101 protein-coding genes, 1 tRNA gene and 7 pseudogenes are annotated in these 96463 nt (G+C 60.0%); 50 read left to right on the top strand and 59 right to left on the bottom strand.

Features of this window, described 5'->3' with window-relative positions:
• Positions 1 to 364, bottom strand: a pseudogene (locus MESS4_RS26345) (flagellar motor protein MotB); the annotation flags it as partial.
• Between the two features lie 198 nt (positions 365 to 562).
• On the opposite strand from MESS4_RS26345, the gene MESS4_RS26340 reads away from it, so the two are divergent.
• On the top strand, positions 563 to 1009 hold the full coding sequence (locus tag MESS4_RS26340) for a YcgN family cysteine cluster protein (protein WP_006337827.1): 447 nt from the start codon (positions 563 to 565) through the stop codon (positions 1007 to 1009).
• Positions 1010 to 1218: 209 nt separating this feature from the next.
• The gene (locus tag MESS4_RS26335; RefSeq protein WP_006337826.1) at positions 1219 to 1575 is read left to right on the top strand and encodes a hypothetical protein; all 357 of its coding nucleotides are present in this window, start codon (positions 1219 to 1221) and stop codon (positions 1573 to 1575) included.
• Positions 1576 to 1832: 257 nt separating this feature from the next.
• Here MESS4_RS26335 and MESS4_RS26330 read toward each other — a convergent pair whose 3' ends face one another.
• Positions 1833 to 2543: an SIMPL domain-containing protein gene (locus tag MESS4_RS26330; protein ID WP_006337824.1), complete on the bottom strand. Its 711-nt coding sequence runs from the start codon at positions 2541 to 2543 to the stop codon at positions 1833 to 1835.
• A gap of 134 nt (positions 2544 to 2677) precedes the next feature.
• Here MESS4_RS26330 and MESS4_RS26325 point away from each other — a divergent pair.
• A tRNA-Ile gene (locus MESS4_RS26325) sits at positions 2678 to 2753 on the top strand.
• A 214-nt stretch (positions 2754 to 2967) separates the two neighbouring features.
• Here MESS4_RS26325 and MESS4_RS26320 read toward each other — a convergent pair.
• The 6 genes from MESS4_RS26320 to MESS4_RS26300 form a co-directional block, all read right to left on the bottom strand.
• Positions 2968 to 4659, bottom strand: a complete 1692-nt coding sequence (locus MESS4_RS26320) for a recombinase family protein (protein WP_006337818.1) — start codon at positions 4657 to 4659, stop codon at positions 2968 to 2970.
• Positions 4656 to 5162 (bottom strand): DUF2924 domain-containing protein, encoded by a 507-nt coding sequence (locus MESS4_RS32815; RefSeq protein WP_081609866.1) that lies wholly within the window; start codon positions 5160 to 5162, stop codon positions 4656 to 4658. Before MESS4_RS32815 ends, MESS4_RS26320 begins: the two co-directional genes overlap by 4 nt.
• A 5-nt stretch (positions 5163 to 5167) precedes the next feature.
• Positions 5168 to 5521 carry a DUF3489 domain-containing protein gene (locus tag MESS4_RS32810; protein ID WP_006337816.1) on the bottom strand — a complete coding sequence of 118 codons (354 nt, stop codon included), beginning with the start codon at positions 5519 to 5521 and terminating at the stop codon, positions 5168 to 5170.
• A gap of 335 nt (positions 5522 to 5856) precedes the next feature.
• Complete coding sequence (locus tag MESS4_RS26310) at positions 5857 to 6201, bottom strand: hypothetical protein (RefSeq protein WP_006337815.1); 345 nt, start codon at positions 6199 to 6201, stop codon at positions 5857 to 5859.
• Positions 6179 to 6466: a hypothetical protein gene (locus MESS4_RS35065; RefSeq protein WP_006337814.1), complete on the bottom strand. Its 288-nt coding sequence runs from the start codon at positions 6464 to 6466 to the stop codon at positions 6179 to 6181. The genes MESS4_RS26310 and MESS4_RS35065 overlap by 23 nt, the downstream gene beginning before the upstream one ends.
• On the bottom strand, positions 6463 to 6756 hold the full coding sequence (locus MESS4_RS26300; RefSeq protein WP_157385686.1) for a hypothetical protein: 294 nt from the start codon (positions 6754 to 6756) through the stop codon (positions 6463 to 6465). Before MESS4_RS26300 ends, MESS4_RS35065 begins: the two co-directional genes overlap by 4 nt.
• Before the next feature lie 640 nt (positions 6757 to 7396).
• On the opposite strand from MESS4_RS26300, the gene MESS4_RS26295 reads away from it, so the two are divergent.
• From MESS4_RS26295 to MESS4_RS26285, 3 genes are all read left to right on the top strand, one after another.
• Entirely contained in the window at positions 7397 to 8293 is an 897-nt protein-coding gene (locus MESS4_RS26295) for an alpha/beta fold hydrolase (protein WP_006337811.1), read from the top strand.
• A 114-nt stretch (positions 8294 to 8407) separates the two neighbouring features.
• Positions 8408 to 9109: a TetR/AcrR family transcriptional regulator gene (locus MESS4_RS26290; protein WP_006337805.1), complete on the top strand. Its 702-nt coding sequence runs from the start codon at positions 8408 to 8410 to the stop codon at positions 9107 to 9109.
• A 690-nt stretch (positions 9110 to 9799) separates the two neighbouring features.
• Positions 9800 to 10822, top strand: coding sequence for an alcohol dehydrogenase catalytic domain-containing protein (locus tag MESS4_RS26285; protein WP_006337802.1), 1023 nt, complete (start codon positions 9800 to 9802; stop codon positions 10820 to 10822).
• Between the two features lie 75 nt (positions 10823 to 10897).
• On the opposite strand, the gene MESS4_RS26280 is transcribed toward MESS4_RS26285, so the two are convergent.
• Positions 10898 to 11491 carry a TetR/AcrR family transcriptional regulator gene (locus MESS4_RS26280; protein ID WP_006337801.1) on the bottom strand — a complete coding sequence of 198 codons (594 nt, stop codon included), beginning with the start codon at positions 11489 to 11491 and terminating at the stop codon, positions 10898 to 10900.
• Between the two features lie 150 nt (positions 11492 to 11641).
• Between MESS4_RS26280 and MESS4_RS26275 the strand changes: the two genes are divergently transcribed.
• The 7 genes from MESS4_RS26275 (at position 11642) to MESS4_RS26245 (ending at position 20147) form a co-directional block, all read left to right on the top strand.
• Positions 11642 to 12814, top strand: a complete 1173-nt coding sequence (locus tag MESS4_RS26275; protein ID WP_006337800.1) for a patatin-like phospholipase family protein — start codon at positions 11642 to 11644, stop codon at positions 12812 to 12814.
• 101 nt (positions 12815 to 12915) lie between these two features.
• On the top strand, positions 12916 to 13701 hold the full coding sequence (locus MESS4_RS26270) for an acetoacetate decarboxylase (RefSeq protein WP_006337799.1): 786 nt from the start codon (positions 12916 to 12918) through the stop codon (positions 13699 to 13701).
• A complete protein-coding gene (locus MESS4_RS26265) occupies positions 13685 to 14515 on the top strand; it encodes a 3-hydroxybutyrate dehydrogenase (RefSeq protein WP_051070932.1) in 831 nt (276 codons plus the stop codon). Before MESS4_RS26270 ends, MESS4_RS26265 begins: the two co-directional genes overlap by 17 nt.
• A 237-nt stretch (positions 14516 to 14752) precedes the next feature.
• Positions 14753 to 15835, top strand: coding sequence for an efflux RND transporter periplasmic adaptor subunit (locus MESS4_RS26260; protein WP_006337796.1), 1083 nt, complete (start codon positions 14753 to 14755; stop codon positions 15833 to 15835).
• The gene (locus tag MESS4_RS26255; RefSeq protein WP_006337795.1) at positions 15835 to 18933 is read left to right on the top strand and encodes an efflux RND transporter permease subunit; all 3099 of its coding nucleotides are present in this window, start codon (positions 15835 to 15837) and stop codon (positions 18931 to 18933) included. The genes MESS4_RS26260 and MESS4_RS26255 overlap by 1 nt, the downstream gene beginning before the upstream one ends.
• Positions 18934 to 19000: 67 nt before the next feature.
• Positions 19001 to 19546 (top strand): hypothetical protein, encoded by a 546-nt coding sequence (locus tag MESS4_RS26250; RefSeq protein WP_006337794.1) that lies wholly within the window; start codon positions 19001 to 19003, stop codon positions 19544 to 19546.
• Between the two features lie 160 nt (positions 19547 to 19706).
• Complete coding sequence (locus tag MESS4_RS26245) at positions 19707 to 20147, top strand: hypothetical protein (RefSeq protein WP_006337793.1); 441 nt, start codon at positions 19707 to 19709, stop codon at positions 20145 to 20147.
• 864 nt (positions 20148 to 21011) lie between these two features.
• On the opposite strand, the gene MESS4_RS26240 is transcribed toward MESS4_RS26245, so the two are convergent.
• The 19 genes from MESS4_RS26240 to MESS4_RS31345 all read right to left on the bottom strand — a co-directional run bounded on the left by MESS4_RS26240 (position 21012) and on the right by MESS4_RS31345 (position 43202).
• On the bottom strand, positions 21012 to 22205 hold the full coding sequence (locus MESS4_RS26240; RefSeq protein ID WP_006337792.1) for an IS91 family transposase: 1194 nt from the start codon (positions 22203 to 22205) through the stop codon (positions 21012 to 21014).
• Between the two features lie 3 nt (positions 22206 to 22208).
• Positions 22209 to 23117: a tyrosine-type recombinase/integrase gene (locus MESS4_RS26235; protein ID WP_006337788.1), complete on the bottom strand. Its 909-nt coding sequence runs from the start codon at positions 23115 to 23117 to the stop codon at positions 22209 to 22211.
• A 299-nt stretch (positions 23118 to 23416) separates the two neighbouring features.
• Positions 23417 to 24502: an HlyD family secretion protein gene (locus tag MESS4_RS26230; RefSeq protein ID WP_244441229.1), complete on the bottom strand. Its 1086-nt coding sequence runs from the start codon at positions 24500 to 24502 to the stop codon at positions 23417 to 23419.
• 206 nt (positions 24503 to 24708) lie between these two features.
• Complete coding sequence (locus MESS4_RS26225; protein WP_006337785.1) at positions 24709 to 24912, bottom strand: DUF1656 domain-containing protein; 204 nt, start codon at positions 24910 to 24912, stop codon at positions 24709 to 24711.
• Positions 24909 to 26843, bottom strand: coding sequence for an FUSC family protein (locus tag MESS4_RS26220; protein ID WP_244441227.1), 1935 nt, complete (start codon positions 26841 to 26843; stop codon positions 24909 to 24911). Before MESS4_RS26220 ends, MESS4_RS26225 begins: the two co-directional genes overlap by 4 nt.
• Positions 26844 to 26859: 16 nt before the next feature.
• Positions 26860 to 27006, bottom strand: a complete 147-nt coding sequence (locus MESS4_RS33805; protein WP_157385684.1) for a hypothetical protein — start codon at positions 27004 to 27006, stop codon at positions 26860 to 26862.
• Positions 27007 to 27214: 208 nt separating this feature from the next.
• Positions 27215 to 27682, bottom strand: a complete 468-nt coding sequence (locus MESS4_RS26215; protein ID WP_006337783.1) for a MaoC family dehydratase — start codon at positions 27680 to 27682, stop codon at positions 27215 to 27217.
• The gene (locus MESS4_RS26210) at positions 27675 to 29357 is read right to left on the bottom strand and encodes a fatty acid--CoA ligase (protein WP_006337782.1); all 1683 of its coding nucleotides are present in this window, start codon (positions 29355 to 29357) and stop codon (positions 27675 to 27677) included. Before MESS4_RS26210 ends, MESS4_RS26215 begins: the two co-directional genes overlap by 8 nt.
• 95 nt (positions 29358 to 29452) lie before the next feature.
• Positions 29453 to 30424: a 3-hydroxyacyl-CoA dehydrogenase NAD-binding domain-containing protein gene (locus MESS4_RS26205; RefSeq protein WP_006337781.1), complete on the bottom strand. Its 972-nt coding sequence runs from the start codon at positions 30422 to 30424 to the stop codon at positions 29453 to 29455.
• Positions 30425 to 30446: 22 nt separating this feature from the next.
• Complete coding sequence (locus MESS4_RS26200; protein WP_006337780.1) at positions 30447 to 31367, bottom strand: hypothetical protein; 921 nt, start codon at positions 31365 to 31367, stop codon at positions 30447 to 30449.
• A 36-nt stretch (positions 31368 to 31403) separates the two neighbouring features.
• A complete protein-coding gene (locus tag MESS4_RS26195) occupies positions 31404 to 32186 on the bottom strand; it encodes an enoyl-CoA hydratase (RefSeq protein WP_006337778.1) in 783 nt (260 codons plus the stop codon).
• Positions 32187 to 32248: 62 nt separating this feature from the next.
• Positions 32249 to 33475 (bottom strand): CoA transferase, encoded by a 1227-nt coding sequence (locus MESS4_RS26190; protein WP_006337776.1) that lies wholly within the window; start codon positions 33473 to 33475, stop codon positions 32249 to 32251.
• A 25-nt stretch (positions 33476 to 33500) separates the two neighbouring features.
• Complete coding sequence (locus MESS4_RS26185) at positions 33501 to 34343, bottom strand: enoyl-CoA hydratase-related protein (protein ID WP_006337774.1); 843 nt, start codon at positions 34341 to 34343, stop codon at positions 33501 to 33503.
• A gap of 62 nt (positions 34344 to 34405) precedes the next feature.
• Entirely contained in the window at positions 34406 to 34798 is a 393-nt protein-coding gene (locus MESS4_RS34830) for an acyl-CoA dehydrogenase family protein (RefSeq protein WP_006337772.1), read from the bottom strand.
• On the bottom strand, positions 34799 to 35665 hold the full coding sequence (locus tag MESS4_RS34825) for an acyl-CoA dehydrogenase family protein (RefSeq protein ID WP_244441226.1): 867 nt from the start codon (positions 35663 to 35665) through the stop codon (positions 34799 to 34801).
• Positions 35666 to 35763: 98 nt separating this feature from the next.
• The gene (locus MESS4_RS26175) at positions 35764 to 37287 is read right to left on the bottom strand and encodes a mechanosensitive ion channel family protein (protein ID WP_006337769.1); all 1524 of its coding nucleotides are present in this window, start codon (positions 37285 to 37287) and stop codon (positions 35764 to 35766) included.
• A gap of 337 nt (positions 37288 to 37624) precedes the next feature.
• Positions 37625 to 38242, bottom strand: a complete 618-nt coding sequence (locus tag MESS4_RS26170; RefSeq protein WP_006337768.1) for a response regulator — start codon at positions 38240 to 38242, stop codon at positions 37625 to 37627.
• 92 nt (positions 38243 to 38334) lie between these two features.
• A complete protein-coding gene (locus tag MESS4_RS26165) occupies positions 38335 to 38709 on the bottom strand; it encodes a response regulator (RefSeq protein WP_006337767.1) in 375 nt (124 codons plus the stop codon).
• The gene (locus MESS4_RS31345; protein WP_006337766.1) at positions 38706 to 43202 is read right to left on the bottom strand and encodes a PAS domain-containing protein; all 4497 of its coding nucleotides are present in this window, start codon (positions 43200 to 43202) and stop codon (positions 38706 to 38708) included. The genes MESS4_RS26165 and MESS4_RS31345 overlap by 4 nt, the downstream gene beginning before the upstream one ends.
• A gap of 192 nt (positions 43203 to 43394) precedes the next feature.
• On the opposite strand from MESS4_RS31345, the gene MESS4_RS33800 reads away from it, so the two are divergent.
• The 8 genes from MESS4_RS33800 to MESS4_RS26115 all read left to right on the top strand — a co-directional run bounded on the left by MESS4_RS33800 (position 43395) and on the right by MESS4_RS26115 (position 50303).
• Positions 43395 to 43625 carry a DUF1127 domain-containing protein gene (locus MESS4_RS33800; RefSeq protein WP_006337765.1) on the top strand — a complete coding sequence of 77 codons (231 nt, stop codon included), beginning with the start codon at positions 43395 to 43397 and terminating at the stop codon, positions 43623 to 43625.
• A 97-nt stretch (positions 43626 to 43722) separates the two neighbouring features.
• Positions 43723 to 44481, top strand: coding sequence for a sulfite exporter TauE/SafE family protein (locus MESS4_RS26145; RefSeq protein ID WP_006337764.1), 759 nt, complete (start codon positions 43723 to 43725; stop codon positions 44479 to 44481).
• Positions 44482 to 44623: 142 nt separating this feature from the next.
• Positions 44624 to 45502: an alpha/beta hydrolase gene (locus MESS4_RS26140; protein WP_244441225.1), complete on the top strand. Its 879-nt coding sequence runs from the start codon at positions 44624 to 44626 to the stop codon at positions 45500 to 45502.
• A 141-nt stretch (positions 45503 to 45643) separates the two neighbouring features.
• The gene (msrA, locus tag MESS4_RS26135; protein ID WP_036242164.1) at positions 45644 to 46168 is read left to right on the top strand and encodes a peptide-methionine (S)-S-oxide reductase MsrA; all 525 of its coding nucleotides are present in this window, start codon (positions 45644 to 45646) and stop codon (positions 46166 to 46168) included.
• Positions 46169 to 46448: 280 nt separating this feature from the next.
• Positions 46449 to 47756, top strand: a complete 1308-nt coding sequence (locus tag MESS4_RS26130) for an epoxide hydrolase family protein (protein WP_006337752.1) — start codon at positions 46449 to 46451, stop codon at positions 47754 to 47756.
• Between the two features lie 118 nt (positions 47757 to 47874).
• Positions 47875 to 48681 carry an SDR family oxidoreductase gene (locus MESS4_RS26125; RefSeq protein WP_006337750.1) on the top strand — a complete coding sequence of 269 codons (807 nt, stop codon included), beginning with the start codon at positions 47875 to 47877 and terminating at the stop codon, positions 48679 to 48681.
• Between the two features lie 53 nt (positions 48682 to 48734).
• On the top strand, positions 48735 to 49172 hold the full coding sequence (locus MESS4_RS26120; RefSeq protein WP_006337748.1) for an organic hydroperoxide resistance protein: 438 nt from the start codon (positions 48735 to 48737) through the stop codon (positions 49170 to 49172).
• 75 nt (positions 49173 to 49247) lie between these two features.
• Positions 49248 to 50303 carry an alpha/beta hydrolase gene (locus tag MESS4_RS26115; RefSeq protein WP_006337746.1) on the top strand — a complete coding sequence of 352 codons (1056 nt, stop codon included), beginning with the start codon at positions 49248 to 49250 and terminating at the stop codon, positions 50301 to 50303.
• A gap of 31 nt (positions 50304 to 50334) precedes the next feature.
• Here the strand turns inward: MESS4_RS26115 and MESS4_RS26110 are convergent, their stop codons facing one another.
• From MESS4_RS26110 to MESS4_RS26095, 4 genes and pseudogenes are all read right to left on the bottom strand, one after another.
• Positions 50335 to 51132, bottom strand: a complete 798-nt coding sequence (locus MESS4_RS26110; RefSeq protein WP_006337744.1) for an ATP-binding protein — start codon at positions 51130 to 51132, stop codon at positions 50335 to 50337.
• Positions 51133 to 51268: 136 nt separating this feature from the next.
• The gene (locus MESS4_RS26105) at positions 51269 to 51913 is read right to left on the bottom strand and encodes a hypothetical protein (RefSeq protein ID WP_157385683.1); all 645 of its coding nucleotides are present in this window, start codon (positions 51911 to 51913) and stop codon (positions 51269 to 51271) included.
• Between the two features lie 133 nt (positions 51914 to 52046).
• Positions 52047 to 53306, bottom strand: coding sequence for a hypothetical protein (locus tag MESS4_RS34820; protein WP_006337734.1), 1260 nt, complete (start codon positions 53304 to 53306; stop codon positions 52047 to 52049).
• A pseudogene (locus MESS4_RS26095) lies at positions 53303 to 54061 on the bottom strand (EamA family transporter); the annotation flags it as partial. The pseudogene MESS4_RS26095 and the gene MESS4_RS34820, both read right to left, overlap by 4 nt.
• A gap of 523 nt (positions 54062 to 54584) precedes the next feature.
• Here MESS4_RS26095 and MESS4_RS26090 point away from each other — a divergent pair.
• Complete coding sequence (locus tag MESS4_RS26090) at positions 54585 to 54944, top strand: SPW repeat protein (protein ID WP_006337732.1); 360 nt, start codon at positions 54585 to 54587, stop codon at positions 54942 to 54944.
• 323 nt (positions 54945 to 55267) lie between these two features.
• On the opposite strand, the gene MESS4_RS26085 is transcribed toward MESS4_RS26090, so the two are convergent.
• Complete coding sequence (locus MESS4_RS26085) at positions 55268 to 55894, bottom strand: TetR/AcrR family transcriptional regulator (protein WP_006337729.1); 627 nt, start codon at positions 55892 to 55894, stop codon at positions 55268 to 55270.
• 87 nt (positions 55895 to 55981) lie between these two features.
• Here MESS4_RS26085 and MESS4_RS26080 point away from each other — a divergent pair, with 87 nt between their 5' ends.
• From MESS4_RS26080 to MESS4_RS26065, 4 genes and pseudogenes are all read left to right on the top strand, one after another.
• Complete coding sequence (locus tag MESS4_RS26080; RefSeq protein ID WP_006337728.1) at positions 55982 to 57016, top strand: HlyD family secretion protein; 1035 nt, start codon at positions 55982 to 55984, stop codon at positions 57014 to 57016.
• Positions 57013 to 58740 carry an MFS transporter gene (locus MESS4_RS26075; protein WP_006337727.1) on the top strand — a complete coding sequence of 576 codons (1728 nt, stop codon included), beginning with the start codon at positions 57013 to 57015 and terminating at the stop codon, positions 58738 to 58740. Before MESS4_RS26080 ends, MESS4_RS26075 begins: the two co-directional genes overlap by 4 nt.
• Positions 58741 to 58875: 135 nt before the next feature.
• Positions 58876 to 59246: pseudogene (locus MESS4_RS26070) on the top strand (response regulator).
• The gene (locus MESS4_RS26065; RefSeq protein ID WP_036242206.1) at positions 59236 to 59940 is read left to right on the top strand and encodes a response regulator transcription factor; all 705 of its coding nucleotides are present in this window, start codon (positions 59236 to 59238) and stop codon (positions 59938 to 59940) included. The pseudogene MESS4_RS26070 and the gene MESS4_RS26065 overlap by 11 nt, the downstream one beginning before the upstream one ends.
• Positions 59941 to 60063: 123 nt before the next feature.
• On the opposite strand, the gene MESS4_RS26060 is transcribed toward MESS4_RS26065, so the two are convergent.
• From MESS4_RS26060 to MESS4_RS26030, 7 genes and pseudogenes are all read right to left on the bottom strand, one after another.
• Positions 60064 to 60711: a hypothetical protein gene (locus MESS4_RS26060; protein ID WP_006337723.1), complete on the bottom strand. Its 648-nt coding sequence runs from the start codon at positions 60709 to 60711 to the stop codon at positions 60064 to 60066.
• 58 nt (positions 60712 to 60769) lie between these two features.
• Positions 60770 to 61227: pseudogene (locus MESS4_RS26055) on the bottom strand (carboxymuconolactone decarboxylase family protein).
• Positions 61228 to 61315: 88 nt separating this feature from the next.
• The gene (locus MESS4_RS26050) at positions 61316 to 61966 is read right to left on the bottom strand and encodes a glutathione S-transferase C-terminal domain-containing protein (protein ID WP_006337719.1); all 651 of its coding nucleotides are present in this window, start codon (positions 61964 to 61966) and stop codon (positions 61316 to 61318) included.
• Between the two features lie 60 nt (positions 61967 to 62026).
• Entirely contained in the window at positions 62027 to 62464 is a 438-nt protein-coding gene (locus tag MESS4_RS26045) for a CBS domain-containing protein (protein WP_006337717.1), read from the bottom strand.
• 82 nt (positions 62465 to 62546) lie between these two features.
• The gene (locus MESS4_RS26040; RefSeq protein ID WP_006337714.1) at positions 62547 to 62948 is read right to left on the bottom strand and encodes a cupin domain-containing protein; all 402 of its coding nucleotides are present in this window, start codon (positions 62946 to 62948) and stop codon (positions 62547 to 62549) included.
• Positions 62949 to 63037: 89 nt separating this feature from the next.
• The gene (locus MESS4_RS26035; protein ID WP_036242201.1) at positions 63038 to 63874 is read right to left on the bottom strand and encodes an alpha/beta hydrolase; all 837 of its coding nucleotides are present in this window, start codon (positions 63872 to 63874) and stop codon (positions 63038 to 63040) included.
• A gap of 235 nt (positions 63875 to 64109) precedes the next feature.
• Complete coding sequence (locus MESS4_RS26030) at positions 64110 to 64868, bottom strand: SDR family oxidoreductase (protein WP_006337692.1); 759 nt, start codon at positions 64866 to 64868, stop codon at positions 64110 to 64112.
• A gap of 860 nt (positions 64869 to 65728) precedes the next feature.
• Here MESS4_RS26030 and MESS4_RS31340 point away from each other — a divergent pair.
• Genes MESS4_RS31340 through MESS4_RS26010 form a run of 3 tightly spaced genes read left to right on the top strand, consistent with a single transcriptional unit; the run spans position 65729 to position 66793 of the window.
• Positions 65729 to 66046, top strand: a complete 318-nt coding sequence (locus MESS4_RS31340; protein WP_006337689.1) for a HAMP domain-containing sensor histidine kinase — start codon at positions 65729 to 65731, stop codon at positions 66044 to 66046.
• Positions 66047 to 66057: 11 nt separating this feature from the next.
• Positions 66058 to 66339: a GNAT family N-acetyltransferase gene (locus MESS4_RS26015; protein ID WP_006337688.1), complete on the top strand. Its 282-nt coding sequence runs from the start codon at positions 66058 to 66060 to the stop codon at positions 66337 to 66339.
• A gap of 25 nt (positions 66340 to 66364) precedes the next feature.
• Positions 66365 to 66793, top strand: coding sequence for a DUF1810 family protein (locus MESS4_RS26010; RefSeq protein ID WP_006337687.1), 429 nt, complete (start codon positions 66365 to 66367; stop codon positions 66791 to 66793).
• 129 nt (positions 66794 to 66922) lie between these two features.
• Here the strand turns inward: MESS4_RS26010 and MESS4_RS26005 are convergent, their stop codons facing one another.
• The 9 genes from MESS4_RS26005 to MESS4_RS25965 all read right to left on the bottom strand — a co-directional run bounded on the left by MESS4_RS26005 (position 66923) and on the right by MESS4_RS25965 (position 76011).
• Entirely contained in the window at positions 66923 to 67186 is a 264-nt protein-coding gene (locus MESS4_RS26005) for a pirin-like C-terminal cupin domain-containing protein (RefSeq protein WP_006337686.1), read from the bottom strand.
• Positions 67187 to 67280: 94 nt separating this feature from the next.
• Positions 67281 to 67979: a cyclic nucleotide-binding domain-containing protein gene (locus MESS4_RS26000; protein WP_244441224.1), complete on the bottom strand. Its 699-nt coding sequence runs from the start codon at positions 67977 to 67979 to the stop codon at positions 67281 to 67283.
• A 199-nt stretch (positions 67980 to 68178) separates the two neighbouring features.
• Positions 68179 to 68604 carry a hypothetical protein gene (locus MESS4_RS25995; protein WP_006337683.1) on the bottom strand — a complete coding sequence of 142 codons (426 nt, stop codon included), beginning with the start codon at positions 68602 to 68604 and terminating at the stop codon, positions 68179 to 68181.
• Positions 68605 to 68640: 36 nt separating this feature from the next.
• Positions 68641 to 70101 (bottom strand): hypothetical protein, encoded by a 1461-nt coding sequence (locus MESS4_RS25990; protein ID WP_006337682.1) that lies wholly within the window; start codon positions 70099 to 70101, stop codon positions 68641 to 68643.
• Positions 70091 to 70543 carry a DUF5681 domain-containing protein gene (locus MESS4_RS33795; RefSeq protein ID WP_006337680.1) on the bottom strand — a complete coding sequence of 151 codons (453 nt, stop codon included), beginning with the start codon at positions 70541 to 70543 and terminating at the stop codon, positions 70091 to 70093. The genes MESS4_RS25990 and MESS4_RS33795 overlap by 11 nt, the downstream gene beginning before the upstream one ends.
• Positions 70544 to 71050: 507 nt before the next feature.
• On the bottom strand, positions 71051 to 72433 hold the full coding sequence (locus tag MESS4_RS25980; protein WP_006337672.1) for a DNA modification methylase: 1383 nt from the start codon (positions 72431 to 72433) through the stop codon (positions 71051 to 71053).
• 399 nt (positions 72434 to 72832) lie between these two features.
• Entirely contained in the window at positions 72833 to 73153 is a 321-nt protein-coding gene (locus tag MESS4_RS25975) for a hypothetical protein (RefSeq protein WP_006337665.1), read from the bottom strand.
• A 516-nt stretch (positions 73154 to 73669) separates the two neighbouring features.
• Positions 73670 to 74647: an SDR family oxidoreductase gene (locus MESS4_RS25970; protein ID WP_006337664.1), complete on the bottom strand. Its 978-nt coding sequence runs from the start codon at positions 74645 to 74647 to the stop codon at positions 73670 to 73672.
• A gap of 98 nt (positions 74648 to 74745) precedes the next feature.
• Positions 74746 to 76011 carry a DUF763 domain-containing protein gene (locus tag MESS4_RS25965; RefSeq protein ID WP_036242193.1) on the bottom strand — a complete coding sequence of 422 codons (1266 nt, stop codon included), beginning with the start codon at positions 76009 to 76011 and terminating at the stop codon, positions 74746 to 74748.
• A gap of 328 nt (positions 76012 to 76339) precedes the next feature.
• Between MESS4_RS25965 and MESS4_RS35160 the strand changes: the two genes are divergently transcribed.
• Entirely contained in the window at positions 76340 to 76537 is a 198-nt protein-coding gene (locus MESS4_RS35160; RefSeq protein WP_198292805.1) for a hypothetical protein, read from the top strand.
• A 375-nt stretch (positions 76538 to 76912) separates the two neighbouring features.
• Positions 76913 to 77997, top strand: a pseudogene (locus tag MESS4_RS25955) (histidine kinase dimerization/phosphoacceptor domain -containing protein).
• Between the two features lie 519 nt (positions 77998 to 78516).
• Here MESS4_RS25955 and MESS4_RS25950 read toward each other — a convergent pair.
• Both MESS4_RS25950 and MESS4_RS32795 read right to left on the bottom strand, forming a co-directional pair.
• Positions 78517 to 78972 carry a hypothetical protein gene (locus MESS4_RS25950; protein WP_244441223.1) on the bottom strand — a complete coding sequence of 152 codons (456 nt, stop codon included), beginning with the start codon at positions 78970 to 78972 and terminating at the stop codon, positions 78517 to 78519.
• Positions 78973 to 79109: 137 nt separating this feature from the next.
• Positions 79110 to 79292 carry a hypothetical protein gene (locus MESS4_RS32795; RefSeq protein WP_081609861.1) on the bottom strand — a complete coding sequence of 61 codons (183 nt, stop codon included), beginning with the start codon at positions 79290 to 79292 and terminating at the stop codon, positions 79110 to 79112.
• A gap of 871 nt (positions 79293 to 80163) precedes the next feature.
• On the opposite strand from MESS4_RS32795, the gene MESS4_RS25945 reads away from it, so the two are divergent.
• Complete coding sequence (locus MESS4_RS25945; protein WP_006337658.1) at positions 80164 to 80658, top strand: ferritin-like domain-containing protein; 495 nt, start codon at positions 80164 to 80166, stop codon at positions 80656 to 80658.
• Between the two features lie 512 nt (positions 80659 to 81170).
• On the opposite strand, the gene MESS4_RS33785 is transcribed toward MESS4_RS25945, so the two are convergent.
• On the bottom strand, positions 81171 to 81503 hold the full coding sequence (locus MESS4_RS33785) for a hypothetical protein (RefSeq protein WP_198292804.1): 333 nt from the start codon (positions 81501 to 81503) through the stop codon (positions 81171 to 81173).
• A 485-nt stretch (positions 81504 to 81988) separates the two neighbouring features.
• Here MESS4_RS33785 and MESS4_RS25935 point away from each other — a divergent pair, with 485 nt between their 5' ends.
• Positions 81989 to 82258, top strand: coding sequence for a hypothetical protein (locus MESS4_RS25935; RefSeq protein WP_006337655.1), 270 nt, complete (start codon positions 81989 to 81991; stop codon positions 82256 to 82258).
• Between the two features lie 523 nt (positions 82259 to 82781).
• Here the strand turns inward: MESS4_RS25935 and MESS4_RS25930 are convergent.
• Entirely contained in the window at positions 82782 to 83093 is a 312-nt protein-coding gene (locus MESS4_RS25930; RefSeq protein ID WP_006337652.1) for a hypothetical protein, read from the bottom strand.
• A 75-nt stretch (positions 83094 to 83168) separates the two neighbouring features.
• Here MESS4_RS25930 and MESS4_RS25925 point away from each other — a divergent pair, with 75 nt between their 5' ends.
• Complete coding sequence (locus MESS4_RS25925; RefSeq protein WP_006337651.1) at positions 83169 to 83390, top strand: DUF768 domain-containing protein; 222 nt, start codon at positions 83169 to 83171, stop codon at positions 83388 to 83390.
• A 25-nt stretch (positions 83391 to 83415) separates the two neighbouring features.
• Here the strand turns inward: MESS4_RS25925 and MESS4_RS25920 are convergent, their stop codons facing one another.
• The 4 genes from MESS4_RS25920 to MESS4_RS25910 form a co-directional block, all read right to left on the bottom strand.
• Positions 83416 to 84240: a Ku protein gene (locus MESS4_RS25920; protein WP_006337649.1), complete on the bottom strand. Its 825-nt coding sequence runs from the start codon at positions 84238 to 84240 to the stop codon at positions 83416 to 83418.
• A gap of 68 nt (positions 84241 to 84308) precedes the next feature.
• Positions 84309 to 84548: a hypothetical protein gene (locus MESS4_RS33780; protein WP_157385681.1), complete on the bottom strand. Its 240-nt coding sequence runs from the start codon at positions 84546 to 84548 to the stop codon at positions 84309 to 84311.
• Positions 84532 to 84750, bottom strand: a complete 219-nt coding sequence (locus MESS4_RS25915; RefSeq protein ID WP_006337645.1) for a DUF768 domain-containing protein — start codon at positions 84748 to 84750, stop codon at positions 84532 to 84534. The genes MESS4_RS33780 and MESS4_RS25915 overlap by 17 nt, the downstream gene beginning before the upstream one ends.
• Before the next feature lie 199 nt (positions 84751 to 84949).
• The gene (locus tag MESS4_RS25910) at positions 84950 to 85138 is read right to left on the bottom strand and encodes a DUF3606 domain-containing protein (RefSeq protein ID WP_006337644.1); all 189 of its coding nucleotides are present in this window, start codon (positions 85136 to 85138) and stop codon (positions 84950 to 84952) included.
• A 118-nt stretch (positions 85139 to 85256) separates the two neighbouring features.
• Between MESS4_RS25910 and MESS4_RS25905 the strand changes: the two genes are divergently transcribed.
• The 9 genes and pseudogenes from MESS4_RS25905 (at position 85257) to MESS4_RS25860 (ending at position 89645) form a co-directional block, all read left to right on the top strand.
• The gene (locus MESS4_RS25905) at positions 85257 to 85568 is read left to right on the top strand and encodes a hypothetical protein (protein ID WP_006337643.1); all 312 of its coding nucleotides are present in this window, start codon (positions 85257 to 85259) and stop codon (positions 85566 to 85568) included.
• A gap of 177 nt (positions 85569 to 85745) precedes the next feature.
• Positions 85746 to 86216, top strand: coding sequence for an Hsp20 family protein (locus MESS4_RS25900; RefSeq protein ID WP_006337642.1), 471 nt, complete (start codon positions 85746 to 85748; stop codon positions 86214 to 86216).
• Between the two features lie 67 nt (positions 86217 to 86283).
• On the top strand, positions 86284 to 86745 hold the full coding sequence (locus MESS4_RS25895; RefSeq protein WP_006337641.1) for a hypothetical protein: 462 nt from the start codon (positions 86284 to 86286) through the stop codon (positions 86743 to 86745).
• Between the two features lie 90 nt (positions 86746 to 86835).
• Positions 86836 to 87060 carry a hypothetical protein gene (locus tag MESS4_RS25890; RefSeq protein ID WP_244441222.1) on the top strand — a complete coding sequence of 75 codons (225 nt, stop codon included), beginning with the start codon at positions 86836 to 86838 and terminating at the stop codon, positions 87058 to 87060.
• A gap of 83 nt (positions 87061 to 87143) precedes the next feature.
• A complete protein-coding gene (locus MESS4_RS25885; RefSeq protein WP_006337638.1) occupies positions 87144 to 87602 on the top strand; it encodes a YidB family protein in 459 nt (152 codons plus the stop codon).
• A gap of 18 nt (positions 87603 to 87620) precedes the next feature.
• Positions 87621 to 87866 carry a hypothetical protein gene (locus MESS4_RS25880; RefSeq protein ID WP_051070934.1) on the top strand — a complete coding sequence of 82 codons (246 nt, stop codon included), beginning with the start codon at positions 87621 to 87623 and terminating at the stop codon, positions 87864 to 87866.
• Between the two features lie 421 nt (positions 87867 to 88287).
• Positions 88288 to 88588: pseudogene (locus tag MESS4_RS32775) on the top strand (DUF1236 domain-containing protein).
• A 64-nt stretch (positions 88589 to 88652) separates the two neighbouring features.
• A complete protein-coding gene (locus tag MESS4_RS25870) occupies positions 88653 to 88850 on the top strand; it encodes a hypothetical protein (RefSeq protein ID WP_006337633.1) in 198 nt (65 codons plus the stop codon).
• A gap of 492 nt (positions 88851 to 89342) precedes the next feature.
• Positions 89343 to 89645: a hypothetical protein gene (locus tag MESS4_RS25860; RefSeq protein WP_006337630.1), complete on the top strand. Its 303-nt coding sequence runs from the start codon at positions 89343 to 89345 to the stop codon at positions 89643 to 89645.
• Between the two features lie 106 nt (positions 89646 to 89751).
• On the opposite strand, the pseudogene MESS4_RS32765 reads toward MESS4_RS25860, so the two are convergent.
• Positions 89752 to 90123 (bottom strand): annotated as a pseudogene (locus tag MESS4_RS32765) (recombinase family protein); the annotation flags it as partial.
• 276 nt (positions 90124 to 90399) lie between these two features.
• Here MESS4_RS32765 and MESS4_RS25850 point away from each other — a divergent pair.
• Positions 90400 to 91674 (top strand): cation:proton antiporter, encoded by a 1275-nt coding sequence (locus tag MESS4_RS25850; protein WP_006337628.1) that lies wholly within the window; start codon positions 90400 to 90402, stop codon positions 91672 to 91674.
• Between the two features lie 33 nt (positions 91675 to 91707).
• Here the strand turns inward: MESS4_RS25850 and MESS4_RS25845 are convergent, their stop codons facing one another.
• Positions 91708 to 92067, bottom strand: coding sequence for a hypothetical protein (locus MESS4_RS25845; RefSeq protein ID WP_006337625.1), 360 nt, complete (start codon positions 92065 to 92067; stop codon positions 91708 to 91710).
• Positions 92068 to 92242: 175 nt separating this feature from the next.
• Here MESS4_RS25845 and MESS4_RS25840 point away from each other — a divergent pair, with 175 nt between their 5' ends.
• The 6 genes from MESS4_RS25840 to MESS4_RS25810 all read left to right on the top strand — a co-directional run bounded on the left by MESS4_RS25840 (position 92243) and on the right by MESS4_RS25810 (position 96436).
• A complete protein-coding gene (locus tag MESS4_RS25840; protein WP_006337624.1) occupies positions 92243 to 93349 on the top strand; it encodes an IS5 family transposase in 1107 nt (368 codons plus the stop codon).
• Positions 93346 to 93672: a hypothetical protein gene (locus MESS4_RS25835; RefSeq protein WP_006337622.1), complete on the top strand. Its 327-nt coding sequence runs from the start codon at positions 93346 to 93348 to the stop codon at positions 93670 to 93672. The genes MESS4_RS25840 and MESS4_RS25835 overlap by 4 nt, the downstream gene beginning before the upstream one ends.
• Positions 93648 to 94001 carry a YidB family protein gene (locus MESS4_RS25830; protein ID WP_006337620.1) on the top strand — a complete coding sequence of 118 codons (354 nt, stop codon included), beginning with the start codon at positions 93648 to 93650 and terminating at the stop codon, positions 93999 to 94001. The genes MESS4_RS25835 and MESS4_RS25830 overlap by 25 nt, the downstream gene beginning before the upstream one ends.
• A 200-nt stretch (positions 94002 to 94201) precedes the next feature.
• Complete coding sequence (locus MESS4_RS25825) at positions 94202 to 94918, top strand: pentapeptide repeat-containing protein (protein WP_006337614.1); 717 nt, start codon at positions 94202 to 94204, stop codon at positions 94916 to 94918.
• Positions 94919 to 95114: 196 nt separating this feature from the next.
• A complete protein-coding gene (locus MESS4_RS25820) occupies positions 95115 to 95687 on the top strand; it encodes an ATP-dependent DNA ligase (RefSeq protein ID WP_006337613.1) in 573 nt (190 codons plus the stop codon).
• Positions 95688 to 96013: 326 nt separating this feature from the next.
• Positions 96014 to 96436 (top strand): hypothetical protein, encoded by a 423-nt coding sequence (locus tag MESS4_RS25810; protein WP_006337603.1) that lies wholly within the window; start codon positions 96014 to 96016, stop codon positions 96434 to 96436.
• Positions 96437 to 96463 lie beyond the last annotated feature (27 nt).

The following is a 96463-nucleotide window of genomic DNA, read 5'->3' as shown; positions in this document are numbered from 1 at the left end:
GTGGCTGCTGCTCGTCGTTTGCGGGAGCGGCCTGTTCGGCGGGTGCCGATTCGGTTTGCTGCTGCTGGTCGCGCTTCTTCCTGCGTGGCTGCTGCTCGTCGTTTGCGGGGGCAGCCCGTTCAGCAGGGGCCGATTCGGTTTGCTGCTGCTGATCGCGCTTCTTGCGCGGCTTCTGCTCCGGCTCCGCCTGCTGATCGCAGGCCTCGCCTTCAGCGCAATTCGATTGCGCCAGGATGATCGGTGCTGCGGTCTGCTGCGAGGGGCCGAACGTGGCGCTGCCTTGCAGCGGGAACGCGCCCAACGGCGCGGATGCCATCAACAGGCCAAGTGCCGTGCCTGCCAGTACCCGTGGTTGGCGTTTCATCTGAAATCTCCTTGTGGCGTCCCATCCCGGCCCAAACTGTCGTCAACCGGATTGGTTCCGGTTTGCGGGCATTAACGGCAGCGGAGGGCGGTTGACCGGCATTTTGAAGGCGACTTCGTGTTTTTCGTATGGTGCAAGGTCGCATTTCGGGCCGTTGCCGCGCTTGACCTTGAAGCAGGCGGGGGCCACATCCCAACGATGGAAAAGCCGTTCTGGAAAACCAAGACGCTCGAGGCGATGAGCCCGGCCGAGTGGGAATCGCTTTGCGACGGCTGCGGCAAATGCTGCCTGTCGAAACTCGAGGACGAGGATACCGGCGAGATCTATTGGACGAGTGTCGGCTGCCGGCTGTTTAACGCCGACACCTGCCGTTGCTCGGACTATGCCAACCGGCTGGCGCGCGTCCCCGACTGCGTCGGGCTGACACCGCAGAATGTGCGCACCATCACCTGGCTGCCCAGAACCTGCGCCTACCGGCTGGTCGCAGAGGGGCAGGACCTCTACTGGTGGCACAGGCTGGTGTCGGGAAATGCCGAGACGGTGCACGAGGCCGGCATCTCGATCCGCGGCCGGGTCAGCGCCAGCGAGACCGAGCTTGCCGAGCCCGACGACTATTTCGGGCATTTGCTGGACGACGAGCCCTAGGGAGCCAAGTCCGGAACCGACTGCGCGACCGGGCGTTTCCGTCCAGATTGTTCAGAAACTGCCGGTAATTTTCCCGTTGTTGCCCCTGTTATTGCCACATGAACCGGAAATGAACGGTTGGTTCGTAAAAAGTTCAGACACGCAAGCGCATTCTTCGCTCATCGGTTCGACCAGGACGGGGCGGAAGCCCTCAACAAGGAGAGAAGACAATGTTCAATACGATCAAGACGGCGACCCTTTCGGCCCTTATCGGCCTCGGCACGCTTGCAGCGGTTCCTGCTCACGCGGACAGCATCTATCTCGGCTTCGGCAACGACAACGACCCCCGCGTCGGCGTCTATTCCGGGGACGATGACGGCTACCGCCGCGAGTACCGCCGTGATCGCGACTGGCGCCGGGCCTGCTCGCCGGAGCGCGCCGTCAACAAGGCCGAGCGCATGGGCTTGCGCCGCGCTCGCCTCATCGACATCAACCGCCGCACGGTCAAGGTCGCGGGCCGCCAGTATGGCGACCGCGTGGTGATCGTGTTCGCCAACGAGCGCGGCTGCCCGATACTCTATCGCTAAGCGTTCGGCACGTTGCCGACCGGCAACGGCCGGGACCTTCTGCGAAGGTCGGTCTGAAGCATGATCTTCTGCGAAGATCAGACCGGAGACACGACTTCTGCAAAGGTCGGTCTGGATCTTCTACGAGATCAGCTTGGAGTAGCGGAGCCCCTTTCCTCTGGAATGGAAGGGTGCGGCTCAAAAAAGAACCCGGAGGACCTGTCCTCCGGGTTCTTTTTTCCGCGATGACAGTCGCGATCAGGCCGTTCAGGCGGTGATCACTTCAGCTCGAACGTGACGGTGACCTGCACGGTGTAGGAATTCTCGCCGGCCTGCACCGGAACCGATGCCCCTTGCACGTCGAAGGCCTTGGCGTTGATCGGCATCGGCGCCGGCGCGACGTTCTGGTCGGTGATCTCCAGCACCCGACCGATGCTGACGCCGGCAGCCTCGGCCAGCGTTTTGGCCTTGGCCATGGCATCGGTGACTGCCTTCTTGCGAGCCTCGGTGACCGTGGCAGCCGGGTTGTCATTGGTGAAGGTGATGCCGCCACCCTGATTGACGCCGAGCGAAACCGCCTTGTCCAGAATCTCGCCTGTCTTGTCGACGTCGCGCACGCGCACCGACAGCGTGTTGGTGACCTGGTAGGCGACGAGTTCGGCCTCCTGGCTGCCGTCCGGCTTGTTGGTGTAGTTGTAGCGCGGGTTGATCTGAATGCCTGCGGTCTGCAGGTCGCGGTCCTTGATGCCGGACGATTTCATCGCCGCGATCACGGCGGCCATGGCGTCATTGTTGGCGTCGAGCGCGGCGCGCGCGGTCTTGGCTTCGCGCATGACGCTGAGCGTGAGCAATGCCAGGTCGGGTGCCACGGTCGCCTGGCCTTCGCCGGACACGACGATGCGGGGTGGAGGCTGCGTGTCGGCAGCGCGGGCCATTGCCGGAAAAGCGATCGCGGCGGCGAGCGCCAAGGGCAAAAGATATCTGGTCATGAAAACTCCTCAGTCTGCGATCCAGTCGCTTTCGTCGAGTAGGGTGAGAATATGGGCTGATTTGGGCGATCTCAGCTACCCCACCCGGAAAGCCTTGTGCGGCTCGGGGAAAAACATTAATCCAGCCACGTGTGGGGCCTGTAGCTCAATGGTTAGAGCCGGCGGCTCATAACCGCTTGGTTGGGGGTTCGAGTCCCTCCGGGCCCACCATCCAGTCCCGCCGTTTTTCGGGGTTTTCGACTGTCCCAGAATAGTCCCGACATTTCCGTGGGTTAGCGCCGAGTAGTGGGCAACACTTGGCTGAGACGCCGCGGTCAGCGCCCAAAACACCTCACTTTTGGTCGTCCGTCTCTGTAGGGCGATTCCGTAGCCAAGTGTTTGCCAAAGCGATGGTCGACTGATCAGCGAGATGCTCGCCGGATGGTTAGAAGCCGAGGAGTGCAGACTGGTCAGTCCAGGCAAGGGGGAGGTCCGACAATCGGGACAGCCGATGCGCCGTTAGTTCAACAGGTTGATCACCTGCAACTATGTTGGCCGCAATTTTCGGAGCGAGGAAAGCGAAGGGCAGGAGGCGGCTCACCTCGGATGTATCGGTGCCGTTGAGCATGGCAACGTCGGTGAGGCTGCGCTTGGCTCCGTCCGTAAGTTGGTGGAGGTACAAGTGGGCTCGACGCAGAAGGTCGATCAAACCACCATCGGGTTCTCCGTTGCTGTTAGATCCGTCCGTAAGCACGATCCGTGTTTCGACGCCGCGCCGCTTCATACCGATGGGACATTCGATGGAAGTTACCTGGGTGCCGTCGTTGGGTGGTGGCAGCTTTCGGTCGAGAAGCAATTCCGATAGCGAGCGGCGATCCAGTTCGAGCGTCAATGACCCCGGTTGGAGGGTGATCCTGCGAACGATCTTTTGGAGCAGAGATCGCTTCACGTCCGCTGTGCTCGACGTCCAGCACAACCGCATCTCCTCGGCTCGCCGCATCGCCGACTGGATTTCGGTCCCTTCGGCCCATTGCCGAATCCAATCAGACAGTTGGGCATGATCGCTGAGAATCCGATTCAGGCGATGCTCAACAACTGATTCAAGTGCTGGCGCTGGAAGACGCCAGCCATCGGACCCGTTTCGGCGCTGGTCGACGAATTGCTTTGAAATATAGTAGCGGTAGCGAACACCTTGCTTGTTGGCATAAACCGATCGCAGTTTCTCGCCGGCTTCATCAAAGAGCAGACCGGTGAGCAGATGAGGTTGCGTGACATTGGATTCGCTTCGCCGCCGCGGCGCCTGAGAGGCGAGAAGTGCCTGGGCCTCCTCGAACGTGGCCGATGTCACGATCGGCTCGTGCTCTCCATCGTAGACCTGATCCTTGTGCCTGATCTTGCCGATGTAGATCGGGTTCGAAAGCAGGTGGTAAAGGTTGCCGCGACCAAACGGCATGGTCACAGCAACTGATCCGTCTTTGCGTTGTCGCGACCGTGTCAAGAGCCCGTCGCTTGCAACCTCGTCGACAAGATCCCGAACCGACTTCAGGGTGAGATAGCGGTCGAACAGGTGTCTGACTGTTTGTGCTTCGGTTTCGTCAATCACCAGCTTGCGGTCCTCGACGCGATAACCCAGCGGCACCACGCCGCCCATCCACATGCCTTTCTTTTTCGACGCCGCGATCTTGTCACGGATGCGCTCGGCTGTGACCTCTCGCTCGAACTGAGCGAAGGACAAAAGTACGTTGAGCGTGAGCCTGCCCATTGAGGTGGTGGTGTTGAACTGCTGGGTTACCGAGACAAACGACACGGAGCTTGCATCAAAAATCTCGACGATCTTGGAGAAGTCCATGAGCGACCGGGTCAGGCGATCGATCTTATAGACGACCACTACGTCGACTTTTATGTCCCGGATGTCCTGGAGCAGTCGCTTCAGGGCAGGACGTTCCATGGTGCCGCCCGAAATGCCGCCATCGTCGTAGTGGTCTGGCACCAGCTTCCAGCCAAGACCGACCTGCGATGCGATGAAGGCGACGCAGGCTTCGCGTTGGGCATCGAGCGAATTGAATTCCTGTTCCAATCCTTCCTCGGTCGATTTGCGAGTGTAGATTGCACAGTTGAGGCGAAGCGTCGTCGTCATAGTCCAAAGAACCTCGGGCCAGACCAATGGGCGCCGGTGATACGGCGAGCGACTGCCGACAGTGATCCGTACGTTTTGCCGTCGAGCACAAAGCCGTCGTCCACAACTTCGACGACATGCATCCGGCCATTCCACTCCCGCATCAGGCGGGAGCCGGCCTTGGGTGGAATAGATCGCGGCGGCGACGTCAGTACCTTGTCCAATGACCCTGGCCGGACTGATGGAACTCCGTCTTGGCGATCCGACCCAGTATTGCCCGGTTGGATAGCATTCACGTTGGTCCTCCGCGCGTTGCCTGTCCCCAGTGTCTTCTTGACGGTCGAAGTCAAACCACCCAAACGCTTGGCTTGGAGATGCCAGACAGCCGATCGTTCAAGCAAACCGCGTTTGACCCCTTTGGGTGGGAGACAGCCATAGGCGTTTGCCCAGGCCGCAGATAGTTCGTCGCGTGTGAGATCGCCGACCCCGGCGATCTCACTATCTAGATCGAGCCGCTTGCGCATCGAGGTCAACCGGCGGTCTTCGCCTCGACAATGCGGTATCGCCGCTGTCCGTCCTTGCCGATTTCGCTCACCACCTCATGCCCAAGCTTCTTCTTGACGGTGCCGGAGAGAAAGCCGCGAACCGAGTGCGCCTGCCATCCGGTCGCATCCATCAGGGTTTGGATTGTAACGCCTTTGGCCGACTTCAGCTTCTTGAGGACCATGTCGGTTGTGGTAAGCGCCGCCGGAACCTCATCCTTGGCTTTCTTGACTAAGATGGTCGCCCCCGATTTTGCGCGGAGCTTCCGGGTTGGGGTGCTGTTGTCGACGGTGGACGCCGTATCAGCGGCTTCCGCATTGTCCGTCTTGAGGATAGACATTTCAAATCTCCGTCAGTTCGAAGCCCGGACCATTCCGGCGCTTGTACTGACCGAAGCCCGCTGTCCTGGCGGGCTGGAGATTCTGCTCGGTGTTAATCCGCTGCTCTTACGCAGCGCTGGGAACACCAATGCTTCGTTGCCGTATGAAGTCCAGTCGAATGTCGCTCCCTCGTGGTTATTCGACGGAGTCCCCTGCGGATGGAGCGAGGGCTGCTTTGCGCCTCATGTCGGTCGTCGAGCCGATCGCACGGGAAAACCCGCAAGCGGATATTCAGGCGAGCAAACGGAAGCTGCCTTCATGCCAAAAGAGGCCCCCGCAGAATTGTGGCCGATGGCTAAATAGACCGCTTCTTGAATAGGTCGTCAAAGATGCGATCGGCACCCCATGCCTGGGCGGAAGTGAAGGCGAGCAAGCGTTCATCCTCCCGGTCAAGCGGTTGCTCTCCTGGCTTGTAGCCGAGGTCGTGCTCTGCTTCGGACCATGCATGCTGAAAAAGCGTCTTGATCTGTAGCTCGAAGACATCTGGGACGAGAGTCCTGTCCTCAGCAGCGCCATAGAGGTCGCTCGGCATTATGAGGATGTGGTGCCTACCAAAGTATCCAAACTCCCATTGGTGCTGGGGAACGACGTATTTCGATCCGATGGGTCGAAACTCCCTAAGGATAAGCTTTTCGATCACCGGAACATCGCTCGAATAGAAGGGTAATTATTCTCACGCCGATCTGATCTTGAATCTGGTTGAGTGGGTCATCGTACTTCAACCTGTCACCGGCCTTCTTCTCCGCCTTGCTCATGAAGCGATCGATTGATTTTGCGCGTGCGGTCACGCGGTCAATGCGAGGGGTGCCCGCAAAGATCTCGGTCAGATTGCCGATCAGCTCTGTCGCCACTGGTGTCAGCGCTTTGGCATGTCGGTTCGCATAGTCGGTTCGAAGATTCGTCATTTTGACCTCGCTACTTTCTCGGTCACGACAGAACCTACAGTGGAGTATTTGTATTCTCCGTCAACTCCAGCGTGGACCGGCTCCTTTGTGAAGACCTCATCAAACTCGGCCGATGGCGCGGTGAGCACCGCTCCGGAGCTCAGTTCCACTGTGCGGTACGCCACCTGCTCCGTGAAGACGGGAGCGTCGAAGATGGAACTCTCAGCCTGGATTGCGGGGTCTTTTATCTCGGCAAGGATAGCGTTGCGGGTGGGCTCAGAAAAGTGGAAGTGGTCAAGGAAGTCGTTCACGCTCGTGGTCAGTCCCTGCATACCCGGGCCGAGGGTGACCGCAGACGCTATCTCCTAAGATGTTATCCCTGCGCCCGGTGAGCAAATCCGGATAATGCAAGCGCTAGGAATCGGCAGGTTTGCACGGCTCGCACCCTCTCAGTCACAGAACATAAGTTCATATTGACTTTATGGTCGTTTTGACTATGCTGTATGCAGTGCGTCGACGACCGCGTCTTCCAGGGTAGCGGGATTGACAGTTTCTTGGCGATGAAACGGCCCGGCTGCGCGCGTATAGAAATAGGTCAGATCCACAATGCCAACATCTGCCTGCCGACGTCAGCCGGGGAAATTCGGAAGCTCTCTCTTGGTGCTTTCGATTTTAGTGACCCTTTGCTTGGTCGCAAATGGCTGCGCGACCCGAGCAGGAAACGTGCTCCAACCTCCTGCAGTCGCCGCGAGCGAGGCCACGCGGGTTAACCTACTTGTCGCCACAACACGCAAACCGTCAACGGATCCTGACCGACTTTATTCAGGAGAGCGCGGGACCGCGATCTCGTTGGACAGCGTTACTGTCACCATACCTCCGGACCGAAACCGAAAGATCGGTCAGATCCAGTGGCCTTCACGCCTTCCCCCTGATCCTGATCGGGAGTTTGCGGTGGTCGGCGTCGACAAAGTCGCAACGGAAAGGCACGTTTTCGATTGGTTCCGCAAGAACCGAAACGCAAAACGGCAGGTGCTCATTTTCGTGCACGGCTACAACAACTCTTATGCCGACGCCGTTTTTCGTTTCGCTCAGATCGTTCATGACGCGGGAACCGACGCAGCGCCTATTCTCTTCGCTTGGCCATCGCGGGCCAAGGTCTTCGACTATCTTTACGACAAGGAGAGCGCGAACTATTCGCGCCGGGCCCTGGAAGACTTGATCCTCCAGGCCTCCATGAGTCCTGACGTCGACGACGTCACCATTCTCGCTCATTCGATGGGGACGTGGCTTGCCGCGGAAGCGTTACGCGGTGTTGCCATGCGTAAAAACTGGATCCCGGCTAAGGTCAGGAATGTCGTCTTGGCGTCTCCGGATATCGACATCGACGTGTTTCGCCGTCAATTTGTCGAAATGGGGCCGAATAAGCCGCGTTTCACAATCTTCACGTCGACGCGGGACAAGGCTCTTGAGTTCTCGCGATTGCTATCGGGTGGAATTTCGCGTGTCGGCGGTACCGATCTCACGCCATATACGGCGGTTCTTGAAGAACTCGGAGTTACCGTTATCGACACGAGCGCCATCGCATCGGGAGATCCACTCGGCCACAATGCGTATGCCGACAGCCCCGAGATTGTTCGGCTGCTGGCGCAGCGCCTAGGCGGTCGATCGTTGACGGCAGGCGAGGCTAAGTTCTCGGATCGCGTAACTGCGGCAGCAGCCAGTCTCGGCCGGCCGGCGAAGCGCAAAACTGCTAAGGGCCCGGTTGACAGCAGCGAGGCACGCAAATTGCTGAAACGCGAGCCTGTCACGTCGACCGGACAGATCGTTGATGGCCAGATCTCGTACTAAGATATCTGTGTAGACTGGCTACGACCAAACGAACGACAGGGGCTAACAGCTGCGCCTAGACGTTGCGGTCAATATGACCTATTGTACAATTCGTAACCGGAGATTGGGCCACTGATGGCGAACATTAATCCCGCGCGTAGAGCTGAAATTGGGCGCGAAAAGCGCGTGCGAACCCGTGCAGAGCTCGTTGCCGCGGCCAACTCGTTGTTCGCCAAGCAGGCCGTGGAATCGGTAACAGTCGACGACGTAGTCAAAGAGGCCGGCGTCGCCAAGGGTACGTTCTATGTTCACTTCGATGGTCTGAATGGATTGACGGCGGCGGTCGCGGAGGAACTGGTCCGGTCTTTCGACGAAATGCTGCAGTCCGACCGGCTCTCACTCGACGATCCTGCCCTTCGGATTGCGTTCGGGTGCAGCGCATTCATAGATAAGGCCCTCAATGATCCTCGTTGGGCCAGCCTTGTCGCCAGGATGGCGACGGTAGATGCAAAGGGTGGCGAACTCCTCCGAGGCCGAATCTTCGAAGACCTGCAACAGTTCTCGAACAACCTGCCGGACGGCGGGCCATCCGCGCACCTGAACCTGGAAATCGTCGTTGGGATCATGCTCCAGCTCATGCGCGCGCTTGGCGAGCGCAGGCTGTCGCCGCTCGATCGTGATGCGGCCATAAGCGCCATCCTGCGCGCGATCGGGCTCAATGCCCGGGAGGCGAAGTCGGTCCTCACGCGCTTGCCTACATCTGCCGACGTCGCAACGTCTGATGGGCCGCCGCAACGGAAGTCTCAGCGCCCAGGTGCGGGGGGCAGCGGGGCCTGACATTGGACTGCCGACCCTCACGCGGCGATCTCCGTTATCTGTTCGTTGAGATTGAGGGCTTCGTCGCGACTCCAGATCTGGGCATATATCCGGTCATCAGAGCGTGGCGGGGCGCCCTTGTGTTTCAACGGGCGCTTGAGCAGTGAAGCATCAAAAGTAGGCGCTGCAAGTGCGGGGGCGGCACTCGCTGCGCGCAGCCGCTCGGCGTGACGGTCAGGAGTACATCCCAAGATCGACGTTGGCGGACGGTGGACAATGCCGAGATTGCCTCGGCAGGCTTGAACACGACAGCTTGAGTTTTGTCGCCCGGTCCACCGTCCCGTTGATTGTGAGCTGGAGCTATCACCACAAGCGGCGTGAAGACGTATCCCCAGAACAACCGCCTCATTGCATCCGCCCCTGTACTCGGCTTCGGCTTGCTTTCGAAGCGCTTCGTGTGCTGCCGCGCAACATTGAATTCACGCCATTGCAAAATTCACATTGACTAAATAGTCGTTTTGACTACACAGTGCAAAATTGATCCGTGTGGCCTTGCCAGAATGAAGAAAAGCTAGTGACAAGCGTGATTGAAACTCCAGGGTCGCACGTGCTCGCATCCCAGTTGCAGCACGCCCTCGAACGGCGTGCATTCAAATCGGTGGCGTTGGAGTGTGACGGCGCCGACCTCGGCAACGCACGGAGGTCTAGGGCATGACATCAGGCGCTGCAGCCCTGTGCCTCGGGCCTGGTGGCTCAGGCGGATTTACGGTTCGGCAATTTACCAGGCGAAGGCCGGCCGCAGATGAACTCGAAGTCGCGGTGACCGCAGCTTCGGTTAACCCGATCGATGTGCGCCGCTCCGAAGGCTACGGCCGTAGGCTGCTGTCGCTATTGGGAGCCGGCAGGTTTCCTTTGATCCTCGGCAATGACCTCGCGGGCATCGTGACCGCCGTGGGCTCACGGGTGTCGACCTTCAAGACCGGCGACCGGGTTTACGGAGTGAAGCCCGCTTCCGCGGAAGGGGCTCACGCCAGCCACGTGTTGGTCAAAGCTGTCCACATGCTGGCCGCCCCTGGGGATTGGGACCTTCATGCGCTCGCTGCAATTCCCTATAGCTTTACGACGATGTGGCTCGCCGTACGTGGAGCGGGCCTTAGCCGTGAGAACGCTGTCGGAAAAAATGTGCTGGTCCACGGTGCGGCCGGCGCACTCGGAACGTTAGCAACGCAGATGCTCTCCTCATGGGGCGCGAGAGTTACGGCGATTGCTCGGAAGTCAAACAGCAAGGTGTGTCTTGAGGTGGGTGCCGCCGAGGTGGTCGAGCGAACAGACGATCTGTTCGTCTCGCTGTCGCGCTCTTTCGACGCAACCCTCAACTTCGCCACTTGGGAAGATGATCTCGCGCTGATCGGCTGTCTGCGCGACGGCGCGCTCGGTCACGCAACCACCGTGCACCCAATGTTAGGCAACTTCGACCGGCTTGGCTGGCTGCGCGGTATGCTAAGGACACTCTCGCAAAAGAAGGATCACCGACGCGCGCTGCCGAAGGGCGCCAGCAATTACGCATGGGTCCTCTTCAAGCCGGACAAGGCAGCACTGGATGATTTGCGCCAGTTCGTTGAACACAACCAAGTCAGCCTCCCGATCGGGCTGTGCAAGCCGCTCGCAGCGGCAGGCTTAGCATTCGACCACGTCAGGAAAAGACAGCCGGGGCGCGTGCTGCTGCTGCCCTGACACCACGTCGAGACGTTGCGACGGTGCGTTGTCCATCAAACATCCGTAGGGCAGGGATGCTTTATCCAACCCTATTCAGCGCTGACCGAGGCCCAGAGCTCGAAGCGTTGCGTCGAGCGCTTGGCTGGTCGTTTCCGGCCGGGGACCGCGCGCAATAATTCCGCGCGTCACCTCCAGCCATATTCCAATGGCGATGTCGGCCGCCAACTCAACGTCGCGCACGCTCACTCGACCCTGAGCAATCGCTTCCTCGATGTCCGCCTTGAGGTTCGCGCGAACCCCTATGCCGAACTCAATGGGTGATTGCGAGCTCTGAATAACAAGACGAGCCCAGTCCGTGTCCGCGCTCGCTCTCTCCAGGAATCTCATGAACGCGAAGGAGAGGCGCTCGATCGGATCCCGCCGCTCGAGCCTCGCAGGCGACAGCAGCTCATCAAAGCTCTGACTGAGCCCGGCTCCCACCGCAGCGGCCAGATCTCCGATGCTCTTGAAATGGCAGTAGAAGGTCCCCTTGGCAACGCCCGCAGCCTCGACCACAGCATCCACCGTAACCGCCTCGTGCGTACGCCCCCCAAGCAGCGTCGCGCCCGCTTCCACGATCTGCGCACGCGTCCGCGCCCGCTTCTCACGCCCTATCTCCGCCCTGCGCGCCACATCTACTTTTGCCATGCGTCATGTCCTTTTTGCATTGCACCATTACGCAATTCTCATATTGACCACATAGTCGTTTTGACATATAAGTGCAAATTGAAAATTGAAGGTCGCGATGCGGACGGCGAAGGGCCGCGAGGTCACGCTCGGTGAGAAGGAAAGCATTCGATGAACGTTCAGTCCCAGAAGGATTTCCGAACGGCGGAACGGCGTCTCCCTTTCGAATGCATTGCGTTGGTGTTGCAAGGCGGCGGGGCTCTTGGAGCCTACCAGGCTGGCGTCTACGAAGCCCTTGCGGAAGCCGGCATTCATCCAGATTGGGTTGCCGGCGTCTCCATTGGCGCCATCAACTCCGCGATCATCGCTGGAAACGAGCCGGCCGAACGGGTTGCGAAGCTGCGGACCTTCTGGCGGGAGATCACTGCCAATCCGCTTCTCGACTGGGCTGCCGCCACAGACGCTCTTGCTCCGAAGGGCAATCTGCCGCGCGCACTCTTCAATCAATTTAGTGCTGCCTGCGCGCTCGTCGGCGGTGCCCCGGGCTTCTTCAGCCTGCGGCAGCCCGCACCCTGGCTGCACTCGGATGGCTCGCTCCAAGGTACAAGCTTCTACGACACCAGCCGGCTGAAGAGCACTCTGGAGCGGCTTGTGGACTTCGACCGGATCAACGCGGGCGGCATGCGTTTCAGTGTCGGCGCGGTGAACGTGCGGACGGGAAATCTCGTCTACTTCGACAATGAGACGCATACGATCCGGCCCGAGCACGTGATGGCCAGCGGCTCGCTTCCGCCCGGCTTCCCTGCGGTCGAGATCGAGGGCGAGCTCTACTGGGACGGCGGCCTCGTTTCCAACACGCCGCTGCAGTGGGTCGTAGAGCACGGGACGCGGCAAGACACGATTGCCTTCCAGGTCGACCTGTGGAGCGCGCGCGGTGAGATACCCCGCAACCTGGCCGACGTCGCGGCGCGGCAAAAGGATATCCAGTATTCGAGCCGCTCGCGCGCTCATACCGACCAGTTCAAGCAGTACCAGCGCGCCCGGCACGCTCTCGCGAGCCTGCTTTCGAAGCTGCCGCCCGACTTGCTTGCCAGCGAAGAGGCAAGAATGCTGGGCGGGATTGCAGACCACAAGGTCTACAAGCTCGTGCACCTCATCTACCGCGCAAAACAGTATGAAGACCACTCGAAGGACTACGAGTTCTCGCGTTTGTCGATGGAGGAGCATTGGCGGGCCGGGTACTTCGATGCCGTTCGCACATTGCGCCATCCTGAGGCACTGAGTCGGCCAGACAATCTGGACGGGGTCAGCACCTATGACCTTGCCATCGACGGGCTGGAATAACGGTCAGCCCAAAGACGACTGACGCCCCGTGCCGGTCGCGAAGGCGACCGGCTCTCCTGAACGGAAATGAACCGTCGATCCAGCCCAAAGGAATTTCAGACATGCACCAAGACACTGTCCGGGCGAAGGCTTTCGCCATGCCACTGACAAGCCCGGCCTATCCGGCCGGGCCATATCGCTTCCGAAACCGGGAGTATCTGATCATCACATATCGCACCGATCCGCAGAAGCTACGCGACCTGGTGCCGGAGCCGCTTCAGGTCGTCGAGCCGCTCGTGAAATTCGAGTTCATTCGCATGCCGGACTCCACCGGCTTTGGCGACTACACCGAAAGCGGGCAGGTCATCCCGGTCTCCTTCCGAGGCCGCAAGGGCAGCTACACCCACTGCATGTTTCTCGATGACCATCCACCGATCGCCGGCGGACGCGAGTTGTGGGGTTTTCCGAAGAAGCTCGCCAGCCCAACGCTTCGAACGGAGACGGATACCCTTGTTGGCACGCTCAACTACGGCCCGGTCCGCGTCGCGACCGGCACCATGGGCTACAAGCACCGAGCCGCCGACCTCGCGAGCGTGAAGGCTTCGCTCGCCGAACCGAACTTCCTCCTCAAAATCATCCCGCATGTCGACGGAACGCCGCGCATCTGCGAGCTCGTCGAATACCACCTGGAGGACATCGATCTGAGGGGCGCCTGGACCGGCCCGGCAGCCCTGAACCTTTGGTCACACGCGCTGGCCCCAGTTGCCGAGCTGCCGGTCCTGGAAGTTGTGTCGGCGGTTCACATCGTCGCAGATCTCACGCTCGCGCTCGGGAATGTCGTGCATGACTACCTCCTGCCGGCCGAGCCTCGCCATCGGAAAGGAAGAATCCATGAACTTGCATACTGAGATTTCATCGAACAAGCGCTCCGATGGAGCCGGCGGACGGCTCCTGGACAAGGTGGCGGTGATCACTGGAGCGGCGAGCGGCATCGGCAAGGAGATTGCGTTCAGCTTCGTCCGCGAGGGAGCAAAGGTGGTCATCGCGGATCTTGATCAGACCGCGGCGCAAAAAGCCGCGTCCGAGATCGATCCGTTGGGCCAGCGTGCGCTCGGGGTTGGCATGGATGTCAGCAGCGAGGAGCAGGTGGAAAGCGGAATGGCGAAGGCGATCGAAATCTTCGGGCGCCTCGACATCCTGGTCAGCAACGCTGGCGTCCAGATCGTGGCGCCGCTCGTGGAGTTCGAATTCGCGAAATGGCGGAAGCTGCTTTCCATCCACCTCGATGGGGCCTTCCTGACGACCCGCGCCGCCCTGCGCCAGATGTACAGGCAGAACAGCGGCTGCATCATCTACATGGGATCCGTGCATTCCAAGGAGGCGTCGCCGCTCAAGGCTCCTTACGTCACCGCCAAGCACGGCCTGATCGGCCTGGCCAAGGTCGTGGCGAAGGAGGGTGCCGCACACGGGGTCCGCGCCAACGTGATCTGCCCCGGCTTCGTGCGCACACCGCTGGTCGAGAAGCAGATTCCGGAGCAGGCGCGTGCGCTTGGGATCTCCGAGGCGGACGTCGTCAAGAAGGTAATGCTCAAGGAGACGGTCGACGGCGAATTCACGACTGGGCAGGACGTGGCCGAGGCAGCGTTGTTCCTGGCGGCCTTCCCGTCGAACGCGCTGACCGGCCAGTCGATGGTGGTCAGCCATGGATGGTTCATGCAGTAGCGACTTTGGAGACGCGCGCCTCCTGACCCCTACCCCGCGCGATCTCCCTCCCCATCCGCGATCAACCGCGTCAATTGCCGTACTTTTTGCATTACACAATTGCACAATTCTCATATTGACTATCTAGTCGTTTTGACGTACACATTCAAAATGAAATCGAGCCTCGGCCGCTAAACCGAAGTTCCTTCATCAATCATCAGTTCCCTGCAACCTCGATCCTTTCGAGCGGAGGCTTTCATGCGCCTATCGTACGGCAAATTCCTTTGTGTCTGTCTCGCCGGCCTTTGTCTTGCCGGCTGTTCCGAAGAGGAGAAGGCAGCGTTAGCGGCACCGCGGCAGGCGCGGGCAGTGGTGGTGACGCCTCACAGGCTTGCCACGGTGGCGCAGGGCGCCGGTCGCGTCCAGTCGCGTTATGTCAGCGAGGTCGGCTTCGAAGTCGGCGGCCGCGTCATCTCCCGCGATGTAGACATAGGCGCCATAGTCAAGAAAGGACAGAAGCTCGCTGAGCTCAGTGCCGTCGATTACCGCAACAAAGTGACCGCCGCCGAGGCCGATCTCACCGCGGCCAAGGCCACGCTCATCCAGGTCGTGGCCCAGGAGGAACGCTTCCGCATTCTGCTCGGCAAGGGCTTTACCACCCGTTCCCAATACGACGAGGCGCTGAAGTCGCTGCAGAGCGCACAAGCTGCCGTCCAGGCGGCCGAAGCCAATCTCCGTATCGCCCAAAACCAGCTCGGCTACACGCAGCTGCTCGCCCCCGACGACGGCATCGTGACGGCAACGGCGGCGGACCCCGGTCAGGTCGTCGTCGCGGGCCAGATGGTCGTCGAGATCTCCCGCAATGACGCGCGCGAGGCCGTGTTCGCTGTCGCCGGCTCAGACATCGCCGGGGCAAAGCTCGGCATGGCGGTGAACATTTCGATCCAGGGCCGGCCGGACATCTCAGTCATCGGCGCGATCCGCGAGATTTCGCCCGAGGCCGACAGCACTACCGGCACCTATCAGGTGAAGGTGGCGCTGGCTTCGCCGCCGCCAGAGATGCGGCTGGGGGCAGTCGTCGTAGGCCGCGTCGAAAGCGAAGGAGCCCAGGAGGTCACCACACTACCCCCGACCGCACTGCTGCAGTCCGGAGACAAGCCGCAGGTCTGGGTGATTGGCGGTGACGGCAAGGTTCAGCGTCGGGACGTCCAGCTGCTTCAATTCGATACGGACTCCGTCGTCGTCAGCCACGGGCTGTCGGCTGGAGAGAAGGTCGTGACCGCCGGCGTCAATTCGCTAGCAGACGGTGAGTTGGTCAACGCCGAGATGGAGGTGAAGTGATGACCCGCTTTAATCTTTCAGAATGGGCCGTCCACAACCGGGCCATCGTCGTATTCCTCATGCTCGTCTGCGTCATCGGTGGCATCAGCGCCTATGAGCGGCTCGGCCGGCAGGAGGATCCGGACTTTACCGTGCAAACCATGGTGGTTCAGGCGGTCTGGCCCGGCGCCACTGCCGCCGATATGCTCACGCAGGTGACCGACAAGCTGGAGAAGAAGCTCGAAGAGACTCCCAAGCTGGATTACCTCAAGAGCTACACCAAACCCGGCCAGGCAACGATTTTCGTCTACCTCAAGGAGTCGACGCCAAAGAGCGATCTCGACGCCATCTGGTACCAGGTCCGCAAGAAGGTCAGCGACGTTCAGGCGACGCTTCCCCCCGGCGTGATCGGCCCCTTCTTCAATGACGAGTTTGGCGACGTCTTCGGCGTCATCTACGGGATCACCTACGACGGCTTCACGCCGCGAGAGGCCCGCGACTTCGCCGAGACGGCGCGGACCGAGTTCCTGCGTTCGTCCGATGTCGGCAAGGTCGAGATTTTTGGCGACCAGGACGAGAAGATCTATCTCAGCTTCTCACCCCAGAAGCTCGCCAATCTCAAGCTCAATCTCGACGAAGTGCTGACGGCGATCGCCCGCCAGAACGCCGTCGTGCCCTCCGGCGTCATCAACACGCCGCACGAGAACATGCTTGTCGACGTCACGGGCTCGCTCCTGACACCCGAGAATGTTGCGAACCTCAACCTCTGGATCGATGGGCGCTTCTACAAACTCACTGACATCGCCAACGTTCAACGCGGCTACAGCGACCCGCCCACGAAGATGTTCCGCGTCAACGGCAAGCCGGCTATCGGCATTGGCATCAACATGCGCGAGGGCGGCAACAACCTCGAATTCGGCGAAGGCCTGCACGAAGCGGCCAAACGCCTGACGCAACGCGTTCCCGTCGGCATTAATCTCAATCTGGTTTCGGACCAGCCCGAGATCGTGCGCGAGGCTATCGGCGAATTCACCAAGGCGCTGGTCGAGGCGATTGTCATTGTGCTCGCCGTCAGCTTTCTCAGCCTCGGGCTCAGGGCAGGGCTCGTGGTTGCCCTGTCAATACCGCTGGTACTGGCGATCGTCTTCATCGCCATGGAAGCGATGGGCATCAGCTTGCAGCGTATCTCGCTTGGCGCTCTCATCATCGCGCTCGGCCTCCTGGTGGATGATGCGATGATCACTATCGAGATGATGATCTCGAAGATCGAGGAAGGCATGGAAAAAATCAAGGCGGCTACCTTCGCCTACACTTCTACCGCCTTCCCCATGCTATCGGGAACTCTGATCACGATCCTCGGCTTCCTGCCGATCGGCTTCGCCGACAACAACACCGGACAGTACACGTTTTCGCTGTTTGCGGTCATTGGGGTTGCGCTGGTTGCGTCCTGGTTCGTGGCCGTGATCTTCGCGCCGGTAATCGGGCTTTCCTTGCTGCCTTCCCGCATGAAGGCGCACGCCCATGGGCCTGGCCGCTTCATGCGCGCTTTCATCGGCTTGCTCGGTTTCAGCATGCGGCACCGCTGGCTCACCATCGCCGCCTCGCTTGCCGCCTTCGGTGCCTCGCTCTACGGCATGGGTTTTGTGCAGCAGCAGTTCTTCCCGGCGTCGAACCGGCCCGAGCTTGTGGTAACGATGACGCTGCCGAAGAATGCCTCGATCGCCGCGACCGAGACGGAGACGAAACGGCTGGAAGAGTGGCTTGCCAGCGACCCGGACATCGCCAGCTTTTCTTCCTATGTGGGCGGCGGCGCCATCCGCTTCTATCTGCCGCTCGACGTCCAGCTCGACAACGACTTCATGGCGGAAACCGTGGTCGTAGCGAAGGACCTCGAGGCGCGCGACCGCGTTCTGATGAGGCTCCAGACGCTGTTTGCCGACAGCTTCCCGGACGTAAAGGCCCGCATCTCGCGCCTGGAACTCGGGCCACCCGTCGGCTGGCCGGTGCAATACCGGGTGAGCGCGCCGACGGCCGAGGAGGCGAGGGAGCACGCGGAGGAACTCGCAAATGTGCTGCGGTCATCCGGACTTGTGCGAAACGTCAACTACGACTGGGCGGAGAAGAGCAAGGAGCTGCGCATCGTGGTCAATCAGGATCGCGTGCGTCAGGCTGGCCTGAGCTCGCAACAGGTCGCGCAGGCACTCGACCGCGTGATCAGCGGCTCGACGGTCACTCAGCTTCGCGACTCAATCTATCTGGTCGATGTCGTTGCGCGGGCCGAGAGCAGCGAGCGCTCAAGCGTTGAGGCCTTACGCAATCTTCAGATCCCCACCGCGACAGGCGCCTCGGTGCCCCTGCGCGAGCTTGCCGAGTTCCAGTATGATCTCGACGAGGGTTATGTCTGGCGTCGCGGCCGCCTGCCCACCATCACAGTTCAGGCGGAACCGCTGCCGGGGCTGCAGCCCGCCTCAGTTCACGAGCAACTCGCGGGCGCGATCGAGGGGCTGCGCAAGTCGATGCCGGCGGGCACCCTGATTGAGACCGGCGGTACGGTCGAGAAGAGCGGCCAAAGCAACGCCGCGCTACTGGCCCAGTTTCCGCTGATGATCACGCTGATGCTTACCGTACTCATCGTGCAGCTAGGCAGCTTCCGCCGGATGGCCATGGTGATCAGCGTGGCGCCGCTCGGCCTCATCGGGGTCGCGATCGCGCTGCTGACGACGAGCACGCCGATGGGCTTCATCGCCATCCTCGGGATCATCGCACTTGCAGGCATGATCATCCGCAACTCCGTAATCCTCGTCGATCAAATCGAGCATGAGCGGGCGCGCGGCATCGATCCGTGGCAGGCGGTGATCGACGCGACCACGCACAGGTTCCGGCCGATCATGCTGACCGCGGCTGCAGCCATCCTTGGCATGATCCCCATCATGCACGACGTGTTCTGGGGGCCGATGGCCTACGCCATTGTCGGCGGGCTCGCCGTGGCCACGGTGCTGACCCTGGTCTTCCTCCCGGCCCTCTATGTCGCGGTCAATGGTATCCGGGAGAAGGACGAGCCGACGGCATCGGCCGAGCCGGATGCGATTGCGGCGCCCATGCTCGCACCTCAGCACTGAGAAGGGGATCGGTATGCCGGAAACGTCGTCCTCTCTCCTTCATCGCTACTTCGGATCGGATGCAACAATGTACGCCGGATCCGGTGAGACCGCCCGCGAGTATGTCGACAAGATGCTGCTCTCAGCGCTGCAGGAAGCGCAAACGGCGGCGCGCTCCTACGACACGAGGGCGCAGATCGTGGGCGTGGGCTACATTCTTGCCCTTAACCTGGTGCTGCGGTTCGGCGATCTTCTGCCGACACATGCGCCAATCGGGCCGCTGTTCTATGCGGTCGTCTGGGGGATCGTGATCATGCCTATAATACAGTTCGGCCAAGTGCTTTATCCGAGCCGGATGCGCGTGGAAAAGGAATTCAATGGCAAGGTGTCCGGGGCTTCCGCCGTTGCGCCGGTCTACTATGTCGAACCCGGCTCCTTCTCCGATGTCCGTGCCATGGTCCACCAGGCGTTGAAGTCCGATTGGACGTCGGTGCTGGCCACCGAATTGCTGAAGACCTCGCGTGTCCGGACCATCAAGCAGGCGCGCTTCCACCGCGGCCTGTTGATGACCGTTTTGTCCTTCATCGTGCTGGGTGGCGAGCAGTTTCTTAGAAGTTTTTCGCTGGCCTGGTGAGCAACATGACAAATTTGAACGACACCACGAGCTATGAGGCCGGGGAGTGGAGCAGCCGGCCCCACCTCCTTTTCCGCTACCGCAAGGGAGAGCTTCGGCTCGGCAAGGATCAACTCCTCCGCCAGGCCGGCGCCCGACCGGAAACTTCAAGAAGAGTCGCATGACTATGGACCCAGCAACCATCACCGCCGTCTCCGCACTGGCCGGTTCCGCCATTGGCGCCTTGTCATCCGTTGCCACGAGCTGGCTTACCCAGCATCGTCAGAATCGGATGCAGCGGCTCGAGCAGGAGGCCTCGCGTCGCGAGCGGCTTTTCGGCGAGTTCATCGACCAAGCATCGAGGGCCTATGCTGACGGAGTGGTCCAGGAACGCTTGGATGACCCGTCCAAGCTGGTCCCGATGTACACCGCCATTAGCAAGCTTCGCCTATTTGCGATGCCAGCCACCATCGGGGCCGCCGAGGCGGTGCTTGAACACGTCGTTACGACATACGAGACGACTTCGTCCGCCTTGGCGGCCCGGCACTCGCGCGTGGCCGCCCATGACATTCTGCGCGTGTTTGCAGAGGCCTGCCGCGCGGAGCTGACTTCCGTGCGCTAACTCCGGAAGACTTGCACGCTGAACAAGTTCATCAGCGCCGCACCTGTACCAGAAGAAGCCAGCTCGTTATCCAATATTGCGGGGATGGGAAGCCTGTTCAGGGCAGGATCGCTTGCCGTCCCCAGGCCCTCACGGACGAACGCGGACGATCGTCTTCCCGGTGCGTCGCTCAAACGGGTTGAAGGCGGAAACGGCATCATCGAGGCCATTCCCCGCCTTTTCCACGATCGGCGTCGTCACTGCCTTCGCGCAGATCGATACGCGGTTCTCTCAACGACATTGAGTGATATCCGCCCTAGGTTGCCTTCGGCCCTTTTTCGATGAGATTTGCAACAATGGCACTCAGTTGTGACATCGCAGGACTAAGTTTCCCAATACACTGCGGGTATCTTTGCCGTCGTGTTTGCTGGTGGTGACATCGAACCATACGCCGAGTTGGGGCGCGAAGCTGCCAAGCCCCAATCGCCGAATGAAAGTGCGCTTCGGGTCAGATCAGGTCCATGCTCCCAAGGAGCCTGAATGTCCGCTTCTGATAATCCGAGCCTCGAAGCTGCCAATCCGTTTCCGTGAAGAGTTTCGGGCGCCGGCAGGCGTACGAAAGTCCCCGAGGAAGGAACCCGCGGGCCACAGGCGATGGCTATGGGGATTTCGGATTTCGGCAGATGTCGGCGATGGCGCGACCGCCGTCGAGGAGCTCTGGGGTGAATGCGGACAGACCGCTTCGTTGCGCCTCCGCGCGGTGTTGTCGGGACGGTGGGCGGCTGGGCGCGGCTCTGTCGGAGTCGATAAGCACCATAGGCGTGCGTCGATCTGTTGCCGAAGGCTGAGTGCCTGCAGCTGAAGGCTGAACCTTTCCATGCCGGGTCATGGCGTGCTGCTCCCGGTCGACGGGGAACCGTGTGGCGGTCCGCGCGGCTGCCTCCATCGTTCGAACACCTCGATGACGATCATGCGGCCGCCACAGCAGGGGCATGGCGGGCGAAAGTTGTCCGGTTCGTCCGTGGTGTCATCGTCGGACGGTGCGGCGACGTTCAGGAGTTCACGAGCAAGCGCGAGGCTGGCCTTGCGAGCGGAACCGGCAAGCAGGCCGCAATGCCGAATGCGATGGAAGCCACGCGGCAGGACATGCAGCAGGAAGCGGCGGATGAACTCGTCGGTCGCGAGCGTCATGACCTGCTGCCGGTCGGCGCCTTCGCGACGATAGTCCTTGTAGCGGAAGGTGACGCCGCTCTCGTCGAGGCGGATGAGGCGGCTGTTCGAGACCGCCACCCGGTGGGTGGAGCGCGACAGGTAGGCGAGCACCGCTTCCGGGCCGGCGAAGGGCGCCTTGGCGTAGACCACCCAGCGCTTCTTCCGGATCGGCGACAGGTGGCGCAGGAATGCCCGCCGTTCCGCGAGATGAGCAATTGCGCCGAAGAAGGCGAGCCGGCCAGCGTCGTGCAGCGCGACCAACCGGGAGAGGAACAGCTGGCGGAACAGCTTGCCGAGCACCCGCACCGGCAGCAGGAAGGCGGGACGCGACGATATCCACCGGCTTCCGTCCGGCGAGATGCCACCGCCTGGCACGATCATGTGCACGTGCGGATGATGCGTCATCGCCGAACCCCATGTGTGGAGCACGGCGGTGATGCCGATGCGTGCGCCCAGATGCTTCGGATCGGCCGCGATCGTCAGCATCGTCTCCGATGCCGCCTTGAACAGCAGGTTGTAGACCGCCGCCTTGTTCTGGAACGCGATGGCGGCAACCTCGGTGGGGAGCGTGAATACGACGTGGAAGTATCCGACCGGCAGCAGGTCGGCCTCTCGCTCGGCGAGCCATGTCCGCGCGGCCGCGCCCTGGCACTTGGGACAATGCCGGTTGCGGCAGGAATTGTAGGCGATGCGCCACTCGCCGCAGTCCTCGCAGGCTTCGACATGCCCGCCGAGGGCCGCGGTGCGACATTGCTCGATCGCCGACATGACCTTGAGTTGCTGCAGGCTCAGATGACCTGCATAGACGGCCCGGTAGGCGGGCCCGGCGGCACGGAAGACATCGGCGACCTCGACAGAGGCGCGCACGGCTCAGCCGTCGGGCGAGATCTCTCCCGGCTTGAACAGGCCGAGCTTGTCGAGCGGGCTGGTAACCGTGCGCACCGTGCGGGTCGCGACCTTGGTATAGAAGGCGGTGTTGTCGAGCTTGGCGTGCCCGAGCAGGACCTGGATGATCCGGATGTCGGTGCCGTCTTCCAGCAGGTGGGTGGCGAAGCTGTGGCGCAGCGTGTGCGGCCCGACGCGCTTGGCGATGTCGGCCGCCTGCGCTGCCTCGACGACCACGCGATAGAGCTGCCGGGTGCTGATCGGCTTCATCGCATGCTGCCCCGGAAACAGCCAGCCCTCGCGATGCATCACCCCCTGCTGGCGTCCGACCTTCCACCACTGGCGCAGCAACCAGAGCAGGTCTTGCGACAGCATGGCGTTCCGGTATCGCCCGCCCTTGCCGCGCTCGACACGTAGCAGCATGCGCTCGCTGTCGACGTCGGCGACCTTCAGCGTCGACACCTCCGCCACGCGCAGGCCCGCGCCATAAGCGACCGAGAGCGCGGCCTGGTGCTTGAGGCAGGTGGTGGCGTTGAGCAGCCGAGCGACTTCGTCGCGGCTCAGGACCACGGGCAGCTTGCGCGGGTGCGCCAGACGAACGAGCTTGCGCGCCAGATCGGGACGATCGACCGTATGCGTGAAGAAGAAGCGCAGCGCCGACACGATGCTGTTCATCGTCGGCACGGGAACACCGTCGCCCTGCTGCTCGATCTGGAACCGGCGCAGGTCGTCGGTGGTCGCTGTGTCTGGTGAACGCCCGAGGAACGTCGCCAGGCGTCCGATGTCGCGGAGATAGTTGCGCTGCGTCTCCCGTGAGAAACGCCGCATGTTCATGTCGTCGATCAGCCGCTGACGAAGTGGACTGATAGGTGCATCAAGAACAGGATAGGGCATGGTCAGGCTCCTTGTTGAAGAAGCCCGTAATGCTCTGCCGCTGCCGAACCACCCTCAATGCGAGCGCGACGTCCGGTTCGTGATCTCTACCTCAATCGCAGGCGCCCTCCCGCGCAGCGGGTTCGTTCTCCGGCCCATTTCAGACTACTGGTCAGTGGATACACCGTGAAAGCGCGGCTTCCAACCTTGAAGGCGATCTTCTTGGAACGCACCTGGATGGCTGCTTTGCGCCTCATCTCGGCCGTCCAAACAGCATTTGCCGGTTCCCGAAATCGCACATAACCAGGCAGCCGGGAGGGTCAATCATGACGCGGTGACACCTTTATGCCGGTGGCCAGGCCGGGATTGATCTGTTCCGGCTCGGGCGTCGCCTGTGCTTCCCATTCCGGAACCGATTGCGCCAATTCACCGTCGGTGGTTACCGTTGAAATACAATTGGGCCGGGCCGGGGGGCCGTCGAGCACGTTGAACAGACTCTCACGCGCGCTGTCGAGCCAAGTAGAATGATCGGCGGCGGAGTGGTCCCGGATCGAGACGGTTGCCGTCATGCCGGAGACAAGCGGTACGCCGGGCGGCACTTCGTCTATCGCGATGCGAACCGGAACACGCTGTGCCAGCCGCACCCAGGTATAGATCGGATCCACATTCGGTAGTCCCTGGGCGCCAGTGGCTGCATTGGAAACGCTGAGGCCGCGTGTGATAGTACTGACGTGCCCGATGATCGGCGCTGAGTAGCCCATCAACTTCGCCTCGACCTGGGCGCCGGTACAGACGCGCGCCATCTTGGTCTCTTCAAAATATCCGTCGATCCAAAAACTGTCGGTATCGATTATCGAAACATTGGCGATACCCTGGCGAGCATAGTCGCCCGCGCGCAGCAACAGGTTCGTCACATATCCATTCACCGGACTGCGAACCTCGGTACGCTTCAGGTTCACTTCGGCGAGGGCGACCTGGTACTGCGCGGCTTCGAATGCGGCCTCAGCCTGGATCGCGTTGCCGGCGTAGATCTGCTGCTGTTCGGGGGTGGTGGCGAGGCTGGACAATTTCCCCTGTCGTTCGGATTGCCGCTGCTTCACCTGCAGATCCGCTGCCTGCTGCTGCAGCGCTGCCTTGCTGCTGTGCAGGGCTACATCGAAATCGAACGGGTCGAGCACGTAGAGAAGATCGCCCTTGTGCACAAACTGGTTGTCGGCAACGCGCAGTTCCTTGATCCGGCCGGTAACTTCAGGAGCCACGCTTGCCACCTGAACGCGGACTCGCCCGTCGCGAGTCCATGGAGCGGTCAAGTAGTGGTCCCAAGCGACGACGGAAACGAGCACTGCGACAAGCGCCAGCACCAGCGTGGCCAGTCGCTTCGCTACTGCTGCTAGCGCGAGCCGCATGGCGCCCCCCTGCCGGGCCAACTGGCCTTCGAGCATGAGACTTGTCTGTGTGCCCTCCTGCGGGGCAGCCGGAGCAGCGAACTTGAGGTTCGGCGCTCGTAATGTCCCATTATCCGTTTGCGGAGGCGGCAAAGCGGGAGGCTCCGGGGCCAGCGCTGCTTCCAGAACAAACTCTTCCTTGAGTTGCGCGTCCATAACAGTCTCCATCAAGCGAGAAGCACAAGGCCGCCAAGCACGGTCACATAAAGGCTGAGCTCGGCGATTGACACGTGGCTGAAGATGCTTGCGAAGCCGACGAGGTGCAGGATCGGCCGAAGCCCCAGAATGATGACGAGCGCCGCGACCGCGTAGGTGATGAATGGCGCGAAAAAGACCCCGCCGACCACAAGCTCATGAAAATCGTGCGTCATGACCTGGCTCCCTGAACATGAATTGCGGCGGCAGGCGCCTGTTCGACAATTGCGCCGGCAACGACGAGTGCTGCACGCGCCGCGGCGGCATGATCGGTCTCGGCGTGGGCACACAGACTATCGGCGGCTGCTCGCATAAGCTGCGGATCTCGCGCGGCCAAAGCTGCGCGCGCGTTTACGACCAGAGCCGCCAAGGCGCTATCCGTCAGCCGAGCAAGCCGGGCTGCACCGCAGCGGATTGCCGCGGCTTGATCGAAATACGCCAGCGCATGTTCGACGGACGTCCGGTACTCCGCCTCGTTTGGGCCGGCCGAAGCGATCTGCCCGACCCGCACGGCATCTCTGAATGCCGCCTCCTCGGGCGCGTAGCGCCGATCGGGACGATCCAGCAGCAGCCGAAGATCATGCCACGCCGACGCGAGCAGCCAGCGTCGGCGCTGACGGTTCGATACGGGAGGAATGAGATACTGAGTTGCGAGCAACACGCTCATCGCCGCACAGGTGAACAGCGAGGTGAACAGGAATGACTGCGGATTGTAGGTTTGCGGATTGCTCGGGGCGAATATAGCCGAAATGAAGATCAGGTTCACTTTTCCAAGACCCGCCCAGACCGGATTCAGCGAGGTCGCCATGAGCGCGGCTCCGATCAGGAATGGAGCTAGGCCAATCGCCAGCAGTGGAAAGTCGGAAACGCCGTTGAGGACAACGAATTCCAGGATGCCGGTCAGCCCGACCGCGATCGGCGCGCCGATAAAACCGAGCGTCGTGAAGGTCCGTGGCGCGGGCGTCGTCGCACCCAGTCCGAGTGCGACTGCAACCAGAGAAAGCGCCGAGCTCGCGCTCGGCCAGCCGGCCAATACGAAAACGAGGGAAGCTGCCGCAACGCATGCTGCCGCCCGGACTCCATTTTCTATCGCAATCCGCTGTGACCGGTAGAGCGGCGCTCGCCATGACCAGGACGGGCGCACGACGGACTTCAGCGCCACAAGATGAAGGCGAACCTCCGCATCCCGCCGCATGAGTTCGCCAAACGCCCACCGAAGCGGCGCTTGATCTGAGTCGGGCGAGTCTTGATCGCGCGATGATATTTTCGAAAGCTCTTCGGGGCTCAAATCAAACATCGAGGCCCACCGTTCGCGCAGTGCGGTATCCGATCTTGCCGGAAGGGCGGCCAAGGCGCGCGCCGCCTGCAGTTCCGCCACGAGCGCCACCATCGCGCTGCGGGCCGCGGCGCTTCTCACCGGACCGCTGCTCGATTCGGCTCCGAGGCTCGATATGTCCGAGCGGAGCGTGACGATCTCTCTGATCAGGACCGCGACCGCCATGGCATCGGTGGCCTCACGGCGAATGACCGCCCGTGCATAATTTCGCACGCGCTGGTGCAGGGCTGTCAGTTGTGCCCCAAGCTGCGGATGACGATCCGGGGCCAACAGCAGATCGTTCACGAGGGTGATCGACAGCACGCCAACCGCAATGGCAGCACCGCGCTCCGTTGCTGCTTCAAAGACACCTTGCGGGTTGTCGATCTGTTGGATGGCGATGAACGCGACGGTATATCCCGATAGCACCGCGGCGTAGGCGCGGTAGCCGTCGAGCAGGCCGCATGCATAAATGCAAAGGCCCATCCAAAGCGCGAAGGCCACCAGGAGCAGATCTCTCGTCTGCGACAGCGCGCCTACGATTGCAATCGAGGCAGCCACGCCGACGAGAGTGGCAATCAGGCGAAACCCGGCCTTCTCCAGCGCCTGCCCACGGGTCGGTTCCGCCAATATCATGACGGTGAGCATGGCTGAGGCCGGCGCCTCGAGTTGAAGCCAGAAGCTCGCCAGCAGGGCAACGACCGAGGCCATCCAGATGCGGATGGCGAAAGCCCACGACCGGAGAGGAAATCCGGCGATAGCGGAGGGCAATTGTGTCGTGGTTGCGCTCACGGCCGGGTCCATTTCCTCACTGGAGGATCACGCTTGCGGCGGAAACTAGGATCCACAATCCGAACAACGGAATGAGTATCCATCGTGCCTGGGTGACGCTGATGTCGTTCTTCGTCCTGATGATTGCAGCGACGCGTGAATTGCTAAGCCGGGGATCGCTCATGACACATCTCCTCTGTTGGATGCGTTAGAGATCGACTGACGGCGGCCGCAAATCCATTGCACGAAGGTGTCGGCAATACTTTTGGATTGGTCTGTAAAGCAGCGTCTTTCGGCTTGAGGCCGAGGCACAACAGATTGTCCCCAGGGTTGGGTGCCGTCGCTTTGGCAGGGCCAGGTCGATGATCGCCGCGGCTTGGGATCCGCAGCGCTTAGGTCACAGCCCTTCGCGGGACCACAAGCTTAGCCGTGAGGTTCTGAACAACCTCGCCACGCTGATTGATCGTCCGGCTGACGATGGTGGCGATGCCGCGATCTGGCTTTGACCGGGACGGCGTGACGTCGACGACCTCGCTCTCCACGTGCAGGATGTCGCCGGGGCGCGTCGGTGCCGGCCAGCTTATCTCACCCCCTGCTCCTATGATCCCGCCGGCCAGCGGCAGACCGCCCTCGACATTCAGCCGCATGGTGATGGCGGCGGTATGCCAGCCGCTTGCCGCCAGCCCCTTGAACAGAGTGCCCGCAGCCGCCTCCGCATCCGTATGAAACGGCTGCGGATCGAATTGCGCGGCGAAAGCCTTGATCTGCGTTTCATCGATCGTATGACTGGCGCTTACAAAGCGCTGCCCGACGTGGAGATCGTCCAGATGAAGACGGTCTGCCGGGATTCGGTCACTCATGATGCACTTCCTCCCTGTGTTCAACGATCGCCATATTGCCATACGTCGCTCTGAGTTGTTTCTTGTCGAACTTTCCGACGCTGGTCCGTGGAAGCGTATCGACAAACAGTATTTTGTCGGGAATGCCGACCTTCGAAATCGTCCCGGCATCGGCAAACGATTTCAGATGCGCCCTTATCCTTGTGTCGCTGAGTTCGCTGCCGGCATTCCTGATGACCAGAGCCAGCGGACGCTCGCCCCATTTCTCGTCCTTGATGCCGATCACCGCAGCCTCGGAGACACCTTCGCACTGCGAAATGAGGTCCTCGATTTGCAACGACGAGACCCATTCGCCACCGGACTTGATGACGTCCTTGATCCGATCGACGACACGAAGATATCCGCCGGCGTCGATGACGCCGATATCGCCGGTATGCAGATAGCCACCGGACCACAATTGCTCGGACGCTTCTGGGTCGTCGGCATAGCCCTGCGTGAGCCACGGTGCACGCACCACGATTTCGCCCGAACTTTTGCCGTCGCGTGCCACCTCATCCCGGTTCCTGTCGACCAGGCGTAGGTCGACAAGGGGTGCCGAGATGCCGGCCATGGTTCGGATATCAAGCTGTCTGTCCACATCCGCGGTGAGGTCTTCGGTTCTGACCTGTGCAAGAGAAAGCAGGGGAGCACTTTCAGACATGCCGTAGCCGGCATAGACGTCAACGCCAAGCGCGAGCGCTTGCTTGGCAAGCGCCTTCGGCAGCTCGGAGCCCCCGACCGCCATCTTCAATCCGGCAAGGTCGCAGTTTGCCGCTGTGGCGGCGCCGAGAAGCATTTGGAGGATCGTCGGCACCCCGTGCGTGACCGTGACGCCTTCGGTTTTGATCAGCTTGAGGAGCAAATGGGGATCGTACCGACCCGGATAGACTTGCTTCACTCCGCTGAGCGTCGCCGTCCATGGCAATCCCCAGGCGTGAGCATGAAACATCGGGGTCATCGGCATATAGACGTCGTCGCGGCAGAAACGGCCCTGTTTCGTGGCAGTGCCCAGGAAAGCCATTTGAGCGAGCGTGTGGAGCACCAGCTGTCGGTGGCTGAAGTAGACGCCTTTTGGCTTACCCGTCGTCCCTGACGTATAAAAGGTCGTGGCGAGAGTGTTTTCGTCAAAGTCGGGGAAGTCATAGTCGCCCGAGGCGGTGGCCAGCAGGTCCTCGTATTCGCCCACAAAGGAGAGGCCGCCCGTCTGGGGGGCCGTTCGGTCCGACATCACAATCAGCGTCTTCACCCTGGGCAGTTGCTGCCTGACACCTTCCAGGACCGGCACGAAGTCATCGTTGACGAGAAGCACCGACGAGCCCGCGTGATTGATTGTGTAGGCGATCTGCTCCGGCGACAGCCGGACATTCACGGTTTGCAGGACAGCCCCAATCATTGGGACAGCAAAATAGGCTTCCAGAAACCGATTGCTGTCCCAGTCGAGCACGCCGACAGTGTCGCCGGCTTCAACTCCTAAGCCGGCGAGGCTGGACGCGAGCCGCCCGATGCGTTCGCGCAACTGGCGATACGTGAGGCGCTTTACGTCGCGATAGACGATCTCCTGATCTGGCGCCTGCAAGAGCGGCGTATGCCATAGCTGCTTTATGAGCAGCGGATACTGATACGCGGAGTCGGTGCCTGCTATGAGCCTGCCCGTCATGGCGGCGTCCTCTATAGGTCTGAATGAAGCGACGCAATTGCAGGAGCGGCCGCGATCACCGATCGTGACCGATGCCGATACGACCTGAGGCGCGCTCAGCCTACGCCGGGCGCGCGCCGGCTGGCCCCCACAGCGTTGGTGCGCAATTCGAGCAAGCCGAGCAGCAGTTCGTCGCGTTCCGCCTCCAGCTCCGCCACTGTGCGCGATCCGACCTCGGCATGGACGCTGTCTATCAGCTTCTTCTGCACTTCCTTCGTCAGCACCGGCGCGCCGAGAGATTTCCACGAAGCGGTCATTGGGGCCGCGAATTGCTCGAAGAAGTGGTCGATGCCGCCCTGGCCACCGCCGAGATGGTTGAGCATCATGTTACCCATGATGCCCCAGCGCAGACCTGGCCCATAGGACAGAGCCGTATCGACGTCGGCCGCGCTCAGCACACCTTCGGCAACAAGGTAATAGACCTCGCGCGCCAACGCACCCTGCAGACGGTTGGCGACGTGCCCCGGCAGCTCCTTGTTGATGCGGACAGTCTTCTTGCCGATCGAGGTGTAGAATTCCTCTGCGCGCCGAATCGTCTCTTCCGAGGTTTTTGCTCCGCCGACGATCTCGACCAGCGGCATCAGGTGCGGCGGATTGAACGGATGTCCGATCACACAACGCTCGGGATGCGATGCAGCGCCCAACTGAATCTGGCTCATGGCGAGTCCCGACGAACTCGAGGCAATGATGGCGTCAGGCGGCAACAACTGGTCGAGCTGGCCGTAGAGTTTCTGCTTGAAATCGAGCCGCTCAGGCCCGTTCTCCTGCACGAGGTTGGCGCCTTTCACGGCTTCTGCCAAATCGTCGGTAAAGACGAGCCGCAGAGGCGAGGCGCCGGGAGCGAGCCCCAGCCTCTCGAGCGCCGGCCACGCGGCGTCGACGAACCGTCTCAACCCGGCTTCAGCATTGGGCGCGACGTCGGTTGCGACGACGTCGAGACCCTTGGCCAGGAATAGCGCCGTCCAGCTTGCGCCGATAACACCGGTTCCGATGACAGCGACTTGGCGAATGGTTTTGGTGTCGGACATGATCTGATCTCCTTGAGAATGGTCAGGCGTAGGCAATGCCGCTGAGATTGCCCTGGGCATAGCGAAGCGTCCGCTGCTCAGTCCCGTCGAGCCTGGCGGAATACACCGACCCGCCAAGGTCGGTGATGAACATGCGGTCGCCGGCAATATCGAGGGCGATGCCGATACCCTCCATCAGGCTGGCGAGCAGGATCTCCGGCGCGCGCCCACGGCCAGCCGGCGGCTCGATCGGCGCGCGATTGACGGTGTTGCCGAAGGGAGGATCGCCCCGATCGGTCCAATAGAGGAAGCCGTTTTCGAGATCGAGTTCGAGGTCGATCGGCTCAGGCAGGTCGTCGAACAGTACCTGGATGTCTGAACGGTTAAAGCCGTCCTCGCCTTTCGGAAAATCCAGGCCTGCCCGGAAAATTCTGCCAAGGCTCGAATTATCCGGACCCTTTTGAGTCCAGTAGAGGTGCCGCCGGATCGGGTCCACGGCAATGCCGACGCACCATCTCGTCGCGTCGTTTCGATCGTCTTCGCCCTGCCCGGTCTGAATTAGCGTCTCGACGTCGGTGCCGTCGAGGTTGGCACGCATGACCCGCATTCCCTCGCGGTCAGCCCAATAGAGCTTGCCGCTGCGCTGCTCCAGGTGAAGCTGTTTTGGCGTATGGATGACGCCGTTCGGTATGATGATCCGGCGATTGCTTCCGTCGAGATCGGCGCGCTCGATGGAGCCGTCGTTGAGTTTGGGCGTCCCCATGTTGGTCCAGTAGATATGGCCGGCTGCAGCATCGACCACGATACCGTCAGGAAGTCGGCAGCCGGTGACGATGACCTTTTGGTCGGAGCCGTCCGAATTCATCGCGTGAATGCGACCGCCACTGAGTTCGAGAACGAACAGTCGGCCCATGCGGGCCGCGCCCGACCTGGTCTTTGCCTTGGTAGCCTCTAATATGCTCATGACCTGTTCCCTTCATGTCGCGGACGGCGGCAACGCCTATTCGGCCGCCATCGCCGACGTCTTCGTGAAATTCGGTGGGCGCTTCTCAAGGAAGGCAGACAGCGCTTCCTTGGCTTCGGCTGAGCGCAGTCGCTCGCTGAACTCGCGCAGTTCGATCTCGATCGCCGCACCGACTTGGCCTTGGAATGCCCGTTTGAGCAGCCTCTTGCTGGCCCGCAATGCGCCGCCTGGTTTGGCTGCAAGCTTCCTTGCCGTCTCCATCGCTGTGGCGAACACGCGATCGTCGGGCACCACACGGGTCACAAGGCCCAGCTCCGCTGCGCGCGCGGCGCCGAAAGGATCTCCCAGCAGAAACAATTCCGCGGCCCGGATATGTCCGATACGCGCCGGCAGAGCGTAGCTCGACCCAAACTCCGGCGGCAGGGCAAGGTTGATGAAAGGCGTCTGGAACCTGGTGCTCTCGCCGGCATAGACGAAGTCGCAATGCAACAGCATGGTGGTTCCGCCACCGATCGCGACGCCACGCACGGCCGCGATCAACGGCTTGTCGAAATCGGCCAATGCGCGCATCAAATGAGCCTGCGGGGACTCTGCCGGACCTGGCGGACTTTCAAGGAAGTCCGTTATGTCGTTGCCGGCGGTGAACGAATCCCCTGCACCGTGCCAAAGCACGACATTTACGCCGTCGTCGTTGGCCGCGTCGTTGAAGATATCCGCGAGCTGCGTGTACATTGCGGAAGTCATATCGTTCTTCTTTGCCGGCCGGTTCAATTCGACCCGAAGTACGCTCTCGATATGCTCGGTTACGATCTCATCCATGAACTTCGGTGCCTTCTGATCGATACATCTTGTCGTCGACAAGTCCCTGTGCGGCGGCTGCTTCAGGCGGCGCGTTCCGGCGCTGTCGGAATGGCGCCACTTGCGCGCAGACTGCCTATCTCGTTTACGCCAAAGCCGAGATCTCGAAGGATTTCCTCGGTATGTTCACCGAGGCCGGGCGCGCGCTTGGCGGCAACCTTTGCCACGCCGTGGACCTGGATCGGACTGCTGATCGTTGACGTGAGCTTGCCGCTGGCGCCCTCGAGCGGAACGACGATGCCGTTAAGCGCAAGCTGAGGATCCTTGATCACCTCTTCGGGACCGCGCACCGCGCCGAATGTGACGTTCACGCCACTGAAAACCTCATGCCAGTGCGCCATCGTCTGCGCTCCGAAAACCTCGTCGAGGATGGCGGTGAGCTGCGGCCGGTTTTCCGCGAGTTTTGCGCGATCCGAGAACCGCGGGTCCGTAAGGAGGTCCTCGCGGCCGATGGCTTTTGCCACGGCAACGAACCTGTCGGGCGCAATGATTAGAACGAACCATGTTCCGTCGGAGGCGCGATAGACGTTGAGCGCTGCATTCGCAGGATTCTTGCGATCGTGCGGCGCGGCAAACGTCGCGCCGGCCAATGCACCCTGTATCGAAACGCTTGCTGACCAGACACCTTCCGCCAGCAGCGAGGTCGTCACATACGCGCCTTGGCCGGTGCGCTCGCGGCGGTACAGCGCCGTGACGATGGCCGAATAGAGCCCCATGGCAGTTGCGTTATCGCCGCTCCCGCCCACCGGCCAGGTCGGCGGCGAGCCGGCATCGCGCGTCATGGACAGCAGCCCGCTGCGGGCCCAATAGGAGGTGATGTCGAAGCCGGGCAGGTTCGCGTCCGGCCCGTTTTCGCCGAAACCCGTTAGGTCGGCGTAGATCAGCCTCGGATTCCATTCCACGACATCGCTGTATTCAAGCTTGAGCTTGGCGCGGGCGTGGTGCGGCGTGTTGACGACGAAGACGTCGGCCCAGGTGACGAGCTTCTGCAGCACCTGCTGCGCGCTGGGCGATTTCAGATCGAGCGCGATGCTGCGCTTGTTGCGGTTGGCGAGATGCCATTGATAGGGATCCTCTGCCAGCGGCTGCGGTGCGACCTGGTGCCCGTGTCTCCAGGGGTCGCCTGTCGGCGGCTCGACCTTGATGACGTCGGCGCCGAAGTCCGACAGGATCACGGCGGCACTGGGACCGGCGACGAAGCTTGAGAAGTCCACCACCTTCAGCCCGGAAAAGATGTTGTCGGCCGTCATTTTCGTTCTCCTGAAATCTTGCGGTTTAGTACCCGTGGAATTGGGGGGCACGTTTCTCGAGGAAGGCGGACGTGCCCTCCTTCTTGTCTTCTGTTCCGGCGCAGAGGCCGAAATAGGCGGCTTCGAGGGCCAGGCCTTCGCTCTGGCTCGTGTCCATGCCCTTATGCGTGGCTTCGAGCGCATAGCGCACGGCTATTGGTCCGTTGGCGGCGATCTGGTGGAGGATCGCTTCCGCGCGCGCCATCAGTTCGGCCGCCGGCACGATCTCGTTGACAAGGCCGATGCGATAAGCCTCCTCGGCGTCGATCAGGCCGCCGGTCAAAATGAGCTGAAGCGCGCGGCCCTTGCCGATCAGCCGCGGCAACCTTTGGGTACCGCCGCCCCCGGGAAGCAATCCCAGCTTCACTTCAGGCTGGCCGAATTTGGCCGGCGGCACGGCGATGCGGATGGTGCAGGCCATTGCCGTCTCGCAGCCGCCGCCCAGCGCAAAGCCGTTGATTGCAGCAATGACTGGCTTGCCAAGATTTTCCACCAGATCGAGCACTGCCTGTCCAAGACGGCTCGATGCCTCCGCCTCGACCGCGCTTACATGCGCCAGCTCGCTGATATCGGCGCCGGCGACAAACGCCTTGTCGCCGGAGCCGGTAAGAATGACGCCGCGCACCGCGGCATCGTCACGCGCGTCCTCGAACGCCGAGCGGAGATCCAGCCAGGTCGCCCGATTGAGCGCGTTCAGCACCTTCGGACGATTGATCGTCACATAGGCGATGGCGCCCCTCTTCTCGTAGAGGACGTTGGCGGCGTACATTTCGCTGACCGGCAAGCTCATGGCGTGCTCCAGGGTCTGTGCAACAGCGGGCGAGCTCATGGATCGTCTCCTGAGTTTCGAAGTGAATGATGGGATGTTTGACCGCTCCGGCAGTCAGCGCCTCAAACGAAGGCGCTGAACCCGGTTGCGGCCTTGGCGACGATAAGGTTCTGCATCTGGAAGGTGCCCTCATAGGAGTAGAGCGCCTCGGCGTCTGCGAACAGGCGTCCGACATTGTTGTCGACAATGATGCCGTTGGCGCCATGCACCTCACGCGCCCAGGCGACCGTCTCGCGCATCCGCTGCGTCGTGAATGCCTTTGCGAGCGACGCATGCTGGTCGAGAAGCTTGCCCTCGCTGTGGAGTTCCTCAAGGCGAAACATCAGCGCCTGGCACGCCGTTACATTGGCGAGCATTTTGGCGATGAGATCCTGGATCATCTGGAACGAGGCGATCGGCTTGCCGAACTGAATGCGCTGCTGGGTGTATTTCACCGCGGCTTCGTAAGCGCCCATCTACACGCCGGTCGACATCCAGCCGACGCCGGAGCGAGTCTCGCGCAGCACGTGGGCGGTATCGCGGAACGAATTGGCGTTCTGCAGGCGGTTGGCTTCCGGAACGCGGCAGTCCTTCATGGTGATCAGGCCGTTCTGGACCACCTTGAGGGCCATCTTGTTCTCGATCTTCTCCACGCCGAAGCCGGGCGTCGTCTTGTTCTCGACGATGAACCCCTTGACCTGGTTATCATCCAGGTCGCGCGCCCAGATGATTGACACGTCGCACCAGGGTGCGTTGCCAATCCACTTTTTTTCACCGTTGAGGATCCAGGTATCGCCTTCGCGTTTCGCGGTCGTGAGGAGTCCGCCGCCCGTCCCGGAGCCAACCAGCGGCTCGGTCAGACCGAAGCAGCCGATCATCTCCAGCCGCGCCATCGGCGGCAGCCATTGCTGTCTCTGTTCCTCGGAACCCAGCAGAGCGATCGTCCCCATGGCAAGGCCGGTGTGAACGCCAAAGAAGGTCGTGAACGACGGGTCGACGCGCGACATCTCCATCGCCACCATGCCCTTCAGCTTCGAGCTGTAGTCGCCAACGTTAAGGCCGCCAATATCGAGTGCCTTCAGCGGCTCGATCAGCTCGAACGGGAAAGCATCCCTGACCCAATAATCGTTGATGATCGGCGCGACCTTGGTCTCCATGAAATCGTGCACCTTTGTGAGGATTGCACGTTCCTCGGCACTCAACGTCTCCTCGATCTGATAGAAATCGGCGTTGGGCGCCGGCAGCGGTTTTGGCTGACGAGCCTGCTTCAAGGCAGTTGCAGAAGGCATATCGATCTCTCCATCGATGCACCGCAGCCACAGCAATAAATCTTTGCCGTGCAAGTCAGTGCGTTGAATTATGACCAATATGCGAAGATAATCTGCTCGAATATATAGTACGATTGTATCGTCGATACTTTGGTATGGGAATCAGAGCTCGATCAAAGATGGAACAGATGCCGGATATGGGTGGTCAGGCCGGGATATGATTTTGGCAGTACAGAGCCGCGACGCTCATCAAGCCTGGACTGTTCCGCAACGGTTCGCCTTGACAGGAGCGAACCGAGTTCATCCGCAATGGCCGGCCGGTCCCGCATGAGTGGCGCCAGCCCTTCCTGGGTGATCTCATAAACCACGACTGGGGTCAGCGCGGTGACAGAACCGGGCTCGCCCGCACCGGTCAGCAGGCCACCCTCTCCAAAGAAATCGCCCGGCGCCAGTCTGGCCAGTTCGGCCGTCTCGCCGGTGACACCCTCGCGCCGCCGCGTGACGACGGCCACGCCGCTGCGAACGATCATAAGGCATTTCAACACGCTTCCCTGTTCAACGAATACGTCACCTTTGCGAAAGGTGCGGCGTGTCATCGTCGAAGCAAGAGCTTCCTTTTCATCCTCGGTCAGATGCGCAAACAGCGGAACAGCGTCGAGCAGCCGCATCTGCGTGGCGCGAAGCCCGGCGGACAACGTGCCCGAAGCCGGTGCGGCAACGGTGACGACGCCGCCATCGGGAGGTTGGGCGAGAGCCATCCCTGCGGCCTTCGCGTGGCGATAGGTCAGATCAAATATCTCGGTTTTTGCAACGCCCACCAGGGACACGTCGGCAACCCTAAACGTTACCTCCAGTTCGACCGCGTTCGCATCGAGCGAGGCCACATGAACACTGGGCTCTGGGGTTCTCAAGGTGGATGTGCTGCTGAGCAGGACGGAATGCATCAACTCGATCATGGCGGACGGTGCTGTCGTCGGCCGTAAACGTATCGTGAGTGTCACGCCGTGGCTGGGCTCGGGAGTGCTCAGATTTGTGAGTCTCGCTTTCGCGAGATCACTGTTGGGAATGATGACCAGATCATTGGCGCCGGTCAGCAGATGCGTTGCGCGCCAGTTGGTCTCGACGACCTTGCCTTCCATCGCGTTGCCGAGGACGAGCCAGTCACCGATCCCGTACGGCCTGGCCAGATTGAGCGCGATCCCCGAGAACACGTCGCTCAATGTGCTTTGCAAGGCCAGGCCAAGGATCACCGCGATGGCGCCGGAGGTGGCAATGAGGGTGCCGACCGGGGCATTGAAGACGTAGGTGACCACTGACAGCACTGCCCCGACGTAGATAATGCCGACGACGAGATCCTGCAGGAAACGACCTTCGCGAACACGTCCCTCGAAAATCACGAAGACGCGCACGAGGCTGATCAGCGACCAGGCAGCGCTGGTCCACCACGCGATCTTGGCGAGCCCAAGAAAAAAGCGCAGCAGACCGGAGGTGTCCTGCGGCCCTGGTGCATACGGAACGATGTCTTGGGATACCAGCAGAGCAGTGAGCGCAGCAAATAGAGCCAGTTGGCCGACCAATTGGCGTTCGGATCGCTTGCGAAGCGCCAGCCGCGTAGACACCGTTCCCAGCGCAGCGAGCGTACCCGTCTGCACAATAGGGTCAGCAACTAGCTGAGCGACGTCGCCATAACTCGGCATTGATCCCGGTTCCCTCGGCGGTTCCTCTCCTCCCGCCGGCCAGACCGTTATTCAGGCGGTGAAGCCATCAGCGGTTCCGGTAGGATCGAGCTAAACGCGAGTCTCTGGTGCTCCTGTGTCCGAATTCATATTTATCTGTATGCTCGGGAGATCTATTGCACGTTGGTATCAGCAATACTTTAGACTCGATTTTGCCCGTCCTCCGGAGCTATTGGTATCGCCGACAGGTTTGTCCTGTCGGTTGGCCACCTGATGCGAAACAGCATGGGTCCCGGACCGCAAGCGCAGAATTTGGTTGCTGTTGGTATCGAAGAAACCGACCGTGGTCGACGTAACCCTAATGGCCGATGCGTAGCCTGCCGGCAATGTTGACGAGATCGGCAAATGATGCAGCCTGCATCTTCTCCATCACTCTGCCTCGGTGTGCTTTGACGGTGATCTCGCTGATGCCTAGCTCGTACGCCACCTGCTTGTTCAGCAGTCCTGTAATGACCAGGGCCATCACTTCCTGCTCGCGGCGGCTGAGCGATGCGTGGCGGTCGCGCAGCACCTGCATCTCGATTTCGAGAGCGAGCGCAGTCCTGCTCCGATCGAGAGCCTGCTCCAAGGCCGCCAGCATCGATTCTTCACTGAAAGGCTTGGTCAGAAACTCGACGGCCCCGGCCTTCATTGCCTTTACCGTCATTGGCACGTCGCCGTAACCAGTGACGAAGATGATAGGCATCTCCGTCCGTTCCACAGAAACCAGCTTCTGCAGGTCCAGGCCGTTCAAATCGGGAAGGTTGACGTCGAGGATAAGGCAGTTCGGAACCAGTGCCCTCGGACGGGACAGGAATTGCTGCGCTGACTCGAACATCTCGGGTTGCCAACCTGCCGATCGTATCAGCAGTTCGAGCGATTCTCGGACCGAAATGTCGTCGTCGACAACGAAGACGAGCGGGATTTCCTGCGGCATAGGCGTCAGCTCCCCAGGTCTCCGGGTGAATTCACCAAGTCCGTATGCACAACTATTACCCCCCTTGCCTTATGCCGATCAAGTTGCGCGCATCAGTCCGGCTGCAGCGCCGAATTCAAGGCCTCCTGCAGAGCGTCGTCTGTGAACGGCTTGAACAGGCATTCTACAGCACCTTGCTCGATAAGGCGCGGCCGCACGGCATCATCCTTGAGAGCCGTGATGAAAATGGTTGGAATCTTCTCCCCGCGGCGCATCAGCTCGATATGCAACTCCGGGCCGGTCATCCCTGGCATTGCAACGTCGAGGATCAGGCATCTGGTTCGGCCGAGGCTATCAGATGCCAGGAACTCTTCAGCCGAGGAAAAGGCATCGGCGCTGAAGCCGAGTTCCTTAAGCAGATCGGGGAGAGACTCACGTACGGACTCGTCATCATCGACGATCGACACGAGTGGATGCGTAACTTTCATGAAAACTCCGATGTAATTTGGGTACTGCCACGAGCCGCTTCGGTCGCGACAACATCGTGAACGGATGTTGCATCCGCTGCACAGTGTGGGATCGAAAAAGCGAATGTTGCTCCGGGCCCATCATTGGCTTGCGCCCAAAGACGTCCGTTGTGTCGTTCGATGATCGAGCGGCTGACGGAGAGGCCGATTCCCATGCCATCGCTCTTCGTTGTGTAGAACGCCTCGAACAGCCGCTCGATCCCTTCGGGGCCGAAGCCGATGCCCGCATCGCGCACGGAAAGACGAACCCCGTCTTCGTCACCAGCGGTCCAAACCTGCAAAAGCCGTGGCCGGTCTTTGACGTCCCTCATCGCATCTGCCGCGTTGCGCAACAGATTCATGATCACCTGTTGGAGCTGAACGCGGTCGCCAGCAAGCAGGGGCAGTTCGTCGGCCAGTTCTGTGCGCAACATCACGCGATTGCGCTGCAGATCTGCCGACAGCAGCGCGATGACCTCTTGCGCTGCGTCGTTGAGATCGACCGGCTCGAAGGCCACCGTGCGTTTGGTGAACAGCGCCCGCAATCGCGCGATCACGTCCGCCGCGCGCTTCCCGTCGCGTATCGTGCGCCGCGCCGTTTCCTGCGCGCCTTCGACATTGGGCGGGTCGGCGGCGAGCATGCGAAGGCATGTGCTGGCGTTTGTGATGATGCCCGCCAGCGGCTGGTTCACCTCATGGGCGATCGAGGCCGTCAAGGCGCCGAGGCTCATGATGCGGGTTACCTGCGCAAGCTCGAATCTAAGCTTCTCAAGCGCCTCTTCCGACAGTCGGCGTTGCGTTATGTCGAGAACGGCGCCGATATATTCGATCTCGCCATCGCCATGGCATCCGGCCCGGTGTGCGATCAGGTGCAGATATTTGACCGACAGGTCGGGCAGCACAATCCGGGGTTGGTATTCAAATTCGCGTACGCCGCGTTGCGCTCTCTCGACCATATCAACAATCATCGGCATGTCTTCGGGGTGAACCCGGCTGGCGATTCGATCGAGCGTCATCACCATGTCCGGCTCAAACTCGAAGATGCGATAGAGCTGCTCGGACCAGATGATCTCGCCGCTGGCGACGTGCCAGGAAAGATTGCCCATACGAGCGAGATGCTGGCCTTCCGCCAGGAATGCCTCGCTGCGCCTGAGGGCGTCTTCCGCTCGCTTGCGCGCCGTCATGTCGCGCGTGATGCCGAGCTGCGCGATTGAGCCGTCGCTGTTGCGCAGCGGAGCGGCGTGCGTCTCCATATGCCGGCGAACGCCCTGCGCATTGATGAGGTCGAACTCCAGAAAGCCTTTCTGCCCGGCACAGATCTTCTCGTGGAATTGGCGATATTCTTCCTGGTGCTCCGGAGCCACGAAGTCGATAAACCGCTGCCCGATGACATTATCGATGGATGGCACACCTGCCATTGTCGCGCCGGCAGCATTTGTGCGCAGAACCGTGCCGTCATGCGCCACGACTTTCACGCATTCGGGCGTCGTTTCCACGATGGCGCGAAAACCCTCTTCACTGCGCTTGCGATCTTCGATGTCGGTGTTGACGCCATACCATCTGACGATGTTGCCGTCTTTGTCGTGCAGCGGATTGGCGCGGAACAGGAACCATCGATATTCACCGTCATAGCGCCGCAGCCGCGCTTCGGTCTCCCCCGGTTTTCCCGAAGCCATGATGGTTCGCCAAGCATCGGCCAAACCAGTCATGTCCTCAGGATGGACCGCCGCCGCCAAGCCCCAATCCTGCGCCCCTTCGGCGACAAGACCGATATAGTCGAGATAATGCTTGTTAAGGAACTCGGCGGTGCCATCCAGGCGCGCCGCCCAGGCAAGTGTTGGGATCGTATCGATGGTAAGCTGCAGACTGCGCTCGCTTGCCGTCAGTGCTTGCTCGGCGCGCTTTAGATCCTCGATGTCCGAGGTGACGCCGTACCAGCGGATGACCTTTCCTGTCTCGTCGCGCATAGGCCTGCGTCGGCCTACGTGCCAACGATACGACCCGTCGGCCATGATGGCGCGATACTCGCATTCGAACGGCTCCTCGGTGGCCAGGCACTTTTGCCAGCGACTGTCGACGAGGGGCAGGTCGTCGGGATGGAAAAGGCTCCGAAAGTCGACGCCGCTGGGCTGGCCACTCAGCTCGAGCGTACGCTTGTTGACGTACACATTTGTGCCGTCCGCGTTGTAAATGCCGACCCTCACCGGAATGCTGTCGATGGTCGCCTGTAGATTGCGCTCGCTCGCCGCCAGCGCCTGCTCGGCTCGTTTTCGATCCTCAATGTCGGAGCTGACACCGTACCAATGGATCACCTTTCCTGTCTCGTCACGCACCGGCACGCGGCGCCCCAGATGCCAGCGATAGGTGCCGTCCGCCATCCGCGCGCGATATTCAGCCTCGAAGGGCTCTTCCTTTGCGAGGCTCTCGCGCCATAGCTTCTCCGCGAGCCCAACATCATCCGGATGGAACAGCTCCCTCCAATCGGCATCCCCCGGCAGACCACTGAGTTCGATTGATTGCCGGTTGGCGGAAACACGGATGCCATTGGTGTCGTGTACGCTGACCCTTGCAGGGATACAGTCTAGGATCAGACGCAATTCGCGTGCGCTTGCCGCAAGTGCCTGCTCGGCGCGCTTTCGATCCTCGATGTCAGTGCTGACACCATACCAGCGGATCACCTTTCCTGAATCGTCGCGCATCGCCACGCGGCGCCCTATGTGCCAGCGATACGTCCCGTCAGCCATGCGCGCGCGATATTCGCATTCGAACGGCTCGCCGTTGGCCAGAGATGCACGCCACAGTTCCTCGGCGCGCCCGAGATCGTCTGGGTGGAAAATCTCTCTCCAATCCGACCCAATGGCATAGCCGCTCAGTTCGAGTGCCCGCTTGTTGGCGGAAATGCGGTTTCCCTCTGTATCGTAGATGCCGACCCTGGCCGGGATGCTGTCGACGATCAGGCGAGACTGGCGCTCGCTTTCCTGCAAGGCCTGCTCCGCGCGCTTGCGGTCTTCGATGTCGTGGGCGATGCCGTACCAACGAATTATCTTCCCCGTGTCGTCGCGCAACGGCACCCGACGCCCCAGATGCCAGCGATACGTGCCGTCAGCCATGCGGGCGCGGTATTCGCATTCGAAGGGCTCTCCCGTGGCCAGGCAATGCTGCCACAAGCTCTCCGCGAATGGCAGGTCGTCAGGATGGAAAACCAGTCGCCAATCGCCAAAACTGGGAATGCCGCTGAGCTCGACCGTACGTTTGTTGACGGACACGTGCGTCCCATCATCGCTGAAAACGCCGACCCTTGCCGGAATGGTGTCGAGGGTTGCCTGGAGATTGTGCTCGCTGGCGGCCAATGCTTCCTGCGCCCGCTTCATGTCGTCGATGTCGGTGGTGACCCCGTACCATTTGATGAGATTTCCCTTGTCATCGCGCAGAGGATTGGCGCGGAACAGGAACCACCGGTAGATGCCGTCGTGGCGGCGAAGCCGCGCTTCGCCTTCCCCAGGCATCCCGGAAGCCACGATCTTGCGCCAGGTCGCAACCATGCGGTCAAAGTCATCCGGATGCAGCGCGTCGATGGAGTCCCAAGCCGGTATCTGATCAGGCGTGAGACCGACATAATCGACATACTGCTTGCTAAGGAGCTCGTTCCTTCCGTCCGGGCGCGCCGACCACGCCATTGCCGGCATCGTATCGATCGTCAGCTGCAGATTGCGTTCACTGACCGCGAGAGCCTCCTGCGCTCGCTTGCGGTCGTCTATATCGATCAGGAAGTGGAACCAGCGCAGAATTTGACCACGCGCATCACGCAAAGGCATGCCGAGCACGTTGTACCAGCGATAGACGCCGTCGGCGCGGCGGTGGCGACTCTCGACGTTATAAGAGCCACCCTTCTGGTGCGCAGCGACTTGGGCCGCAATCGTGTGCTCGAGGTCATCGGGGTGGACGACTTCGGATGCCTTCCAGCCTTTCAACTCGTCGAGCGTCTTGCCAAAATAGTCGAGGGTCAGCTGATTGAGACCTTCGACCTCGCCTGTTGGAGTGGTCACGGCAACCGGAATCGGGATGCTGTCGACGATTGCCTGAAAGTCGAACTCGCGCTGCCTAAATGTCTCCTCAGTACGCCGCGCGTCCTCGACGTCGGTTGCGGTTCCGCACCATTTGCTGAGCTGTCCGGTCTGGTCGTGCACCGGGCTGCATTGGATGAGAAACCTGCGATACTCTCCGTCCGCGCGGCGTATACGTGCGTCCATGTCGCCGGGCTGAGCGGAAGCGATGATCGATTGCCAGTCCTCGAGTAACCCTGTCAGGTCGTCCGGATGAACCACGGCCTGCCACGCCCGACCGCGCTCCTCTTCCGAACGGAGGCCGCAGTAGTCGCACCAGCGTCGATTGATAAGGTCAATGCTTCCGTCAGGTAGCGCAGTCCATGCCATGGCCGGCAGCGCATCTAGTACGCTGCCCTGATCACTCTTCATGCGCTATCCTTTCGAGCACGTTGGTGAAACTGCGCCAACGTCGGGCAAACGTCTATTATGCCTTGGTGTCGGTTTCGTCGGGTCCCACCGACGGACAGTCCAAAAGTATTGCCTACACCATGGTGCAATCGATTCTTTTGCTGCGACGGGCCAGTTCTACGAGCGATTGAAATAGAACTAGAGGATGCGACAATGGCCACGATCAAGACAAATTACCAGACGCCCAAGGGGCTGGACCACGACCTCGAACAGACCTGCGATTCGGCTTTCTCGGTCACATCCAGGATGGCCTGGCTGGAGCGGCAGGTGAAGAAGCGGCGCTCGCGCAAGGCCTTGCTCGAGCTGAGCGACGACTTGCTGAGGGACATCGGTCGGTCGCGCTTTGAAGCCAGTCGCGAGGCGCGCCGCCGGTTCGCTGATTGACGCAACCGCTTTAGACCCAACTCCGCAGTTGCTCGGGCGCCTCCGGCAGCTCGGCTGAACTTCCAATACATAGTCAACGAGAAAGCTGGAGTTCCGCATGGAGCTGACGGCCGCCACGATAATTGTCGCTTTTGCCGGCGTCTTCCTGATCGCTTTCATGAGGGGCGCGTTCGGCGGTGGATTCGCCATCATTGGCATTCCGCTGTTGTCGATCGTCATGGATCCGGTGACGGCGGGTGGCCTCCTGGCGCCGCTTTTTGTTGCGATGGACCTGATCGCACTGCACTACTGGAAATCCTCGACATGGTCGAAACCCGACCTTTTGCTGCTGTTACCAGGCCTCGTGGTCGGGATCGGACTTGGCTATCTGCTCTTCCGCGTTCTGGATCACCGCGCCATATCGATCGTGATGGCGGTGACCACCCTGATCTTCGTCGGCCTCTGGTTTGCTGCAGGAGCGAACGTCACGATTCGGCGGCGCTCATCGCCGAAGGCGGTCGCCGCAGGTCTTACGTCGGGAATCACCACCATGGTGGCACATTCGGGCGGACCGCCGCTTGCCATGTATCTGCTGCCGCTCGGCCTCAGCAAGGAAGTCTATGCAGGGACGACGAGCCTGTTCTTCACTGTCGGCAACATGATCAAAGCGGTGCCATGGCTGGTGCTGTCGAAGCCGGAAGGCAACACCTGGGTCGTGATGGCCATATGTGTGCTCGCCATTCCCGCCGGCGTCTGGCTTGGTTGGCGGCTTCATGGGAGGCTGGATCAGCGTCAGCTTTATAGAGCCTGCTATGGATTGCTGATCGTGACGGCGTTCAAGTTATTGTGGGACGGCGTGTCGGGCTATCTGGTGTAGCCGGCGATCACGTCCGACCGTTTAGGCCCAGATCGATCCGTCTTTGAGAGAGACAATACGCCAAGCTCATCCACACGCCGTGCCGCCTGTCGCTCTCTGCGACCTGGAACCAATCCAAAAGTATCGCCGATACCAACGTGCAATGGCACTGCCTTTGGGTGCAGCGCATCTTTTGGACATAGCAAACAATGGATACAAACCCCGACTGGGAAGGAGAGAAGTCATGACAAGGATTGCCATCTCAAAATTTGGCATTCGGCGGGCAGGCATCGCGATCTTTATAGGAGCTATGCTCATCGCTGCCGCCGGCGGCTCGACACCGGCATTGGCGCAGACTGCGCCGACGACAGTCGTTCTTGTCCATGGCGCATTCGCCGACGGCTCGTCCTGGGACAAGGTCATTCCATTGCTTCAGGCAAAGGGCCTGAACGTTGTCGCGGTTCAAAATCCGCTGACTTCGCTTGCCGACGACGTGGCCGCCACGCAGCGTGCCATCGCGCAGCAAAAGGGCCCTGTCGTTCTGGTCGGCCATTCCTGGGCAGGGACCGTTATTACCCAGGCCGGCAATGACGACCGCGTCAAGGCGCTGGTCTATGTCGCCGCTTTCTCCCCTGGCGATGGTCAGTCGACGTCCGATCTCAACAAAGACTACCCCACCCCGCCCGGATTGGCGCACCCGCAGGTTGATGCCGCGGGGTTTCTGACGCTGTCGTACGACGATATCGCCCAATACTTCGCCCCGGACGTTCCCAAGGCGGAATCCAACCTGATCGCGGTCATACAAGGCCCTGTGCGCGGCGCGAACTTTGACGAGAAGGTAACGACAGCCGCCTGGAAGTCGAAGCCAAGCTGGGCGGTCGTCACCAAGAATGACCAGATGATCGATCCCAAGCTGCTCGCGGACAGTGCGAAGGCCATCAATGCCCATGTCACGGCCATTGCGTCCAGCCATGTTCCGATGCTGTCGCACCCAAAGGACGTGGCCGCGGTCATTCTGGAAGCGGTCGAAGCCGTCAAATGACACCAGGGACCAAGGCGGGGCGAACGGCCTCGCTGAGTCCATGCAGTGCCTAGCCGCATCCATTTAAATACAGGCAATTTGCCTGACAATTCGGGTCGGCAGTTCCTATATTCCAAACAGCCTGAATCCGAGGATATCCAGATGAGTGTCGCGAACGAACGAGCTGTACTTGCGGGTGGGTGTTTTTGGGGAATGCAGGATCTGATCCGCCGCTATCCCGGCGTGATTTCGACCCGAGTCGGTTACACCGGCGGCCACGTACCCAATGCCACCTATCGCAAACACGATGGCCATGCAGAGGCGATCGAGATCGTGTTCGATCCGGCGAGGATTAGCTACCGTCATTTGTTAGAGTTCTTCTTCCAGATTCATGATCCGACAACGCGTGATCGCCAGGGCAATGACGTCGGCACGAGCTACCGCTCGGCAATCTTCTACACAAACGACGAGCAGAAGCGCGTTGCGGAAGATACTATCGCCGACGTGACCGCCTCGGGACTGTGGCCCGGCGAAGTCGTTACCGAGGTGACTCCTGTCGGCGACTTCTGGGAGGCCGAGCCCGAACACCAGGACTATCTCGAGCGCTATCCCAACGGCTACACCTGCCATTTTCCGCGGCCGAATTGGAAATTACCGATGCGTCAGGCAGATCGTCGGGCTGGATAGACCACGCAGTGTAACATTGTTGATCTGAGCGCGGCAGGCGCCTTGGCACCCGCTGCGTTAACGTCACGATGCGAAACCGGATTCTAAAGCCAGACGCTTGCGCGCGACTGCGGACCAGCACCGACACGCGCGCAGCGTCCGCAGTTCCATCGCGATGTTTCGCAGTCAGGCTTCGAACCAATCCAAAAGTATTGCCGATACCTTCGTGCAATGGATTTAACGTCGCTGACGACAGAACTATGCACAAGTCAAATGAATTTCCTTTGCATAGGAGGACGTTATGTCAGCAGATTTACTTTCCCCTACGAGGCGTGAGCTTCTCGCCGCTACGGCTGCGGTCGGCGTTATCAGCATGGTTCCGAAGGCATTGGGCGCAGCGGCAGCGGAAGCGGAAGCGATCCGCCCCTTCTCCGTCAGTATCCCCCAAGAGCGCCTCGACGATTTGCGCCAGCGCGTGGCGGCGACCCGCTGGCCCGACAAGGAAACCGTCACAGACCACTCCCAGGGCGTGCAATTGGCGACGGTGCAGAAGCTCGCCCAGTACTGGGCGACCGATCACGACTGGCGCAAGGTGGAGGCGCGTCTCAACGCCTTGCCCCAGTTCGTCACCGAGATTAATGGACTGGACATTCACTTCATTCACGTGCGCTCAAAGCACGAGAACGCATTGCCGGTGATCGTTACGCATGGATGGCCGGGCTCGATCATCGAACAGCTGAAGATCATCGGCCCGCTTACCGATCCGACGGCGCATGGCGGCAGCGCAGCTGACGCGTTTCACGTCGTGATCCCGTCGTTGCCCGGTCACGGCTTCTCCGGCAAACCGACAGCACCTGGCTGGACTCCTGTCACCATCGGCCAAGCATGGGCAACGCTGATGCAGCGCCTTGGCTACACGAAATATGTGGCGCAGGGCGGCGACTGGGGTAATGCCGTCTCCGAGATCATGGCCCTGCAGCAGCCGCAGGGATTGCTCGGCATCCACACCAACATGGCGGCCACGGTGCCGGCCAACATCTCGAAGGCACTCGCATTCCACGAGGCGCCTCCCGCCGATCTGACCGCGGAAGAACGCAATGCGTGGGATCAGCTGATCGAATTCTACGGCAAGGGGCTGGGTTATGCGCTGGAAATGTCGAACCGGCCGCAAAGCCTCTACGGCATCGCCGACTCGCCGGTCGGTCTGGCAGCATGGATGCTCGACCATGACATCCGCAGCTATGACCTCATCGCTCGCGTCTTCGACGGGGCAACGGAAGGCCTGACGCGTGACGATATCCTCGACAACGTCACGCTTTACTGGCTGACGAATACGGCGGTCTCCTCGGCCCGGCTGTACTGGGATACGACGCAGATCTCGAATGGAGCAGGCTTCTTCGACGTTCGCGGCGTCAAGCTGCCGGTTGCTGTGAGTGCCTTCCCCGATGAGATTTACGCAGCGCCGAAGAGCTGGGCCGAGAAGGCGTACCCCAAGCTTATTCACTATAACAAGCTCGCCAAGGGCGGCCACTTCGCTGCCTGGGAACAGCCGAAGGTCTTTTCGGAAGAGCTGCGCACCGCGTTCCGGCCGCTGCGCCAGCAAATCTAAAGCGACAGGGCGGCCCTCCCCACCGCTCACTGCCGCACGCGCGGCCGGGTCCTCCCCCCGGCCGCGCATCCCACAATCCATCGCCACCAGACGGCGCAAAACCGGATCGGAGAATGAAATGTCTACTACTTCCAAAGGGATCGCAGTTGTCACAGGCGCCTCTTCAGGGATCGGCGCGATCTACGCCGACAGGCTCGCACGCCGCGGCTACGATCTCATCCTGGTTGCCCGCAGCCAGAAGAAGCTCGATGCGGTGGCGGGACGCATTGCCGGCGCCACTGGCCGCGCTGTCAACGTCATTGCCGCAGATCTCAACGATAGAGCCGACTTGAAGCGGATCGAGACGCTGCTCGCAACAGAGCCGGGCATCACCATGCTGGTCAACAACGCCGGCATCGGTTCAGTCGCCCCATTGTTGGAGGCCGATGTCGACGCGATGGAGCGGATGATTTCGCTGAACGTTACCGCGCTCACCCGCCTGACCTATGCCGCAGCGCCGACCTTCGCGGCGCGTGGCGCAGGAGCGATCGTCAACGTGGCGTCGATCGTTGCCATCCGGCCGGAATCCCTCAACGGCGTCTATGGCGGTACGAAAGCCTTCGTTCTGGCGCTCAGCCTGTCGCTGTTCAAGGAGCTGGCCGCCAGCAATGTGCGCATCCAGGCCGTACTGCCAGGCGCCACCGCCACGGATTTCTGGGACCTGTCCGGCAGGCCCCTCGAAAACCTTCCAAGCGCAATCCTCATGTCCGCCGAGGACATGGTCGATGCTGCTCTTTCGGGTTTCGACCAGGGTGAGCTGGTCACCATCCCCGCACTGCCCGACGCCGCCGACTGGGACGCTTACGAAGCGGCCCGTCAAAAACTCATCCCCAATCTGTCAAATCGCCTTCCCGCAGCACGCTACCGCGTTGCCGCAGCGGCCTGACGCAGGCTCCGAAATTTTCTCCCGATCATTCTTAGAAACCGAAAGGAACGACCATGTCACAAGCTGCAACGGCCCCGCAGGGCGAGAAGCTTCTGTATACAGGAAGGGCTCACACGCAGGGCGGCCGCGATCACGGCATCGCCCGTAGCGACGACGGCCAGCTCGAAGTCAAGTTTTCGCCGCCCGGCTCCGGACGACCGGGCACCAACCCCGAGCAGATGCTGGCGGCCGGCTGGTCGGCCTGCTTCGAAGGTGCGCTCGACATCGTGGCGCGCAAGCGCAGAGTGACGCTCGCCTCGGACCCGACCATCGACGCCGAAGTCGACCTGAACCATGGCAGCGAGGGCTTTTTCCTGCGCGCCCGCCTCAACGTAAGCCTGCCAGGCGTCGAGCGGGATGTCGCGCAAGCCCTCGTCGAGGAAGCGCACCAGATCTGCCCCTATTCCAAGGCGTTGAGCAAAAACATCGACGTGACAGTCAGTCTCGTCTGACGCAGCCGTTGGAACTGGCGACCGGCGCGCACGATGCGCCGATCGCCCGCAACTGAAATCTGCGAGGCATTCGTCATGAACACGGACAGGACTCCCGCAACCGTCGATTTCCGTCGTCGCCATTTGATTGGCGCAACGGCGATGACGTTCGCCGCCGAGCTGGGGCTGATCGCGCCAGCCAAGCCAGCGCCCGTCGCGACGGATCCAGCAAAGGCAACCACCATGCGCAATAGTTTCACACCGTTGAAGCAGGTTAATGCCGGGGCGCTTAGCGTGAGCTATGCCGAAATGGGTCCTGGCGACGGCACGCCGGTTATCCTGCTTCATGGCTGGCCCTATGACATCCACACCTATGTCGATGCCACGCATTTGCTGGCTTCGAGAGGTTATCGTGTGATCGTCCCCTATCTGCGTGGCTATGGCCCAACCCGCTTCCTGTCCGATACGACGGTGCGCAACGGCCAACAGTCCGTCATCGCCTCCGATATCCTCGCCCTGATAGATGCCCTTGCGATCGATAAGGCGATCGTCGGCGGCTGCGACTGGGGCGCCCGGACTGCCAACATCGTTGCAGCACTCTGGCCGGAACGCTGCAAGGCGCTGGTCTCCGTGAGCGGCTATTTGATCGGCAACCAGCAGCTCGGCAAGCAGCCACTGCCGCCGAAAGCCGAGTTGCAGTGGTGGTACCAGTACTATTTCAGCACCGAGCGCGGTCGCGCCGGCTACGAGAAATACCGGCGCGACTTCGCTAGGCTCATCTGGCAGATCGCCTCGCCGCAGTGGAACTTCGACGATGCCACTTTCGAGCGCAGTGCCGCCGCCTTCGACAATCCCGACCACGTCGACATCGTCATCCACAACTACCGCTGGCGGCTCGGCCTCGCCGAAGGCGAAGCGACGTTCGACGCGCTTGAAAGGCAACTTGCGCAGGCGCCGGTTATCACCGTTCCTACAATCACGCTCGAGGGCGACGCCAACGGCGCGCCGCACGCTGATGCCAGTGCCTATGCAAAAAAGTTCTCGGGCAAGTACACCCATCGCGTTGTCAGCGGCGGCATCGGTCACAACCTTCCCCAGGAAGCACCTGAGGCCTTCGCCCAGGCGGTCATGGACGCAGACGCCATGAGCTAGGAGCAATTCCAGGAAAAGCGTGAGCGGTTGCTCAGCTGCGGGCTTCGTCACGGGTCGGCCTGCACCCGCTCACGGGCGCCCGTCTCGGGCCGATATGATCTGTTGTCGCGGGATCCGGAACGTATTCCGGGATCGAAAAGCAGAGGGTGGCGCCTGGGCCATCGTTTCCCTGAGCCCAGAGGCGCCCGTTAAAGTTCTCGATGATGGAACGGCTGACATAGAGTCCGATTCCCATGCCGTCGCTCTTGGTGGTGTAAAACGCATCGAAGATCCGGTCAGGACCCGCAGGGCCAAAGCCGACGCCGGCGTCCTGCACCGAGAGGCGCACATGGCCGTCCTGGTCCGGCTCAGTCTTGAGCAATATTGACCGCGCGCGATCGTCCACGTCGGTCATCGCATCCACAGCATTGCGCAACAGATTCATGATCACCTGTTGGAGCTGGACGCGGTTGCCGCCGACCCTCGGCAGCCCGTCGGCAAGTTTGGTGCGCAGAATCGCGCGATTTCGCTGAAGGTCGCCTGACAACAGGGCAACTACCTCGGCAGTGGCCTCGTTAAGATCGATGGGTTCGATCGCGGCTGCCCGCTTGCTGAAAAGAGCACGCAGCCGCGTGATCACATCGGCCGCGCGATTGCCGTCGCGGATGGCGCGGCGCGCGGTCTCGCGGGCGCCCTCAACATTGGGCGGGTCGGCGGCCAGCATCCTGAGACAGGTGCTGGCGTTGGTGATGATACCGGCCAGCGGCTGGTTGACCTCGTGAGCGATAGAGGCAGTCAACGCAGCGAGGCTCGTCAACCGTGTGACATCGGCAAGTTCCGCGCGCGTCATCATCGAATCCTTTGTTAATGTCGATCTGTTCGATGGACATCAACTTACGGACAACGTGGCGGGGGAATAAGCTCGCAGTGGTGCGGACAGTTTTCGCTGCCGGTGAAAAATACCGGTGGAACTGCGTAAGCGGCGCTTACGGCGTCACCAGCGCTCGGTCAATCGCTAGAGGGATGTAGACGTCGGCAGCTGTCGGCTCAGGCGCAGTGCCGGGCGACTCGAAGTGTCCGTTCAACCGGTTGCCGGAAGCATCCTCGAGGTTGCCAAAGACGGCCAGCGTGTACCTCAATTCAGTCCATGGAGCGTCGGGCGCAAAGATCCATCTCTTTTCGCCAACTTCGAGCCGAGCGCGCCCCTGGATTCGGCGATTACTCGAGTTCGCAACCGCGAGGTAGTCGACATCCCGACCGTCGATAGGCGCGTCCAGCTCCACTACCAGCGGCTCGCGTGTGCCTGCGCGGACGCTTCCGACGTTCCAGCCGGACGGGCGCGGGCCATCGTGGTCGTCCGAACCCACCTTCCAGCGCTTGATTTCCTGACCGCCCAACGTCAGCACCACCAGCCCGTCGGCGTGGAGCACAGGTCCGACGGTGTCATGGGCGATGAGCCCGCTCTTCACGCGCCCAGGATGCAGAAGCACCGTCAAGATCTTGCCGCTGGGAGACCAGAGTTCCTGCTCCAAAAACGGCTTGTCGATGACATTGCCGTTGGCCTGGCGCAGTTCTAGCCGTGGCAGGACCTGCTCGCCGACAGGCTGCGCGAACACAAGGGAGATGCGCAACAGGTTCGCTGGCACCTCAGGCCCTGACGGTTGGACGGCAACAGGCACCAACTGAGCAGCGACCGCCTGAGCGGCGGCCGCTGTCCATAGGGCCAGGGCGCACAGAGCGCGCAACGCCTTCGTCACACCGGCCTCACTCGTGCGAACCGATGAGCTCGGGGAACCCTTCCTGCTTCATCAGGATGTCATGGGCAGGCTTGAAGTTCTTGAGCTGGAATGCGTTGTTGTTGTAGCGGTACTGCGGAAAGTCGTACTCGGAGACGTAATCGGTTAGCCGGAAGAGCATGGCCTTGTCGAACGACACCAACTGCAGGGCATCCTTCTCCAGCTCTCGGCGCACAACGATGAAGAACTGGTCGTCGAGGTTGTCGATGCGGGTGGCCCCCACCAGCGGTGCCGGCGTCTCCTGCACGCCGACGATTTGGCCGGCAGGCACGGGCTTGTCGATGCCTGGCTTCTCGTTCGCAGCCTCGACCTCGGAGACCGGGATGATGTTGCCCGAGCGTTGGTAATTCAACAGCATCAGCATGTCTTGCGGCTTGTCGCTCGGGTCCTTGGCGCTGTACGAAATCATGTCCGCGGGGGTGTTGCCGTAGCCCAGTTCCGCGATGGCCTTGCCCTTGATGTGCGCACTGTCCTTCAAGTCCTCGAGCGGGATGGTCACGAGCGGCGTGCAGAGATACGCGGCGACGACGTAAGGCTTTCCGCCAAGCGTTGCGAACGACATTGCGCGAATGGGAGCGCGCGTTTCAATCTGGTTGTGCGTGGTGTGGTAGATCTCCACCGACGTCATCGTCTGTTGGCTGGTGAACGGGTACGGGATGCGACGCAGAGTCGACGCGAAATCCTGATTTGACAGGCCCGCAACGAACAACTCGCCGTTGTTCCACTTCATGTCCGTGACAGTGAAGCTGCGTTCCGGTGTTTCCTTCCAGAACTCGTAGTTGGAGTTGTTCGGGTTCTTCAGCGCAACCGTCGTAGACTTGATGCTCGCAAGGTTGAGCTCGCGCACCTTTTTGTCGGAAGTCACGGCAACAACCGCCGGCGTCTTGTTCGCTCCGATACTCACCGCCAGGTACACCTCGCCCGAGCCAGGGCGCGCCGCCATGTCTTCGACCTTGACCTTGCCAGCGCCTAGCGACTTGGAAAGCAACGCCTCCAGGTCCACGATATTGAAGGTGCCTTCGCCGCTTCTGGGCACGGGCGCCGGCAACGCCAGCGCATGCACCTGGGCGCCTTTCCAGTCGGCAACAAAGAGAATGCTGTCGGGGCCGAATGCGAGCCTCGAAACGGACTTCACGTCGGCGGCATGGGCTATTTGTGCTTCGGTCAAAAGACTCGCGCTGCCGAGCAAGAGCAGGCCAATTACGCGAATTGTACGGGAGGGTTTCATGTTTTCTTCCTTTCGAGGTTGGAGGCCGAAAGTTTTCGGGAGATGCGGTCACGCATTCTGCTAGGTCGAGGTACCTGAGCGGCCTGCGGGACCTTCTGCCCCGCCCAAACGCTGAGCAGCACGATCGCCATACCAGTTAGTTGGAACGCTCCGAGGCTCTGGCCGAGCACCATCCAGCCGATTACCACCGCGACGACTGGGCTCAGCAGGCCGAGCGGGGCGACAGCCGCAGGTCCGAGCCGCGCAATGCCGCGAAACCAAAGGATGTAGGTCAAAGCCGCGCCGGGCACGGCAAGCCAGATGAAGCCGGCCAAGTTCTTCGCGCTCGGCATGGGCAGGGCTGGCTCCACCGCAAGAGCGAACGGCAAAAGCAGCAATCCGCCGGCGGTTAGTTGCCAGGCCGAGAAAGTGAGCGCCGAGACCGGCGCTTGCCAGCGTTTGCTCAGCACTAAGCCCGCCGCAAGAGATACGGCACTGCCGAGACCGGCTATAAGTCCCACCGGATCGAACCTCGCATTTGGCTGCAGTATTAGTATGGCGACGCCGAGAACTCCGGCAAGCGCAGCAAAGACGGAAACTGGGCGTATCGACGTTCCGATCATGAAGCGCGCCAGGAAAAGCACGAAAAGCGGCTGCATAGCCCCTACCGTGGCCGCGACGCCACCAGGCAGTCGATAGGCGGCAACGAACAGCAGATACCAGAAGATTGAAAAATTGAGGGCTCCCAGGAGAAAAACGCGACCCCACCATTTGCCCAGCTCGCGCGCCGGCCAACGACCGCAAACCTAGCTCATGAGAAGAGGTTCTGCGGCCGGCCCTTATGGCCGGAAGAAGAGCGTCTCCGGGGATCGTCGACTAACGCTGATGGCGCCTTGATGAATGGCTTTGCCGCAGGCTGCCGCGCCCCCTGAAGGATGCGCTTGGTGCCGCTGCTTTTGATCTGATTCTGGCAGTGGCCGGTGAAAGGCGCTGCTCCGGATCCAGATCGTTGCACTGCGATCGCCCGCGGCTAGACCGAGTCCCCAGCAGCAAGACGTGGATGGCAATCCGACACAAGCCCGGTCGAAGGCAGCGCGCTGTTCTCACGAGGGGGGCGCCTTCCCCTATGCCCCAGCACGTGTGTGCCATCCCTGCGACCGACTGCCCTAGCCCTTTGCATCGCCCAATAGATGCCTGGGTAGAATAGTATAATGCATCGGACTACGTCATTCTACTACAACCTGCCTCAATCTCAGTAATGCGAGAGGTTAGGCATCTATAAACTCAAAGGAGAAGAAGATGACAAGTGAAGTACCAAGCAAAGGGTTGGAATGGACCAACCTCATTCTGGGCGCATGCCTGGCCTGCTCTGCCTTCATGTTCGCCGCGTTACCGCTCGCGGCCTGGAACGCGGGGATCGTAGGCACGCTGATTGTATGCTGTTCTGCCGTGGCGCTCTATCGCTACGGCGATTGGGCCGAATGGTCCAATCTCACCTTGGGGTGCTGGACAGTGGTCGCTCCATTCCTGCTCGGATTCGGGTCGATGTGGACGCACGTCGTGATAGGCATTTGCGTCGCGACGATTGCTGCCATGCAGCTTGCGGCAAGTCGCAGGTCGCAGGCTCCGTCGATCACCAGGCCCGGCGGCTCCAGATAATCCAAGGCCAAACACCGGGGACGGACTCGCGGACCTGCTGCTGCGGCCGTCCCCTAGGATGCTTCGGCGGAGGCACAAGTGCGAGCCCGAGCCGGACAAGGGAACAGACCATGGACCCCGCAAACGCCGAACCAACGATCAAAGAGATGCTGGCTGACCCAATCATCCAGTGCTTGATGAGGCGCGACAACGTCGCCGCGGACGACGTGAGGCGGATCATTGATGAGGCCCAGGAGTGTCGAGAAGCATGGGTCGAATGCAGCATTGGCACACCGCCCGAACGCTCACCAGACGGCTCGATGTTGGAGGCGACAACCGCCCTTCTACTTGCCCCGGCCAGGTCGAACGCCGTTCAAGAAGATCTCTACGACGGATGCGACCGCCTCCTGTGCTTCTTCGTCCGACGGTGCCGGGCGCAGCCCGAGAACGACCTGCAGGTGAAGGTTGTCACGGATCATGCCGACAAAATGCCCGGCTACACGGAGGCAATCATCTGCCTGAATTTCCCCTCGTTCTCTGGCCACTTCAAGGACCTCGGCGAGCCTCACTGTGGTCCTGCCTGGTCCTTGTTCGTAAAACGACTTCACCAGATCAGGGAAGCGATTGGCCTCGGTGACGGCAATTCGGTAGATGCCGATCACGGTGGACGACATGTAGACGTCCATGAGATGCCGACCAAACGCGGTCAGCGTCGCCTGCAAATCGTGGCTTTCGATGTCCTCGATTTCCAAGGTCGAAAGCGCTTTGTCTGCGCTTTCCGTCACGATCGCCGAGAACAGGCCCTCCTTGTTGCCGAACTCACTGTAGATGTTGCGCTTCGAGCCGCCGGCGCGTCCGATGATCGCGTCGATGCTTGTCGCAGCGTAGCCTTGTTCGAAAAACGCCTCGGCCGCCGCTCGAAGAAGAGCCCCTCGGCGCTCTTTATGCCGCGCTGTCTTTGCTGCAGCCATAGCTCTTCATCCATCACAATGCATCTCTTGATTGGTAACGTTCGTTACCATATATGTCAATGGTAACGCCCATTACCGGAGGTCATCATGGCGCAACACGGTAGGAAAAAGATGATTGGCTTGCTGTTGTGCCTCGGTGCCGTGGTGGTCGGGGCTGCGGGATGGTCCTGGGCTCGTGCGAACGGCGAGACGTCTACAGACAACGCCTATGTCCGTGCGGACGTGACCTCGCTCGCTCCAAAAGTTGCGGGCTATGTGACCGCAGTGGAGGTTGAGGATAACCAAACCGTCCGAGTTGGGGATGTCCTGTTCCGGATCGACGATCGAGACTACCGTGCGCGGCTCGCGCAAGCTGTGGCCAATGTCGAAGCCGCGCAGGCTCGCCTCACCAATGTCGATGCCGAAATCCAGCTTCAGCATGCCCTGGTTCGGCAGGCCGAAGCCCAGAAACTGTCGACAATGGCCGAATTGAACCTCGCGGCATTGGCGTCCGACCGCCGCCGCGAACTTATCCGCAGCAAGACGGTGAGCCAGGCCCAGGTCGACGAAAGTGATGCCGCGCGGTCGAGAGCTGAGGCGAGCGTGGCAGGAGCATCGGCAACGGTAGAGGCACAGCAGCAGCGCATCGCTGTTCTTGAAACTCAGCGCGAAGCTGCCGTTGCCGCCGTTGCGCTGGCGCGGGCCGCTCGCGATCTCGCCCAGATCGATCTCGACAGCACTGTGGTGCGTGCGCCAGTCGGCGGCGTTATCGGCAATCGCCAGGTCCGCATCGGCCGACTTGTCGCGCCGGGCGCCTCCCTGCTGGATATCGTTCCGGTCAACGATGTCTGGGTCGTGGCGAACTTCAAGGAAACCCAGATCGAACATATCCGCCTTGGTCAGCGTGTCAGTGTCACCGTGGACGGCTATCCGAGCGAGAAGTTCGAGGGGGTTGTCGACAGCTTTGCACCCGGCAGTGGGTCCACTTTCAGCTTGCTTCCCTCAGACAATGCGACAGGGAACTTTGTTCGCGTCGTCCAGCGCGTTCCGGTGAAGATACGGTTTGTGGGCAATCCGTTGCCTGGCCTCCTCGTGCCCGGCCTGTCGGCACGTGTCGAGATTGATCGAGGGAGCGCCTCATGACGGGAGCCGCCGCCGCACGGAGTTGCAGCCGACCCGCGCCAGGAGCCCTTCTCGTCGTGGGAATAGTGCTCGCCACTCTGACGGAGGCGATCGCCAGCACAGTCCTGTCGCTCGGGCGCGGCGATATCATCGGCGACACATATGCAACGCCTGATGAGTTCGCCTGGCTCGATATCGGATACATCGCTCCGAAGCTGATCGGGTTCATGGCCGCCCCCTGGCTGATGAGCCGTGTCAATCCGCGCAGTCTGATCATCGGCTCAACCCTGATCATGGGCACGGCTTGTGCCATTGCCGCCCTCACGGCTCGATTGGACTTGCTGGTCGCGTTGCGCATCATACAAGGCTTCTCCGGAGGCACCCTGCTTGTGACCGGGCAGGCGGTTATCTTCCTAGTCTATCCACGACACCACCAGCCGGTCCTTCAAGCCTTTTTCGCGATGGGGTCAGTGGTTGCCCCGGCGACGATCGCACCAGCTCTTCAGGGTTGGTTGCTGGATAGCCAGTCGTGGACATGGATATTCTTTAGCATCGTTCCGGTGGCGCTGGCCGCTGCGGGTCTCCTGCTGCTCGCCGACAGTCCGATGTCCGCAAAGACTGCGCGCCTTCCGTTCGACTGGATCGGCCTTGCACTCGTCTCCACGACACTCTTGTGCTTCACCTATGTGTTCAGCCAGGGCAGCCGATGGGACTGGTTTGAGGAACCTCGCATAGCGTGGCTGGCTTTCGCCGGTACGGCCAGCCTGCTGGCATTTCTCGGGCAACAAGTGATTGCCAGGGGCCAAGGCCCGCTCGACTTCACCTTGTTCCGATCAGACGATTTTTGCTTCGCGTTTATCGTCAGTTTTGTGGCTGGTGCCGCATTGTTTGGAAGCGCGTTCCTGATTCCCTCATTTGCCATCTCCGTCCTCGCGTTCACACCCACCGACGCGGGACAGCTATTGTTGCCGAGTGGGGTGCTTTTCATCGGCGCACTCCTCATCGCTGCCTTTCTCGTGCAGGTCCGCCGCGTTCCTCCATTTGCGACGGTACCCTTTGGTATCCTGATGATCATGGTTGCGATGTGGATGCTGTCAGGCTCGACCAGCGAGAGCGGCGCGGACGACATGATGGCGGCCATCCTGCTGCGCGGCTTGGGCCTTGGCTTCCTGTTCCTATCGATCACCCTCATCGCTTTCAGCAAACTCAACAGCCAAAACCTCGCGTCCGGCATAGGCCTCTTCAATACGGGTCGCCAGCTTGGCGGTCTCATGGGTGTCGCCGGCCTCCAGACACTTATCGATCACCACGTCGCAGCCAATGTCGCGGTGCTCGGCGCCAACGTCACCGCAGGCGTTCCGGCGGTCGCCCAGCGACTGGCGGCGATGACAGTCTCACTGATGGCAAAAGGAATGGATCCCGTGGCCGCCGGCCGGGCAGCCACGAGCCTGCTGGGCCGGGTCGTTACAGGTCAATCCACGGTCATCGCTTTCGACACGGCGTTCAATGCGGTCGCTCTTCTTTTTGTAATCGCCGCGCCCGTGCTGGTTGCCATCAAGATCGGACTCTCCCGATACGCGAGAATGCGCACAACTCGGTCAATCCTCGAGCTGGCCGCGGTCCCGACGCAACACTCATCCGCGCCCGGCATGGCCCCCGGCCAGCTAGCTTCAATTGCCTCGGGACCTCTCATCCACCAGAGCCGCAGGGAAGTGGCGGCGGACGACATATGGTCGCCGGTCTGACGACTGACCGGACAAGAAAAATGCCCGGCCATAGAAGGGATGTGATGCAGAAAGTGGCAGCGGCGTCCCTCGCCGATCTCGTGCGCGGCTGGAAATACCGATCACCCACGCGCGCCGAGCGGGAGGGAGCTGAACGTGAACAAGCATAAACCTGTAGTAGCGGTTATCGACGACGATCCAAGGCTGCTCGAGTCGCTGGAGGAAGTTCTTGAGTCCGCCGGCTTTCCGCGCGACAATTACTCATCAGCGGGCTGTCGGGCCTGGACGTGCTCATTACCGACATCGGGATGCCTGGGATGGACGGATTTGAACTTCGTGACCTGGTGAAGCGGGCGCGTCCGGAGCTGCCGGTGTTCCTGATCACAGGCCGCCACGAGATAGCCGATCAGGACCGCGCGCAGGGCATTAGCGGTTTCTTCCGCAAGCCCTTCGATGCCCAGGCCCTGCTTGCGGCGGTCGGCGACGCCTTACCCAATCGAAAAGTGGAGGATGATCATGACAGGTGAGCAGCCGCTCCCGCGGAGATCGGCACCGCTATCGCAGCAGCGGAGGAGTGAGGCGGAGCAGCCGCGCGTCATCATTGTCGATGACGATGCGTCTGTTCGGGAGGCGTTGTCCGAATTGGTGGTGTCGGCGGGTTTCGAGTCAGTCTGTTTTGCCTCGACCCGCGAGTTCCTCGACGCCGACGTATTGGACAGCCCCGGCTGTTTGATCCTCGACGTGCGCATGCCAGGCGCAAGCGGACTCGACCTGCAGTATCGTCTGGCCCAAAGCGGCAACCCCAAGCCAATCATCTTTCTGACCGGGCATGGCGATATTCCGATGACTGTCCAGGCGATGAAGGCCGGTGCCGTCGACTTTCTCACCAAGCCAGCACGTGACCAAACCTTGCTTGACGCGGTGATTGCGGGGATTGCGATGGACGCCGCGCGGCGGGCGGACGCAGTGGTCGTCAAGCGCAATGTCGAACGCCTTGAGACGCTGACGCCACGCGAACGTCAGGTCCTGCGCGAAGTCGCTCACGGGCGAGTCAACAAACAGATCGCATTCGATCTCGGCATCAGCGAAATCACTGTCAAGCTCCACCGCGGCAATGTGATGCGCAAGATGGAGGTCGCGTCCATCGGCGAGCTGATCCGGGCATGGGAAACATTGCCGGCTACGATGCGCGATACCGGCGCGGCCAGGCCTTCGGTTTGATCCCGCGGTCATCCGATGGGATGTCCAAGCGCACGGAAGAGTAACTCGTCGCTGGCGCAGAGCTGGAAGCCGAATTCGTTGCGCAGGACGAACTAAAGCGGCCACTCCGGGGCTTGGAGGGGCTTATTCCTCAAAGGGCGCGTTCGACACGAAGTCGACGGAAGAAGGCGCCCGATACCCGGGCACAAAGCGTTCGCCAAAGTCCCGGGCGAAGTTGTCGTAGGTCGTTTCCGGGTGCGTCTGGGCGATGTGACAGAAGCACCGTGTCATGCGCCGCTTCATATCGAGCCGCGGGAATTCACCTACAACCCTGGCGATCTCTGCCGCAGGGATGGTCTCGTACTTGAGTCCGACAACATCCAGGCAGATGCCGGCGGTACAAAGGGCTACCTCCGCCTCCTTGTAGAGGCCGATCGACGGGGTGGAGTTGAGGGCGACGCTGTCCCAGATGAGCTGAGCCCGGCGCTCATTGACACCGCCTTGTCGCGCAAAGATCCTGGCCAGATCCGCGCCTTCGACTTCGAAACGGCGCGGACCGTCAAAACGTTCGTTGAGCGTTATGTCGTGCAACAAGGTCCCGACTGCGACAACTTCCGCGTCGTGGTCGATGTTGCGGAGCTGCCCGAGCCGCGCCGCAAACAACCAGGAGCGGACGACGTGATTGAACAGATAGGCCTCGCATTCGCTCCGCGCATATTCGAGAGTCTGCTGCACGAGAGGGGTATCAGGGACCGAGACCCCTGCAAGCATCCGGCTGGTGGTTCCGTTCATGTCGTATGTCTCCTCACTGCGTTTCGGCCGGTTTCGCTGGCCCGCGTTGTCGCCGGTTTCAAGCGGCGGCGCGCATGCGATCCGCGGGATGCTGCAGGCGAAAGCCGATCGCCAGCCTGTTCCAGGCGTTGATCGTGGCGACGCCGATCGATAGCGCGACGAGTTCATCTTCCGAGAAGGCCTTCCGGGCTTCCTCGTAGACCGCGTCAGGCGCATGGGTTTCTGAGATCCGGGTGAGGGCTTCCGCCCAGGCGAGGGCAGCCCGTTCGCGTTCCGTGTAGAGGGCAGACTCGCACCAGGCGTCGAGCAGCAGCAGCCGGTCGTCGGTCTCGCCCAGTTTGATTGCATCTTGCCGGTGCATGTGCAGGCAATGCGCGCAGCCGTTCATTTGCGACACCCGCAACTTGACGAGCTCGAGCAGCTTCGGGTTGAAGCTGTTGGCAAGCCAGCTCTCGATGGCGACGAGACCCTCGATGCCGCCGTTCTTGCGGCCAGGAAATTCAGACGCTTGGTCATGTCAGACTCCATGATGTCGGTTGGTGGGTTCATTTTCTCGCGGGAGCGCCGGCTCTGTTTCGTTGGCGCCGACGGCTGACGATGTCGGTTAGCGCGTCAGCTGCAGTTCAGCCCCTTCCGGGTCGGGACGCGCTGGGGCTTGTCGATCTTTCGTTCCGATGAGCCCTTCGTGCAGCATGGCCGCTTGCACGGCCGGCCGGCTCGCCATCTTCCGACGCAGCGCTACGAAGGGTGCGGGGAGGCGGACGTCAAAGCGCTCGGCCCACAACAGCATCACGAACAGATAGAAATCCGCGACGCTGGGCGCCGCGCCAAACAAATAGTCGCCTTCGATGCCGTCAGCCAGAAGGTTCAGGAGCCTCGAAATCGTCGCTTTTGCTTGCGCCTTCTCAGCTTCGCTGCTCGCATGCCACATCGGTTTGAAGTTGCGGTGCACTTCAGTCGAGACGAAAGCCAGCGCTTCCAGAAGGCGTGTGCGGCCAAGCTTTCCCGGGACCCCGAGCGCCGGATACTGCATGGCGAGCCAATCGAGAACTGCTATGTTCTCGGTAAGGATTTCCCCGCTATCCAGCACCAGTGCCGGTACGTAGCCCTTGCAGGTTAGATCATTGAAATCAGCTCCCGAAGCCGTCCGTTTCGTCTTCAGGTCGACGCTCTCGCGTTCGAACGGCACGCCCGCTTCCAGCAGGGCGATGTGATCGGCCAGGCTGCAGGCCAGTGGACTGTAGTATAGTTTCATGTTCACTATCCTTCACAAGGATGCCCTACAGGCGTCGTCGCTTGACTGCCGAGAGCCGAGTTAGCGATAGCCAACACCGGCGACGTAGTTGGAAAGCATTTGCTCTTGGATCTCTTCCCGCTCGAACAGAGCTTTCATCGCGTCGCGTATGTCGAGAATACCGATAGGCCTGGCGCCGACGTCGACCACCGGCATGTTCTGCAGGCTTGTGGCAGCCATTGTCTGCCACACCCCATGCAGATCATCCTCCGGCGTGCACGACACGATAGGCCTGCTCATCAGGGCTGAAACCGGTGGCACTGACGACGCCGAACTGACGAGATGGCGGACGAGGTCTGATTTGCTCAGCACGCCTTCGGCGCCGCCGTTGCCATTGCAGACCACGACGAGGCCGATGCCGGGCGTGGAAAGCGAACGGGCGGCCGCTTGCACCGTGGCATTGACGTCGATCATAGCAAGGCGTGGCGACGTCAAAGCATGCAGTTTGTCGATAAGCATCGCGGCTGTCCTTATCTGGTTGACCGCGCCGTCGACCCATTGCGGCGCGGCTCTCTTGTTCAAAATGCGGAAACCCTTGACTTTACTCGTCGTCGAATATCGTGAGTTCCGTTTCGTCTGTATCGACGACGAAGACGGCCAGCAGGCGGGCCGGTTCAGTTGTGCTGGCGTTCGCGCTGACGCTGTGACGGTCGCCCGGATATTCGGACCAGTTGTCGCCGGCGCGATATGTCGTTTCCTGCCCGTCATTCACCTTGCTGCGGATCGCGCCTTCGAGAACCGTCGCATAGATGAAGGCCGATTTTGCATGAATGTGCGCGGGAGAACTGCCGCCGGGCTCATACTCGACGAGGACGCCGCGCATGCTCTTGCCCGGCACGTTGGGCAGCGGTTGGTCGTATACCAGAGTGACTTTGCCGGCGGCCAGTGCGCTAGACGCGAGGCCGACTGCCAGGGCTGCGGTGCAGAGGATGGTCCTGATCATTGTCTTGGCTCCAGTTGAGGTTGAAGGGGGGGTCGCCGGCCGGGGAGGGACGGCCGGCGATCGGGCTCGCGCCAAGGTGCGGCGCCAGCCTATGAGCGGATGAAGGCGAGCAGGTCGGGGTTCACCACATCGGCGTGGGTGGTGCACATGCCGTGTGGAAATTTCTCGTAGACCTTGAGCGTCGCTTTTTTCAGAAGCTTCGATGAGAGCAGTGCCGAGTCCGCGATCGGAACGATCTGGTCGTCGTCGCCGTGCATCACGAGCGTCGGCACGTTGATCGTCTTCAGATCCTCGGTGAAGTCGGTCTCCGAAAAGGCCTTGATGCCCTCATACTGCGCTTTGGCGCTGCCCATCATGCCTTGCCGCCACCAGTTTTCGATGACGCCTGAAATTGGCTTTGCTCCCGGCCGGTTGAAGCCATAAAACGGACCGCCTGCGAAATCGAGATAGAACTGCCCCCGATTGCCGGCGAGTGCCTTCCGTAAACCGTCGAACACTTCTATCGGAAGGCCGCCTGGATTGGCCGGCGTCTTCACCATGATCGGCGGCACGGCTCCAATCAGAACCAACTTGGCGACGCGGCCCTGTGGCTGACCGTACCGCGCTGTGTAGTGGGCAGCTTCGCCGCCGCCGGTAGAGTGACCGATATGGACCGTATTTCTCAGGTCGAGATGCTCGACAACGGCGGCAACGTCAGCGGCGTAGTGATCCATGTCGTGACCGTCGCTCACCTGCGCCGAACGGCCATGGCCGCGCCGGTCATGGGCGACGACGCGATAGCCCTTGTCGACAAAATAGAGCATCTGCGCATCCCAATCATCGCCGCTCAGAGGCCACCCGTGATGGAAAACGATCGGTCGGGCATCCTTAGCCCCCCAATCCTTGTAGTAAATTTCCGTACCGTCCTTGGTGGTGATCGTGCTCATCGTCGTTGATCCTTTGCTTGACTTGGAAGTGGGAAGGTTCTGTCTCCGCTCAGCCTGGGCGAGCGCGACCCTGGGCAGGCCGGCTGCAACGGTGGCGGCCATTGCGCCCAGCAGAACATCGCGCCGCGATGCCCCGGAGGAAGAAAGAAGATCGTCTTTCATCGTCTGCTCCTTCACGTTTCAAGCTCGAGGCCCACACGGCATCTGGTGACGTGCGTGCCGCGGCGAGGGCAGCCTAGTGCGGCCAGGGCGACGCGTGGCTGAACCAGTCTTCGAAGCGCTGGGCGCCGATGCGCGGGTGATCGCCGGGGACGAGCGACCCATCCTCGAGTTCGGTGCCAAAGTAGCGCGCGTGGGGATCGGCAATCACCTTGCGGGGATCATTCGTCGCTTTCAGGAACCGCGCTACGAGGTCGCTCATGCGGACCGGCTCGGGTCCGGCGATTTCGATCGTGCCGTTGATCGGCGTTGAGAGTGCCACTTCCGCCATGATGTCGGCGACGTCGTCCGATGCAATCGGCTGAAAATAGGCAGAAGGCAGGGGGACAGTATCCCCAACCGTTGCCGACTGAGCGATGCCGCCGAGGAATTCGAAAAACTGGGTCGAGTGGACGATGGTGTAGGGTATCCCGGAGTCCTTGATCAGCCTCTCCTGGACCATCTTGGCGCGCAGGTAGCCGCTATTGGGCAGGCGCTCGGCGCCCACGATAGAGAGCGCGATGTGGTGTTTCACACCAGCCCACTTTTCTGCTGAGAGCAAGTTTCGCCCGGAGGTCTCGAAAAACTCCATGACCGCCTTGTCCTCAAATGATGGCGAATTCGCCAGGTCGATGACAACCTGTGCTCCTGTCAGCGTCTCGGTAAGGCCCTCGCCGGTAATCGTATTGACGCCCGAATTCGGCGACGCTGCGAGCACTTCATGGCCCTTCTTGCGCAGCCTTTCGACCGTCTTCGAACCGATCAGTCCGGTGCCGCCGATAACCACGATTTTCATGTCGAAACTCCTCGTTCGCGTTCCATGATTGAGTTGGCGATTGGGCCGGCCATGCAGCCGGCACACCCCTCTTTCTTCGCTGTAGACAATGCGACGGAGCTGGCGGCCAAACTATCGAACGGAAGCATCTGTCGTTCGATGCGAAGGTCTAGGACCGATGAGCCCAAAGACCGGGAACCCTATGGGGCAATAGGCGGAGGGCAGATGCATATGCATGGGTCGACCGGGCTCTGGGGGTACATGGTCGACCCTCCCGCACACAAGAAACCCCGTCCCGGTAAGCTTGTGATAAGACCACCCCAATCCGCTGGACACGCGGCCCTTATCCTCAATCCAATCGACTGCGTAGATAGCGTCTCAGCGGGACCAAATCAGCTACGCACCTAAGGACCGGAGGGGATGTCAATTGTCACGCTCAGAAACAAAACGGGCACGGTTGGCGACGATGGCTTTCGTCGGAACGGCGATAGTGCGTCCAACGGAGGGCGCACGGAGCAGCCAAGCGCCGGCATCGTTCATGACCTTGGTAATCTCATCCAAATCGCATCATCGGCGCTGAACCGCGTCGCGCGCGATCCAAGCGTCTCAACGGCTCCGGCCCTTGAGTCCGTGGTCGCCAGTGCCAGGACGGCGCTGCAAAGCGCTGGCGCGCTCGTCCGACATGCATTGGGCAGAGCCTTGGAGCCTCCCAGAGAAATCGAACACGCGGACTTGAGTGTCTGCCTGGCTGAGGTCGAGACTCTGATCCGAAGCGCGGAACTGCACGTCCGGCTCGAGGTCCGCGTCGGATCCGATTTGCCTGCCGCTAACTGCGATCGTCTGGGCCTCCAGAACATCTCGTATTCAACGCGCGCGACGCGATGCCCGACGGCGGCTCGATCTCCATAGACGCCGCGGTAGCGGGTCAAGGCCATGCTGCCCGTCTCGAGATCCGCGTCGCAGACACTGGTATCGGCATGACGCAGGAGACCATGGTCCGTGCCTTCGATCCCTTCTTCACCACGAAGTGCCAGGGCCTGGGCGGGATCGGTTTGCCGATGGTCAAATATTTCGCCGAGCAGCACGGTGGCAGTGTCGAAATCGACAGCGTCCTCGGATCAGGCACGATGGTGACCTTGCGATTGCCGGCGGTTCTGCCAGCGGCAGACGACAGGCCACAGCTGCAACCGAATAGTTGAGACTTCCTCGCATGAGCCCAGAGGTCACGGAAAATGCGCAAGAGCATCGGTTCGAGCTGCCGATTGCCGACGGAACGCTTGCGACGGCCTACTACCGCGTCGACCATGGGCGGGTGGTTCTGGTTCACACGGAAGTTCCGCAGGAATTTTCTGGCCAGGGCATCGCGACGCGACTGGCGCGCGGGACCTTTGAGCTGCTCCGCAAGACCGGCCGCAAGGCAATCCTGAAATGTCCGTTCATGAGCTGGTTCGTCGTGGCGCATCCCGAATACGCCGACGTCGTAGCCGGGTAGTGTTTGGGATGATTGGGTGAGCCAAATGAACGACGAGTGTGATCTGCAGCGATTCGTCCTTGCGCAGGAGCCGGTCTACGACGATGCGATCGGTATGCTACGTCAGGGGATGATGTGCACTCCCTACATGGAATTCATATTTCCCAGGCTGACCATCGGGGGAAGCGACGCGTCCCAACCCTATGCCATCACATCACTCGACGAAGCCAACGCGTATCTCTCGGATCCGATACTGGGAGGTCGCTATCGAGAGTGCGTCGGCATACTTCAACGGCTCTTCGACACGAGCGTCCGCGCCGTGTTCGGGGATACCGATGCCAGGAAATTGCACGCATCGCTAACGCTGTTTTCCGAAGCAAGCGGCGATGAATTTCTGCTCGAGACAATGTTCGACGTCTGGTTCGACGGTCTGCTCGACGAGGACACCATGAACGAGATCAACGTGATTTCGTGATCGTCTGACCTGTGCCTGGTCTCAGCCGGCCTTCGCTGTCTGACGCAAAACGCGTCAGGATCGGCGATCCGTCGGATCCTCCGGCAGCGAGTGAATTCATGCTCTGCTGGGACAGGCGTAAAGCGGCCTTCACGCCCAATCGGCCTTTGCCTGTTCGATCCGCTCAGCGGAGGAGGAGACGAAGTTCCAATAAATGTGACTCGGCTCTGAAAAGGGCTCGCCGTCCATAAGCATCAGTCGCGTGGCGTGGAAGGCTGGCGCTTGAAGCACGACTTCGACGCCGGACTCCAGCAGTATCAATTCGGCCTCGCCGAACGAACCGGATCGGCCGATGATTTCGACTTCGCCGGCGACGACGTAGATCGCACGATCGCGGTGTACGGGCTTGACCACGACAATGCACGCCTGACTTTGAATCCATCGGCAAGGTCACGGAACGGTGGCAGAACGACGGTTTCGGTACTTGCGACGTTGGTTTGTAGAAGGGTCATGGGACTCTATCCTCTTGCGCGTCATATCGGCCGCCTGCTCGAACTCGCTTGAACGGAACGCTGCGAAAGACCGTCTGAATGGCTTTCAGCAGCGCAAAGCTGGAGCTTGCGTGCTGCTGCCCAGCTTTGCCATTTTCGCCCGAGGCCGGCATTCCGCCTGCAAGGATGATAGCCAGATCTTCGGCCATTTCGGGCCGGTCGAGCAGCAAGGGAGCGAAGCTTTTCTGGTCTATTTCGTACACCACGACATGGCTCATCGCGCGCAATGTCGACATCTCGCCGATACCGGCGAGCAAACCGCTCTCCCCGAAGAAATCACCGGGCGCCAGACGGCCGATTTCTTCCAGACGGGCATCATCTTCGCGTTGCCGTACAATAACGCCGGTCCGGACGATCATGAGAGACGGCAGCATCTCTCCCTGTCGCGCGATGATTTCGCCCTTGCGATAGGTGCGCTCTGAGGCTGTTGCGGCAAGAGCCTCTTGCTCGTCCTTCGTCAGCGCCGAAAATATCGGTATGGCCCTGATAAGTTCGATGGGGGTAACGCGCGGGAGGTGCGCGGTCTCTTCGGTCGGCAGTGCGGTCATCGAAATCGAAGAGGAGGGCATGGCCAGCAGCAACCCTGTGGATTTCGCATGGCGATAGACGAGATCAAGAATTTCACGCCCTCTTTTCGAAAAAGTCGGCCTGACCAACGCTAAGGAGATTCTGTCTCCGGTGGAATATTCACCGGCAAAGACTGCAAACGATTGTCGCTGGTAAAGACGGCGCCGGCACCGTGAAAAAGCCGGCGGCTAGGCGGAAGGCAAAAGCGTAACCCTTTTTCGGTGGACCGGAGAGTTCAGCGGCCGCCCGAGTTTCCTCGAGCGGCCGTGGTCGTTTCCCTGGACTAGGTTATAGCCTCCCCTCCCTTTCAGCCCTGTCGAGCCTTCGCTCTCTGAGATCGATGGTTTGGCTGTCGTCGATATCGAGAACCTCTACCTTCCCGAGAAGCATTTCGGGCGAGCGCTGATGGACGATCGTGGAACGGATCCAGACCACCTCGAAATACCTTCCCATGGGGCTGATGCGGAACGTGGCAACGAAGGGCTCGTCGGTAAATTGCCAGTCTGGGAAGATGGGTCCCCATGTCCGTTCATTGGGAAGGTCAGGCCTTCGGGTCATATCCTTCAGGTCGTCGATGAGAAGGCCACGGTCCTCGTGACGGAAGCCGAAGATGTCCCTGGTGACGCCATCGATCGAGTGTTTGAAGCTAGTCAGATCGAGCGTCCAATGACCTACCATTGAGGGTTTGCGAATTATTGTATCCAAATAGTCCACTGGGGTCTCCTTTGAACTGAAAGGGTGGGTTGTCGGTCAATTGCGGATCATCCGCTTGATGGAGTAGTAGCGGTCGCGCCGGTGCGGAGGCCTGCCAATGCCGATAGCAACGAGTTCGTGACCGGGCGCTGGCGTGATGTCGGCGATCCATTTGAGGTACTGCGTCAAGGCATCGATCTGGTCGTCGTTCGACCCGTGCGGGAAGGAAAACGCCTCGTCGAGGAAGGTCTCAATCCCCGGCGTTGGCTGCCACAGATGGATCTGCTGGCTGTTGACCTGGTTCATGACGGCCAGTAGCCGCTCCAACTTGGAGGCGGTTGGTCTCATGGCGATCACGTTGGCTCCGAGACCCTGCAGCTCGGCCATGAGGGCAGGGCCTAGCGAGGTGAATTCGACCAGGTGGTGGGTCGGCTTATAGAGGTCGTGCAGCGCCCTAGCCGTGCTCGCCAGCTCAGCGTAATCCATGCGTTTACGTGTGATGTGTCGGAGATAGCTGACGTTTTGGTGCCGCACGAACACCAAGGCCACCGAATAGGATGACTTTGGGTTGGTCGAGGAGGCGACGTCCCAAGAGATGATGGTCTGGCCGCCTTGGGGGACACTCGGCACCAAGGGGAAGTCGCTTCGCTTGAGCAAACCGCCGTCAATAGCGACCGGGCGGTTTTGATACTGGGTCGCAAAGACATGGGCGGGCGTCTCGCGCTTGAGGTTTGCCAGGACCTCGGGCGTATAGATCGTCGGCTGGAGCACGCCGCCCTTTTTGCGACTGTAGATGAATTTGTCGACTTCATGACGTTCATCCTCCTCGGCCTCCAAAGCAAGGACGAGTGGATCAAATCCTTCCCGGAGCAATTTGCCCGAAAGGTCATCTGGGTGCGTCCGGTGGGTAATGAGCAGGCGCGCACCCGTTTGGGGGTTATTGCGGCGCGGCTTGAGCGTCGTTTCATAGAACAATTCCACTGCTTCTCTCGCCGCAATCGAGAAGGCTTCCTGTGGGGAGATGGGGTCATCCATGACGAGTAGATCTGCGCCATGGCCAGTCAACCGACTGCCAAAACTGCCGGCAATGAGGCCGCCGCTCATGGTCGTTTCGAAGTCCATCGCAGCCTGCTTGTCATCCCTGAGGTGAAGCTCCGGAAAGACGGTTTGGAAGAATGGACTGCGAATGAGGCTCAGGACTTTGAGGGCTACGGTGTTGGAAAGGGTCAACGAATGGGTGACTAGCATCACGCGCTTCGTCACATTCCGCCCGAGATACCAGGCAATGGCGCATATGACGCAAAGGGTTTTTAGGTGCCGAGGTGGCATGTTCACCACGCCTTGCCATGCTCGGCCGGTGAGCATTCGCGTGCCCATCCAAAGCAGCAGCAGATCGACGTAGTCGAAATGCTGATAGCTGCCTGCCAATAGGATACGCAGGGCACGCACACCGAACATGGGAAGGTGATTGCGGGAGGCCAATCTCAGCGCTTCCCGAGTGTCATCATTATTGGTCATGACCACTCTCCTTGGTAGTCTCATCTGATGCGAGACTGTTGGCTGGTTCCGTCTTGGTGTGGCTAAACAGGTGTCGTTCGACGAAGCGTTCGAGTGCCGCGACGTCCTCAGCGCTCACATCCTCACCTGGCAGGGCAGCGCCTTCGTGCTTGAACTGTTGCGGCAACAGCTCCTTGATCTCTTTCAAGGCTCGCACCTCGCCCTTCATGGCTTTGGCGACGAGCGTCTTGACGATCACGGCTCGCTTGGTGAGTTTGAGTTCACGTCCATTCTCACGAACAACAACCAACTGTTCGAGTTCGGCCAGGATCCCGCTGGCAAAGCTCTTCGATTTGGTCTTCGGCCGGCCCTTAGGGTTGCCAGACTGGCCCGGTCGAAAACGCGCTTGTTTGGGCGGCTTGCCGTAGCCGACACTCTCTTCGTCACCCTTGCTATCGCTCATGACAGCACCCCCAACGTGACCGCCTTTGATGCTGCTGGACGAGCGGATGTCTTAAAAGCGTGGGAAAACCGGGCCATCGATGGCCCATTTTTTGAATCTAAGTGCATGATGGCACTCCTCACGAGCGCCCTTGAAAAATCCCGCGAGACAATGGGAAGGGCGCGAAAATCTCGCGTCCTGGCGGCCTTATAAGATGAAATCAACTTGTTTCGCGGAGTGAAGATCACACGTCCGAAGAGGCGTTGTTGCAAGAAATTTGCAAGAAGTATGATATTGTAGGAATATTATTCCTTAATAGGCAAAGTTTTGCGCCTATCTCAGTAGAAAATTTCTATGGCGTGATATTCGGCAACACTAAGCGCAGGAGGTCCTTCGAATCGACGATCGATTATTTCTTCACGTCGGACGATGAAACAGGGATGCCTCGGCCAATGGGCCGAGGCATCGTGGACTATTGATATTCAGCGCCGGTTGCCCCCAGCTTCAACACAAGCTTGAGGCGACCTCCTACGCGCCGGGCAGCGTCGGCGTCTTCAAGCCCTCCAGCAGCAAAGGCGCTGGCGGGCCGTCTTTGGCCTTCCAGCCAGCCTTGGCTGCCCTTTCGACCGCGCCAAAGATCATGCCATCGCCGACGCGAACGGCGTCCTTGCCGGTCTCGGCCTGCCAGCGACGAATGGCTAGGTCGACAAAGATCGGTTCGATCTCGATCCCGTAGCAAAGCCGACGGGTGCGTTCCGCGGCGATCAGTGTCGTTCCGGATCCTAGGAAGGGGTCGAACACGATATCGCCTGGCACGCTGGCATCACGGATGGCATCGGCAACCATTGCCGACGGTTTTACGGTCGGATGTTCGCTAAGCAGGTGTCGCTCCGGCCCCATGACATTGACGCCCCTGTAGTGCCACACGTTCGATCGAGAGCGGCCGTGCTTGCCGAGTTCAACATTGTTGCGGTGGGAAACGCCGGGACGTTTGAAGATTACGACTAGTTCGTGCTGCGAGCGCAGGAAACTGCCCATGCCCGCATTGGTCTTGACCCAGACAGCCATATTGAGAAGCTCGAGGCCGAGCGACTCGCCTGCATCAATCAAAGCAGCGATCGAGCGCCAGTCCATGCACACATAGGCAAGTCCGCTCGCGGACATGTGGGCAAAGATCGCCGAGAGAGTGGCGCCGAGGAAGGCCTGGAACTCCGTCCGGCTCATCTCCCCAGAGGCCATCGCAAATTCACTGTGCGATGCCTTGCCCAGGCCTGAAACGTGCCCCTTTATAGGAACGTTGTACGGCGGATCCCCGAAGCTGATCGCGGCAGTTCGAGACTGAAACAAAGCTTCCAAGAGAGTCTGATCGCGAAAGTCGCCGCAGGCGATCCTGTGTGCGGTCGCAGTCTCGCCCAGAATCCAGATGTCGCCATACCTGGACACCGGAATTTCGGAAACCATCTTGGCATCGATATGCTCCTCAACGCCCGAAGGCTCATCGACAATCTCGATGACGTTCTCGATCTCGAGCGTGTCGAAACCAGTAAGGTCGATGTCGTAGCCGACCTCGATCAGATATTTGAGTTCCCGCGCAAGCGCCTCCTTGTCCCACTGCCCGCCTTCAGCCAGACGGTTCATCGCCAAGCGAACGGCTCGTCTGTCGACCTCGGCTAGATGGGAGATGTCGATCGTAAGGACGTGCGTGAGGCAGGCTTGGCTGGCGGCCTCTAACCTCGCATGACCGTCGACGATAAAGCCACCTGTCTCAATGAGCAGCGGAGCAAGCACTCCGTACTTTTTCACATGGGCCGCTAGCCTACGACGCTTTTCGCGCGGATGATTACGCGATGCGAATGGTGAAACCTTCAGCTCCGAGATCGGCGTGAGCTGCACTTCGAGATGATTTTTCATGGGACAGTACCTCCATTGCACATGGAGAGCCCATGGCTCTACGCTATAATCGCGAGCAGACAAATTGACCGCGCTCTAGCCCTGTTTTGGATTAGAATTTTGAGCCTTTCGGATGGAATTTCTCGGAGTGTTGCAAAATTGCAGCGAATCGGTCCTTTTTGGGAGCTGATGCCCAGTATCTGTCGAGCGATGGCCGTTAAAACTAACGATCAGGAGCCACCGCAAGCTACAAATGGCCGGTGAGGGCATATGAGATGTCGTTACCTCTCATCGTCTGCGATGAATGAGGCGGCCGGGGGCGGCCGATAATGACTGTCTCCTGAGACCACGAGGTTGATGTGAGAAATCTGGAACATCTCTCGCACCAGTGTGACCCGCGCCGAAGTCTGGATCCGAGCATCAGTGTAACCGTGAAAGCGACCCTGGTTTGGTCGAATAGACGACCCGACCGCGTGGCCAATCTTCGTATTCGGTCGACAACAGCGCGGCACTTAGGTTTCTAGCCCGTAACCAGGCCGCGCCACGCCGTTTCATCTTTTCCCAATAGTCATAATGTCCGCCCGGATGGGTTAGCAGCTCACCATAAGTCTCGGCATCGGCAAAATCGATCGCGTCGCCCAAAATGGCGTCACGACCAGCCCGATCGATAACGATCCAGAAAAATCCCACTTTGCCGATCAAGCCGCTTTGGTGGCCATCGCTAGTGCTGTCACTCGACATCAATGGACTTAGCCCCGACCCAACGATATCAAAGCACCGCTGGCTGGCACCAATCCTACGGCGTCGTGGCGCCTTTTAACCGTCCAGCAAATCCCTTGCTTTTCGTGAGAAGTCAAGGTGCTGGGAAGCGAGCCAGACCGGCCTGGCTGGGGCCAAAGTCGCATAATATGCAGTCTGGAACTTCGCGGAGAGGACTATGTTCGCTCGCCGCGGCCGTCATATACCAATGAGCTAACTTCGGAAGTCGCGGAAGATAGACGTTCGATTCAGTGATCCAGTGTCTGACTGGCCCGCAGCTGGCATCAGATTGCAGCGTAGGCCCCCACAAGCAATCTGAGTTCATAGTTGCAAATTGGGATCGTACCGCAAGGCCGTTTCGAGATGTCGACGCATCAGGAGGGCAGCCATTTCGAAATCCTCACGCAGGAGGTAGTCCAGGATAGCCATATGCTCTCTGTAATTGGCCTTCACAAAATCAAAACCGTGCTGCCAAGTGGCTGTGCGGCCGTTGCCGGCTCAATACCCGCCTACAATCGGCAGGATCTCGCCGGTGATGTAACTCGAGCATTGCGATGAAGCCAAAAACACATACGCAGGCGCAATTTCTTCCGGTTGTGCCGGTCGCTTCATCGGCGTCTTCGCGCCGAACTGCGAGACATCTTCAGCCGTCTTTTCCGAAGGGTTGAGCGGTGTCCAGACTGGCCCCGGGGCCACCGCATTGACGCGGATGCCTTTGGGGATGAGGTTGCCCGACAGCGCCTTCGTGAAAGCGTGGATGCCACCCTTGGTCATCGAGTAGTCGATCAGTTGTTTCGAGCCGTCGATGCCGGTCACCGAACCGGTGTTGATGATGGCCGAGCCCGGCTTCATGTGCGGCATCGCTTCTTGTGCCATGTGAAAATAGCCGTAGAGATTGGTCTTCAGCGTCGTGTCGAAATGCTCTTCGGTGAGGTCGGCGAAATCTGCGGAATGGACCTGGAAGGCGGCGTTGTTAACCAGTACGTCGAGCCCACCCAATTGCTTGACAGTTGCCGCCACGGCCCGGCGGCAAAAGGGGCGGCGGGAGACATCACCACGCAACGTCAAGCAGCGCCGGCCTTCGGCCTCGACCGCCTGCTTAGTCACGCCCGCATCCCTGTCCTCCGACAAATAGACGAGGGCGACATCAGCGCCTTCGCGCGCAAACAGCACCGCGACAGCCCGGCCGATGCCAGAATCGCCGCCCGTGATCAGCGCCACCTTGCCGTCGAGCTTTTTCGAACCCTGCCAGAACGGCGCGTCATACAGCGGCGCTGGCTTTATCTGCCACTCCTCGCCGGGTTTCGGGTGATGCTGTTTCGGGAAAGGCGGTTCGGGATATTTACGCGCGCCGGCCTGCATGGCGCCATCGGGTTTTGATTTCGCCTTCTTGCGGTCGTCGGCGTCGACCTTGCGCTGCACGCTTCGTTGAGTCTGCGTTGCCTTCGACGTGTCGGTTTTCGTTTTTGCCAGCATGAATTGCCTCCTTCGGTTCGAAGGGACAACGCGCGTGGGGCGAAAAGGTTTTCGTCAGTTCTCTGATGGCCCGCACCACCGGGAAATTTAGATAGCAATCATACCTTCTTGCTTAACGTCGCCGCCGGCCTTTCTTCCGGTGCAGGCTCCCATCCGAATACACTGCGGCCACCGAGTAAATGCGATTGATCGAATTCTCCTGCGACAATTTCCTTGAGGCTGGGACCTGTCGCATAGCGCTCGACTTGCCAAGATTGTTCGTCCAGCCGACGCAAAGCTCCAAGCTCTTCATCGCGTCCGAGCTTGGCCTTCTGAACAGCGGACTTCAAGACACCGATCGTCTCATCGTAAACCTTGAGCTGCACCGGAAAGGGGTGCTTGTCCTTGCCGCCATGCGCCAGTGAAAAGCGCCCAGGGTCCGAGAAACGGCATGGCGCGCCGTGCATGACTTCCGCCACCAGTGCCAGCGCTCGCACCGTGCGCGCGCCTACACCTGGCACCATAAGCAGTTCCGCAAAATCCGAAGGCCCGCGTTCGGCGGCGGCCGCAATGTTCCCATGCAGGCGGCGCATCACGACATCGCTTTCCCTGACATTGTGATGCGCGGGCATGACCAAGTGCGGTAGAAGTGCCTGTGCGGGCTCCGGCGCTGGGCCGAGATCGAATTTCGCGAATTCTCTGAGGATGCGGTCGGGCCCAAGATCGAGCAGGAGATCCAGCTGTCCCTTGCGGGATGCCTCGGCGCGATGATCCGTCAGGTTGATGATCTGGCCCTGGTTGGCGCCCTCGATCGCCGCATGCGGCTGGTCGACAAAACTTTTCAGTCCTTCGGATAACCAGTGATAGCGACGCGCGACCTTGCTTTCGCCATTCATGCCTTGCTGCACCACGACCCAGTCGCCTTCATCAGTGACGATGAATCCATGCAGATAGAGATCGAATCCGTCCTGGACGGCAGCGCTATCCACCTTGGCGATCAGTCGGCTGGTATTGGCCAAATCTGTTCCATCGAACCCGACGCGCTCGCCGATCAGGGCAAGCTCGTGCGGCGTCTTGCGCGAATGAGCGCCCCGTCCGCCGCAGACATGGATGCCAAGCTCGCCGGAGAGGGGAGTCAGACCGCGTTTCAAGGCGCCCACGACACTGGTCGTGATCCCTGATGAGTGCCAATCCATACCCATGACTGCGCCGAACGATTGAAACCAGAAGGGATGGGCAAGTCTGCGCAGCAGTTCGTTGCGGCCATAGTGATGGATAATCGCTTCGCACATAATAGCGCCAAGGCGCGTCATGCGGTCTCCGAGCCATTTGGGCAATCGCCCACCATGGAGCGGAAGATCGGCGCTTCCTGATCGTTGAGCCAACTTTGTGCTGCCTGTTCTCTTGCTGCCTTCGACAGATAGTGATCCGGTGGGCAGAGAGAAAGCTGTCTCATCGCCACGCCGGCCGCAGAGCGTGGGAAAGCGATCCTCTTCGACCGCCAACGCTAACAAAACGACGAACTGCCCAGCCGAGCTGGGTGAGCCGGCATGAGCAAGACGGGGTGCGCGATCGTTAAGAGGCTTTGGAAGTCGCCTGACAAGCGCTCGTTTCGGCGAATTTCTATTTGCTGAAATTCATCTTTTGTGTCGCCAAGCTCTGGGCAGCCTCTTCGATTGCCGCGCGGTCATTGCCGAGCCTGTCGATCAGGTCTTGCGCTTGTTGGCCTGTTATACCCGTTCGCATCGCCAGTGCCTCGATCGTCAAAACGTCTGTGCTGGCAATCTCGCAGGTTTCCGGAAGACCTTCGTCCGCGGTGAAAGGCAGTTCGGCCTCTCGATCAATTTCAGCTTTCGCTTGAAGCCACTGGCGCTGGTTAACGCCATGGGCACCACCTCGCTCAAGGCTTGAGACATCTCAATACGCCCGATGCAGCACACGGAACGAACCCGCATCCCGGACGTTTTGATAGGATCGCAGAGCTATGCTCAGCAAGAACGGGAGAGCGTGATGAACAACATTGTCTGGTTGGTCGGCGCTGTAGTCATTGTCATAGCGGTGCTAAGCTTTTTTGGGCTTCGGTAACATGAATAGACATAACAGAATTCTGGAAGCCGGGTGGCTGCTGGCGTTGCCGGTGTCGCTCGTGCTTACGGTCTTTTTTGCCGAAGTCATCCTTCTGCATTAAGGGAGCCGTCGGCGTCTGCCTCCGCAGAGGGGCGCGAATGTCGCGATGGCAGGGCACGCAGCGCAGATACGGCACCCACGCACAGCTAGGCTGGTCAGATGACATCGGATTCAGAGAAGGCCGAGGCGGTCGAGCAATTGCTTGATACACCTGATCTTGCCACTGCGCTTGAAAGCGAACAGTTCAAGAAATTCCTTGACCAGGTGCCAATCGCCATTGCCGTTTCCGATCTTGGTGCGACGGAGCGGGTCGTCTACGCCAATCCGGAATTCGAGAAACTGTCTGGCCTGAAGGCGGCTAGGTTCACCCGAGAAAACTGGGCAGGACTACCCGGCATCGGCATCCACCAGCAGAAGGACCGACCGCTTGCTGAGGCGGTGGTGAATGAGACCGATTTCGTCGGCACTTTTCGGCTGGAGCGCGGCGAGGAAAAGCCGGCGATCGTCGACGTTTATTCCAACGTCATCGAGGACGACAACGGAAAGATCTGCTTTCGGCTGGTGGCGTTGGTCGACGTGTCGTCACATGGCGAGACGCAGGAAGGACGATCGGGGGAGGAGCGCCTTCGTGAGAAGGACACGTCACTGCGCGAACTGCAGCACCGGGTCAAAAACAATTTGCAAATGATCACCGCATTGATCCGTCTAGAAACCCGGAACGCGACCGAACCGGACCAGAAGCGTTTCGAGAGGCTCGCGGGGCGAGTGGATGCTCTGGCGATCCTCTACCAGGCGCTATCGGCTGACGAGCAGAAGGATGATATCGATCTCGGCGTCTATCTCAGCCAAATCGCCTCAGCGGTGATGAGCTCGCATGCGGTTGAAGGTATCCGCCTGGACATGAAGGTGGACACCTATCCTGTCTCGATCAACGTCGCCATGCCGACCGGGCTGGTTGTGAACGAGTTGCTGACAAATGCGCTCAAACACGCGTTCCAGGGCCGTGAGGGTGGCACGATAACACTGCACAGCATCGTCAATGGCGACGGCTGCCGGGTCACCGTCGCCGACGATGGGATCGGCTTGCCGGAAGGCGAGACATGGCCCAAACCTGGCAAGCTCGGCGCACTGATAGCGCGCTCGCTGACCGAGAACGCCAAGGCGGAATTCCACGTCAATTCGAGCGCTGGCGGGGGACGAAAGTCACCATCGTCTTCAGGCGATCAGCTGCAGCCGCCACCTGATAAATCCGTATCGTTACATGCGGACTAAGGGTGGCGCTGTGTTGAGAGCGAACCTTTTGTCCTTTTAGCATCTAAATCCAATTCAAACGCATTTGCTGCGGATGTACAATCCTGCTTGATCAAATTCATTCACTGCAATCAGAGTTATTTTCCCTGCTTGTCGAGATAAATTCCTGATCGTTTCGCAAGCTGCTCGGTTAAGTCGTGATGACGAAGCAGCCTTGCGACTTCAAGATTGAATATGAACACGGTCGGCGACTTCACCTTATAGGATAGCGCGCAGCCAAGTTTATAGCGTACGATCACGGTAGAAATATTCCTTCAAACCTACTTCCGTTCAACTTTGACAACACCACTGCCAGTTTCTTGGGCACTGTTTACTCTGTGTTACGCAACCCCAGAATAGCTCAAGACCAAGTGGGTCTGATGTCGACTGTTGAGATCCAATCGCTATGGGTTGCAAGCGGGAAGTAAGTTCGCTCACGGTTCCTGCAGTTGCGCCTTGTCTCTACGCAAGCATCAACGCGCATCGGCGCGCTCAAGATCTGAAACGCGCACCACGCCATGCTGGCTGACAAAGGTCAGAGTCGATTCCGCGCTCTGACCCTGAGAGACGCCTGAGATCTGGTGGTCGCCGGTGTCGTAGATTTTCGTTTGCCCATGATCATTGATGATCAGACGGCGCTTTTCGGGAAAGACCGCGTAGCGCATGTCGTTCTGAGATCCGACCGAGGAAGGGGGGCCAAACTCTTGCGGCCACCATGAACCGGTATGTCGGGGACCAGCAGAACGATAGCTGACGGCCGTGTCTTCAGGGCGTTGCTCTGCTGGCTGCTCGCGCAGATGTGCCGACAGTTCTCCGGCGATGGCGTTTAGTTTTGCCCTTAGGCTGTCGTTGAACATGTCGCCTACCATCGTCATGCCGGATGACCATTGCGACATTCCCCCGAAATCGGGATGGCTGAACTGAGCCATAGTTCCGTGTCCGCGTCGCAGTGCCTGGAGTATAGCCATGACGGCGCCTTCGGAGACGCCATGCTCCCGCGCCAAGCGGCCGGTTAACTCAGCTTCCTTAGAGGCGTTTGCCATCGGTCGCGTCCTGTAGAGCCCACTCAGTCCTTATTCTTCTTCAAAGCCTCAGCCTCGTCTTTTAGCCTTGGCCAGTCAGCACCATGCTTTTGCAAAAGAGCCCGTGCCTCTTTTGGGGTGATTGCTGATATCTCCGCTAGATGCTTAGCCTCCAACTCTTGCCCTTTGAGAACACGGCTTGAGCCATTCGGCTTTCTTACGGTCATTGGGGTCCCCCCTTGCAATAGCGAAGCAACGAGTTTCGAAGGAAGGAGTTCCGATGGGCCGTAATGAACGTGAGCCCGAGCCGCCATTTGATCTTCGGCCGAGGCCACTGTTGCCAAAAGATCTCATCCCGTCAGCATGGCAATTTTGTCGGAACGGGCACCTTGCGACTTCGTTTCCTGTCCAGTGTCGACCCTGCGAGCGCAGATTCATGAAAGAAATAGCCAGCACTGCCACCATAATTGCATCGATAGCGGTCGCGATCGTGCTAGTTCTTATGGTCCCAAAAGGGCTGCATGACCCGGCTGACAATCCAATCGTGAGCGCGGACGGCGCCTTGCCCTCAAGGGCCATTCAAGGACCGTGACTGGAAGCACGTGGCGGAGCCCTCCGCACAACATGAGCTAACTGGATTTTTTGGGAATAAACCGTCTTCGCTCCGAGTCTTCTGTCGGAGGGCCGAACCTGACCTATCAACAGGCTGGCACCGCTATCGCATAAGTCCGTCTGCCCGTATGCGAGCTTTTGGTTGGAGATTTGAGTTGCCGAGATACGTTTTCGAAGAAATACACGGGAGTACGGTCACCGCGTCTCAAAGCATTGTCGCCCCTTCGGCGTTCAAAGCCGCCGCCAATGCGACCGGTCGCCTGATAACGCTATGGTCTGGCGAGCCAGCTTGTGTGCGGGTTACTGAAATCGGGATGAGGCGCTCGTTCACTTACGCTTATTGCGGATATTTCTAGAAGGGCGCGGGCAGCGAAGGCGATCCTGCAGCTGATTTTCCGACAACATCAAGATCGGGAAACTGGCCGAGGAACCAAGGGCAGCCGACTTCATTCTTCTCCAAGCCATTCCCGGCTCGGAGGAGTTATCATGAAGACGCTGGCTGAAATATTCGAGCACACGCTTGAAGACGTCTACTTTGCCGAAAATGCCATTGCCAAGGCGCTGCCCAAGGTGGCGAAGGCGGCGACGGATGCCAAGTTGAAGAAGGCGGTTGAGGATCACCTCGAAGAGACGAAGGACCAAATCAGGAAACTGGGGGAGGTCTTTAAATCGATAGGCAAGAAACCGGCCGGAGAAAAGTGCGACGCGATAGAGGGACTGATCAAGGAAGCGGATGGTCTTATGGAAGAAGCCTCTGGCACCGCTCTCAACGCTGGCCTGTTGGCAGCGTGCCAAGCCGTCGAACACTACGAGATTTCGAGGTATGGATCGCTTCGTGAATGGGCGAAAGACCTTGGCCACGACCAAGCCCATAAGCTGCTGAGTGAGATCCTTGATCAGGAGAAGGCGACGAACAATAAGCTGACAAACTTGGCGGTGACATCGATCAACAAAACCTCGGCGGCTGCAAAAGCGGCTTAGTGCCACTCCGCAGGGGGAGCACCGGCCGGGTGAGCATGCGCTGATGCGAAACACTCCGAACGAATTAAGTCTAATGAGGCCTGACCCGATATGGGTCAAATAGATGACATCGCAATTGCGCGGATTGTATTGGGCTTGGGGTGGAGGGCTCGTCGGTTCGCAAATGGGCCGGCGGGCTTTCGCATCGCAGACCGCACTCAACAGATAACGCCTGAGCGACGGCAGGCAGCAACGATAGCTGACAGACCTTTGTTCATTTGGCGGCACTTCAAGGGACTCCTCGGCCCATCAAAATGCATACCGGATCATGGCAATCGGCCGTGATCGTACGCTTCATCCGTTCGACCGATGTGCTCAAATGCTGAAAGTGAAATTTACAACTTAGAGGCGCAGCCGACAGCCTTAACCCTGAACTTTGAGATGAAGAGCAGAAAGAATCCTTGGCGTATCTAGGACGTTATCGAGTCGCTGCGAAGACCGCTTTTCTGGTCACGCTGGGTGTTGTTCTCCTGCTAACTCTCTCGCCTGAGTGGCTTTGGCAGATGCTTGGTGTCGCTATCACACTTGGTCACAACAAGCTTGATCATGCCGTTGCGTTTGCCGTGCTGGCGGCCACCGGATATTTCGCCTGGCCGGACCATAGGAGGAAACTGACTTTTCTCCTCGTCCTGACCGGCGCAGTGATCGAAGTCGTTCAAGGGCTTCAGATGATTGGTCGCGATCGTGATGCCTGGGATTGGGCTGCCGACTGTTTCGGTATGGCAGTCGGTTTGAAAATCGGGGACTGGATAAGCAACTTCACCGTCGCCCTGAGATACGAAAAAGCGACGTTCCCTGTAGATCAAGATGGCCAATGTTTCGGAGTCGATCGATCCGCGAAGACCGCGCCGCCAAATTCAGACCTGTCTAGCACGTCGACTAAGCTTTGCTCGTTGAGACCTTCCCGGGCTGATCCCCCGGCTGCTCATACCCCTGCCCGCTTCCGAATGGTGGCGGGCTTTTTTTGTGACGCTTGGGAACGGCCTTCTCCTCAAGGAATTCTCTCATTGAGGGAAAGCGAGGAGCTGAACAATGAAGAAAACCTACCAGAAGCCCACCCTGACCAGACGCGAAGTTCTCTCCAAAGTCACTGCCGGACCCGGCCCGTCGGTCATTATAGTAGTGCCTTAGTAGCAGTAGAGTTTGCAACGAGCCCGCCGTACCGAGAGGTGCGGCGGGCTTGTTGCGTTTTAAGAGGCTGAATTACCCTACTTAGATGGAACCGAGATTCGAATGGATTGTTCTTGCACGAGCAACACTGCCGCGGTCTGAGGCAAGTCGGATATGAACAATGGCACTCTACTATTTCGATATCGACGAAAACGGCGACCTATATCCGGATGACCAAGGGACTAACTGCGAGGACTTTCCCCAGGTGAAGAGGGAAGCCATTTCGGCACTGGTTGACATGATCAAGGAAAGCCTGCCGGACGGCGACCATCACCGCCTGTCCATTAAGGTGCGCAATGATAGCGGCACAATCGTCTTGCAAGTCGCGCTGAACTTCGATGTTGAGGCCGAGCACCGGTCCGCCCGAACTTCCCCAGACAGCCACGTCTGACTGCCATTTATCGGGATTTCCTGCCGGAAGATCGATCTTGCGCGAAGACGGTGGCGGGCGGCTTCGACCCTCAAAAGATATTGAAATCAGTCGGTCACTTTTGATATTTTTTAGCTAGAACTTTTGAAATTGTGGAAGGAGGCCGTTATGCCACTTTTGCACAAGACCCGGGATTGCTGTGTTTATGAACCGTCTGAGTTGGAGCTGCTTGGTCGCGTGTTCAATCGCTTGAAAAAAGACGGTCAGTCTCCAGAGCAGCGGGAAATACTCGCGTCAAGGATTCTGGCAAACTATTCAGCTGGAATTACGGATGAGGAGGAGCTGGTCTCAGCGTCCAGGCTGCCGCTCGGCCGCTAGAGACCGAAGCTGGGCTTTATTGCGCTGTCGTCGGAACAAAAGCCGCCCGGTTAGGTTGGGCACGCGTCGGGGGCTGCCCCACAGCACCCGACAGGCGGCCAAAAGACCCACCCGGTTCGGGGTCGCCGAATGCCCGTCGTTCATACGAGCGGCGGGCTTTTTCGCATCAATCTGAAGTGTCTCTCAGAGGCGCACGCTTGCGCGGCGCCGGATTCCATGCGGTGATGGCGTCCGCGTCCACGGTGATCAGTCCGCCGGCCTTCACCGTGACTTGGCGAACGTCCTCATCGACGCGGGTGATTTCGCCCCTTAGCTCAAGCTCTTCGCCGGCCTTCGTCTTTTTCGGCGCCTGTATCGAATAGGGGAAAGCATATGACGGGATGCTGACACTGGCGCGGCCGTCGTCCAGCATTTTCAGCACAGTGACCGTGATCGTCACCTCGTCGCCGATGTTGAGGTCAGAAATTTCCCAAGCCATATCAAGATTCTGGCGCTGACTTTTCGATCGTCAAGAGCCAGCGGAACCTAATGCTGGCAGCGAGCTTATCGGCGGATGAGCACACACGGCATCAATTTCCTCCACAAGTGGATCTCCAACAACATCCCCGACACGGCGAAGGCCGATATAGTCTCAGTCGACGAACTCACGCATAAGCTGATCGCTGATGCGAAAGCGGTGGGGATCAAGCGCTACGAGATCGATGAGGAGGTCGATAGTCTCTACCGGACGATCGTTGACGCTATCCTGCATTTCGATCCTGGAATTCCCCAATAGCCAGGCCGGATGGCAGACTGGCATATTAAGCCGCGCTCTTCTTGCCAGCCGGCTTTTTGCCCGTTTCGATGCCTTCCTTTGCAAGGCTCTTCCGCAAAACCTCTGACAGGTTGACCACATTTTCACTGGGCTTCGGGACCGGCTTCGGTGGCTTTTTGCCTTTGCGCTTGGCGTCGATCATCTCGATCAAGGCGTTCTCGTACGTATCCTCGAATTTCGACGGGTCGAATGTCGCCACTTTCTTGTCGATGAGCAATCCGGCAATGTCGAGCAGCTCTTGGTCATAGGTTTGTTTCTTGAGATCTCCGAAGACGCTCTCTTCGGACACCATCTCGTTGTGAGTGCGCAGTTCGATCATCACCATGCCCTTGCCGTATGGCTCTATGAGAACCTCGCGACCGCGCTGATAGAGCACGATACAGGAGCGCGCCGCGACGCCCTTGTTTTCCATCGCCTTGCGAAGCACCTCGAAAGCTTCGACGGACGCGCCATCGGCAGGGATCAGGTAATACGGCTTTTCCAGATAACGCGTGTCGACCTCGCTAAGGGGAACGAATTCCCCGATCTCCAGCGTATGTTGTGAAGTGAGCTTGAGCTTCTTGACCTCATCCGGCTCGATCTGGATGAAGTCGTCTTTCTCCACCTCAAATCCCTTAACCTGTTCCTCCGTCGGCACCACATCGTCGGTTTCTTCGTCGACATAGGCGCTCTTGACGGGGACACCGTTCTTGCGATTGAGGATTTTGAAATGAATTTTCGAGGCTTCGCTTGTGGCTCCAACAACCTTGACCCCACACGAAACAGAACCGAATTTCAGGAAGCCTTTCCAAGCGGCGCGCGGCGCGACCATTGTTCTACCTCATCGAATGGCAATGACGCCTGAACGGCCATACAGCCGGTTTGTTCCTCATCCTCACACTAGTGCTTTGCCAACGTCGCTGCCCGTTTGTTGAACGCCGCCGCTTCCTCGGCCGTGTCGAAGCTTTTCGCGCTGACGCTGCCATCCGCTTTCAGCGTCACGGCGAGGAACGGCAAGCCGGGCACCGGTGGGGCATAGACGATATATGCAGGAGCTTTTTTCAGAACCGCCTCTCGCTTTATCGGTTTAGTTTTTCGACTGTTTCGATAATCGCTCCCCTTATTATGTCCAGTCGCCATCCTGCTGCACGATGGCATCCAAGATCATCGCATAGATACTACCGGTGTCTTCCTCCACCTCCGAGCTGCTAATGCCCATCGCTTTTGCGTCGGCGAACAGCTTCTCCGTCAGCTCGGCGACCGAGATGGCGCCGGATCCGACTGTGTTCGGAATGTTGTTGGAAATCCACTCGTGGACGAAGTCGGTGACGAGTGTGCTCAAGACGGCATAAGCTCCTGTCAATGCGCGAACGGCTATTGCAGCGTTTTAGGCGTCATTCGGCAACGGCCCCATGCCCCGGCTGCTCATGATGGAACACCTGGCCGAGGTGGCGGCAGTCTATCGCCTGGCCGCACACCGGGCGACTGGCCGTGCCGCCTAACCTTGATGCCTGTTGCAGGGTTGTCGGTTCGTAGGGGCATCAGCGGCCGCGAATGGCCTTCGCTTCCCGTTCCAGCGTCTCGCGTTCGTTCCCGTGCCTGGCGATCAATTCCTTCACCTGCTCGGCTGTAATGCCGACCTTGTTGGCGAAGTATTCCACTTCATATTCCTCGTCCGCCGACACACGGTCGCGGTCGCGGAAATCCCGCTTGCTCTTGTCGTCTGCCATATCCATTCCTCCCTTCGGGGCCATTGTGATGATGCGCAACGCGCAGCCAGCATCTTTGTTTCAGGGGGTTGGTACCATTTTAGCGCGAGCTAATTGAATCGGGTGTTCGGGTGGGCGCATGCGTCTGAAGTTCATCGAGCCTTTGTTGCCGACTTTGGTGGAGAAGCCTCCCGAAGGCGACGGATGGATTCACGAGGTCAAGTTCGACGGCTACCGATCGCAAATCGTCATCGACCCCGACTTCGCCTTTACGCGCAACCGCGCCAACTGGACGGCGAAGTATCGAGACCTGGTCGGGGCAGCGAAACAGCCCGGGCTCGACAACGCCATCATTGACGGCGAGGTTGTCATAATGAAGCTGGCTTGTCCGACTTCGCCGAGCTTCGCAAAGCCATCACGCGACGCGACGATTAGTTTCCATGCGACCTGATCTCGCGGGTATTCCCTGGCTGTCGAAGGCTCCCAAAAAAATTTTCTGCACGCTCTTGAAATTTTTTTATGACCTCGCCAAATCGATTGCCGTCGAGGCTTAGGCTCGACTGTCTTGGCGTCGCGGCGACGCTGCGACGCTGCTTGTAACCCATGTTGCTTTACGGAGGATATGGCTATGAGAAGCTTGGATTATGCCCCCCTTTACCGTTCGACGGTCGGCTTCGATCGTCTTTTCGACCTGCTCGACAACAGCGTGCGGACGGATTGGCCGCCGTACAATATCGAGAAAACCGGTGATAATGACTACCGCATCACCATGGCAATTGCTGGCTTCACCCCTGAGGAGGTCGAGCTCACACAGCATGGCCCTGAACTGATCGTGGTCGGTCAAAAACAGACCGAGGATAGCGACCGGCAAATTCTCCACCGTGGTATGGCGACTCGCAACTTCAAACATGTCTTCAGGTTGGCAGACTACGTGAAGGTCGCGAATGCCTCGCTGGAGAGTGGCTTGCTGGCTGTGGACTTGGTGCGCGACATTCCCGAGGAATTGAAGCCACGTCGAATCGGCATCAGCACGGATAAGCAGCCCTCTCAGAACAAGCAGATCAGCCAGGATACTCAGGCACAAAGCAAGGTAGCCTGACCACACTCATAAAATCTGCGGTCCCGCCTCCCGGCCAGCCGGGAGGCACAGATTGCGGAGAACGGAGATGACACCCGAAACCGAAGATTTACTCCAAACCAAGTCAGGCTATGCGGTACCGCTCAGCGTCAGGGAAACGCTGGGGAGTCCTGGCGATATACTCCATAATCCAAACTTGGGCGTTGCCGAGAAACGTGCGTTGCTCGCCTCATGGGCCTCCGATGCACGTGCCATCCCCGGCGTCCCGATGCTTCGTCAGTGGGACAACGACTCGGTCGCAATAATCGACGACATCTTGCGTGCCTTGTCGGCTCTGGACGACGAGCAGCAAGACGAAGAGATCCGTTATTGCTTTGCCAAGTCGCGGCGCGCCCCCTTCGCACGGCGTCCATACAAATGGAGTTCGTGGGTGCGCCGCCGTCGACGGGACGACGACGATGATCCGCCACCGTGCCCGGCAACAGCCCATCTCCCCCACAACAGCGGCGGAGGGGGTGCGACTGTCTGGCTTGAACCGGCACTGTCGTGAGGGCGGCGATACTACTCGCTATCGGCGGTCGTTTAACGCGTCTTCATCGCTTAACGACGACCGCCGGTCGGCGCGATGTTATAGCGACGGGTGTCATTGCGGCCCGTCGGCTCGGCCTTCGTCAACTCCAGCCGCGCCATCCGCGAGCGTCTATGGAAGCGTGTCCAGGAACACGCGGGGCCGCCGCCGAAGGGCATGAAGCGTCCCGCTACTCAATGGGTCAAGCCGGGGCTGATCGGCCGCGTGAAGCACTTGCGTGGCGAGGAAGACCTGCGTCATGCCTCACTGCAGGATTTCCGAGAAGAGACGGACTAAGCATCATCTGAAGGTCTACGAGATCGAGCAGGCGGAACCTTTGCGAGCACAAAAACTTCTCCCAGTAAGCTAGGGAGGAACCAATGGCAAATCTAGGAAGACTGGCTATCGCGATGCTTGGCATTCTGGCCTACCAAAATCGCGACAAGATCGGAGACTTGATCCGCGGTGCGGGAAATAGCGATCCAAACAACCCGCAAGGCGGGCTCTTGGATCAGTTGGCCAAGGGCGTCTCCGGGACGGCGTTTGGCGACATCCTCGACCGCTTCAGAAATGCAGGAGCGGGGCAGAAGGTGGATTCTTGGGTTAGTACCGGACCCAACCAGCCCATCGACCCAAAGGATGTGGAGATGGCAATAGACGAGGACACTCTCACTTCCCTTTCGATGCAAACTGGTCTGTCGCGCGATGAGCTGATTGCTAGGATCACGAAAGACTTGCCTGAGGCGGTCGACAAGCTGACACCAAAGGGCGAACTGCCAGCAGCGACCGATGAGGTTACACTGCTCGACCAGGTGCCGCCACGCACCCCAGAGCGGTAGATGGGATTAGATCCGAAGATGGTCGTGGCTAAGAAGGATCAGGAGCGGGTCGGGTACGCCTGGATGTATGGCGCTCAGGCTAAGAAGGACGGCAAGGAACGCCAAGTCCCCGACTACTGGCAGGAATACGCCGACGCGTGGCTGCAGGGCCTCGATGTCGAGCCCATGGCCGGCAAGACCACGCCCGTCAGCGACCATCTCGAAGAGGAGCTTGACGAAGGCGCAGTCGGCGCGCCGCTTAATGGTGAAATTCGCGAATCTTGAGATGCGAGAGGCCACCAGCCAAATCGAAAAATGGCGGGTGGCACTTCCCTATCGGCGCAGGAAGGGACGGAGCTGCGCAGATCTTCATTCCCACGAGGAAAAGTCCCATCGCTCTCAACCAACAATCATTCCGATCGCCAGGAAGGCGATTGAGACCACAAAAATCGGAGCCAGCAACCAGCGGGCTTGGTGAACGCTATTATTCATTAGGTCCTCCCTTTCAATGACCAATGGGGACCAGCGATGGCGGTTCCTCGCAGATTCGGCGTCCAACCCTATTGCGTGCAGCACCTCAGACTTAAGTCCCTATGCAGTTGGGACTGAAGGTCAGTCGAGGAACGTTCAAGAGCGTGACGGATTGGGCTCAGCGTGGCGCGAGGATGATGTCATCTAAGCGCAAGAAGCCCATAAGGAGAATGTTATGAGAGTGCATCTTTCCACTGCTGCCGCCGGCTTTCTTCTGCTGGCAGGTATCGGAGCCGCTGCCGCTCAGGACGTGATCATCGCGCCTGAGCAAGAGACCGTCATAAAGGAATATGTGAAGAAGCAGCCGCTCGCGTCTGTAAAGGTTCCTGGGGTAGAGCTAAAATATCGGCTCAGCACTGCCCGACACGGTCGAACTTCATCAGGTTCCCGACACCAAATACAGCTACGTGGTGGTCGACAGCCAAACCGTTGTCGTCGATCCAGGCACGCGCAAGATTATCAAGATCATCCAATAAATGGGAGGACATTCCGTCGTGTCGAAAGGCACGGCGGAATGCCAGTCGGGAGGAATGAATCATCATGTCGAACAATGAGCTTGGAGCGTCCCAGGCGCTCGAAAAGCGCGTAACTGACCTCAGCAAGAGGATGCGCGGCGCCCAGATTACCGAGACTGAGCTGAATATCTTTCGAAAGGTCGCGGCCGTCATGGAGGACGGCAAAGGCCGGATTGATGCCGACGATATGATTGCTGCGTCTTTCGTCAGCGAGACGGATTAGTCAGACCTGCTGAGGTGCGGCAAATGTCCCTAACTCCCAGCTTAAACTCTGTCGGTCTGACCTTCCAATGCCCGCATTGCAACTTCGCTTTCGTCAAGAACGGAAGCTGGTTTCAGGTCATCTCCCGCTACAAGTGCGAGGGATGCGGACAGAGGATCCGGATTACCTATCCGGATAAGGTCGCCATCTTCTAAAAGCACGCGCACATGGCGACCGCGCCGCCGAGAGCGCCGTAGTTTGTAGCTCTTCGCGTTTCAAGTCCTGCTCAATCTCTCCACCGTCGCAATGATCGCCTTCGCCAGTGCCTCTGCCTCGTCGATCGGCGCGGGGCCATAGAGCAGCAACACGGCCTCCTCACTGGGCAGGACGCCGGCGGGGCACGTTTGCTCTATAGCCATCCGCACCAATCGCAGCGCCGCCCTACAATCCCTGACATCCATTTCGGCCATAAACCATCCTTATATACAATTTGTCTAAAATAAGCGGAACCGAATGCTGCCCGGCGGCTTGAATCGCCGGTTCCGGAGCGTCGAGTACATGGGTAACGCCAATGATCGTCTGAAGTTCATCCCGCCCATGATGCCGGAGCTGGTCGACAAGCCGCCAGAGGGCGGCGGCTGGAGTCATGAAGTCAAGTTCGACGGCTATCGTTCGCAGATCGTCAGGGATGTCGGAGGGGTCCGCATCTTCACCCGCCGTGGACTGGACTGGACGGCAAAATATCGCGACCTTGCCGCGCTCGCAGGGATGCTGGACGTTGAAGCGCCATCATCGACGGCGAGATCATTGTCTTGAACGATGACGGCCTTTCGGACTTCGCAGCGCTGCGCAAAGCCATCACCGCGCGCCAGCACGATCTCTATTTTGTGGCCTTCGACTTGCTGCACCTTAACGGCCACGACTTCTCCGCGAGCGCCGCATAGAGATGCAGCATGAAAGGATCGGCATCTGCCCCGAGTTCGGCGACGATGAGCGGGACTCGCTGAACCATCAGCCCGGCGATAGATGCGACGTCACGAGAGAGCCGATCGAGCTTAGCAACAATCACCGGGCATTTTGCCTGTCGCGCCCGGGCGAGGGCGGCTGCCAGTTGCGGGCGCCGATCCAGAGCGTCCGCGCCCTTTCCAGTCTCGACCTCGGTGAATTCCTGGACGATGGCGATATCTTCAGCGTCGGCGAAGCGGGCGACGGCTGCGTGTTGCGCTTCGATGCCGAGGCCTGAGCGACCTTGCCGCTGGGTCGAGACGCGATAGTAGACGACCGCGCTCGTCATGTTGCTGTTTCCGGGGTGTTCAAACTGCAAACCACCGTTTGCAGTTTGCTCACCCCTCAAGAATAGGCAAGGGATTCAATGAGATAATGCGATCTACTCCAGTGATCTGCCCTTAGCCGGACAGCGGCTCCATGTCCGTGTTACGATAGACCTCGGTCGAGCGACTCGCAGGGGAAGCACATGGCGGGCGAACGTTGGGTGAGGAGGGGTGCCTGTTTGTGCTCGGGTTGGAAGCAGGTTGGCGCTTCGAACATGCGTTCAACGTCCTGAGCCCACATGCAGTCCTATGCCCTCCTCTTGGCGGTTTTTGGAGCAATCGTGCTCCTTACTGCCTGGCTACCCATACTTCTTAGGAAGCTTCCGCTTTCGCTGCCAATGGTTTGCATCGGGATCGGCGTTCTTTTGGTTTGGTCACCATTCTCTCCGCTCGTAGGGGTGAACCCACTTGAGAACCGGATACTAACCGAGCGACTCACAGAGTTGGTTGTCATCGTCGCCCTTATGGGGGCTGGCCTGAAGCTGGACCGGCCAATGAGTTGGCGGGGTTGGGAGTCCTCATGGCGCCTTCTCAGCATCGCCATGCCTCTGACGATCGCAGGAATTGCATTTCTCGGCTGGTCAATTCTCGGGCTTGGCATTGCCGCCGCACTTCTGCTTGGGGCTGCTCTCGCACCAACTGATCCTGTTCTGGCAAGCGACATACAGGTTGGTCCACCTCAATCCGGCAAGGAGGATGAGGCGCGTTTTGCCCTTACCTCCGAGGCCGGCCTCAATGATGGAGCCGCCTTTCCGTTCGTCTATCTCGCAATCGCAGTTGCGCTATCCAACGCGTCCGGTGAGCCTTTCTTCACACACTGGCTTGTCGTTGATGTTGTCTGGAAGATCGCCGCAGGCGTTGGCATTGGATGGCTGGGCGGAAAAGCTATGGGCTACCTTACGTTTCGTCTGCCGAAACGGTCGGGGTTGTCAGAGACGAGAGACGGCTTTGTTGCGCTCGGTATCACCTGCCTTGCGTACGGCTCGACCGAAATCCTTCACGGCTACGGCTTCCTTGCAGTGTTCGTCGCGGCCGTGGCGCTACGGTCCGTCGAGCGGCAGCACGAATATCATGAGAGCTTGCACGACTTCGCGGAGCAGATTGAGCGATTGCTGATGATGGTTCTGCTGGTCTGCTTTGGGGCAGCCATCGCAGAAGGGTCGATTTTTGGCGCCTTGAGTTGGCAGGTGATCGTCACTACCGCCCTGGTGCTGTTCGTGGTGCGACCGCTGGCTGGGTGGGTTGGGCTAATCGGATTTCCGGCGTCATCACGCGAAAAGGCCGTGATTGCTTTTTTTGGAATACGCGGCCTTGGATCGTTCTACTACCTCGCATTTGCACTCGGGCAGGCTGAATTTGAGGGTGCGACTGTTCTTTGGGTAACCGTCTGCTTCGCCGTTTTGAGTTCAATTGTTATGCATGGCGTGATGGTGACTCCGGTCATGCACCAATTGGACCGCGGCCGACCACGCTCTTGGCTGAGGATGCCCCGTGCTCGGCCTAAGCAGGACTAATGTCCGGTGTCGGATTTGCGTGCAGGACCAGCGCTATTGATCCTTTGGCGGGATGGTCTCGTAGATCGTGTGAAAGACTATGGGGCTATACGGATCGCCGACGTGCTCCTGAACTGAAGTTTCCTTCCAGCGCGCCCGCGTCTTCAGCCAGAAGATCGCCGCAGTGACAGCTTCACGTCCTTCGCCCGTGGCCTTCCGGTACAGGTTCTCGGCGACACGTGCATTGGCCTTGATATGACCGCCATCGAGTTGGGAAGCATAGTCAGCCTTCAACGTCTCGATGTCGATGCCGAGCACCTGGGCGATGTCGGCCGGGGTAACGCCATAGCCAGCCATTGCCTCCACCTGGGCGCAGTGTGGCTTCGATTCGTCGTCGGCGTGGGGTCCGGTCACTGTGGGCTCCATTTTGACCAATCAGGCTCTTCGCCGAGATCTTCGGGCGCAATTCCGCGCAATACCTTTATCTCAAGGGCGTGTCGGGCACAGCTCTAGCAGGCTGTTGAAGAAGTACTGGCGCGGTTGTTTGGAGCGTGATTCACTGGTTCCCGGATGATTTGGGGATTTGTGGATGCGCGGCTCAGACGAACGGACAGGTTCGCTGTTTTCGTATGTCGACCTTGAGGCGCGCGTTCGACGAGACCATCCGCTGCGGGTGATACGGGAGATCGTGAACGCAGCACTTGCGGAGATGGACGGCGACTTTGCGGTGCTTTATCCGCCCGGTCTCGGCCGCCCGTCGATCGCGCCGGAACGTTTGCTGCGTGCGATGCTGTTGCAGGCCTTCTACGGTATTCGCTCGGAACGTCAGTTGATGGAGCGGATGGAGTTCGATCTTCTGTTCCGCTGGTTCGTGGGGCTTGGTGTTGACGAGCCGGCCTGGGATCATTCGAGCTTCACCAAAAACCGGGATCGGCTGTTGGAAGGTGAGATCGCGGCAAAGTTTCTGCGCGCGGTGCTTGCTCAGCCGAAGGTGAAGCGGCTTTTGTCGTCGGATCACTTCTCGGTGGACGGGACGCTGATCGAGGCCTGGGCTTCGATCAAGAGCTTCCGCCGCAAGGACGGGGATGACAATGGCCCGGATGGAGCGGGGCGCAACGCCGAGCGCGGCTTTCACAAGGAGAAGCGCTCCAACGACACACACCAGAGCACGAGCGATCCGCAGGCACGGCTCTACAAGAAGGGCGACGGGCAGCCGGCGAAGCTCTGCTACATGGGGCATGCGCTGATGGAGAACCGTCATGGGCTTGCGGTCGATGGCGGCATTACCCAGGCCACGGGCACGAGCGAGCGAGATGCCGCGCTCGCCATGTTGGACCGCAGACCGTCGCGGCGACGCATCACACTGGGTGCCGACAAGGCCTACGATGTACGCCAGTTCGTCAAGGACCTGCGCGAGCGCAAGGTTACGCCGCACATCGCCGTCGACGGCCATCTGAGCAAAACCGGCAAGCCTCGCGTGACGGCGATCGATGACCGCACAAAGCGCCATCCGGGCTATGATGTCAGCCAGCGCTGCCGCAAGCGGATCGAGGAGGTGTTCGGCTGGATCAAGGCCTCGGCCGGCATGGCCAAGGTCAAGCTGCGAGGATGCGCCCGTGTGGGCGCGACCTTCACCTTGAACCTGGCGGCCTACAATCTGATCCGCTTGCCCAAGCTGCTGGCAGCGCCGGCATGAGCCTCACCGGCCGCTGGCGGATCGTCGCGATGCCCGACTATGTCGGGGACTATCGCGACATGATGGAGCCCGCCTACATTGAGTTCGCGGCCGATGGCTCCGGCGAATTCGCCTTCGGCTGCGTCACCGGCCAGATCTTCGGAGCGGGCGACGGCAACAATGTCGCCTTCTCCTGGCAAGGCAATGACGAAATGGACGAAGCCCAAGGCAATGGATGGGCTGAAATCCAACCAGACGGCTCTATCAATGGACAAATCTGCTTCCAGGGCGGCGATCAAGCAGACTTCGTCGCCCGCAAGTGGACTTCTTCAACAGCCTGCTAGGCGACATCCTTGACCGGTTCAGAACTGCGGGTGCAGGCGCGAAGGTGGACTCTTGGTTTGGCACCGGGTCGAACGACCCGATTGAGCCACGAGACGTGGAAATGGCCATAGACGAGGAGACGCTCACTGCTCTTTCTACGCAGACTGGCCTATCCCGCGAGGAGCTCATTGCCAGGATCACGCGAGATCTGCCCGAGGCTGTCAACAAGATGACGCCAAATGGTGAATTGCCAGTTGAGCCGACGCAAGGCTCGGAGAAGACCCTGCTCGACGACGTGGCCCCGCCTACGACACAAGCTAGAAATCCCGCCGGCCAAAGCGAAGTCTAGAGCGACAGCCCTAACACCGGGGAGATCTGATAAATGGTACGCGCCCGCGGCTGGGATAGGCGGGCAGGGCAAGCCCGGGTCTGGGGTCAAGAGCTTGAATATGAGAAATGCGCTAACTGTGACGGCGGTGGTCACGGTGGCTCGAGTGTCAGCAGATGTGGTAAGGTTGAGTGTCGGCGAGTAGCAGAGGTCCAGCAACAATGACTTTGAGGCGAACCAGAGCTTACGGCGCATCCGGCTTGGTTCTAGCGGTTTGCACTGTGTTTGCTTGGCAGAACGCCACTGCTGCTCACAATTGCCACGCAGCCGCGACGCCTGGCGTCAATTGGCACGAGTGTGACAAGAAGCTTCTCATCCTAGAAGGACAGGACCTGAGCGGGGCGAACCTGTTCGGTGTTGATTTCACTTCGACCGACCTCAGGAACAGCAATCTCCTTGCGGCAAATCTTGAGAAGGCAACGCTCGTGCGTGCTTCCCTGGCCGACTCGACCGCCAAAGGCGCCCGGTTCGACAGAATTGAGGCCTACAGGACCGACTTCAGCCGTATGGACGCGCAGGGCGCTGTGTTTGCGAGCGCGGAAATGCAGCGCTCGAATTTCCAGGACGCCAATCTGACCAATGTTGATTTCACAAAGGCAGAATTGGGGCGTGCGCAGTTCCATGACGCCGATATCAGCGGCAGCCGCTTCTCGTTTGCCAATCTCGCACGGGCGGACTTCCGAGGAGCGACGTTCACCGCGCCGATAGACTTTGACCGCGCCTTTTTCTTTCTGACCCGTATCGAGGGCGTCGACCTTTCCAATTCGGCGGGTCTGTCTCAGTGGCAGCTCAACATGGCTTGCGGAGACGCCCGGACCGAGTTGCCTTCTGGCTTGACGAGGCCTGAAGATTGGCCCTGTCAATTCCAGCAGGAATAGTTGTCGGCAAGCGAACTGCGGCAATGCTGCACCCGAAAGGATTCGAACCTGTAACGTTGTGCCGCGGGCATGCCCATTAAGGTCGAAGCCACCACCCGAGACGGCGAACTCCGGATATCCGTGTCTAATGCCGGAGAGCCCATTCCGCACGAGACAATGCAGCGCTTCGGCGGTGTTGGTCGGATTGCCGAGCTTTATGCTCGTCCTGCGTGAGGCGACGGCGGCTTTGGTGCGCTCCGAGATCAATCGACGCTCCTTGCGTGACATGGCGCTGAAAGAGCGCCGCGATATCCTGTCAGACATCATCCCGATCGACACTCGCATCCAGTTCGGCCAGGAACTACCCGGAGAGGCGGACGCGATCTATCACCTTGTAGACCAAGCCGGACTTGAGGGCATGGTATCCAAGCGTCATGACAGCAAGTATCGAAGCGGACAGTCGACCAATTGGCTTAAGATCAAGAGCTATGAGATTGCCGAGTACGAGATCCTCGGAGTCGAGCGCGAGGCGGGCAAGCCAGCGTGTGCTTTGAGGGCTGACCGCGCGAGCGGCAAGTACATCGGCTCGGCCTTCATCAATTCCAGCCGTGCGATCCGAGAGCGTTTGTGGAGGCGTGTACAGGAGCACGCGGGGCCACCGCCCAAGGGCATGAGGCGGCCGGCGACGCAATGGGTCAAACCGGGACTGATCGGTCGCGTAAAGCACCTGCGAGGTGAGGAAGACCTGCGGCACGCCTCGCTACAGGATTTTCGGGAAGAAGGAACTTAATCCCATTCGCCAGCTTATGGTGGATGAGCGCACGTGGCATCAACTTCTTCAACACATGGATGGCAGAGCATCTGCCTAACGCAGTGGCAAGCGGTCCGTTCGCCATTAGGGATCTGGCCGACTAGGCCCTGAAAGCGGCTGAGGAGAATGGCATCAAGACACATGAGATCGAAGAGGAGGTCGGTAACGTGTTCGACGTCATTTACGACGCCATGCTGCATCGTGAAGGCGGCATAGTGGAAATGCCCTGAAGCGACTTGCATCCGGCCGACAGACCGGGGCCGGTGAACTCGGTGCGGCGACCCCATCAACGGAGATCGCCGTGCATGCCTCAGAAGACACTCGCCGATACCCTGGCCGCCCGCGAGACGGTCTATGTCAATTGCGGCCATCCAATGTGCTGCAAGTCCACCAAGCTCGATGTGCAGGCGCTGATTGATCGGCTCAGCCCCGACCATGGCGCAATGCATTGGGACCTAGTCGGGGTCTTTGGATGCTCATCGTGCAAGGTCGCCGGCCGCGATCGGCGTCCGGTGTTCTTCACGATCATTCCTGACTACGAGGGCCACCAGAAGGAGCGCAATCGCGACTGGAAACCCGACCTTCGGGAGCGCGTCACGAGAAAGAAAATGGCCGGCGCCAATTGGTGGGGGTGGGGTAGTTGGGGTTCGACGCCGGCCAGACGGAGCATTTTTCAGGTCCGCCGCTCCAATAAACTAGCAGGCCGATCGCTGGCGCGTATGGCGTGATCGCGGAAGGGCCGGAACGCCTACAGC

This window comes from Mesorhizobium sp. STM 4661 (genome assembly GCF_000359125.1).
Taxonomy (GTDB): Bacteria; Pseudomonadota; Alphaproteobacteria; order Rhizobiales; family Rhizobiaceae; genus Mesorhizobium.
Note: the sequence above shows the minus strand (reverse complement) of the source record. Positions and strands in the feature narration are given on the sequence as shown.

Excerpts from the sequence above, each read along its gene's own strand:
- MESS4_RS26340 (WP_006337827.1), top strand. The coding sequence starts at position 563 with ATGGAAAAGCCGTTCTGGAAAACCAAGACGCTCGAGGCGATGAGCCCG.
- MESS4_RS26335 (WP_006337826.1), top strand. The coding sequence starts at position 1,219 with ATGTTCAATACGATCAAGACGGCGACCCTTTCGGCCCTTATCGGCCTC.
- MESS4_RS26330 (WP_006337824.1), bottom strand. The coding sequence starts at position 2,543 with ATGACCAGATATCTTTTGCCCTTGGCGCTCGCCGCCGCGATCGCTTTT.
- MESS4_RS26320 (WP_006337818.1), bottom strand. The coding sequence starts at position 4,659 with ATGACGACGACGCTTCGCCTCAACTGTGCAATCTACACTCGCAAATCG.
- MESS4_RS32815 (WP_081609866.1), bottom strand. The coding sequence starts at position 5,162 with ATGCGCAAGCGGCTCGATCTAGATAGTGAGATCGCCGGGGTCGGCGAT.
- MESS4_RS32810 (WP_006337816.1), bottom strand. The coding sequence starts at position 5,521 with ATGTCTATCCTCAAGACGGACAATGCGGAAGCCGCTGATACGGCGTCC.
- MESS4_RS35065 (WP_006337814.1), bottom strand. The coding sequence starts at position 6,466 with ATGACGAATCTTCGAACCGACTATGCGAACCGACATGCCAAAGCGCTG.
- MESS4_RS26290 (WP_006337805.1), top strand. The coding sequence starts at position 8,408 with ATGGCGAACATTAATCCCGCGCGTAGAGCTGAAATTGGGCGCGAAAAG.
- MESS4_RS26285 (WP_006337802.1), top strand. The coding sequence starts at position 9,800 with ATGACATCAGGCGCTGCAGCCCTGTGCCTCGGGCCTGGTGGCTCAGGC.
- MESS4_RS26280 (WP_006337801.1), bottom strand. The coding sequence starts at position 11,491 with ATGGCAAAAGTAGATGTGGCGCGCAGGGCGGAGATAGGGCGTGAGAAG.
- MESS4_RS26275 (WP_006337800.1), top strand. The coding sequence starts at position 11,642 with ATGAACGTTCAGTCCCAGAAGGATTTCCGAACGGCGGAACGGCGTCTC.
- MESS4_RS26270 (WP_006337799.1), top strand. The coding sequence starts at position 12,916 with ATGCACCAAGACACTGTCCGGGCGAAGGCTTTCGCCATGCCACTGACA.
- MESS4_RS26265 (WP_051070932.1), top strand. The coding sequence starts at position 13,685 with ATGAACTTGCATACTGAGATTTCATCGAACAAGCGCTCCGATGGAGCC.
- MESS4_RS26260 (WP_006337796.1), top strand. The coding sequence starts at position 14,753 with ATGCGCCTATCGTACGGCAAATTCCTTTGTGTCTGTCTCGCCGGCCTT.
- MESS4_RS26255 (WP_006337795.1), top strand. The coding sequence starts at position 15,835 with ATGACCCGCTTTAATCTTTCAGAATGGGCCGTCCACAACCGGGCCATC.
- MESS4_RS26250 (WP_006337794.1), top strand. The coding sequence starts at position 19,001 with ATGTACGCCGGATCCGGTGAGACCGCCCGCGAGTATGTCGACAAGATG.
- MESS4_RS26245 (WP_006337793.1), top strand. The coding sequence starts at position 19,707 with ATGACTATGGACCCAGCAACCATCACCGCCGTCTCCGCACTGGCCGGT.
- MESS4_RS26235 (WP_006337788.1), bottom strand. The coding sequence starts at position 23,117 with ATGCCCTATCCTGTTCTTGATGCACCTATCAGTCCACTTCGTCAGCGG.
- MESS4_RS26230 (WP_244441229.1), bottom strand. The coding sequence starts at position 24,502 with ATGCGGCTCGCGCTAGCAGCAGTAGCGAAGCGACTGGCCACGCTGGTG.
- MESS4_RS26225 (WP_006337785.1), bottom strand. The coding sequence starts at position 24,912 with ATGACGCACGATTTTCATGAGCTTGTGGTCGGCGGGGTCTTTTTCGCG.
- MESS4_RS33805 (WP_157385684.1), bottom strand. The coding sequence starts at position 27,006 with ATGAGCGATCCCCGGCTTAGCAATTCACGCGTCGCTGCAATCATCAGG.
- MESS4_RS26215 (WP_006337783.1), bottom strand. The coding sequence starts at position 27,682 with ATGAGTGACCGAATCCCGGCAGACCGTCTTCATCTGGACGATCTCCAC.
- MESS4_RS26210 (WP_006337782.1), bottom strand. The coding sequence starts at position 29,357 with ATGACGGGCAGGCTCATAGCAGGCACCGACTCCGCGTATCAGTATCCG.
- MESS4_RS26205 (WP_006337781.1), bottom strand. The coding sequence starts at position 30,424 with ATGTCCGACACCAAAACCATTCGCCAAGTCGCTGTCATCGGAACCGGT.
- MESS4_RS26200 (WP_006337780.1), bottom strand. The coding sequence starts at position 31,367 with ATGAGCATATTAGAGGCTACCAAGGCAAAGACCAGGTCGGGCGCGGCC.
- MESS4_RS26195 (WP_006337778.1), bottom strand. The coding sequence starts at position 32,186 with ATGGATGAGATCGTAACCGAGCATATCGAGAGCGTACTTCGGGTCGAA.
- MESS4_RS26190 (WP_006337776.1), bottom strand. The coding sequence starts at position 33,475 with ATGACGGCCGACAACATCTTTTCCGGGCTGAAGGTGGTGGACTTCTCA.
- MESS4_RS26185 (WP_006337774.1), bottom strand. The coding sequence starts at position 34,343 with ATGAGCTCGCCCGCTGTTGCACAGACCCTGGAGCACGCCATGAGCTTG.
- MESS4_RS34830 (WP_006337772.1), bottom strand. The coding sequence starts at position 34,798 with ATGGGCGCTTACGAAGCCGCGGTGAAATACACCCAGCAGCGCATTCAG.
- MESS4_RS26175 (WP_006337769.1), bottom strand. The coding sequence starts at position 37,287 with ATGCCGAGTTATGGCGACGTCGCTCAGCTAGTTGCTGACCCTATTGTG.
- MESS4_RS26170 (WP_006337768.1), bottom strand. The coding sequence starts at position 38,242 with ATGCCGCAGGAAATCCCGCTCGTCTTCGTTGTCGACGACGACATTTCG.
- MESS4_RS26165 (WP_006337767.1), bottom strand. The coding sequence starts at position 38,709 with ATGAAAGTTACGCATCCACTCGTGTCGATCGTCGATGATGACGAGTCC.
- MESS4_RS31345 (WP_006337766.1), bottom strand. The coding sequence starts at position 43,202 with ATGAAGAGTGATCAGGGCAGCGTACTAGATGCGCTGCCGGCCATGGCA.
- MESS4_RS33800 (WP_006337765.1), top strand. The coding sequence starts at position 43,395 with ATGGCCACGATCAAGACAAATTACCAGACGCCCAAGGGGCTGGACCAC.
- MESS4_RS26145 (WP_006337764.1), top strand. The coding sequence starts at position 43,723 with ATGGAGCTGACGGCCGCCACGATAATTGTCGCTTTTGCCGGCGTCTTC.
- MESS4_RS26140 (WP_244441225.1), top strand. The coding sequence starts at position 44,624 with ATGGCACTGCCTTTGGGTGCAGCGCATCTTTTGGACATAGCAAACAAT.
- msrA (WP_036242164.1), top strand. The coding sequence starts at position 45,644 with ATGAGTGTCGCGAACGAACGAGCTGTACTTGCGGGTGGGTGTTTTTGG.
- MESS4_RS26130 (WP_006337752.1), top strand. The coding sequence starts at position 46,449 with ATGTCAGCAGATTTACTTTCCCCTACGAGGCGTGAGCTTCTCGCCGCT.
- MESS4_RS26125 (WP_006337750.1), top strand. The coding sequence starts at position 47,875 with ATGTCTACTACTTCCAAAGGGATCGCAGTTGTCACAGGCGCCTCTTCA.
- MESS4_RS26120 (WP_006337748.1), top strand. The coding sequence starts at position 48,735 with ATGTCACAAGCTGCAACGGCCCCGCAGGGCGAGAAGCTTCTGTATACA.
- MESS4_RS26115 (WP_006337746.1), top strand. The coding sequence starts at position 49,248 with ATGAACACGGACAGGACTCCCGCAACCGTCGATTTCCGTCGTCGCCAT.
- MESS4_RS26110 (WP_006337744.1), bottom strand. The coding sequence starts at position 51,132 with ATGACGCGCGCGGAACTTGCCGATGTCACACGGTTGACGAGCCTCGCT.
- MESS4_RS34820 (WP_006337734.1), bottom strand. The coding sequence starts at position 53,306 with ATGAAACCCTCCCGTACAATTCGCGTAATTGGCCTGCTCTTGCTCGGC.
- MESS4_RS26090 (WP_006337732.1), top strand. The coding sequence starts at position 54,585 with ATGACAAGTGAAGTACCAAGCAAAGGGTTGGAATGGACCAACCTCATT.
- MESS4_RS26085 (WP_006337729.1), bottom strand. The coding sequence starts at position 55,894 with ATGGCTGCAGCAAAGACAGCGCGGCATAAAGAGCGCCGAGGGGCTCTT.
- MESS4_RS26080 (WP_006337728.1), top strand. The coding sequence starts at position 55,982 with ATGGCGCAACACGGTAGGAAAAAGATGATTGGCTTGCTGTTGTGCCTC.
- MESS4_RS26075 (WP_006337727.1), top strand. The coding sequence starts at position 57,013 with ATGACGGGAGCCGCCGCCGCACGGAGTTGCAGCCGACCCGCGCCAGGA.
- MESS4_RS26065 (WP_036242206.1), top strand. The coding sequence starts at position 59,236 with ATGACAGGTGAGCAGCCGCTCCCGCGGAGATCGGCACCGCTATCGCAG.
- MESS4_RS26060 (WP_006337723.1), bottom strand. The coding sequence starts at position 60,711 with ATGAACGGAACCACCAGCCGGATGCTTGCAGGGGTCTCGGTCCCTGAT.
- MESS4_RS26050 (WP_006337719.1), bottom strand. The coding sequence starts at position 61,966 with ATGAAACTATACTACAGTCCACTGGCCTGCAGCCTGGCCGATCACATC.
- MESS4_RS26045 (WP_006337717.1), bottom strand. The coding sequence starts at position 62,464 with ATGCTTATCGACAAACTGCATGCTTTGACGTCGCCACGCCTTGCTATG.
- MESS4_RS26040 (WP_006337714.1), bottom strand. The coding sequence starts at position 62,948 with ATGATCAGGACCATCCTCTGCACCGCAGCCCTGGCAGTCGGCCTCGCG.
- MESS4_RS26035 (WP_036242201.1), bottom strand. The coding sequence starts at position 63,874 with ATGAGCACGATCACCACCAAGGACGGTACGGAAATTTACTACAAGGAT.
- MESS4_RS26030 (WP_006337692.1), bottom strand. The coding sequence starts at position 64,868 with ATGAAAATCGTGGTTATCGGCGGCACCGGACTGATCGGTTCGAAGACG.
- MESS4_RS31340 (WP_006337689.1), top strand. The coding sequence starts at position 65,729 with ATGCCCGACGGCGGCTCGATCTCCATAGACGCCGCGGTAGCGGGTCAA.
- MESS4_RS26015 (WP_006337688.1), top strand. The coding sequence starts at position 66,058 with ATGAGCCCAGAGGTCACGGAAAATGCGCAAGAGCATCGGTTCGAGCTG.
- MESS4_RS26010 (WP_006337687.1), top strand. The coding sequence starts at position 66,365 with ATGAACGACGAGTGTGATCTGCAGCGATTCGTCCTTGCGCAGGAGCCG.
- MESS4_RS25990 (WP_006337682.1), bottom strand. The coding sequence starts at position 70,101 with ATGACCAATAATGATGACACTCGGGAAGCGCTGAGATTGGCCTCCCGC.
- MESS4_RS33795 (WP_006337680.1), bottom strand. The coding sequence starts at position 70,543 with ATGAGCGATAGCAAGGGTGACGAAGAGAGTGTCGGCTACGGCAAGCCG.
- MESS4_RS25980 (WP_006337672.1), bottom strand. The coding sequence starts at position 72,433 with ATGAAAAATCATCTCGAAGTGCAGCTCACGCCGATCTCGGAGCTGAAG.
- MESS4_RS25975 (WP_006337665.1), bottom strand. The coding sequence starts at position 73,153 with ATGTCGAGTGACAGCACTAGCGATGGCCACCAAAGCGGCTTGATCGGC.
- MESS4_RS25970 (WP_006337664.1), bottom strand. The coding sequence starts at position 74,647 with ATGCTGGCAAAAACGAAAACCGACACGTCGAAGGCAACGCAGACTCAA.
- MESS4_RS25950 (WP_244441223.1), bottom strand. The coding sequence starts at position 78,972 with ATGGCTCAGTTCAGCCATCCCGATTTCGGGGGAATGTCGCAATGGTCA.
- MESS4_RS32795 (WP_081609861.1), bottom strand. The coding sequence starts at position 79,292 with ATGACCGTAAGAAAGCCGAATGGCTCAAGCCGTGTTCTCAAAGGGCAA.
- MESS4_RS25945 (WP_006337658.1), top strand. The coding sequence starts at position 80,164 with ATGAAGACGCTGGCTGAAATATTCGAGCACACGCTTGAAGACGTCTAC.
- MESS4_RS25935 (WP_006337655.1), top strand. The coding sequence starts at position 81,989 with ATGGCACTCTACTATTTCGATATCGACGAAAACGGCGACCTATATCCG.
- MESS4_RS25930 (WP_006337652.1), bottom strand. The coding sequence starts at position 83,093 with ATGGCTTGGGAAATTTCTGACCTCAACATCGGCGACGAGGTGACGATC.
- MESS4_RS25925 (WP_006337651.1), top strand. The coding sequence starts at position 83,169 with ATGAGCACACACGGCATCAATTTCCTCCACAAGTGGATCTCCAACAAC.
- MESS4_RS25920 (WP_006337649.1), bottom strand. The coding sequence starts at position 84,240 with ATGGTCGCGCCGCGCGCCGCTTGGAAAGGCTTCCTGAAATTCGGTTCT.
- MESS4_RS33780 (WP_157385681.1), bottom strand. The coding sequence starts at position 84,548 with ATGGCGACTGGACATAATAAGGGGAGCGATTATCGAAACAGTCGAAAA.
- MESS4_RS25910 (WP_006337644.1), bottom strand. The coding sequence starts at position 85,138 with ATGGCAGACGACAAGAGCAAGCGGGATTTCCGCGACCGCGACCGTGTG.
- MESS4_RS25905 (WP_006337643.1), top strand. The coding sequence starts at position 85,257 with ATGCGTCTGAAGTTCATCGAGCCTTTGTTGCCGACTTTGGTGGAGAAG.
- MESS4_RS25900 (WP_006337642.1), top strand. The coding sequence starts at position 85,746 with ATGAGAAGCTTGGATTATGCCCCCCTTTACCGTTCGACGGTCGGCTTC.
- MESS4_RS25895 (WP_006337641.1), top strand. The coding sequence starts at position 86,284 with ATGACACCCGAAACCGAAGATTTACTCCAAACCAAGTCAGGCTATGCG.
- MESS4_RS25885 (WP_006337638.1), top strand. The coding sequence starts at position 87,144 with ATGGCAAATCTAGGAAGACTGGCTATCGCGATGCTTGGCATTCTGGCC.
- MESS4_RS25880 (WP_051070934.1), top strand. The coding sequence starts at position 87,621 with ATGGTCGTGGCTAAGAAGGATCAGGAGCGGGTCGGGTACGCCTGGATG.
- MESS4_RS25870 (WP_006337633.1), top strand. The coding sequence starts at position 88,653 with ATGTCGAACAATGAGCTTGGAGCGTCCCAGGCGCTCGAAAAGCGCGTA.
- MESS4_RS25860 (WP_006337630.1), top strand. The coding sequence starts at position 89,343 with ATGCTGCCCGGCGGCTTGAATCGCCGGTTCCGGAGCGTCGAGTACATG.
- MESS4_RS25850 (WP_006337628.1), top strand. The coding sequence starts at position 90,400 with ATGCAGTCCTATGCCCTCCTCTTGGCGGTTTTTGGAGCAATCGTGCTC.
- MESS4_RS25840 (WP_006337624.1), top strand. The coding sequence starts at position 92,243 with ATGCGCGGCTCAGACGAACGGACAGGTTCGCTGTTTTCGTATGTCGAC.
- MESS4_RS25835 (WP_006337622.1), top strand. The coding sequence starts at position 93,346 with ATGAGCCTCACCGGCCGCTGGCGGATCGTCGCGATGCCCGACTATGTC.
- MESS4_RS25825 (WP_006337614.1), top strand. The coding sequence starts at position 94,202 with ATGACTTTGAGGCGAACCAGAGCTTACGGCGCATCCGGCTTGGTTCTA.
- MESS4_RS25820 (WP_006337613.1), top strand. The coding sequence starts at position 95,115 with ATGCTCGTCCTGCGTGAGGCGACGGCGGCTTTGGTGCGCTCCGAGATC.
- MESS4_RS25810 (WP_006337603.1), top strand. The coding sequence starts at position 96,014 with ATGCCTCAGAAGACACTCGCCGATACCCTGGCCGCCCGCGAGACGGTC.